Source organism: Tenacibaculum finnmarkense genomovar ulcerans (assembly GCF_900239495.1).
In the GTDB taxonomy this organism is placed as follows: Bacteria; Bacteroidota; Bacteroidia; order Flavobacteriales; family Flavobacteriaceae; genus Polaribacter; species Polaribacter ulcerans.
Map to the genome: position 1 here is coordinate 1 of NZ_OENE01000013.1, position 111,968 is coordinate 111,968.

Sequence of the window (111,968 nt, forward strand, 5' to 3'; positions counted from 1 at the left end):
CCGTTTTTGAAGCAAGCTTTTGCACGTGAAATCTATCCGTTACTATTTCTGTTTTAGGAAAACATTTTTTGGATCAGTTTCTAGCTTTTTTTTGATCATTCTTGTCAATTTTAGTGATTTTAATGACTAAAAAGTTCTCGATATAATTTTTTGAAGGAAAAAATCACTCGAACTGACAGCTGTAATTTTGTGCGATTTTGAGTTTTTTCTACCATTAGTTCTCTTTTTCATGCGATGCTGAACTAATTTTAGTATTACGTTTGTTTATTTTTTAAAAACAGGTTCTTCGGTTGAAAAAAGTTCTCGATATAATTTTTTGAAGGAAAAAATCACTCGAACTGACAGCTGTAATTTTTTGAGGTGTTTTTTGTCTTACCATTAGTTCTCTTTTTGATGGGATGCTGAACTAATTTTAGTATGACGTTTGTTTATTTTAAAAAATCACTCGAATTGATAGGGTAGAGATTGGTGGAATTATAGTTGATGTATCGATTTATGAAAATTAACACAAATGCCTAGCCCCGATTGAAGCATTTGTTTGAGCTCTTTTTTGTTTTTTCTTTTTTAAAAAACAAAAAAAGCGAGTGCGGAAAGCGGGAAATTGCTTCAAAAAATAATTATTATAACAGCAAATAGTTTTATTATTATATTTTTTGTTAAAATAACTCGAAATTTAAAAAGGTTATTTAAATATATGTTTAAAGGATTTACTCTAATTTTATATACTTTGTGTTCATATTAAAATATTTGTTCAAAAAATCAAGTAATATTGGGTTTTTAATTAAAATTTAAAAAATATTAATTTTTTTTTAAATACAAAAAAGCTAGCTTGAATTTTTAAAAATCAAACTAGCTTTTTTAAACTATAACATAAAAAATTATATTAAACGTTTTACTTCTTGCTTTAAATATGCAATAGAGGTTTGTGTTGGATTTTCATTTTGAGAGTAATAAATTAAAACACTTTCTCGTAAGTCTTTTGCAGTTTCTGCAGTTTCTGAACTGTTTCTAAGGTTCGAAATTATAGCTAATTTTGCCGCTAAAATTGCCTTCCAACTATCGTCTGAAACATATAGTTGCTGCAACATATTATGTTCGTATTCTTGTTCTATATTAGCGATTAATAACTGTAGGTAACTATTTGTATTGTCGCCAATAGGAGCTACTCGTATTAGTAATTTTGAAGGATTTATACGTTCGCAAAACAATAATAAACGCTCGTAAGATTGAAGTTTTATAGGTAAACTTTCTTTTCTTTTAGTAACTAATGCATCAAATTTTTGCTTGTTTTCATCTTGTTGCATAAAAGCACCTAATATAAAATAAGCAACGCCTCCTGTTACTAAAGCGGGCAATGCATATGCTAATCCTTGAATAATTTTATCTTCCATGCTGCGAATATACAAGTCATAATTAAAATTCTCAATTCAAAATTAAATAATTTTAGATACAATTTTTATATTTTTGCATTTTAACAATAAAAAAGGAATACATTCTTTATAAAACCTAAAAGAATGGTTAAATTTCCGATTTCAAAATTCTTACAAACTTTTTCTATTGAATACTTATTTACAGCAACTTAACGAACCACAAAGGGCAGCCGTTTTACAAAAAGATGGCCCAATGATAATTATAGCAGGAGCAGGATCTGGTAAAACCAGGGTTTTAACCTACCGTATTGCACATTTAATGGAGCAAGGAGTCGATTCTTTTAATATTTTATCGCTTACTTTTACCAATAAGGCAGCGCGTGAAATGAAAGAACGTATTGGCGGGGTTGTTGGTGTTAGTGAAACTAAAAATTTATGGATGGGTACTTTTCATTCTGTTTTTTCTCGAATTTTACGTTCGGAATCAGATCGTTTAGGGTATCCTTCTAATTTTACTATTTATGATACGCAAGATTCTGTTCGTTTATTATCAACAATTATCAAAGAAATGCACCTTGATAAAGAGCAGTATAAACCAAAGCAAATTTTAAGTAGAATTTCTTCTTTTAAAAATAGCTTGATAACGGTTCGTGCTTATTTTTTAAATCCTGAACTACAACAAGCAGATTTAGAGGCTCGAAGACCTCGTGTTGGTGATATTTATAAGGCTTATGTTGATAGATGCTTTAAGGCGGGAGCAATGGATTTTGATGATTTATTGTTAAGAACAAATGAGTTATTAAGTAGGTTTCCTGAAGTTTTAGCAAAATATCAAAGCCGTTTTAAATATATAATGGTTGATGAGTATCAGGATACAAATCATTCGCAATATTTAATTGTAAAAGCATTGGCTGATCGTTTTGAAAATATTTGTGTGGTAGGTGACGATTCGCAAAGTATTTATAGCTTCCGTGGGGCAAATATTAATAATATTTTGAATTTTCAAAAGGATTATCCTGAGGTTAAAACCTTTAAACTAGAACAAAATTATCGTTCTACAAGTAATATTGTAGAGGCTGCAAATAGTGTTATCGATAAAAATAAAACAAAATTAGATAAAGAAGTTTGGACGGCAAATGACCCTGGCGAAAGTATCAAAATAATGCGTACTATTTCGGATGGTGAAGAAGGGCGTTTTGTGGCGCAATCTATTTTAGATAATAAAGAAGAGCATCAATTAACTAATGATTCTTTTGCTATTTTATACAGAACCAATGCGCAGTCAAGAGCGATGGAAGATGCCTTGCGTAAAAAAGATATTAAGTATAAAATTTACGGTGGAATTTCTTTTTATCAGCGAAAAGAGATTAAAGATTTATTATCGTACTTACGAATTTTAATAAACCCAAATGATGAAGAGGCTTTAAAGAGAATTATCAATTATCCTGCAAGAGGTATTGGTGCTACCACAATGGATAAATTAGCCATTGCTGCTGATCATTATAATAAATCAATCTTTGATATTTTAGTAAATATAAATACCATCGATTTAAAAATAAATGCGGGGACTAAAAATAAATTAGCCAATTTTACCAAAATGATTCAGCGTTTTCAAATAGATGCACAAAAAATGAATGCTTTTGAAATTGCTGATTTAGTAGTAAAAAGAATTGAATTAGTTCAAGATTTGCAAAAAGATGGTACGCAAGAAGGGGCTAATAAAGTTGAAAATATTCAAGAATTATTAAACGGAATTAAAGATTTTATTACTGATAAAATTGAAATGGGTGACGATGCTTCTTTACCCATATTTTTAGAAGATGTCGCTTTAGCTACTGATTTTGATAGTGAAAGTGATGATACACCAATGGTGTCATTAATGACTATTCATTTATCAAAAGGTTTAGAATATCCGTATGTATATATTGTTGGTTTAGAAGAGGGTTTGTTTCCTTCGGGCATGAGTATTAATACACGTAGCGAATTAGAAGAAGAGCGTCGTTTATTTTATGTGGCTTTAACAAGAGCTGAAAAAGTGGCTTATTTAACATATGCACAAACACGTTATAGATGGGGGAAATTAACGGATGGTGATCCTAGTAGGTTTTTAGAGGAAATAGCACCTGAATTTGTAGAGCATTTGTCGCCCAAAGTTCCCGCAGGTTTTGCTAATAGATTTATGGATGCTGATATTTTTGATACCGATGATTTTTCTAGAAAAGTTAGGTTTGAAAAACCGATGCAAAAACAACGAAAAGAGTTTGTTTCTAAGAAAGAAAAACCAAACTTAATTCCTTCAAAAAGTAAGTTGAAAATGAAGGCGGATACAAGTACGTCAATTATTAATTTATTTTCTGGAGAAATTAATATTGGTAATTTTGTAGAGCACAATCGTTTTGGAACAGGTGAAGTTATTGCTTTGGAAGGAAAAGGACCAAATAAGAAAGCTGAAATTAAGTTTGGTACCGTAGGAAAAAAGAAATTATTATTACAGTTTGCAAAACTAAAGGTAATAGGGTAGCCAATTAATTGAGATTAATTACCTATTTTGCATACATAATTTAGAGTAAATATACAGAGAAATGACGTTTGATTTAGAATACAATTCAGAAAGAGATCACTTAATAATTCCAGAATATGGAAGACATATACAAAAATTAGTACATCATTGCATCGCTTTAGAAACTAAAGAAGAACGTAATGTAATGGCTAAAGCGATTGTAGATGTGATGGGTAATTTACAACCTCATTTACGTGATGTGCCCGATTTTAAACACAAGCTTTGGGATCAGTTACATATTATTGCCGATTTTAAATTAGATGCAGAATCTCCTTATGAAATTCCATCGAAAGAAGAATTGACAGAAAAGCCCGAAAAAATGGCATATCCTAAATCGGCTTCAAGATATCGTTATTATGGAAACAATATCCAAACGATGATTAACATGGCTTTAACTTGGGAAGAAGGTGAAAAAAGAGAAGCTTTAATTTTCACGATTGCCAATCACATGAAAAAATGTTATTTAAATTGGAATAAAGATACCGTTGATGACGCTATTATTTTTAAACATTTATATGATTTATCTGATAAAAATATAGATTTAAGAACTTCAGGTGAAGTATTGTCAGAGAGTAAAAATTTACTAAGAAAACGCAGTAGCCAAGGACAGTCAAATAACAAAGGTACTTCAAAGATAAAATCGAATTATACGACAACTAATAAATATAGAAAAAAATAAAATAGTATGGCATCATTTAAAATAGAAGGTGGTCACAAACTTAATGGAGTAATTACCCCGCAAGGAGCAAAAAATGAAGCGCTACAAATTATATGTGCCGTTTTATTAACTGCCGAAAAAGTAATAATCAATAATATTCCTGATATTATTGATGTTAATAAATTAATTTTTATCTTAGGAGAACTAGGTGTTAAAATTGAAAAATTAAGTTCAAATTCATATAGTTTTCAAGCTGATGATATTAACTTGAGCTATTTAGAATCGGCTAAATTTAAAAAAGATGGAAGCTCATTAAGAGGTTCTATTATGATTGTTGGACCTTTATTAGCCCGTTTTGGAAAAGGATATATTCCACGCCCAGGAGGTGATAAAATTGGTCGCCGTCGTTTAGATACTCATTTTGAAGGCTTCATTAATTTAGGTGCAAAATTCCGTTATAATAAAGAAGAATATTTTTACGGAGTAGAAGCTGAAAAAGGATTGGTTGGTGCTGATATGTTATTAGATGAAGCGTCAGTAACAGGAACGGCTAATATTGTAATGGCAGCTGTTTTAGCAAAAGGAATAACTAAAATATACAACGCGGCTTGCGAACCATATATTCAGCAATTATGTAAAATGTTGAACTCAATGGGCGCAAAAATAGCTGGCGTTGGTTCTAATTTATTAACTATTGAAGGGGTAAAATCTTTAGGCGGTTGCGAACACAGGGTATTGCCAGATATGATTGAAATTGGTAGTTGGATTGGTGTTGCTGCAATGACACGTTCTGAATTGACTATTAAAGATGTTAGCTGGGAAAACCTAGGTCAAATTCCAAATGTGTTTCGTAAATTAGGAATTCAATTAGATAAAAAAGGCGATGATATTTTTATTCCATCACAAGAAAGTTACGAAATTCAAAACTATATTGACGGTTCAATTTTAACAGTAGCCGATGCTCCTTGGCCTGGTTTTACACCTGATTTGTTAAGTATTGTTTTGGTATTAGCAACTCAGGCAAAGGGAACGGTATTAATTCATCAAAAAATGTTTGAAAGTCGTTTGTTTTTTGTTGATAAATTAATTGATATGGGCGCAAAAGTAATTTTATGTGATCCGCACAGAGCAACCGTTATTGGGCATAATTTTCAATCAATGTTAAAGGCAACGAAAATGACTTCGCCTGATATTCGTGCAGGAATTTCGTTGTTAATTGCTGCTTTATCAGCAAAAGGAACCAGTATTATTAATAATATTGAGCAAATTGATAGAGGATATGAAAATATTGAAGCGAGATTAAAATCGATCGGCGCCAAAATTGAAAGAATAGAAGACTAATAAAAAAATAAATTAATAAAAATAAAAAAATCGTGTCAAGATGGCACGATTTTTTTATTGGCAATATTATTGATTAAAGTATGCTGAAGAAATTAAAGAAACTATTTACAATGAGTAAAGATCAATATACTAAAGAAGACGAATTAAAAGACGCTATCGACAATACTGAATTAGAAACCAACCAAGAAGAATCTCAAGAAGAGAAAGAGGTGGAGGCTAAGGAAGAAGATGAAATAGTACCAACTCCTGAAGAGTTATTAGCGGAAGAAAAAAATAAATATTTACGTTTATTTGCTGAATTTGAAAACTACAAAAAACGTACTTCTAAAGAACGTGTAGAGCTTTTTAAAACTGCAGGTCAGCAAGTAATGACAGCTTTACTGCCAATTTTGGATGATTTTGAAAGAGCTTCAGCACATGCTGAAACTAACAAGAAAGAAACTAAAAAATTAGATAAAGAAGCAAGCAAAGAAATAGCTAGTTTAAATAAAGGAATGTCATTAATTCAGCAAAAATTAGTAGCTACTTTAGAGCAAAAAGGATTAACTTCTGTGGAGGTAAAGTCTGGAGACGATTTTGATGCTGATGTACACCAAGCAATTACACAAATTCCTGCACCTTCTGATAAATTGAAAGGGAAAATTATTGACTGTGTAGAAAAAGGATATAAGTTAGGAGATAAAATTATCCGTCATCCAAAAGTAGTAGTAGGACAGGCATAAATAATAGGTCATAGTAGTGTTTCAAGGCAATTGCTTTGTGTAGGAGAAGCGTTAAGAAAGCTTCAAATTAGTGAAAATGACAGAATAGACTAGAAATGGCAAAACAAGATTATTACGAAATATTAGGTGTTTCAAGATCGGCAACACAAGCTGAAATAAAAAAAGGATACCGTAAAATGGCAATAAAATATCATCCAGATAAAAACCCGGATGATAAAAGCGCTGAAGAGAAATTCAAATCATGTGCAGAAGCATATGAAATTCTTAGTGATGATAATAAAAAAGCCCGTTATGACCAATATGGTCATGCAGCTTTCGACGGCCCACAAGGTGGCGGCGGCGGCGGTTTTGGCGGTGGCGGAATGAATATGGATGACATATTCAGTCAGTTTGGTGATATTTTTGGCGGCGGAGGCGGTGGCTTTGGCGGTTTTGGTGGCGGAGGTCGTCAGCGACAAGCTAGAGTAAAAGGGTCTAACATGCGTATTCGTGTAAAACTTACTCTAGAAGAAATAGCTACAGGAGTAGAAAAGAAAGTAAAAGTTCGCAGAAAAGTTCAGGCAGAAGGTGTTACTTATAAAACATGTACAACATGTAATGGTAGCGGTCAACAAATGCGTGTTACCAATACTATTTTAGGTAGAATGCAACAAGCTGTTACCTGTAGTTCATGTCAGGGAGCAGGTGAAATGCTAGATACCAAACCTAGCGGATCAGATGCTCAAGGTTTAATTGTTAAAGAAGAAACTGTTTCAATTAATATCCCTGAAGGAGTTACTGAAGGTGTACAATTAAAAGTTGGCGGAAAAGGAAATGAAGCGCCAGGTAAAAATTCTATTTCTGGTGATTTATTAGTATTGATAGAAGAAATACCTCATGAGAATTTAAAAAGAGAGGGAAGTAATATTCACCACGATTTATATATTAATTTTTCTGAAGCAGTTTTAGGTGTTTCGAAAGAAGTAGAAACCGTAACAGGAAAAGTAAAAATCAAAATTGAAGCAGGAACGCAGTCTGGTAAAATTTTAAGATTAAAAGGAAAAGGATTACCTAGTATAGAGCATTACGGAACGGGTGATTTCTTAATTCATATTAATGTTTGGACTCCGCAAGAGCTAACCAAAGAGCAGCGTAAGTTTTTTGAGCAAATGCAAAGTGATGATAACTTTAGCCCAAACCCTCAAAAATCTGATAAATCATTTTTTGAGAAAGTAAAAGATATGTTTTCATAGACAAACAGTTTTTTAATTATAAAAGCCCATTCATTTTTTGAGTGGGCTTTTTTATTTCTGATTTTTTTAAAATAATTTGAAGCAATTTCCCGCTTTCCGCACTCGCTTTTTTTATTTTTTCTTTTAAAAATAAAAAAGAGCTCAAACAGATGCTTCAATCGGGGCTAGGGGTTTTGCTAAAATTAATATTTTTTCACATAATTTAATAGAGAGTCTTAATTTTAGTTACTTGTTTAATATCAGGTTTTTAGAAGCTATTTTTAAGTATTTACGATCAAAAAAAAGCACTATAAATTAAAATAATACATCTTTTTGGTAAAAAATGTTGTGAGTTCTTAAAAAGAGTTATATATTTGCAGTGTCTATAAGACGTTATAGACACTTTTTCTTTTTCATAGCAATTTTCCCACTCAATTTATTGAGTAGGTTTTTTTATGAAAGAAGTGAATTTTATAAAAAATTTAAGCAGACCAATCTTATCGACTTATATTTAGTATAAGTAGGAAAGTCTGGACACCACAGAGTAGTATAGCGGATAGCAACCGTCCGACGTAAGTCGAGGACAAGTGCAGCAGAAAGTATGTACAGGTAATGCTGTAGTGAAACCAGGTAAACTCTATACGGTGCAATGTCATGTACATTAGAGCTCGAGCGCTACTCGCGCGATTCTAAGGGGTAGGCAGATTGATTTTACGAGTAATTGTAAAACTAGATAAATGATAAGAGCCTTATTTTATAAGGAACAGAATCCAGCTTAACGGTCTGCTTTTTAACTTTTAATACTAAAAATCCCTTAAAACAACCATTGTTTTAAGGGATTTTAGATTATATTAAATTGCTAATTTGATAATAAATTAACATTTGAGGTTACTTATATTTATGATTTATTGTTTTTTTAATGAAAAAATATTTTTAACTCAGTAATTAAGCCATTTTATTGTTTATCTTTTAAAATTGAGTTAAAAATAGTACTTTTGTGTGGCAAAAATTAACTGAAATATATGGGCTTTGACATTGATATCGTCAAAGGAATTTATTGTAAATCTGAAAAAGTATAAAAACAATTAGATGATTTAGCAGTAATCCATTAACATTAAAAACAAATCTTTTATGAGTATTTATAAAGATTATATAAAGGAAATTGAAGTTCGTAAAACTCAAGAACTTCATCCTAAACCAATTGATGGTGCTGAATTACTAAGCGAAATCATTACACAAATTAAAGATGTAAAAAATGAATACAGAGAAGATTCTCTAAACTTTTTTATCTATAATGTATTACCAGGAACAACAGCAGCAGCAACTGTAAAAGCATCATTTTTAAAGGAAATTATTTTAGGAGAAACTACACTTAAAGAAATTACACCTTCTTTTGCATTTGAACAATTATCACACATGAAGGGAGGTCCTTCAATAAAAGTATTGTTAGATATTGCTTTAGGAAATGATACTGCTTTAGCAAAACAAGCAAGTGACGTTTTAAAAACACAAGTTTTTCTTTACGAAGCAGATACTGAACGTTTAGAAGAAGCTTTCAAAAACGGAAATAATTTCGCAAAAGAGATTATAGAAAGTTATGCTAAAGCTGAGTTTTTTACAAAGCTTCCTGCAATTGAAGAGGAAATTAAAATAGTTACTTTTGTAGCAGGTATCGGAGATATTTCTACTGATTTACTTTCGCCAGGAGGTGATGCACATTCTCGTTCTGACCGTGAATTACATGGTCAATGTTTGTTCGAACATAATAAAGAGCAACAACAAGAGCTGATTGCTTTACAAAAACAACACCCTGATAAAAGAGTGATGTTAATTGCCGATAAAGGTACAATGGGAGTTGGTTCATCTAGAATGTCAGGTGTAAATAACGTGGCTTTATGGACAGGTATAAAATCGAGCCCTTATGTTCCTTTTATAAATATAGCGCCAATTATTGCAGGAACAAACGGAATTTCTCCAATTTTTTTAACAACCGTTGGAGTAACTGGAGGTATTGGTATTGATCTTAAAAACTGGGTTAAACAAAAGGATGAAGCAGGTAACACTGTTAGAGATGCTGATGGAGAACCTATTTTAAAAGAAGCATATTCTGTAGCTACAGGTACTGTACTTACTGTAAATACTAAAGAGAAAAAATTATACAACGGAACGCAAGAATTAATGGACATTTCTGCTTCATTAACTCCTCAAAAAGCTGAGTTTATAAAAGCTGGAGGATCTTACGCTGTTGTATTTGGTAAAAAATTACAAGCCTTTGCTTCAAAAGTATTAGGTACTGATATTATTCCTGTATTTGCTTCATCAAAAGAAATTTCAATTGAAGGACAGGGATTAACTGCCGTTGAAAAAATATTTAATAAAAATGCGGTTGGTACAACTCCAGGTAAAGTTTTACATGCAGGTTCTGATGTTCGTGTTGAAGTAAATATTGTAGGTTCGCAAGATACTACAGGGCTGATGACTTCTCAAGAATTAGAGATGATGGCAGCAACTGTAATTTCTCCTATTGTTGATGGTGGATACCAATCGGGTTGTCATACCGCTTCAGTTTGGGATGATAAATCAAAAGCAAATATTCCTAGACTGATGAAGTTTATGAATGATTTTGGTTTAATCACCGCAAGAGATCCTCAGAATAAATACAAGCCAATGACCGATGTAATTCACAAGGTTTTAAACGACCTTACTGTGGATGATTGGGCAATAATTATCGGTGGAGATTCTCATACAAGAATGTCAAAAGGTGTTGCTTTTGGTGCAGATTCAGGAACCGTTGCCTTGGCACTTGCTACAGGTGAGGCGTCTATGCCAATTCCTCAATCGGTAAAAGTTACCTTTAAAGGAGAGATGAAAAGCTATATGGATTTTCGTGATGTTGTTCATGCAACTCAATCTCAAATGCTTGATAAATTTGATGGTGAAAATGTTTTTCAAGGGAAAATTATTGAAGTTCATATAGGAACACTTACTGCCGATCAAGCATTTACTTTTACAGATTGGACTGCAGAAATGAAAGCAAAAGCTTCTATCTGTATTTCTGAAGATGCTACTTTAATCGAATCATTAGAGATTGCGAAAGGTAGAATTCAGATTATGATCGACAAGAAAATGGACAACCAAAAACAGGTTCTTCAAGGATTGATTGATATTGCTGATAAAAGAATTTTAGAAATTAAATCTGGTGATAAGCCAGCATTAACTCCTGATGCAAATGCAAAGTATTTTGCAGAATTTGAAGTAGATTTAGATCTTATCAATGAGCCAATGATTGCAGATCCTGATGTATATAATGACGATGTTTCTAAACGTTATACACATGATACTATTAGACCGCTTTCTTTTTACGGAGGAGATAAAAAAGTAGATTTAGGATTTATTGGATCGTGTATGGTTCATAAAGGTGATATGAAAATTTTGGCTCAAATGCTTAAAAACATTGAAGAGCAAAAAGGTAAAGTTGAATTTAAAGCCCCTTTAGTTGTTGCACCACCTACTTATAATATTGTAGATGAATTAAAAGCAGAAGGTGATTGGGCAGTTTTACAAAAATATTCTGGTTTCGAATTTGACGATAATGACCCTAAAGGATCGGCACGTACAAAATACGAAAACATGTTATATTTAGAGCGTCCTGGTTGTAACCTTTGTATGGGGAATCAAGAAAAAGCATCGGTTGGTGATACTGTAATGGCAACATCTACACGTCTTTTTCAAGGAAGAGTTGTTAAAGATTCTAAAGATAAAAAAGGAGAATCGTTACTTTCATCAACACCAGTTGTTGTTTTATCTACAATATTAGGAAGAACTCCTTCGATTGAAGAATACGTTGCTGCGGTAAAAGGTATCAACTTAACAATGTTTAAGCCTTCTCATAAATTATTAGTAAAATAATTACAGGATGATTTTATAAAAATCATTTTAATATAATAGTTATCAAAACCAATGAAGTTCGCTTCATTGGTTTTTTTGTTTTTGTAAATTTTAGATTTTGCTAGTGTGAGGGTTTACGCTGGTATCGTATAAAATATCGAATCCGTCAAGCTGAATTTATTTCATTTTCACATTCTGATTTTTCATAATTATTTACTACAGTTATTTTTCAATTCGATGAGAATAGAAGCTTAACTAAATAATTTTATTTATTAGGATAAAAAAGTTATCGATACCATTTTTTTTGAAGGATAAAAAATCACTCGAACTGAGAGTTTATAGTTTACAGTGTTTTTTTTTGTAAATTTTAGAATTGTCTAGTGCGAGGATTACGCTCGTATCGTATAAAATATCGAATCCGTCAAGCTGAATTTATTTCAGTTTCACATTCTGATTTTCCATAATTATTTACTACAGATATTTTTCAATTCGATGAGAATAGAAGCTTAACTAAATAATTTTATTTATTAGGATAAAAAACTTCTCGATACCATTTTTTTTGAAGGATGAAAAATCACTCGAACTGAGAGTTTATAGTTTACAGTGTTTTTGTTTTTCTAAATTTTAGATTTTGCTAGTGTGAGGGTTTACGCTCGTATCGTATAAAATATCGAATCCGTCAAGCTGAATTTATTTCATTTTCACATTCTGATTTGCCATAATTATTTACTACAGATATTTTTCAATTCGATGAGAATAGAAGCATAACTAAATAGTTGTTTTATTAGGATGAAAAATCACTCGATACCATTTTTTTGAAGGATAAAAAATCACTCGAACTGACAGTGTGTTTTTGTTTTTCTAAATTTTAGATTTTGCTAGTGCGAGGGTCACGCTGGTATCGTATAAAATATTGAATCCTAATCTTTAATTCTGTTAAATTCTAAATTTAAAACTAAAGTTACTTATTTTGTTAATGAGTACAAATTCCTAGCCCCGATTGACGCTTTGTTTGAGCTCTTTTTTTGATTTTTCTTCAAAAAAAAGCGAGTGCGGAAAGCGGGAAATTGCTTCAAATTAATATTCAAATAACTGATTATAATAGACTTAAAACTGATGATTTCTTTTTTATAATGATTCTATATTGATCTGTGTTTTTTTGTAGTCGAAATATATTTTGTACTTTTTAAGTACTTAATATAATAACAATCTTATGGCATTTGATATTGATATGATTAAAGCCGTTTACGGTAAATTAGAGGAACGTGTAAAATTAGCTCGAAAATTAACAAACAAGCCTTTAACACTTTCTGAGAAAATTTTATATACGCATTTGTGGGACGAAAAAGCAACGTCTCCTTTTAAAAGAGGAACAGATTATGTCGATTTTGCGCCCGATAGAATTGCCTGTCAGGATGCTACGGCACAAATGGCTTTGTTGCAATTTATGCAAGCGGGTAAAAAACAAGTGGCTGTTCCGACAACGGTGCATTGTGATCATTTAATTCAAGCAAAAAATGGTGCTTCTTCTGATTTGCAAGCGGCTTTAAATAATTCAAATGAGGTTTTTAATTTCTTAGAATCGGTATCTAATAAATATGGTATCGGTTTTTGGAAACCTGGTGCCGGAATTATTCATCAGGTGGTTTTAGAAAATTATGCCTTTCCTGGTGGAATGATGATTGGTACTGATTCGCATACCGTAAATGCGGGTGGACTAGGGATGGTTGCTATTGGTGTTGGGGGTGCCGATGCCGTAGATGTTATGGCGGGAATGCCTTGGGAATTGAAATTTCCGAAATTAATTGGTGTGAAATTAACAGGTAAATTATCTGGTTGGACAGCACCAAAAGATGTAATTTTAAAAGTTGCTGGTATTGTTTCTGCAAAAGGAGGAACAGGGGCAATTGTTGAATATTTTGGCGAAGGTGCTATTGGAATGTCATGTACTGGTAAGGGAACAATTTGTAATATGGGTGCCGAAATAGGTGCTACAACTTCTACTTTTGGTTATGATAAATCGATGGAGCGTTATTTGCGTGCTACCGATAGAAGTGATGTTGCCGATGCGGCGAATTTAGTGAAAGAACATTTAACGGGTGATCCGCAAGTGTATGAAAACCCTGAGAAATATTTTGATCAGGTTATTGAAATTAATTTATCGGAATTAGGTCCTTTAATTAATGGTCCTTTTACACCAGATTTATCTACAAAAATTGGTGGTGATATGACCGAGAAAGCTACTGAAAATAAGTGGCCTTTAAAAGTTGAATGGGGATTAATCGGTTCTTGTACAAATTCTTCTTATGAAGATTTATCAAGAGCTTCGTCAATTGCACAGCAAGCGATTGATAAAGGTTTGAAAACAAAAGCTGATTTTGGAATTAATCCTGGTTCTGAAAAAGTAAGATATACCGCAGATAGAGATGGGATTTTAGGAATTTTTGAAAAGCTAGATGCGACTATTTTTACCAATGCTTGTGGTCCGTGTATCGGGCAATGGGCTCGGTATGAAGATCCAAAAAATGCACCGAAAAATTCAATCATTCATTCGTTTAATAGAAACTTTGCAAAACGTGCCGATGGAAACCCAAATACCCACGCTTTTGTTGCTTCGCCAGAAATGGTTGCAGCAATTACTATTGCGGGGCGTTTAGATTTTAATCCGATAACAGATTTTTTAATTAATGAAAATGGTGAAGAGGTAATGCTTGATGAACCAACTGGCTGGGAGTTGCCGCCAAAAGGTTTTGAGGTAAAAGATGATGGATATTTGGCACCAACAGAAGATGGAAGTGGCATTGAAATTAAAGTAAATCCAAAATCTAACCGTTTAGAATTATTAACACCTTTTACTCCGTTAGGTAATAATATTACGGGTGCAAAATTATTAATTAAAGCCTTTGGAAAATGTACTACCGATCATATTTCTATGGCGGGTCCTTGGTTGCGCTATAGAGGTCATTTAGATAATATTTCAAATAACTGTTTAATTGGTGCTGTAAATGCTTTTGGAAAAAAGACGAATTTTATAAAAAATCAATTAGATGGACAGTTTGGCGCCGTGCCAGATGTAGCTCGTAAATATAAAGCGGCGGATGTAAAAACAATTGTTGTTGGTGATCATAATTATGGAGAGGGTTCGTCAAGAGAACATGCCGCGATGGAGCCTCGTCATTTAGGAGTTGCAGCGGTTATTGTAAAATCGTTTGCACGTATTCATGAAACGAATTTGAAAAAACAAGGAATGTTAGGATTGACTTTTTCAGAAGAATCTGATTATGATTTAATTCAAGAGGATGATACATTTAATTTTATTGATTTAAATGAATTTGCTCCAGCAAAACAATTAACGATTGAAATTGTTCATGCTGATAATTCTAAAGATATTATTAAAGTAAATCATACCTATAATAAAGGACAGATTTCATGGTATAATGAAGGTTCTGCCTTGAATTTAATTAAAAAAGAAAATTCTTAATTTTTTTTAATCACATATATAAAACTCTAGATGAAAATCTGGAGTTTTTTTTGTTTTAGAGCTTGTTTATATTTTATGCTGAATTTATTTCGCTATCACATAAGAATTTAAATAGGCGATAAGTAGTATTTTTTTTATCATTTTTAATTTTATGTTTTTAACAATAAATTTAAACCTTAAATTAAATATAATAAAACCAAAAAAACTATATTTGTAATTCAACTAGCGTATTATAGCCTATAACTATAGTACCTTTTTGTAGAATCAGTCATTATGTTTAGTGGTTTTTTAGCCTATAACTAAATTACCCTTTACACAATATGATTACTAATAATTATTTTTAGGTGTAAGCTTTTATTAATTTTATTAAAAGAAGAATCTTAAAATGATAAAAAATGTAAAATAGCATTAAATTATAATAAACAATATTATTTAATTGAGTTTTATTTTTATATTTACTTTTTAAAAAAACGAATACATGAAACTTTTAAAAGATAAAACAGCAATTATTACAGGAGCTACTAGAGGAATCGGTAGGGGTATTGCATTAGAATTTGCAAACCAAGGATGTAATATTGCGTTTACTTATAGTTCATCGGTTGAAGCAGCAACAGCTTTGGAAAATGAATTAACAACTTTAGGTGTAAAAGCAAAAGGATATCAATCTAACGCAGCGGATTTTGATGCAGCTCAAGAATTAGCAAAAAATGTTTTAGAGGAATTTAAAACAATTGATGTACTTGTAAATAATGCGGGTATTACCAAAGACAATTTATTGATGCGTATTTCAGAAACTGATTTTGATAAGGTTATTGAAGTTAATTTAAAATCTGTTTTTAATTTAACAAAAGCTGTTATCAGACCAATGATGAAACAACGAGCGGGCTCAATTATTAATATGAGTTCAGTTGTTGGATTAAAAGGAAATGCGGGTCAGGCAAATTATGCAGCTTCAAAAGCAGGAATTTTAGGTTTTTCTAAATCGGTAGCTTTAGAGTTAGGATCAAGAAATATTAGAAGTAACGTAGTTGCTCCTGGTTTTATTGAAACTGAAATGACAGCAAAATTAGATGAAAAAGTGGTAGATGCTTGGCGTAATGATATTCCTTTAAAAAGAGGAGGTACTCCAAAAGATATTGCAAACGCTTGTGTATTTTTAGCTTCGGATATGAGTGCATATATTACAGGGCAAACATTATCGGTTGATGGAGGTATGTTAACATAAAATATTTAGTACCATAAAAAAAAGCGTAGCAATTTTAAATTGCTACGCTTTTTTTTTACTGATTAAATTCATTAAAACTCCCATCGTTATACAGCAGTATAATTTTCACTAATTTTTTATCACCGATATTAGGTGTCTTCATTTCTAAATCAACTTTTTTTATTAAATTTTCATCTGCAGAGAGTAGAGTTGGTTTTGTTTCCTCTTTATTTTCTGTGATTTCTTCTTTAATTTCTTCTACTATAACAACTTTTTCTTTTTTAGGAAATTCTCCTTCGCCATATAAAAACCAATATAAATCTACTTCAGGAAATTTATTAACTGTTTTCATAACAAAATCTAAACTAGGTTTATTTCTACCAGATAGAAGATGAGATATACTAGAGCGTTGTACCTCTATAGTATCTGCAAAAGTTGACGATGTTAAATTATAATACGAAAGTATTTTTTTTAATCTGATAAGTATATCCATAACTGAGTTACATTTGTAAGTGTGTTTTTAATAGGTCAAAGATATACATATGTAAATAAAAAAGCAACTTTTAGACCTGTTTTTGCTAAATGTAATCTTTTACTAGAGATTAAGCTATCTAAAGTTATGTAAATAAGCAGTTTCTAATTTTTATATAATAAAATATTAGAGCTTTGATTCTTTGTTTTTTCGCTATTTTAGTGAGTATTATTAATAAAAAGTGTTTAAAAACGGTTATTACAAAATACAATTATAATAATTTATGCTAATTGTAATTTATAAAAAGTTTCGAATTATAAATCTGTTGGAAAAGAAGAAGCTCTCTCTTTTTAAGTAACATCTGTAAGAGTTTTAAAACGAACTACTATATTTTATGAGACTGTTTAAGCTTTATAAAAAGTATCTTATCAGAAAAATAAAATCGTCAAACTTATTCTAATTTGACATCTTGTCTTTTTACCACAAACAATTTTGTGTATTTTCTGTTTTGAAGCTAAAGAGTTCTCTATATAATTTTTAAATAGGCGCTACCTAATAAGAAATCGCTAGGTCAACCTGGAATTTATTCAGGTTCGCATTTGCCGTTTCCCTTTTTTTGATGATTCTTGTCGTGAATTTGAGTGATTTTAAATGACTAGAAATATTTTGAAGAAAAAAAATCATTCGAACTGTCAGTTTTTTAAATTTTAAACGGCTTTAAGAAAAGTATCCTGTATTTTTTATTAAAATAGGAGGGATGTTATAATTTATAGCAACTTGTAGAGAGGGGATTCTGTTTAAAAATTAACTAAAGATCAGTTTTTTTTGGCTATGCTAAATTTATTTTGGATATAATAAGGCAAATGAAATTACAGAAACGGAAAACCCAGAAACCAAACCGAAATAAATATCGATGTTCTTTAGGTTTAAAAAACATCTTTTAAAATTATATGAAGGTGGGAATCCCTCCTTAAAGAATGAAAATTTTGTGATAAATTCAAATAATTAAATAGAGGAGTAGCGACTCAGAATCTGGAGTATTACAGTAAATTAATAGATACAAAAACTAATTACTATTGTAAATAGCCTAATTTTCTTACCACAGCAGGTGCGTTATTACAATTGTAATAACACATCTTACTCTTACTTACTTTACAAATGTGTTTAATTAATAGCGATATGTTAATGAGTCTTTTAGGTTTTTTTAAGGTTCTCAAAAGAAAAGCTAAATGCCTAGGTGCTTAGTTAACTACTTGTAGTATAGTCGAATACCTTTGATTACATAAGTGAAATACGGAATAATTCAGAACACTTTTACATCTGTAACTAATATTTGTTCCGTGCGAGAGTAGGGAAAATTCACTAATGTAACTAGAGAGGGTTGTTTTTTAGCACTTTATCGTTAATTACATTTGTAATATAATATGTTTGCGATTTAAAATGAAATTTTAAAAATAAACTTAAACAAGAAAGCCCTCTTGTTTTTATTCGCTTTGTTTTATTTCGGTATTTAAAAGAAAATAGTAATAACCGAGGAACAATTAAATTAATGTACTTGATTGTTAAAAACATTAAATGATTAATAGCTTTTCATTCTTTTCAAATCCTTTCGAATTTTGTTGATTTTAATTGTTTTTATTGATGCTAAAAAAAGTTTTTGAAGTTTTTTTTGGATTTTGAAGGAAAAAAATAATTCGACGAACACTTAGAGTTTTCAATTTTTTACTTTTTACTGTAAAAACTACTAAAATTCAATTTAAAAGAAAAAACCGAGTTCGTCAACCTGAATTGAGTTCAGGGTTTACATCCTAATTAATTTGCCGTTTGCCGTATTTTTTAGCTTTATTTTTGATTTTTGATGATTCTGATTTTAATGACTCACTAAAAGGAATTAAAATAGAAAATAGTATCGATAATTTGAATTGTGTTTTTATTGATACTAAAAAAATAGTGCCGATATTTTTTTGAAGGTTTTTTGAATTTTGAAGGAAAAATTACTCGATAACTGACACTTGATTTAATTTTTAAACAGTGATTTTTTTTAGATATCTTAATATTTCTTTTTAGCACAAATTTCTAGCCCCGATTGAAGCGATTGTTTGAGCTCCTTTTTTGATTTTTTCAAAAAAGAGCGAGTGCGGAAAGCGGGAAATTGCTTCAAAAAATTCTTGAAAAATCGATAGTTAATAATAAAGTAATTGATTCGGGTTTTTTTAAGGTTACTTAAAAGATAGCAGCGCTGTAAAAAGACCAAAAAAAAACAGCTTTTGAAATATTCAAAAGCTGTTTTAATAAAAATAATTTTAAAAGTAGTATTATTTCTTATTTTCAATCCAAGTTTTAGCATTTACAAATGCTTCTAACCAAGGTGAAACTTCGTCTTTTCTGTCAGCAGGGTAGTTTGCCCAGTTCCATTGAAAAGTAGAACGTTCAATATGTGGCATTGTTACTAAATGACGACCTGTAGCGTCACATAACATTGCGGTGTTATAATCTGAACCATTAGGATTATTAGGATAGCCTTCATATCCATATTTAGCTACAATACTATAATTAGTTTCAGCTTCTGGTAAGTTAAATTTTCCTTCTCCATGAGAAATCCAAACACCTAATTCAGTTCCGGCTAATGATGATAACATTACCGAATTATTTTCTTGAATTTTAACAGAAGTAAATGAGCTTTCATGTTTCTTAGAATCGTTATGAACTAATCTACCATGAACTTTATGATCAGGATTAATTAAATCTAATTCCATCCATAATTGAGCACCATTACAAATTCCTACCGATAAAGTGTTTTCACGTTTAAAGAAATTCTTTAAAGCTGTATTTGCTTTTTCATTATATAAAAATGCTCCAGCCCAACCTTTCGCCGAACCTAAAACATCTGAATTAGAAAAACCACCAACAGCTCCAATAAATTGAATATCTTCTAAAGTTTCACGTCCAGAGATTAAATCTGTCATGTGAACATCTTTAACATCGAAACCAGCTAAATACATGGCATTTGCCATTTCACGTTCAGAGTTTGAACCTTTTTCACGAATAATAGCTGCTTTTGGTCGGTCTTTTTTATCTGCTGATGAATTATCGCCTAAAACATCTGCAATTTTTCCTGTAAAATTAGCAGGGAACGTATATTTTAAAGGTTGATTTTTATAATTATCAAACCTGTTTTTAGCTAAACCATTTGCCGTTTGCTTGTCATCTAATAAATACGAAGTTTTATACCAAGTATCTCTTACTTGAGAAACATCAAAAGAGAAATTATCTTCGTTATTTTTGATAGTAACTTTACCAGAATCATTTGCTGTTCCGATAGTAAAGAATTCAATATTATTTTCTGATAAAATTGTTTCTACAGAAGCATCTGCTTGAAAAACAATTCCTGCATTTTCAGCAAATAATACTTTTAATGAATCTTCTTCATTTAAGCTAGAGATATCAAAATCAGCTCCTAAGTTAACATCAGCAAAACACATTTCTAATAAAGTAGTTAATAATCCACCAGAAGCAACATCGTGTCCAGCAGAAATTTTATCAGCTTTAATTAAATTTTGAATGGTATTAAAAGCATCTTTTAAGAAGGTTGGATTTGTAACATCTGGTGCTTCATTTCCAATAGTATTTAATACTTGATTGAAAGAACTACCACCTAATTTGAAAGAATCTTGCGAAATATTGATGTAATAAATGCGTTCTCCATTCTTTTGTAAAACAGGTTCTACTACTTTAGATATATTATCGCAATTTGCTGTTGCTGAGACAATTACAGTACCTGGTGAAATTACTTCGTCGTCCTTGTATTTCTGTTTCATTGACAATGAATCCTTTCCTGTTGGTACGTTGATACCCAGATCAATAGATAGGTCAGAAATAGCTTTTACTGCTTTGTATAAACGAGCATCTTCACCTTCATTTTTACAAGGCCACATCCAATTTGCCGATAAAGAAACCGAAGCTAAATTATCTTTTAAAGGAGCCCAAATAATATTTGTTAATGATTCTGCAATCGAATTTCTACTTCCTGCAGCAGGATTAATTAACCCAGAAATAGGCGAGTGACCAATAGAAGTTGCAATTCCTTCTTTCCCGTTATAATCTAACGCCATCACTCCGACATTATTTAAAGGAATTTGTAACGAACCAACACACTGTTGTTTAGCTACTTTACCACCAACACATCTGTCAACTTTATTGGTTAACCAATCTTTACATCCTACAGCTTCTAACTGTAAAACTTGGTTTAAATAGATTGGTAAATTCTTGGTTTTATATCTTGAATTCTTGTAATTTCTTACAATAGTCTTATCAGTTAAAACAGTTTTAGGAGAACTACCAAACATATCTTCTAAAGCTAAATCCATTGGTTTATCACCTTTAGTTTCAGATTCAAAAGTAAAACGATTATCACCAGTAACATCACCAACAGTATATATTGGAGAACGTTCACGTTCAGCAATTTTCTGTAAGGTATCAATGTGTTTTTCAGCGATTACTAATCCCATTCTTTCTTGAGATTCGTTTCCGATAATTTCTTTTGCTGATAAAGTAGGGTCTCCAACAGGTAAGTTGTCTAAATTGATTTTCCCACCAGTATCTTCCACTAATTCTGATAAACAGTTTAAATGTCCACCAGCCCCGTGATCGTGAATAGAAACGATAAAGTTTTCATCGCTTTCTACCATTCCACGAACGGCGTTAGCAGCACGTTTTTGCATTTCAGGATTCGAACGCTGTACAGCATTTAATTCAATTCCTGAAGCAAATTCGCCAGTATCTGCTGATGAAACCGCAGCGCCACCCATTCCAATACGGTAATTTTCACCACCAAGAATTACAATTTTATCTCCTTTTTTAGGCGTATCTTTTAATGCTTGATCAGCTTTTGCGTATCCAATTCCACCAGCTTGCATGATTACCTTATCAAAACCTAATTTTCTAGGTTTAGCATCACTTGAAGCAGTGTTTTCTTCGTGTTCAAAAGTTAATACAGAACCTGTAATTAACGGCTGACCAAATTTATTTCCAAAATCAGAAGCTCCGTTTGATGCTTTTATTAAAATATCCATCGGAGTTTGGTATAACCAATCTCTAGCTTCAAATTTATTTTCCCAAAATCTTGTGTTTTTAACAGAATCAATAGACGCTTCTAAACGAGAGTAAGAAGTCATATAAACCGCTGTTCCTGCTAAAGGTAAAGAACCTTTTCCTCCAGCAAGTCTGTCTCTAATTTCTCCTCCTGAACCTGTTGCAGCTCCATTAAAAGGCTCTACAGTAGTAGGGAAGTTGTGTGTTTCTGCTTTTAATGAAATTACAGATTCAAATTCTTTTGTTTCGTAAAAATCAGGTTTATCCGCAGTTTTAGGAGCGAATTGCTCAACTTTAGGACCTTTTATAAAAGCAACGTTATCTTTATATGCCGAAACAATATCGTTTGGAAATTGTTTCGCTGTTTCTTTTATCAATTTGAATAAAGATGTAGGCATTTCTTCGCCATCAATAACGAAAGTTCCGTTAAATATTTTATGACGACAGTGTTCAGAGTTTACTTGGCTAAAACCAAAAACCTCAGAATCTGTTAACTTTCTACCTATTTTTGTTGCTACGCTTTCTAGGTATTCAACTTCTTCATCGCTTAAAGCTAAACCTTCCTTTTCATTGTAAGCGGCAATATCTTCGATATCTAAAATTGGTTCTGGCTGAATATCTATTGTAAAACTATCTTGACCTAAACCACTGTATTTTTGAGAAATCATTGGGTCGAAATCTGAAAAATCTTCAGAAACAACGTCAAATTCTTCTATTCTGATGATATCAGAAATACCCATATTTTGAGTGATTTCCACGGCATTGGTACTCCAAGGAGTAATCATTGCTGCTCTTGGACCAACAAAAAAGACATCTAATGATGTCGCATTTATTTTTGGTTGTTCTCCAAATAACCAGGTAAGTTTTGAAATAGTTTCGGTAGATAATTCTTTTGTTGTTTGAACAGTAAATATTTTACTGCTAACGTTTCCAAAGAAATGAATCATTATTTTGCTGTATTAAGTTGTGTTTGTGTTGTTTTTAATCAATTTTAATTGACAAATTTACTTATTTTCAAATTAAATAAACAGATAAAAAACAGATAAAATTAAGCGCCTGTTTAAATTTCATCTAAAAAGAGTTTTACGACAGAAATGTAAGAAATTGAATCGGTCAAAGGGAATTCATTTCAGTTTATCGTCTTAATATATCCGATTTATTAGAGCTGTGTGGATACTGAAATAGATGAAGTAGAGCAGGTATTCAATCTTTCTTTAATTTTTAAACAAAGCAGTTAAATCATCCACAAAAAAAACAGCGAAACGAAATGTTTGCTGTTTTATTTGATTGATTTATAAATAGTTTTAATCAGGTATTCTATTTATTTCAATTTTACCTTTTTTATGTGCTTTATAGTTTTCGTAGCAATTCAAAACTGCTTCAATTATCTGTAAATCACTTGCTTTTTTGATAAAATAATCAGAGTATTCGCAATTACTTAGTAATTTATGAAGTTCTTGACTATCCATTTCTAAATACTCCATCATTACTTCTCGGTCAAACTTGCCTGCAAGCATTTTACGTAAATCATCTTTTTTCTTTAATTTTTGCAACTTCTTTAGCTGTTTGGGCTTTCTTCCGAAGAGATTATAGACTAAATCAACAGGATTTAACAATTTTGCGATTGGCGATGTTACTTTTTGTGGCTTCCCAATTTCATAGGTTTGCGGCAGTCCGTTGATATGGATTCGTGTAAATTTATCTTTCGGAACTTGTTTTACATCTATTTCTAAAACACCAATTAATGCTGTTGATTTAATAACAATTTCTTTAATTTCTTCGGGTTTTTCTTGTAATGAAATAACCACTTCGTTTCCTTTTAGTAAATCGTTAGTTACTTTTAATTTGATAGAAGAGAAGCCGATAAAAGACACTAAAATAGTATCGTTTGCTTTTGATGTTACTTCAAAAAGTCCTTTTTCGTTGGTAATAGTACCAACAACGGCGTTTAAATTTAAAATATGCGCAGCGCTTAACGGTTTTTGGGTTTTCGCATCAATAACCTGTCCTTTTAATTGTTGAGAATATCCTGAAAAGGAAATACATATAAATACGATAAGAAATAAGTATGTTTTTTGCATGTTGCAATAATAAGGATTATCAGTATGAAATTAGTTAATAAATTGTGAAATTGAAAAATTAGAAGAGTAATTTAGGGGGAGGTTTTATCTCTTATAAAACAAAAAAACTGCTTCAAATTTCATTTAATGAATTTTGAAGCAGTTTTTAATAAATTTTAAAAGTGCACGTAACAAGAGTCGAACTTGCACATCCTTACGAATACAAGCCCCTCAAGCCTGCGCGTCTACCAATTCCGCCATACGTGCTAAAATAAAAAAAGCTAAGCATAAGCTTAGCTTTTTTTGTGACCGGGCTGGGGCTCGAACCCAGGACCCTCTCCTTAAAAGGGAGATGCTCTACCAACTGAGCTACCAGGTCATTGCTTATTTGTCTAAGCGGTTGCAAATATACAACGGTTTGTTGAATATAAAAAAGTTTTTTGTGGTTTTTTTACAAATTTTTTTAATAATATTTGTAATCGCTTAATTATTAGATTTATGAAAACAGTATTAATAGGGTATATGGGAAGTGGAAAATCTACAATTGGTCGATTATTGGCTAAAAAAAAGAAGAGTCCTTTTATTGACCTAGATCATTATATAGAGGATAAAGAAAAAATGACGGTGTCTGAAATTTTTGAAACGAAAGGAGAAATTTACTTTCGAAAACAAGAACACTTCTATTTAAAAGAAATTTTAGCCTTAAAACAAAATTTTGTTGTATCGTTAGGAGGTGGCACGCCTTGTTATGCGGGTAATATGGATATCATTATTGCTGATAAAAACGCAACATCCGTTTATTTAAAAACAAGTATTGCAACAATTGTACAGCGATTGACCAACGAAAAAAATCAAAGACCGTTAGTGGCGCGACTAAAAGAAGAAGATTTACACGAGTTTATTGCCAAACATTTATTTGAACGAAGTCATTTTTATCATCAAGCAAAGCATTTGTTAACTGTTGACGCTAAAAAAGTAACGGAAATTGTTACTGAATTAGCGCTTTTAGTAAATTAATTAACTTAAATTTTAGGTTAGATAAACCAGTGTTTGATCGTCTTTAAATTCAACAACAACGTGTTCTTTGGTTGAGGTTGAAAGAGAAATCCCTTTAAAATCGGCTTTTACAGGGTATTTCTTGTGGTTTCGGTTTACCAAAACAGCGGTTTTAAAACGCTTTAACGGAACGTCTAAAAAATGCTTTACCGCATAAATTAGGGTCGTTCCTGAATTTAAAACATCATCAATTAAAACCAATGATTTATTTTCATATTCGGCAACCGATAAAGAGGTGGTTATTGGTTTTATAGGATTTTTTTTATCGATAAAAACCTTGCATAATTCGATTTTTAAAGGCGATATTTCCGATAATACTTTGTGTATTTTTTCAGCAAATAAATAGCCATTATTAGCAATTCCTGCAATGATAATTTCTTTTTCATCGCTATTACTTTCGTAAATTTGAAAGGCAATACGACGGATTTTTTGTTCAACTTGTAGGTTGTTTAATATAATAGAGTCTGATACGTTCATTTTTTTATTTAAAAATTTAAAAAGAAAAGATAAAGATATTACAAATTACGGTAATTTTAACCTGATTAATTGTCATTTCGGTCAGAATCATCTTCAAAATTATTGTCGGTATCAATTTCAGAATCACCGTAATCGTCAATGTCTCTTCGGTCTTTTTTGGTAGGTCTTCCTGCGCCTTTTTTTCGGTAATAATCTTTTGAATATTTTAATAAAGCAGTTTTATCAAATTCTTCTTTCGGGGTTAAATCTTTTCGGTATAAATCAACCAACTTAGCGCCAACACGGCTATCAGGTATGTCTAAGACTTTTATCTTATAATTTATTTGATTCTTTCGGATGCTTATTTCTTCATTTCCGAAGAGCTCTTTTGATGGTTTTAATTTGACACCATTAATTTTAATGTGTCCTTTTTTACAGGTATCAGTAGCGATACTTCGGGTTTTAAAAAAGCGGATACACCACAAGTATTTATCAATTCTCATAATAAAAGTTAAAATTTATCTTTTAGTTTTTTACAAAGGTATAAAAATGGTAAATTGCAAGTTAAAATTTCAGAATTAAATGATAAAATTTAAACACCTTTTTTATTTCGCAGTAACTAGTATTTTTCTGTATTCCTGCGGATCAGATAATGGAAGAACTATTGTTCGTTTTGACCATGAGGCGCAAGCAGTAAAAGATAGCGATACTCTTGTTGAATTCTTAAAAACGCATTATTATAAAGATGATGTTGACTCTATAAAGCCTTTAATTAAAGGAAAAACAGCCTTATTTACCGACAGTCGATTAAAAACCGAAACGGTAAATGAATACGATTTAGATTATACCTATTATCATTTCGTAAAAAAACAAGGAATATCAACCAAGAAAAATACTACTGTTGTTGATTCTGTTTTAACAACCTACCGATTAAGTTCATTAGTTGTCTCAGATAAATTAGTAAAAGAACAAGATTTAGAAACACCAACTTGGTTTAATGCGCAACAAATTGCTGTTAGAGGCTGGTTGTATGGTTTTACGCATTTTAAAGGAGGCGTCTTAAAAAAACAAGATAATGCTCCTAATTTATACGAGGGTGCTGGTGAAGGTTTTTTCTTAGTTCCTTCAGGATTATCTTATAGAAATACAGGAGCTTTAGCCAATAAAAATTTACTTTATATGGTTAAATTACATGATATTATAGAAGATACAGACCATGATTTAGATAATGTTCCTTCTATTAAAGAAGATGTAAACGGTGATGGGAAACCTTGGAATGATGATTCTGATAACGATAGAGTTCCTAATTATTTAGATAATGATGATGACGGAGATGGGAAATTAACTAAAGAGGAAGTTAATAAGCAAGGTGGTGATCCGCTGAGTAATTTTAGCGATGCAACAAGACCTTCTGTACCTGATTTTTTAAATAGATTTATTAGATAATATTTTCTTTTAAATATTTAAACTAAAAGACTTTAAAAGACATAAAAAAAATCCTGAACAATTTGTTCAGGATTTTTTTGCTTTAAATATTTGCTTATCTATTAAAACATATAAGAAATACCTACAATAATTTGATTTACACGTGTATCAAACTCAACATTTGTAGTGTTTGGATTCGCAGCTGTTTTATTTTTTATTAATTCACTTTGGGTATCTGAAAAAGCTCTTTCCCAACGAACATCAACACCAAATTTTCCTAAATCAAGACCTGCACCTAATTGCATTCCTACTGAAAAACCATCAGCTTTTACGTCTTTAATTTTATCGGTATCAAAATCTCCTTCAATAACATATTGAAAAGCAGGTCCTGCAAAAACACGTCCTACACCACCTAGTTTTTTACCAATTAATACAGGAACATCAATTTTTCTAAAAGAATACGATGTTTTTATAGGGGAAGATGTAGCGTCTGGTGTAAAAATAACATCGCTATTTAACTGAGTGTACACTAATTCTGGCTGAATAAATAAACCGATAATAGGAATTTTTCCTCTTAAAAAAACACCTGCGTGAAAACCTGTTTTACTTTCACCGCCCGAAAGAACATCGTTTTTAACATCTGAAAAAGAATCTGAATTGTAATTAATTCCTCCTTTTATACCGTATTGCGTTTGACCTTGCATTTGTGTAGCTCCTATAAAAAGAAGTGCTCCTAAGATAATTTTTTTCATTGTTTTTAATTTTAAGTAGTTAGTGTTTATTATTGATTAATTTAATTTTCTGTTTGTTTGATAAGAATAAAGATAAAAAAAGCATCATTTATAAAAAATGATGCTTTTCATGTATTATAAAATGTGTGAAAAAATATTATTTTCTCGAAATTACTTTTTCAACTGCTTTAATGATTGCTTTATCATTTAAACCGTATTTTTCCATCAATTCATCAGGAGTTGCCGATTCACCAAAACTATCATTAACCGCTACAAATTCTTGTGGAGTAGGCGTGTTGGTTGCTAAACAACGTGCAACGCTTTCACCTAAACCTCCAAATTTATTATGCTCTTCAGCAGTTACAATACATCCTGTTTTTGCTACAGATTTTAAAATAATTTCTTCATCCAACGGTTTAATTGTGTGAATGTTTATTACTTCCGCAGAAATTCCTTTTGCTTCTAATTGCTCGGCAGCCTGTAAAGCTTCCCAAACTAAATGCCCAGTGGCAACAATAGTTACATCAGTTCCTTGTGTCATCTGAATTCCTTTTCCAATGATAAAAGGCTCATCAGTCATAAAAACAGGCACTTTTGGACGACCGAAACGTAAATATACAGGTCCTTGGTGTTCTGCAATTGCTAAGGTAGCTGCTTTTGTTTGGCTGTAATCACAGGTATTGATTACTGTCATACCAGGTAACATTTTCATCAATCCAATATCTTCTAAAATTTGATGCGTAGCACCGTCTTCACCTAAAGTTAAACCAGCGTGTGAAGCACAAATTTTAACGTTTTTATCAGAATAGGCTACAGATTGACGAATTTGATCATAAACACGCCCTGTTGAGAAGTTTGCAAATGTTCCTGTAAATGGAATTTTACCACCAATCGTTAAACCAGCTGCAATACCAATCATATTGGCTTCAGCAATTCCTATTTGAAAGAAACGCTCTGGATGATTATTTTTAAAATCGCCCATTTTTAAAGACCCTGTTAAATCGGCACATAAGGCAACTACATTAGGATTTGTTTTTCCTAATTCTGTTAAACCATCACCAAACCCAGATCGGGTATCTTTTTTTTCAGTATAAGTATATTTTTTCATCAGTTGAGTTGTGTTGTTGTAAATACGTGCCAAAAATAATCTTTTAAAAAAAAATAGAACTACAATAGAACTACAAATTTATTAATTCTTTGTAAAGTTTATGAATAGGAAAGCCCATTACGTTAAAATAACTGCCTTCAATTTTGGTAATTGCTACTTTACCAATCCATTCTTGAATGCCGTAAGCACCCGCTTTATCAAAAGGTTGGAAATTTTCTATATAGTAATGAACCTCATCATCAGATAATTTTTTAAAGGTAACAGTAGTGCTGTCGTTAAATATCTTTTTGAAGTTTTTATTTGAAATACAGATAGAAGTAATCACTTGATGTGTATTATCAGACAGGTTTTTAAGCATTTTAAAAGCATCATTATAATCTTTTGGCTTTCCCAGCGCTTTATTATTGTGCCAAACAATGGTATCCGAAGTTATTAAAAGATCGGTTTGAGTTAGTTCATCTTTAAAAGGTTCTGCTTTTAAAGCAGCTAAAAAATCAGCTATTTCTGTGCCTTTTAAATGCTCCGGATAAATTTCTTCAACCTCTTTTGTCTTGATGATAAAAGGAATGTTTAAGTCTTTAATTAATTGCTGTCTTCTAGGTGATTTTGAAGCTAAAATCACGGTGTATTTTGATAGTTTGCTAGCTAGCATATTTTATAAATAAGATTTAAGATAGTAAGATAGAATTGGAATGCTTAAAAATGAAAGCACAAAACTAACATTTAGTATTTTTAATAAAAAGGTGTAATTAGATGTTGTTGATGCACCTAATAAGTAATAATAAAAAAACAACCTGTAAAAAACCGTTAAAGAAAGTACTAGTAGGCGTACATAATGGTTTTCAATATATAAGAAAGGAATTAACAATAAGCTAAAACAAGTAATAATAGTGATGATTATCACTGTTTTTTTCGCTCTATTTCTTCCTAATAAAAAAGGCAAAGTTTCGTTTTTACTTTTACGATCGTAATTAATGATATCAATAATAATTCCTCTAACAATATTGGTTAAAAAAGCGCTAATAATATATATTGAAAGAATAATTTGTAGTTTAAAAAACAAATCTAATTGAGTTGTTGAGCTAATGTTTATGGGTCTGTCTAACCAGCAAACAAACAACACAAAGAAAGACCGTAAAAAAGGTCTTAATATGTTACTCATAAATGTTTTTTCAATAATTTTTTTAGAATAGCGAATAATTATTGAAAAGAAAATTAAAAACAAAAAGCTATAACTCGGTCTTTCAATTTTAAAACATAAAAAGCTGCTTAAAATCAAGCCTAAAACACCAAAAATAATAGCGTATTTTTTCGAATAAGGTAAAAAAAGATTGGCTTTACCAAGTTGTTTTCCTTTGTAAAAAACAACTAAATAACTAGAGGCTATTAGTAAAAGTAGTGCGCTTGTTAAAATAGCAGCATCAAAAAAAGAAAGTATTGTTTCAAAACCGTAACCGTATAAAAAACAATACTTAAACAAGAAAAATACAATCGCAAAGTATAAAAGCAGTTTCCAGCGAATTACCTTAAGCAATGTATTTATCATAGTTCTTCATTTTAATTAAAATCTTTTTTAATACGCGCTAAATCTTTTTTATTATCACGATCTTTCATTACTTGACGTTTATCGTGGGTCTTTTTTCCTCTAGCTAAAGCGATGTCTAATTTTGCCCATCCATTATTATTGATAAATAATTTTAACGGAACAATGGTATTTCCTTTAGCTTCGACTTCGCGGGCTAATTTTTTTAATTCGTTTTTATTTAACAATAAACGACGTTCACTTGTTGTTTTATGATTAAAATGATTTCCGAAAGCATATTCTTCGATATACATATTAACCACAAAAAGCTCGCCTTGTTCATTAAATTCACAAAAACTTTCGGTTATTCTGGCTTTACTAAGACGTATTGATTTAATTTCAGTACCTGTAAGCTGAATTCCTGCGGTATATTTATCGAGTATCTCGTATTCAAAACGAGCCTTTTTATTCTGTATGTTGATTTTTTTTTGCATAATAATGCAAATATAACGATATAATCTATATAATTTTTAGGCTTTTTTTAGCAACGCAATGCACAAGTACTAGGCTTGTTGTGTAAAATAAATTTAGCAAACTATGATTTTAGTCATTTATTATAGTTATTTGATGAGGTAGTTTTGCGGTATATTATTAAAATAATTAATCATGAAAAAAGTTTTTTTAAGTATTGCTTTAGGAGTATTATTTTTTACCAATGTAAATAATGCAAATGCTCAAGAAAGTTCAAAGGAGAGTTTAAAAAACACTACAAAAACGGACAAAAAATGGCAAGCTCGTTTTAGATGGGTTAGTGTATTACCAAACGAATCGGCAACTATTAGCACTATAGGAGGCGATGTCGATATTACACAAAGTTTTATTCCTGAATTAGATTTTACGTATTTTTTTACCGAAAATATTGCGGCAGAATTAATTTTAGGAACAACACCACACGATGTTAAAGCAACAGGAACAAGCTTAGGAAATGTAAATTTAGGTGATGTTTGGTTATTGCCTCCAACATTAACGGTTCAGTATCATTTTACAGGATTGAATAAATTCAGACCGTATGTAGGAGCAGGGGTAAATTACACTATTTTTTACGATGCAAATCCAGGAGCTGTTGTTGATGTTGATTACGATAATGCCTTCGGATACGCTGCTCAATTAGGTTTCGATTATGATTTAAACGACACTTGGTTTTTAAATGTTGATGCAAAATATATCGGTTTAAGTACTGATGTTACTGTAGATGCAGGAATTGCTACGGTAACTGCCGATGTTGATATTAATCCTATTTTAGTAGGTTTTGGTGTTGGTATGAGATTTTAATATAAAATCATTCAAAACAAAAAAATAAAGCAAGAAAAAAAGCGCAAAAGAAAAGGAAAAGTTAATTGTTTATATTAAGAAAAAGATAAACAAACAACAAAAAAAGAGCTACCCCAAAAAGGTAGCTCTTTTGATTTTAGTACTAAATTTAATTTAAACATTTAAACTGTAGTTTCTTCTTTAAGAGCTTTATTTTTAAAAGTTTGATTTACAAAAACCAAAGCACCATCAAAAGCATCTAATAAAATAACGCTATCGGTCGTAACATTTCCTGATAGTATTTCTTTAGATAATTGATTCAATACTTCTTTTTGAATCACTCGTTTTACAGGACGTGCACCAAACTCCGGCTGATAGCCCTTTTTAGCCAAATATGCAATAGCAGCATCAGTAGCATCTAAGGTGATATGTTGTTCGGCTATCATTTTTTTAACGCCGTTTAATTGTATGCGTACAATTTGTTTAATATCTTTTTCTGATAAAGGCGTAAACAAGATAATATCATCAATTCTATTGATAAACTCTGGGCGAACTGTTTGTTTTAATAAGCCTAAAACATCGGTTTTAGCATGTTCCATAACCGTATCAACATCATCTTTTAAAGTATCGAAATTCTCGAATTTTTCTTGAATTAAATGACTTCCCATATTAGAGGTCATAATAATGATGGTGTTTTTGAAATCGGCGACACGTCCTTTATTGTCTGTTAATCTTCCTTCATCTAAAACTTGAAGTAAAACATTAAACGTATCAGGATGTGCTTTTTCAATTTCATCTAACAAAACAACAGAATAGGGTTTTCTACGAACTGCTTCTGTTAATTGTCCACCTTGTTCATAACCAACGTATCCAGGAGGTGCTCCAACTAATCTACTCACAGAATGACGCTCTTGGTATTCACTCATATCAATACGAGTCATGGCATTTTCATCATCAAATAAATAATCGGCTAATGCTTTTGCTAGTTCGGTTTTACCAACACCTGTAGTTCCTAAAAACAAGAAACTTCCTAAAGGTTTATTAGGATTTTGTAAACCAGCTCTTGAACGACGCACAGCGTCGGAAACCGCTACAATAGCTTCTTCTTGTCCTACAACACGTTTATGTAATTCGTCTTCTAGTTTTAATAATTTTTCACGTTCTGACTGAATCATCTTCGTAACAGGAACGCCAGTCCATTTTGCTACAACTTCGGCAATATCATCATAAGTAACCTCTTCTTTAATTAAAGAACCTTCACGTTGATTCTCTAAAATCTCTTGTTGAACTTCTAATAATTTTTGAGCTTCTTTTATTTTACCGTAGCGCAATTCAGCTACTTTACCATAATCACCGTTACGTTCGGCTTTATCAGCTTCAATCGAATAATTTTCAATATCTGTTTTTAACTGCTGAACAGCATCTACAACGGCTTTTTCTGATTGCCATTTTGCGCTTATTTCATTGCGTTCTTCTTTTAAATTAGCAACATCTTCATTTAAAGATTTTAATTTAACAACATCGTTTTCACGTTTAATTGCTTCAATTTCAATTTCTAATTGCATTATTTTACGATCAAGAATATCTAAATTTTCGGGTTTAGAATTCATTTCCATACGTAATTTAGCGGCTGCTTCATCCATTAAATCAATGGCTTTATCAGGCAAAAAACGATTTGTAATATAGCGTTGCGATAATTCAACCGCACCAATAATAGCTTCATCTTTAATACGTACTTTGTGATGCGCCTCGTATTTATCTTTAATTCCTCGAAGGATAGAAATAGCACTTTCGGTATCAGGTTCATCAACAATTACCTTTTGAAAACGACGCTCTAAAGCTTTATCTTTTTCAAAATACTTTTGATATTCATCTAAAGTAGTCGCACCAATTGCTCGTAATTCACCACGGGCTAGGGCGGGCTTTAAAATATTAGCTGCATCCATAGCGCCGTCACCGCCACCCGCACCAACTAAAGTGTGAATTTCATCAATAAATAAAACAATATTTCCGTCTGATGAGGTAACCTCTTTTACTACGGATTTTAAACGTTCTTCAAATTCTCCTTTGTATTTTGCACCTGCAATTAACGCCCCCATATCCAAAGAATAAATTACTTTGTCTTTTAAATTTTCAGGAACATCGCCACGGATAATTCTATGTGCTAAACCTTCGGCGATAGCTGTTTTACCTGTTCCTGGCTCACCAACTAATAGGGGATTGTTTTTTGTTCTTCGAGATAAAATCTGCAATAATCTGCGGATTTCTTCATCACGCCCAATTACAGGATCTAACTTTCCGTTTTGTGCTAACTTATTTAAGTTATTTGCAAATTTATTTAAAGAATTATAGGTTTCTTCGGCGCTTTGAGAAGTAACACGTTCACCTTTTCTTAATTCATCAATAGTAGCGGTCAAACTTTTTTCGGTAACACCTTGGTCTTTTAATACCTGGGCGATTTGACTTGTTGATTTGAAAATTGCTAAAATTAAATGCTCTATCGAAACATACTCATCGGTCATTTTTTTAGCAATAATTGATGCTTCATTTAAGGCTTTATTCGCTTGTCGAGAAAGCATTAATTCGCCGCCAGAAACTTTAGGAAATCCTTCTAGTTGTTTGTCTAAAATTTGCTGTAAAACACTAATATTAATATTCAGCTTCTTTAAAATAAAAGGCAATACGTTTTGATCTACCGAAAATAAGGCTTTAAAAATATGCTCGTTTTCTAATTGCTGATGTCCATATTCTTGGGCTATCTGCTGCGCCTTCTGTATGGTTTCTTGTGATTTTGTTGTATAATTATTCAAGTTCATAATTTAAAATTATTTAACTAGTTAACTTTTTCATTTTTTATGTTACTTCAAGTGACTAAAGGCAAAAGTAGTACCAAGTAGACCAAGTAGTGCTAAAGGGGGTGTTTTTAATATTTTTACATTGATTTACATCAGTGTAAAGACAAAAAGTCATCTAAAACTCTTAAAAAAGCTTGTTTAGTCCATTTTTAATGACTTTTTGACAGTTTGTTAGGGGTTGTTAGCCGTGAAAAACCTGTTAAGACCCCTAACTATTTTATATCGTATATTTACCTGCTTAAAAACTAAAAACCACACAAAAAATGGGAATACTTAACACAATATTTGGCGGTACTAAAGATATGAATAGTTCAGAGGATAAAACATTTATTAATTGGATTCCGTTAATCGCTTTATCGCAACTAGAAGACATAAAAAAGCAATCACAAAAAGAACCGATTGCTATTTTTAAACATTCCACAAGATGTAGTATTAGTAGTGTAGCAAAGAGTCGTTTTGAAAAGAGTTTTGATGAATCTTTAAAAGATTTTAAAGTGTATTACCTTGATTTGATTTCTTATAGAGAAATTTCGAACGAAATAGGAATTCAATTTCAGGTAGAACATCAATCACCTCAACTCTTAATTATTCAAAAAGAAGCAGTCGTAGCCCATGCTTCTCATTATGAAATTGCTCAAATTGATTTGACAAAATTCTAAAAAACATAGTGGTTTTATCAAAACTTACTTAAATACGTCGTATTTTTGCCTATTCGAAAAAAGTATAAAAAAGCATAAAATTGAGCAACGAAAACACACCTCCACAAGAAACCAAAGGAAAAAACTTATACGATTATCAAAAAGAAGCACTCTTTAAAATTTTCAAATGTTTTGAAAATGCTCCTGAAAATTTTCATCTATTATATCAACTACCAACAGGTGGAGGTAAAACAGTAATATTTTCAGAAATTACCCGTCAGTTTATAAAACATTATCAGAAAAAAGTACTGATAATGACTCACCGTATTGAATTATGCAAGCAAACAGCAAAAATGCTTGGCGAATTTGGGGTAGAAAATAAAATTATTGATAGTAAAGCCGATTTAGATGACCAAAATAAATACGATTGTTTCGTTGCAATGGTAGAAACGCTAAACAATCGTTTAAACGACGAAATGTTAGATATTTCTGATGTAGGTTTGGTTATTATTGATGAAGCGCATTATAATTCATTTACCAAATTATTTAAGTTTTTTGATAAATCGTTTATTTTAGGAGTTACCGCAACGCCTTTGAGTTCGAATATCAAATTACCAATGAAAGACAATTATGATGATTTAATTGCCGGTGAAAGTATTGGAACTTTAATTCAAAATGAATATTTAGCAAGAGCAAATGTTTTTTCTTATAATGTTGGTTTAACATCTTTAGAAATAGGAGCAAACGGAGATTATACTGTAAAATCATCGGAAGATTTATATACCAATACCGACATGTTATCAAAGCTTTTACAGGCTTATGAAGAACGTGCAAAAGGTACAAAAACGTTGATTTTTAATAACGGAATTAACACCTCGTTACACGTTTATGATACCTTTAAAAAAGCAGGTTATGATATTGCGCATTTAGACAACACTAATACTAAAAAAGAACGTGATAGTATTTTAAAATGGTTTCACAAAACGCCAAATGCCATTATCACCTCGGTAAGTATTTTAACAACTGGTTTTGATGAACCTTCGGTAAAATCTATTATTTTAAACAGGGCTACAAAATCATTAACACTGTATTATCAGATGATTGGTAGGGGATCTCGTATTTTTAAAGGTAAATCTACGTTTAATGTGATTGATTTAGGAAATAATTTTCATCGTTTTGGTCCTTGGGGAGCTGATTTAGATTGGCATAAAATGTTTAGAGCGCCTAATTTCTATTTAGATAATCTATTGTCAGATGAAGAAATAGAAAGTGAGTTCAGATATGAATTACCTACCAATATTAGAGAAGAATTTTCAAAAACTGAAGATGTCTATTTTGATGTAAAAAAAGTATATATTGATGTTATACAGGCAGGGCAATCGTCTAAAAAAGTATTGGAAAAATCAATAGAGCATCATGCAAGAATTTGTATCGAAAATAGTGAAGATGTTTTTGATGCCTTAATTTTAGCTAGAAAATTAGGTGGTGAAATTGATGATAGGATTCACCGATATTCGAAATGTATTTGTAAATCTACCCATAATTTTATCGATTGGTTACGAGATGATTATCGAAAGAAATTAAATGCCTATTTACGTGCTAATTTTGATGTCGTTTATGAAGAAATTTTTGGACATCCACCAATTGAAGAAGAAGAGGAAGACGACGAGGACGAAGAATAATAGTAGAAAACAGAAAAGACTATTCAAGTTTTAAGTAATAAATAAAAAAAAGCCATTTCAATACGAAATGGCTTTTTTATGCTCTAAATAATAAAATTAAAATTTTGATAAATCTCTAAAATTTCTCTAAAATTCAATAGCTGGTAAAACCTTACCTGTACATTCTCCAAAACCAATGCGAACCTCATCATTTTTAGAATATCCACGCATAATAACAGTATCGTAATCGTTTATAAATTTACGCTCTGAACCATCATTCATTTTTAATGGATTTTGTCCTCGCCAAGTTAACTCTAACATAGAACCAAAGCTATCTTTGGTAGGTCCTGAAATTGTTCCTGAACCCATCATATCACCCGCATTTATAGGGCAACCGTTTATGGTATGATGCGCTAATTGTTGCGCCATAGTCCAATACATGTATTTAAAATTCGAGTTACAAACTACGGTTTCTTCTTTTCCTTCAGGCTGAATCGCCATCTGTAAATTGATATCAAAACTATCTTTTCCTTCTTTTTTCAAATACGGTAAAGGTTCATGTACTTGCTTTGGGTTATCAACTCTAAAAGGCGCTAAGGCATCTAAAGTAACAATCCAAGGAGAAATAGTAGAAGCAAAGCTCTTTCCTAAAAACGGCCCTAAAGGAACATACTCCCAAGCCTGTATATCACGTGCCGACCAATCGTTAAATAAAACCAATCCGAAAATATATTCATCAGCATCTTGAATAGGAATTCTATCACCTAAATCATTTGCCACTGTAGTAATAAAAGCCATTTCTAATTCAAAATCCAACAATTTTGAAGCCCCAAAATTTGGCGTTGTAGATCCTTCGCTAGGTCTTTGTTGCCCAACAGGACGACGTACAGGAGTTCCTGAAGGAATAATAGAGGAACTTCTACCGTGGTAGCCAATAGGAATATGCAACCAGTTTGGTAATAAGGCATTTTCAGGATCGCGAAATAAAGACCCTACATTGGTTGCGTGTTCTTTACTTGCATAAAAATCAGTATAATCACCAACAGCTACGGGAAGTTGCATTTCAACATCTTCCATTTTAAAAATAATATCCTTTTTATGTTCCGAGTTTTCTTGTAAATCAGTAGTGTTTACATCAAAAATATCGGCAATTTTATTACGAACCAAGCGCCAAGTTTTACGCCCATCAGCAATAAAATCATTTAAAGTGTCTTGTAAAAAAATATCATCGGTTAAAGGAATTTCCTTAAAATAACCTAACTGATGCAAGGCACCTAAATCAATAGCGAAATCACCAATCCTGGTTCCTATTGTTATAATGTCTTCCTTGGTTATAAAGACTCCAAAAGGAATGTTTTGTATGGGAAAATCAGAATTTTCATCTACATGTATCCATGATTTTCTATTCGGATTATTTGCTGTTATTTTCATTGAATATCTGTATTTATTTTACCTCAAACCTACATATTTTTTCAGTTAAAACCAATAGTCATCTTGTAAAATAATAATAATAAAGTTAAAATAATACAAATGATGTCAATATAGTATTGGTTAACTTATTGACCGATGTACTTGTTTTAAAATAGATAACAATTGCATAAACTTTCCATAATAAAATTATTACATTTGGATTATTATATAACAGATTATATCACAAAAGATAAAAAAGATAAGATGCAAAAAGATCATCAAATATTCGATTTAATTCAAGAAGAAAAAGAACGTCAACTAAATGGTTTAGAATTGATTGCTTCTGAAAACTTTGTAAGTGAACAAGTAATGGAAGCGCAAGGTTCTATTTTAACTAATAAATATGCAGAAGGATATCCTGGTAAACGTTACTACGGAGGGTGCGAAGTGGTTGATATTATAGAGCAAATTGCTATTGACAGAGCTAAAGAATTATTTGGCGCTGAATATGTAAATGTACAGCCACATTCAGGTTCACAAGCAAACACGGCTGTTTTTGCGGCATGTTTAAAGCCTGGAGATACTATTTTAGGTTTTGATTTATCGCACGGTGGGCATTTAACACACGGATCATCAGTAAATTTTTCTGGTAAATTATACAACCCTGTTTTTTATGGTGTTGATAAAGAAACTGGTAAAATTGATTACAAGCATTTAGAAGCACAAGCAAAAGAGCACAAGCCAAAATTAATTATCGCAGGAGCTTCGGCATATTCTCGTGATATGGATTTTGCTAAATTTAGAGAAATTGCAGATAGCGTTGGTGCTGTTTTAATGGCTGATATTTCTCATCCTGCAGGTTTAATTGCTAAAGGAATTTTATCTGACCCATTACCACATTGTCATATTGTTACCTCAACTACGCATAAAACCTTACGTGGACCACGTGGAGGAATTATTATGATTGGTAAAGATTTTGAAAATCCTTTTGGATTAAAATTAAAATCAGGGAAGTTAAAGAAAATGTCAACATTGATAAATTCTGCAGTTTTCCCAGGAAATCAAGGAGGACCTTTAGAGCACGTTATTGCAGCTAAAGCAGTGGCTTTTGGTGAGGCTTTAACTGATGAATTTTTAGAATATCAACTACAAGTAAAAGAAAATGCCAAAGCTATGGCAGCAGCTTTTGTAGCAAAAGGATATGATATTATTTCTGGAGGAACAGACAATCACATGATGTTGATTGATTTACGTAATAAAAACATTACAGGAAAAGATGCTGAAATCGCTTTAGGAAAAGCAGATATTACGGTAAACAAAAATATGGTTCCTTTTGATACAGAATCTCCTTTTGTAACTTCAGGAATTCGTATTGGAACACCTGCAATTACCACCCGTGGATTGCAAGAAGAAGATATGCAAGCTGTTGTTGATTTAATTGATGATGCTATTAAAAATGCTTCTGATGAAGATAAATTAGCGCAAATAGCTGAGCAAGTACAAGACTTAATGCAGCACCGTAGATTATTTATTATGTAATTATAATTATTTATCACACTAAATAATTATATATTCTATAAAAAGCACCTTAATTAAATTGAGGTGCTTTTTTACATTAATTTTGTTTCTGAATTTCAGCTAATAAAAACTAATAATAAAAATAACGCTAAAAATTTAAAATTTTATCAATATGAATGATATTTATGTAATAGCCACCGTACTAATTTTTTTATCCGCAGTATTCGGATATATCAATGTGCGGTTTTTAAAACTCCCAAATACGATTGGGTTAATGATTTTAACCATCTTATTCACCTTCGGTGTTCTTTTGTGGTCTAATATAGATCCGACATTATTAAACTTCGAGAAATCCATTATTTCAAAAATAGATTTCAAAACCTTGCTTTTAGATGAAATGCTAAGTTTCTTACTTTTCGCAGGAGCATTACACACCAATTTTGATCAACTTAAAATACAACGAAGACCCATTTTATTGTTCTCAACATTAGGAGTTTTAACATCGACGTTTTTAGTAGGTATCGCCATGTATTTTGGTTTACAACTGATCAGTTTAGAGGTTAGTTTTATCAATTGTTTGTTATTCGGAGCATTAATTTCACCAACCGATCCGATTGCGGTTTTAGGAATCTTAAAAAAAGCAGGAGTTCCTAAAAAATTAGAAACAAAAATTGTTGGCGAGTCTTTATTTAATGATGGTGTAGGTGTTGTTATCTTTTTAACAATCTTTAAAATTGCCGAATCAGGAACCGCAAATGTAAGTGCATTAGATGTAGCGCAACTTTTCGGACAGGAAGTAATAGGAGGTATTGGAATTGGGCTTATTTTAGGTTGGGTTACTTACCAATTATTAAAATCTATTGATGATTTTGATATTGAAGTAATTATCACCTTAGCTACTGTAATGGGCGGAACTGTTTTATGTCATAAATTTCATTTATCAGCGCCTTTGGCAATGGTAACTGCGGGTTTAATTGTAGGAAACGACACGGTAAGAGCACATTCAATGTCGGAAACTACCGAGAAATATGTTGATAAATTCTGGGAATTAATAGATATTTTATTAAACGCTATTTTATTTGTATTGATAGGAATGGAAATGTTAGTTTTAGCCATAGAAGGAAAGTTCGTATTGGCTGGTTTATTAGCAATTCCTATTTGCTTGATATGCCGTTATGCGTCGTTATTTTTACCGATAAAAATATTCGAAAAGAAATTAGATTTCGTTAAAAACACCGATGTTATTATGACTTGGGGAGGTTTGCGAGGAGGAATTTCAATCGCTTTAGCTTTAGGATTATCTGCAAGTATGGAAAGAGAATTATTTTTAGTAATTACTTACATTGTGGTGGTTTTTTCAATAATCGCACAGGGTTTAACCGTAGATAAATTAGTGAAGCGATTGAAGGAGTAGATTTAATACGTTTTAAATTTAAAAAAAACCTCAGCTTTATTCAAGTTGAGGTTTTTTTATTTTTATAATCAATATTTGAAAAATCATATTTATGAATTGTTTTTTGCAATATTCTCCAATGATTACGTAGTTGCCGTTTTATTTCAGGCGCATTTAAATCATCCGAAGCTCTATATGCGTAGCGTAGGTAATTTCCTCGGAATTTTCTTTTTTTAATTCCAATTTCTCTAGATTTCACACCTTTAAAACTATACAATCGATATAATTTTCGCTTAAACAAAGGCGCTTCATCTAACAATAATTTTTCTTTAAGATGTTCTACTCGTTTATGTTTTCTTTTTACGGTTTGTTTCATTTCTCGGTAAAACTGTGCTAAATTCTTCGATTTAAGTAGCGTTTGATAGCCATAAAACTCAAAACCCAAGTAATTTAAAGGAATATTTTCTTTTAAATTATCTTGATGTATTTTAAAAGATTTAAGCCTGTTATTGTGTATTTTAAACAAAGTTATTTCTGTTTTTTCAGCTGAAATTGTCAAATCAATTTTTTGAACCTGGTAAATAATAAATTTTTGAACAAAATCGATGAGGTTTTCATCACACAACACAACAATGTCATCAGAATATCTTCTATAAAAAACATCATATTTAAGCGTTAATTCATTTATAATCGCTTCATCAAAAGGCAACATATACATATTGGCAAGTAAAGCACTTATCGGCAAACCCTGCGGAATACCTATGGGTTCATTATTATTTTTATTCTTCTTTTGATTTTTATGGATAATAATATCGGAATCTAAAAGTCCGTGTATATTTTCAAAAAAAGTATTTTTTCCGCTTTTGCGATGTTTTGCTAATTCCTTTTCATCAAAATGATTATTCTTTGTTTTTAAATCGTTTAATTTCACGTAAGAAAACCGTGTCGTTGCTTTAAAAAGATTATAATGATTTTTAGGTAAAGTTTTACAACCAAGTGTTTTTGCCCAAATTAATTTTAATTTTTTATGATTTAAAGAAGGGAAGAAGTTTTCAATATCTAAAACCAAGGCAACACAATTTTGACGCTTTTTAATTTCATCAAAAACATCTTTGGCAAAATGAACGTTATTTTTAAATTTTAATTTATCGTCGGTTTCAATTCGTCGATAAGCGGTTATTGCCTTAGAAAGTAATTCATTTTTTCTTAAATAAGCTTCATATTTTGGCGTAATTATTTTTTGAGTATAATACGAATACACATGAGCGTCTATATGAGTTGCGTATAAAATTTCTCTAATTTTTGTATTAGAAATAATCTTACCGTTTTTTAACTTCTTGTGAGAACGCCTAATTTCATTATTATTTTCATCACCAAAATTAGATTCTTTATATCTACGCTGTTTAATTTCTTTAAAAATCAATGGTAAAAAAGAGTGTTTTGCTACTTTTTGAGGATTAGAAACATAGCTTTCCACTTTCTTTCTGACGGATAATGGCGTTTTATTCGAAAAATGCGGATATCCTCTGTCTTTAAACCAATCTTTTTGTTTTTTCTTATCCATAGAAATATAGCATTAAAATGAAGTAAAAGTAAAGGAAGTTCTCGCTCGGTATTTAAATTTAATAAACGTAACATCATTTTAAAATGATTGAGCTATTAACCGTATTCACGATTCCCGATGCAATTGAACGTATCTTTAGAGGAGGCAATAATGCTTAGTAATCAACTCATAATTTATTTATATGGTAATTATCTTTTACATCAAGTTCCAAGTCAAGGAAGAAGTCAAAACAACTAAAATTAATTTATTTCGATTGTTGCATATTATATTAATATTATATGCGAGAATCGAAAATAAATTCACTCTAACTAATTCACGTATGTATTATCCCTTTAATAAATCAATGAAAAAGGTCTGAATTAATTGAAATTAAAAATTTACAATGGCTCAAATAAATGTTTATTAATAATAACTAAAGAACTTCCTTACTTTGATTGTAAATGTAAGATTTTTATTACTTTAGATGAAAAAAAATGCAAGAGAAATCCAAAGAAAATAAACAGGAGAAAGAAATTGTTATTGGCGATATTGTAACTTTAAAAACACATCCGTTACTTTACGACTTTAAAATAAAAGGAGACGGGAAGTTAGTTCCGCCGTTTATGATTGTTAAAGAAATTTATATAGAAGATAAAAAAAAGAAAACTCATTCGGAGGAATTAGGGGAGCAAATAGCTGAAAGAATAAAATATACTTGCGTTTTTTTTGATGATAATAAAACGGAATTTAAAGAAGCTATTTTATATGAATCTATGTTAGAAAAATATGATAAAATTCATATTGCTAAATTAGAAGGTGTAAAAAAAGGTGAAATGGTATTGAAAGATGTTAAGTGTAAATTATTAATTGAAGAAACAAGAAAATACGTTATTCCTGAATATAGTTATGGTAAAAATGTGTTTTTCAGAACAAAAAAGTTTGAAATATTTAAAAAGAGTGACCCTGTTAAAATTCAAAAAAACACAGACACAGTTCAATATATAGCAAATGATTCTTCGCCTGATTTTATTCTATGTGGCATCAAAAAGAATGAAAACACTAGTGATTTTTATCAAAATGGCGATAAAAGAAAAATGGTTTCTGAAATTTTATATAAAGTAAAGTGGTTTAATGCGAATCAAATGAAATTTAGTGATATCTATTTACCAAGAGAATGTTTTACCGATGTTCAATAATCTGGTAGAGACGCGATTTATCGCGTCTTTTTTTGTGGTTATTTATATAATATTGATATCAGATTCGATATAAAAATTGATGATGATAAAATTATAATTGTGTTATATGTTGTATATATTATGGGAGACGCGATAAATCGCGTCTGTACACTACGCGCGGATATCAAACAACCCCGTGCAAAAGCAAAATGATGATAACCTATCTGTTTTGAAAAATAAAACCCTATTTTTGGCATCTATACTATTATATTTTACAAAACATGATATCAAAAATTATATTTACTAAAATTTTAGGCTGGAAATTTAACGGCGAATTCCCTAAAGAACTCAATAAATACGTGTTAATTGGCGCACCTCATACCAGTTGGCAAGATTTTATGGTTGGGTTGTTTTCAAAAAATATTACCCGTACAAAACTTAATTTCGCAGGTAAAAAATCATTATTTAAACCGCCTTTTGGCTTGTTTTTTAAAGCTCTTGGTGGAGTTCCTATCGATAGAAGCAAAAGCGCCAACGTGGTAGATGCTATTATTGATGTTTTTAATACAAAAGAAGAGTTCAGATTGGCAATATCGCCAGAAGGAACAAGGAAGTTTGTAGAAAAATGGAAAACAGGTTTTTATTATATCGCACAAGGGGCAAACGTGCCGATTGTAATGCTTGGTTTCGACTTTGAAAATAAGGAAGTAAAACTATCAAAACCTTTTTACACAACAGGCGATATAAAAGCCGATTTCGAGCATTTTTATCAATTTTATAAAAATATTAAAGGCGAAAACCCTGAATTATTTAATAATAAATCTTTTATATAATTTCTGATGCAAGAAAACTAGCATAAAAAGAAGTGTATTTGCTGTAAAGAGTGATTATCTTTGCAAAAAAATATATTTTTATGCCAAAACAATTTTCAGATTTAGGAATTAATGAACAATTACAACAGGGTTTAGTTGCTTTAAAAATTACGGTACCTACAGATGTACAAGAAAAAACAATCCCTGTTATTCTAAATCAAAAAGAAGATGTTGTTGTTTTAGCAAAAACAGGAACAGGTAAAACTGCTGCTTTTGGACTGCCTTTATTGCAATCTATTGACACCGAAAACACCAACGTACAAACCTTAATTTTAGCACCTACAAGAGAGCTAGGACAGCAGATTCATGCAAATTTAGTCTCTTTTGCTACCAATATGCCTGAAATAAGCATCGCTTCTGTATGTGGAGGAATTCCTATAAAACCTCAAATGGAGCGTTTAAAAGAAACCACACATATTGTCGTGGCAACACCAGGGCGTTTGGTCGATTTAGTAAAGCGTGGTGCTATCAATATTAAAGAAGTAAAATATTTTGTCTTAGATGAAGCTGATGAAATGGTAAGTGCCTTAAAAGAGGAGGTAGATACTATTATTAAAGGAATTCCAAATGTAAAAAATAGAAGAACTTTATTATTTACAGCAACCATGTCGGGAGCTATAAAGCAGTTGGTTCAAAATTATATGTCTAAAAACGTTGTAAATATCCAGGCGGATATGACAACAGTTGGGCATCAAGGAATAGCGCATCAATATGTCGTTGTAAAGCCTATTGAAAAACTAGAGGTATTGCTTCATTTTTTAAATTCGAAAGAAGGACAGCGTGGTATTATTTTCTGTAAAACCAAGGCGGCTGTTAATAAATTAGCTAAAAACTTAGCGATTAATAAATTTTCGTCAGGGGCAATTCACGGTAGCTTAACCCAAGGAATTCGTGATCGAATTATGGGGCAATTCAGAGAAGGCTATATTGATATTTTAGTCGCTACCGATTTAGCAGCGCGTGGTATTGATGTAAAAGAAGTTTCTTATGTAGTTAATTATCATTTACCAGATACCTATGAAGCGTATGTTCACCGAAGCGGAAGAACGGCAAGAGCAGGAGCAAAGGGGCTTTCTTTAACGGTTTTACAAGAAGATGAGGTAAAAGATATTGCTGATTTCGAAAAGGAATTAGGGATTGTTTTTAAGCCTTTTAAAAAGGCAGATGCGCAAAGTATTGAAGAAAATAATGGGTTAATTTGGGCGAAAAAAATATTTAAAACCAAACCAAACCGTAATGTTTCTGAAGATTTTAAATCAAAGGTAAAAACAATTTTTCATCATTTAACAAAAGAAGAGTTGGTGGATAAAATTTTAGCAAATTACTTAGCAGAATCGAATACTGTAACTCCAAAAAAGGAGACTAAAAAATAAATGAACAAATATGTGTTATATGTGAAAATATGGTAGCATCTTTGCAAACAGACAAGTAAGTTTATAAATTATTTAATTACATTACAATGAATAAAGGAATAGTAAAATTTTTCAACGATACAAAAGGATTTGGATTTATTACAGAAGAAGGAGTTGAAAAAGACCATTTTGTACACATTTCAGGATTAATCGATGAGATTAGAGAAGGTGACCAAGTTGAATTTGACTTAGAAGAAGGTAACAAAGGACCAAATGCAGTGAACGTAAAAGTGATCTAAAAAATATATTTACCATTTTAAAGTCCATCGTCTTTGATGGACTTTTTTATTTCCTTTTTTAAGGAAAATTATTTATTTTATTCCGTTAATAATCAGTCAAAGTACGGATTTTATAAAAATAAATGATAAAAATCACAAAAATTAACACAATTTAGGGTATATTGGGGCAATTGTGATGATTCCCTTAAAAAAGGGTTTTCATATATTATTCTAATTAAAACTAGTAGTATAATTCTATATTAAATATTATGGCAAAATCTCAGCAATCATTTAACAAGAATGAAAAAGAGAAAAAGCGTTTGAAAAAGCGTGAAGATAAAAGAAAAAAAATGGAAGCTCGTAAGGCAGACATTAGAGAAAATGGTTCAACAGGAATTGAATTTGCATATACAGATGCTTATGGGAATTTATCTTCAACACCTCCTGATCCAGAACAACAAAAACTGGTTATTAACGCAGAAGACATTCAAGTTAGCGTTCCTAAAACTTTAGAAGGCGATAAAGAAGCGTTTGATCCTATTAGAAAGGGAACAGTTTCGTTTTTTGATTCATCTAAAGGATTTGGTTTTATTATCGATTCAGCAGATCAAGAAAAATATTTTACACACGTAAGTGGTATTATTGACCAAATTTCTGAAAATGACAAAGTAAGTTTCGAACTTGAAAAAGGGATGAAAGGGATGAACGCAGTAAAAGTAACTTTAGTTAAATAATTTTACATTACCGCTTTCAAATTAAAAGAGATTGACCTTATAAGAAGGTTAATCTCTTTTTTTGTTTTAGTGTTTTACATGCGTGTGAAAATATTTAGATTAGATGCGAGACGAGATAAATCGCGCCTGTACCTATTAAAACTATTAAAATAAAAAGCAGTAATTTCGCGCCCGAATATAAATTTAAAAAAATAAAAAAGTAGTTTGATATGAGTGAACAAAAATCAAGTGTAGATATAGCATCTTGTATCGCTACATTGCAACATTTATTAGCAGATACAAATCAGCTTTTTGAATTACCTGAACAAGAAAGAGTAGCACTTTTTAAAGCAGCAGGTGAATTAACAAGACCTAACAGGGCAGAGTTTGAGCGCAGAAGAAAAGACGCGAAAAAAGCTGCGAAACGCAAAATGATTGCCAAAGATACACATGCCAGAAAAACAACAGGAATTCGTTCGGCAAGAGAATCGGCATTGTTTGTAGCGCCTAAATTATTAGCAGCTGCTGATTTATCCGAAGATACTTTAGAATTAGAATCTCCTAGAAATTGCTATGTTTGTAAAACTGTTTATACAAAATTGCATCATTTTTATGATACGATGTGTAAAGATTGTGGTGATTTAAACTATGCAAAACGTTTTCAATTAACCGATTTAACCGATCAAGTTGCGGTTATTACAGGGTCTCGATTAAAAATTGGATATCATATAACCTTAATGTTATTGCGTTCGGGAGCAAGGGTTGTTGCTACAACACGTTTTCCTGCCGATTCAGCAATTCGTTTTTCTAAAGAAGAAGATTATAAAGATTGGAGTGATCGCTTACATATTCACGGGCTTGATTTACGTCATATTCCAAGTGTAGAGATTTTCTGTAATTATATAGAGCAAAAATACGATCGATTAGATATCTTAATCAATAATGCGGCACAAACCGTAAGAAGACCTTCAGGTTTTTACTTCCATTTAATGGAAAATGAAAAGCTTCCTGTTGATAAACTTCCCAAGTTAGCCCAAAAGTTATTAAGTGATCATGTTGGCTGTTTAGAAGAGTTATCAAGCTTAAGTATTCCTACGGATAAAACAAGTAAAAATAATGTATTGCCTGTTACTTGGCATGGTCCTGAGCCTGGAATAGGTTTGCGTAATTCAGCAGCATTATCTCAGATTCCATATAGTTTTGATAATTCGTTACAAACTGCTGAGGTTTTCCCTGAAGGCGAACTAGATGCCGATTTACAACAAGTAGATTTAAGAAAAACCAATAGCTGGCGTTTGCGTTTGGGTGAAATTGAAACCACTGAAATGGTAGAAGTACAGTTAGTAAATGCTGTTGCGCCGTTTGTTTTATGTAATCGTTTGTCTAATTTAATGATGAAAGAAAACACGGGTAAAAAGCATATTATCAATGTAACAGCAATGGAAGGGAAGTTCCATCGATTTAAAAAAGTAGATAGACATCCGCATACAAATATGGCAAAAGCGGCTTTAAATATGTTAACACATACCTCAGCATCAACTTTTGCAAAGTCAGGAATTTATATGAATGCCGTGGATACTGGCTGGGTTACTGATGAAGATCCTGCGGAATTATCTAAAAAGAAAGTAGAAACACATGATTTTCAACCACCTTTAGATATTGTGGATGGTGCAGCACGTGTTATGGATCCGTTAATTGACGGTATAAATACCGGTAAACATTGGTCTGGTAAATTCTTAAAAGATTATTTTCCTATTGATTGGTAGGCTTTTTACAATTTATGGCATTATCTTTGCAATCTAATTAGTAATTATTAAAATAAATATAGTAACATTATGAGTACAGGAACAGTAAAATTTTTCAACGACACAAAAGGATTTGGATTTATTACAGAAGAAGGAGTTGAAAAAGACCACTTTGTACACATCTCAGGATTAATCGATGAGATTAGAGAAGGTGACCAAGTTGAATTTGATTTAGAAGAAGGTAAGAAAGGACCAAATGCAGTGAACGTAAAAGTGATCTAAGCATATATCTTTAAAATAAAAAAGCCCATCAGTAAATGATGGGCTTTTTTTGTGTGTAATATTTTTTTTTTGAAGCAATTTCCCGCTTTCCGCACTCGCTTTTTTTGTTTTTTAAAAGAAAAAACAAAAAAGAGCTCAAACAAAGCTTCAATCGGGGCTAAGGATTTGTACTAAAAACCAAAATACTGCTAACATTTAAAACTTAAAACCAAAAAAGGCTGTCTATATAATTAGAACAGCCTTTTACTTGCTTAAAAAAATGGGGAGAGGGGGTTATTTTAAGCTATTTATTAATTTATCAGCAACTAATTTAGAAGATGCTGGATTTTGTCCTGTAATTAAATTACCATCTTGTATTGCATAAGCATTCCAATCGTCTTTTTTCGAATAGATACCACCATTTTTAGTTAACATATCTTCTACTAAAAAAGGAACAATATCGGTAAGCCCAACAGCTTGTTCTTCAGAATTTGTAAATCCTGTAACTTTTTTACCGTTTACCAAAGGAGTTCCATCGGCGTTTTTAACTTCTTTTAAAGCCGCAGGTGCGTGGCATACAAAAGCAATCGGTTTGTTTTGATTGTTGAATTCTTCAATTAAAGTTATCGAAGCAACATCTTCTGCTAAATCCCATAAAGGACCGTGTCCGCCAGGATAAAAAACAGCGTCAAAATCATCCGCATTGATCATTGTTAATGTTTGTGTATTTGCAATTTTAGCCTTTGCAGCGTCGTCTTTATTAAAACGCTCGGTTGCTTTTGTAGCAGCATCGGGCGAATCACTACTTGGGTCAATAGGAGCAGCGCCTCCTTTTGGTGTTGCGATGGTAATTGTAGCACCTTTATCTAACAAAGCGTAATACGGAGCGGCAAATTCTTCTACCCAAAATCCTGTTTTTTTATCCGTATTCCCTAATTTATCGTGTGATGTTAAAACAAATAAGATGTTCATTTTTTTAGTTTTAGTGGTTATTTTTTCATCCGAAGAAACTCTTTCCGCAGAATTTTTGTTTGCTGTTTTACAGCTTGATATTGAAATCATTCCAAAGATTATTGCAGAAATCATTGGAAATATAATGGCTGCTTTTTGTAGTATTTTCATCTTTAAAAAAATAAATTAATACGCCATTTTTACGATCTCTTCAACGTTTTTAGGCGATAAAGATTGATGCTCTCCCAAAGCTAACCAACCACGTTCTGTAAAGCGTTTTGCGATTATTTCAGCAGTTCCTTGGTAATCTTTTGTGTAATCCGATAATTTAGTGTCAATACCTAATTCATGGAAAAAAGCCACTGTTTTATCAATACCAGCCTGTGCTTTTTCATCCGTAGAACCTGTGGTAACATTCCAAACACGTTCGGCATATTGTGCTAATTTTTCTTTTTTAGCTTCAAAATTAAAGGCGTAATGGCTTGGTGCAATTATTGCCAAAGTACGGGCGTGATCAATACCAAATAAAGCCGTTAATTCATGTCCGATTCCATGTACTGCCCAGTCGCCAGGAACGCCTTGTTGAATTAATCCATTTAACGCCATCGTGCAACTCCACATATAATTTGCAGCGGCTTTGTAATCCGTAGGATCTTTTAAAACTTTTGGCGCAACTTCAATAATAGTTTGTAAAATGCTTTCTGCAAAACGATCTTGCAATAATCCACCTACAGGATAGGTCATATATTGTTCTAAAACGTGTGTAAAAGAATCGGCTAAACCATTGGCTAATTGACGTTGTGGAATAGAGGTAATTACTTGCGGATCTAAGACTGAAAATTCAGGAAATAATCCAGGACCGCCCATGGCAAGCTTTTCTTTGGTTTCTCTTCGGGTAATTACTGCGCCAGAATTCATTTCAGAACCTGTTGCAGGCATTGTTAAGACCGTTCCAAAAGGCATTCCTTTTTCAGTTCTGATGTTATTGGTTAAAATATCCCAAGGAATTTCGCCGTCATATAATGCCGCAGCTGATAAAAACTTCGTTCCATCGATAACAGAACCACCACCAACAGCTAATAAATACGTGATTTTTTGGTCTTTAATTACTTTTAAAGCATCTAAGAGTACCGAATATTCTGGATTTGCAGGAATTCCGCCAAATTCAACAACCTCAACAGTTTTTAAGGCTTCTTTTACCTGGTTATAAACACCATTTTTTTTGATGCTTCCGCCGCCAAAAAGTAGTAAAACCTTTGCATCTTTGGGAATTTGTGTTGTTATTTCTTTTATAGTATCTTTTCCAAAGATAATTTTGGTTGGATTTTTAAATTGAAAACTATTCATCTTTTAATTTTTTTAGGGAAATCTTTTAGTTTTACTCGATTACGGTTACTAATTCATTCATCGGTTTTCTAACTTTTACTAAGTTTACCAACCAATCTTTGTCTTCGGCTCTGTATCCGATAGGCAATAAAACAGCACTGCGTAATCCTTTTTCACGTAAGTTTAAAATTTCATCAACAGCGGCAGGATCAAAACCTTCTACAGGTGTCGCATCAACTTGTTCGTAAGCGGCGGCTGTAATGGCTTGTGAAAAAGCAATATAAGCTTGTTTTGCTGCGTGATTAAAATTCTCTTCGGCATCTTTCTGCGGATAAGAGCTTAATAACATCTGACGGTAATTTTCCCAGCCTTCGTTTTTAAAACCACGGATTTGATTTGTTAAATCGAACATGTGATTAATTCTGTCTTCGGTATAAGTATCCCAAGCAGCGAAAACAAGTAGGTGAGAGCAGTCAGTAATTACCGATTGATTCCAAGCGATTGGTTTAATTTGTTCTTTAATTTCCTGATTTTTAATCACAAAAATTTCGAAAGGTTGTAATCCGCTTGAGGTTGGTGCTAAACGTGCTGCCTCTAAGATACGTGCTACTTTTTCTTCGGATACTTTTTTACCGTTCATTGCTTTAGCGGCATATCTCCATTTTAATGTGTCTAATAATTCCATAATACTTGCTTTTTTTATGTTGTTATATTCTATGTTATTGTGTTTGAGGGAAACTGTCAATTAGAACAGGGGTATTTAATTTACACTTTTGCAAACCTTGATACTATTCCAAGCAGATTGATACGCTTCTTCAATATGAGTTTCATCCAAAGTAAAAACACCTCGTTTTTGAGAAATCATTAAAAAAGACAGCGGATTAATTGCATAGGCATATAATATATAATCGGACATTGGCTTGATGATTCCTTCTTTTTTACCACGATTCCAAAGATCGAGTAGTGGTTGTAAGTGCTTGATTCCTTCTTGACGACTTTCTTCATCAATTACGGGAGTATTGTCGCATTGTGCTAAAAACATGGCGTTTTCACACTCTTGTAGTTTAAATTCGGCAATACGTTTCCAGATAATTTCAAAACCGTCTTCCACAGATACTTTATCGCTGTAAGTTGCAAAAGCATAATCGGTATATTTTGATTTTACTTCGATATAGGTTTGATTTACTAAATCTTGCTTGCTTTCAAAATATAAATAGATCGTTGCTGGTGATACTTTTGCCATTTTTGCAATTTTACTCATCGGAGTAGCATGAAAACCATTATTGTTTACCAACTCAATAGTTGCTTTTACAAGTGCGTTTCGTTTATCAATACTTTTTTGAAGTTTTGCCATTATATAATATTGTTATTTTTCTTTCTTTTATTTATGATGATGCAAATATATATAATAAAAATGAATATTCATTCTTTTTTATTATGATAAGTGATAACGAAGAAAGAAATATTAAATGAAGAGAGGTTTCACGTTATTATTTTACTTTCTTTAAATTAAATCGTTTTTTATACTTATATCGTTGATAATATTAAGTTTATATTATAACAATAAGATAAAATTGCTTTTCTTTGTAACATGGCATTTTTAGGAAACGATAGTTTATCTCAGATATTACCAAATTTAATAGACCCATTTGATGTGACCCGTTTAAAGAGTGCGCATTATGAATTAAGTATTGGGGAAGAAGCTTTCGTAACGGGAGACAATTCAGATAGTAAAACAATTCTAGCAGAAAATGAAAGTATTACAATAGAACCTGGTCAATTTGCATTATTATTAACGGAAGAAAAAGTTACCATACCAAACGATAAAATAGCTTTTATTTCGATTAAAGCAGGTCAAAAATTTAAAGGACTTGTTAATATTTCAGGTTTTCATGTTGACCCTGGTTTTAAAGGGAAACTTTTATTTTCGGTATATAATGCTGGTCCATCAAAAATATTATTGGAACGAGGACAAAAATGTTTTCTTATTTGGTATAGCGAACTTATTGGAAATGCAAGCTATAATGGAGTACATAATAATCAAGAAAAGATTCCGATTAAGCATATAGAAAACCTGACAGGAGATTTAGCTTCACCAAATGTTCTTTTAACTAGAATTACTGAGATTAATTCCCAGATTACTAGACATTGGTTCGCAATTGGTCTTATCTTGGTTGCTTGTATAGGTATAAGTACTAAATTTTATTGGCAAAAAACTCAATATGAAGATGGATTTAATGACGGATATAATAAAAAACAAATCGAGGAAAAAGTAACTAACAAAGTCGACCTTATCATAAATAAGAAAATGGATAGTATTATTGGTGCGAAATTTGATAAAATAAATATAATTAGAGATACTATTACTATTCAAAAATAAATGAAAAATAATCTACAAAATATAAATTTATTAGATTCAACTTTTAATCAAAATGAAAAGTTGCCAAATTCTTTTGTTGTAGAATTTACTGAAATTAATAATAAGCAAAGAGAAGGGGCTGTTCGAATTACTATTGATGGAGTTCAAATAGGAGATGTTATTGATGATAATTCTTATGAAAAAGATTTTTATCGTTACCACGATGTATTTCATTATACATTTGCTACAATGCTTGATTGGTCTCCTTGTGCTAGAGTCATGCTTAAAAGAAAAAGGAAAAGTATTCCAATTATTGATGCGTATGAAGATGGAGCAAGAGCTACTATAACAGAAGAAGCTATATCTCTAATGCTCTTTAATGAAGCTAAAAGAAAAAATCTCTTTAAAAATAAAAAGGTTAGTAAGGGCTTATTAAAAATAATAAAGCAAATGACAGAATCTTTTGAGGTAAAAGTAAAAACAAAAACTGAATGGGAAAAAGCCATCGTAAAAGGCTATAGCTTATTCAGAAAACTTATTGCTAATAAAGGCGGAAAAATAGAATTTAATTCAATAGATAGAAAAGCTGTTTTTATAGGATAATTACTGAAGAATCTATTTGTAATAAAATAAATCATTAATATAAGAACTGGCTTAATGCTAGTTCTTGTTGTTTAAACTAATAATAAAATTGGAATTAATTATAAAAAATACTGTACCAAAAAAATCTAAAGTATATGATACTTACTGGAAATTTGCGACAGAAAGACAAAATATTTTCTTTAATAAAATAAATAAAAAAGAAATATGGACTGAAGATGAAATACTAATAAAACATAAGTTTACCAATGCTTACCGTGCTTCAGATAGAGTCAGTCAATACTTAATAAAAGAAATAATTTATAATAATACTCATAGCCAAGAACCTAAAGAAGTTTTATTTAGAATATTACTTTTTAAGATATTTAATAAAATTGAAACTTGGGAGTCATTGAGTAAAAAAATTGGAGATATTTCTTTTAAAAATTACAAGTATGAGTTATATGATAAAATATTAACAGATATAATGACTTCGGGAAAAGCAATTTATTCTGGAGCATATATAATGACTTCAGGAAGAAGTACTTTTGGATATAGTAAAAAACATCGGAATCATCTTAAATTAATTGAATTTATGATGAATGATAAATTAGATGAGAAGATTAGTGAGTTAAAAAGCTTAGAAAGTTTATTTTATTTATTAAAATCCTACCCAACAATTGGAAATTTCTTAGGGTATCAATATGCGACAGACATAAACTATAGTCTTTTATGTGATTTTAATGAAATGGATTTTGTTTTCCCTGGTCCTGGAGCTCTAGATGGTATAAAAAAATGCTTTACGGATATAGGAGGCTATAGTCAATCTGATATAATAAAATATGTAACTGATAGACAAGAAAAAGAGGTTTTAAGATTAGACTTAGATTTTAAAGATTTGTGGGGCAGAAGATTACAATTAATAGATTGCCAAAATTTATTTTGTGAAGTAGATAAATATTCAAGGGTGGCTCATCCTGATATTGATGGTATATCTGGGAGAAAAAGAATAAAACAAATTTATCGACAAAAAAAGAATAATTCTATTATTAATTATTGGTACCCTCCAAAATGGAAAATAAATGATAAAATAAAAAATATTTAATTAAAATAAAATGCTATATGGAAAAAGGAAACAATGTATTTATAAGCCATTACGGTAAAGATGATGACAAAGTTCAAAGGTTAAAAGAAAGATTTGCAGAAAGTAATTATAAAGTTAGGAATTATTCTGTAGATAGTACAAAGCACACAGAGCGAAAGCGACCAAGTAAAGAAGTTATAGAAAGACTTCTTAGAAGACAAATTAGTTGGTCTGGTTCGTTTATTTGCTTAATAGGAGATAAGACACATACTAGACCTTGGGTTGATTATGAAATTAAAGAAGCAATTAAACAAAATAAAAAAATAATCGGTGTTTATGCCCATGGAAGTAAAGAAACGGCAGAGCTACCAGTGGGTTTAAAAAAATATGGAGTAGCAACTATTGGTTGGAATTCTATTGATAGATTAGTTGATATAATGAATGAAAAGGAGATTCCACAAGAAACTCCATCAGGTACAGAAAGAGAGCCTTTATATCAAATGGAAAAAATAAAATGTTAAGGTTATTATGGAGTTTTTTTCTTACGTAATTAAACACGATTTAGGCTTAGCACCTAATCCATTTTGGAACTATTGCACATTGGCTGTGTGTAAACCCAATATAAGAAAAAATAGAAATCTTAATATTGGTGATTGGATAATAGGAACTTGAAGCGAAAAAATGGGGAAATTAAATCACTTCATTTACGCAATGCAATTAACAGAGAAAATGACATTTGAAGAATACTGGATGGATTCTCGGTTTACCTTCAAAAAACCAATACTTAATGGTAGTTTAATGCAAATGCATGGGGATAATTTCTATCATAAAAACAATGATTCTGATGATTGGATTCAAGAAAAATCAGCTCATTCAGTTGTAGATAAAGAAAAACATAAAAAAAGAGATATTAGTGCAAATACCGTTCTGATTTCTAGTAATTTTTATTACTTGGGAGACTCTTCTATATTAATCCCTGATGAATTTAGAAAACTTTGTAAAAAAAAACAAGGAATGAAGTATAAGGGTTTATCCGAAATTGGTATACAATTTATGGATTGGATTCAAAATCAAAAAAAAATTAAGAAAGGAATATCAGGAGATCCTATTAACTGGAATCAATATAAACAAATGAAACTAGAATTTTAAATATTATGAATGAAAATAAAATTAAGCATCTAGAGTTTATTCAAAATATAATTACTCGAATGAATAGAAACTCTTTTCAAATTAAAGGAATGAGTATAACCATTTCATCCGCTTTATTAGCTTTATCGGCTAATAATTCGAATATATTATATGCATCAATTATCTATTTTTCTCTTTTTATTTTTTGGGGGTTAGATTCTTATTATTTAAGCCAAGAGAAAGGATATAGAGATTTATATAATAGAACTAGAATAAAGGAAGAACTTGATATTGATTTTAATCTTAAATTGAACAAAGAAGATACTTTAGATAAAAATTCTTGGCAATACACCCTTTTAAATAAAACAATTTACCCTTTATACCTTCTTCAAGCTATACTTTCATTAATTTTAATTTTAACTTTTAAAAGTTTAAAATCATAAAACATAAAAACTACCCCTAAAAACAGTGAGTTTATTGTTTCGGAAATAGTTTAATATTGTTATTCACTTAATAGTATTAAACTATTTTTGTTATAAATGAAGCAACTTATCAATTATTATACTTGTAAAATTTTCGGATTCTTTATTTTTATGTGTTTGTCATCAACGTATGCGCAAGATAAAGAAGATCATTTTGTATTCTTCGGATATAATCCTGAAGTAGTAAATAGGCAATTATATAAATCATTAAATAATGCTATAGAACCTAGGGAACGGATTGTTGTTTTAGATAGCATTGCGACACAATTTATACAGTCAAAGAATGCTGATTCTCTTTTTCATTATGGAAGTATGCTTAAAGATGAGGTTTTAAATCTGAAAGGTAATCAGGACCAGGGGTTTAAATCTAAATATCAATTAAAATCGTTGTTTTATAAAGGTTTAGGTTCGCAAAGTATGGGTTTGTTAGATGAATCTGCAAGATATTTTATAGAAGGGATTCGTTTATCCGAAGAAAAAAAAAGACTGATATTTCAATATTTTAAACTAGCCTTAGCTGAAACCTATATTTTAAGGAAAGAAACCTTAAAAGCAGCTTCTATTTTAGATGAGGTAGCGCCTATTTGTAATACGTTAACTACGTTGCTTTATTATAAAATAGCCCGTTCAAATTATTATCTATTAAATAATGAACTTGAAAATGCTGAAAAACTAATAAAAAACACCTTACAAACGCTTAATAAAGAAAAATACCAGAGGATTTATATACGATTTCAAATAGCATTAGGTCGCTTAAAATTATTAGAAGGAAAGTTAAATGAATCGCTTGGTATTTTTACGAAAATTAAAGATAAAGCTATAAATGCAGGTTATTATGATCTTTATATCGCTATAATTTTAAATCAAGGAGAAATTTATAGTGTCAGTAAAAATTATCAGGTTGCCGAAATTATACTTAGTACAGCATACGTTAATGCGGTACAGTGGAATCAATTGAATTTGCAACAAAAAATAGTGAAAGCGTTAGTTCGTGTTTATGTATCAAAAGATAATTATAAAAATGCGTATAATTTAAAAACACAATTAGAGGGTATTAATCGTAGAATTATTTTAGGGCAGAATAAGCGGTTTATAAGAGATTTAGAATTTAAGTACGAAACACTAAAAAAAGAAAAGAAGATACATATACTTCAAGAAGATCAAGTACATAATAGAACAGAAATTGAATATCAAAAAACAGTAAAATATGGTATCTTAATAGCTTTTTTAATCATTCTGATTCCTATTATATTGTTGTTGGTTGTTTATTATCAAAAGCTGCAAACACAGAGTTTACTTGGCAAGCAACAGGAAATATTACGTCAAAAAGAAATGACTTCGGTATTACAAACACAAGAATTAGCATTGGTTAAAAATACGATTGTAGTTCAGAATAAAGAACGAGATCGTATTGCTAGAGAATTACATGATAGTATTGGTGGTAATATTTCGGGGATAAAACTACAAATGACCAATTTAGTGACCCGTAATCCTGAAGTAGGTTCATTACTTATTCAATTAGAAAAAACCTACCAACATGTTAGAGATATTTCTCATAGTTTAATTCCGAATGAATTTAAAGAAAATAATTTCACGTATTTAATTAAAAATTATATCACTTCTTTAGAGCAAAACAATAGTGTAGTTATTAATTTTGATGCGTATCCTGAAAATGCCGTAAATACTTTAAATTACACGTTACAATCTAATTTATTCAATATTATAAAGGAATTGATTACCAATGCTTTTAAACATGCTAAAGCTACGGAAATAGCCTTGCAATTAATCGTTATTGAACAAGATAATAGTATTGAGTTTCTTTATGAAGATGACGGAGTTGGTTTTGATATAAAAAAGACAAGCAAAGGAATTGGTATTTTAAATATTGAACATAGAGTAAAGGCGTTTAATGGTTTGTTTTCGATAGATTCGGCATTAAATAGAGGTACGGTAATAACAATAAGTATTCCACAACAAAATTAATTATTTATGACAACAGCGTATAATATTATAATTGCAGATGATCACAGTATGTTTTTAGACGGATTACGCAGCATACTTTCCGAAGAAAAAAATATAACGATTGTATTAGCCGCAAAAACAGGAACTCAGGTTCTTAAATATCTGCAAATTAATAAAACATCAAAAATAGATTTAGTTATTACAGATGTTAATATGCCAGAAATGGACGGTATCACTTTAAATAAGGCTATTAAAGAAGCGTTTCCGCAAGTAAAAACATTAGTAGTTAGTATGCTGGAAGAACCTGTTAAAATTCAACAGTTAATTGATGCGCATACCAATGGCTATTTATCTAAAAATGCCGCTAAAAATGAACTTTTAAAAGCGATTAAAACAATCCTTGAAGGCGAAAATTATTTTTCATCTAGAATAAAGGGGATTTTAATAGATGCAATGTTTGCTGCTAAATCTAAGCCTTTAGTTTCTTTAACCAAGAGAGAAAAAGAAGTATTGAAGTTAATAGCTAAGGAATTTACGACTAAAGAAATTGCTTCTCAATTATTTTTAAGCACACATACTATAGAGAGTTATCGTAAAAATTTAATAGCAAAGTTAGGCGTACGTAATATTGCAGGATTAACACGCTACGCAATAGAAGAAGGGATTTTATAAGATATAAAATAATTAAAAAACAGTAATTATGGAAATTAAAGAATTTAAAAGTAAGATTAAACCTTTTTTTTGGGTAGCACATTCAGATAGTTATTCAGTTTGTTTAAACGTAGGAGAGTTTAAAAATGAAATTTTCGAAACAAGAGCAGATGAAGGTTTTGAAGGTGGCGGTTATGACTGGGGTTCGTTGGCTTGTGTGTTTTTAAATGAAAAAACGCCAGCATTAAAAGAGCTTATTCATTTTGATCCAGAAGGAAGTATGTTTTGTGCGTATTCAAAAGATAAAGAAGCGTTACAGAAATTTATAGTCGCATTTAAAGAAGCTTGTGAAAATGAAGAATTAATTCAAGATTTGTTTTCAAGGGCTGAATTAGATTAAAATGATATATATCCCTGAAAGTAGGGTATTAATTTTCACGGTATTTGGGCTGAAATATAGTTAAGGATTCCTGCAACTTTGCATCATAAAAATAACTTAATTAAAAACTAAAAAAATTATGATTTACGGAATTACACTAATCCTTTTAAGTATTATAGCAGTGCCATCGTTAATTTTAGCAAAAAAACCAAACGCAAAAGAATTGTTAGATAAAATTGAACCTTATCAAGGTTGGATTGGTTTAGTTTTTTGTTTAGGGGGTATTTGGGGGATTATTTCAGCTTTTTTAAACATTGCTTGGTTAACATCATTACCAATTTGGTGGAGTACGCTCTTAGCAGGAAGTTTTGTACAAGCAGCTTTGGGTTTTATGTTAGGGTTTGGCATGATTAGTAAGTTATTGCTAAGTAAAAATGAATCAGCTCAACAAAAAGGAGAGGAATTAAGAGAAAAATTAGCGCCAAAACTAGGGAAACTAGGTTTGTTGGGGCTTATTTTTGGAGGATGGATGATTGTTGCATCTATACTTTTTATATAAATATATTTTAAAATATAGTGAGAAAGAGAAGGATCTGTTAGATTCTTTAAGACTTGCACGGTAATAAACTGTGCAGGTTTTTTATTTATACACCAAACATTACATGACATTAATTGCCTGTTGTAATCAAATTAATTACTTAAACAATAGTTGTTTATATTATATTTTAGGCTGCTAAAATTATTAAAAAATCAATAGGGCTGTAGGCTAGGAAGTTTATTTTTTTTTTTATATAAAATAGGGTTATATCATGCTGTATTTAGATTAATGGAACTATATTTGCAGTATTAATTACTAACAATATAACTTACATTACAATGAATAAAGGAATAGTAAAATTTTTCAACGACACTAAAGGATTTGGTTTTATTACAGAAGAAGGTGTTGAAAAAGACCACTTTGTACACGTTTCAGGTTTAATCGATGAGATTAGAGAAGGTGACGAAGTTGAATTCGATTTAGAAGAAGGAAACAAAGGACCAAACGCAGTGAACGTAAAAGTGATCTAATAATAGTCCATATATTTTAAAAAAAACCTCATCATTTATTTGATGAGGTTTTTTATTTGCCTTAATTTTTTAAAAAAAAGTGTGTTTAAATAAATATTGCGTGTGTTGAGGTCTGTTGTTTTATAAATAATAAGCTGTTTTATCCATTATTTCTTTAAGGACAAAGTAACTCTCTAAAACACCAATGTTATCAATTTTTGAGAGTTTTAAGCGAACAAAATCGTGGTAATCTTCTAAATCATTTAGATTTATCTGTAGAAAAAAATCTACTTTTCCTGCCATGTGATAGCATTTCTGAACTTCTTTTAATTCTTTTACTTGTGCTTCAAATTTATCAATAAAACCTTCGTCATGACATCGAAGCGATACCATACAAATAGCGGTTACAGGCATTTGTATGCGTTTTTTATCTAAAATAGCAACGTAATTTTTAATTACACCTGTTTTTTCCAAGCGCTTAATTCGTTCATAAATAGGAGAGATGGTTAAATTTAATTTTTCAGAAATTTCTTTGGCAGTTTTCTTGCAATCTTCTTGTAAAATTCGCAATATTTTTAAATCGATAGCATCTAATTTTATCATGTTTTATTAAATTAATTTTGATTGATGAGGTTTATGTTTACCGTTAAAATCACTTTTTAAAAGATGTAAAACTGTTTTAAAAAGTGATAAAATTGGTTTATTGTATTTAAAAAAGTTAAAATTACTTATTTTTCATCAAAATAAAGTGTTTATTACTTTTAAAGTGCTAATCAATGTATTTTTGTAGGAAATAAAAAGATTAAAAATCGTATAAATAAGATGAAAATATTAGTTACAGGAGCAGGAGGACAATTAGGTACGGTATTAACAAAGTCTTTAAAAGAGAAGTATGGTAAAGAGGCAGTAATAGCTTCAGATATTCGTACAATAGCAAATTATAGCGGAATTTTTGAAATATTAGACGCTACTAGCGAAATTGATTTAGCTAACATTGTAGTAAAACATAAAGTTACTCAAATATATCATTTAGCAGCAATATTATCTGCTAATGGCGAGAAGAATCCTATTCAAACTTGGGATATCAATCTAAAATCGCTTTTTAGTGTTTTAGAGGTTTCTGTAAAACATAAATTAGATAAAGTATTTTTCCCTAGTTCAATAGCTGTTTACGGACTTAGCGCACCAAAAATTGACACAAAACAAGATGCGTATTTAGATCCTACAACGGTTTACGGAATCAGTAAGGCAGCTGGTGAAAACTGGGCGCAGTATTATTTTTTAAGATATGGTTTAGACGTACGTTCTATACGATATCCTGGTGTTATTGGGTATCAATCTTTACCTGGCGGTGGAACTACCGATTATGCTGTTGATATTTATCATAAAGCTATTAAAAATGAAGATTTTACTTGTTATTTAAAGGAAGAGGCTTGTTTGCCGATGATTTATATTGATGATGCTATTAGAGCTACTTTAGAGCTTATGCAAGCACCAAAAGAAGCGGTAAAAATAAGAACATCGTATAATTTAGCAGGAGTGAGTTTTACACCAGCAGAAATTGCGGATTCAATAAAAGAGTGGTATCCTGATTTTAAAGTAAGTTATAAGCCTGATTTCAGACAAGCAATCGCTGATTCTTGGCCTAAATCTATTAATGATGACGCTGCGAGAGAGGATTGGGGTTGGAAACCAAACTACTCTTTAAAAGAAATGACTAAAGAGATGATTACTCAGTTGAAGAAGTAATAATATTGTATTTTCCTAGATAAAAAAAGACTATTTACGTAATGTAAATAGTCTTTTTTTATATTAAAAAAATAATTTCCTTAAGCCTTAATTACTTTTGCGTACTGCATAAAATAATCTTCAAAACGTTTTATAGTAGGCGTCATTTTATCGGCATATAAAACAAACTGACATTTATTAACACTCTGTGTAATTGCCATTAAAGCCGCGTAAGCAGTGTTGTTTTTTAAGAATTGTGCATCATCAATACTAAAAATCATTAATTGAGATGGGCTTATTCCGTTTAATAGAAATAATTTATTCATTCTTTTAGGCGTAGAGATAAGAATATCAACACCTTCAAAAATTTCTGATTTCTGTGTGTCTACATGAAGCGCTTCGTCGGCAACATAAACACGTATCGATTTATACCTAGTGTAAGGTAAAAAGGCGTTATATACTTCTAAAGCTCTTTCGTTATCTTCAACAAGAACAAAGGCTCTAGGGCTAGTACCAATATCAGTAAATTTTAATTTATGTAAGGTTGTAAGTACAAGTGTTGTTGTTTTTCCGCTACCTTGATCGCCTATACAATAAACATTTGCACCGCTTTTAATAGCAGGAATACTCTTTTTTTGTAAAGGTGTAGGAGTCGTTATTTCTAGCGATTCTAATTTTTCTTTAATTTCTGAATTTAATTTTTTAAAAGGCATAAGGTTAGTGAAATAACTGTTTTAACGTGAATAAAAGGAATAATTAAGCCACAAAGATACAATTAAATTAAAAGTTTTTAATTTATTAATCGGCTTGTGTTTGATTGATAAGATCAATAATAGATAGAAACAGATAATAATACAGAAAATAACAGAAAATATATGAAACTAGGAGTAAAGGGCTGTTTTTTGATGATCAGGTTAAGAAGGTTGCAGGGTTCATAAAAAAAGCAAGCAAAATACAAAATACTCTTGATGTAAGACAGACAGATGATAAAAACATAATATTTGCTTTGCTCTAAAAGACTATTTTATTTTTAGGTAATATTAATATGAATGAAATAAATCTTTTTTAGACGGATTAAGATTTGATACCAAAAACTATAATATAATATAATTTAAAATTAATTAATTTTTATCTATAATAATTATATTATATCACATATATAATATACCACCTCTATACTCTATATACGTGTCCTATAATTAATATTATGTTAAATAGAGTTTATTAATATTAATTAAGAGATATAAATAATTGACGGATTTAATTAAACGCTATCTTCAATCTTCATATCTCTTCTTCCCCCTTATGTTTTTTTTCTTCGTTTTTATATATGTAGAAAATTCGAAATCGATATTATTTCAGGGTTTGCCTTTTTTCCATTTTATTACCTGTACCTGTGTATCATCATTAAAATCATTAAACAAAAGCTTTTATTTTTTTGCGCTTGCTTTTCTTGTTTAAATGATTATTTTACTTTTTTTTAATTCAAGTAATTAATTTCAATAAATAAAACACTAAAAACAAACACTCATGAACCTTACTGTTCTTTTTGAAGATGACTATATAATTTGTGTATCTAAACCGAATAACGTTGTTGTTCATCACGCCTACCACTCTAGAAATGTTTCTGAAGAAGAATCATTATTGCAATTGTTATTTAATCAATTTGGAGCTAAATTTTACCCGATACATCGTTTAGATAGAAAAACTTCAGGGATTATATTACTTGCAAAAGAAACGAAACATGTATCTAAATTTCAAGAGTTATTTACCAATAACGAAATTCAGAAAACATATTATGGAATTGTTAGAGGACATTCTCCTGAGCAAAAAGTCATTGATTCACCAGTTAAAGGACGTGATTCTGACGTTTATAAAGAAGCTGAAACACATTTAACAACCGTTGCAACTGTTGTTGTTGATATCCCTGTAAAACCTTACGATAGCTCAAGATACAGCTTAATTGAAATGAAACCTACAACGGGCAGATTACATCAATTACGTATTCATACAAATAAAATTAGCCATCCGCTTATTGGCGATCCTAAATATGGTGATAAAAATCACAATACGATGTTTATTAATAATTTTAATTGTGAAAACCTATTTTTACACGCCTATTCTCTTGAATTTACACATCCTTTTTCAAAAGAAAAACTAGTGATAAAAGCAGCTTTACCAAACGATTGGAATACTATTTTTAAACGATTTGAATGGGTTTTAAGTAGTTAATAGTAACATGTTTAGAATAAAAAAAGGGCTACATTTATATGTAGCCCTTTTTTGTTTTAAATTATAATTTATAATTTAAATGTCTTGAAAAATAGCGTGCATTAAACGTTTTTTGTCATTAATACTTTCCTCTAGAGAAATCATTGTTTCCGTACGATTAACCCCATTAATATCATCTATTCTGTAGATAATATCTTTAGCATCATTCGTGCTTTTAGCTCTTACCTTACAAAAGATATTGTATTTACCTGCAGTTACATAAGCAACTGTTACGTTCGGTATTAAGCGTAAATTTTCTAAAACGTGTTGCGTTATAGACGACTTCTCTAAATATACTCCAACATGTGCTATGAAGGTGTATCCCATTTTATCGTAATTCAAGGATAATGTTGAACCTTGAATAATGCCTTCATCTTCCATTTTCTTAACACGCACATGAATAGTACCAGCCGATACTAATAATTTCTTTGCAATGTCGGTAAAAGGTGTTCGGGCATTCTCGATTAAAATGTCTAAAATTTGATGATCAATTTCATCTAGTACAAACTTTTTCATTCTTTTTTTTTCTGATAGTATCACTAAAATACAGTTTTTTAAAGTAATTCTTCTTTGTGTGCGATATTTGAAGATAAATCTCCTTCTTTTTCTTTTATTAAAGATAGTGCAAATTTACCGTTTTCTACTTTCTCTACATACTGAAAAGCCACATCTTTTTTATTTTTTTCTGATCGATAAATAACATCATAGAAGTTCTTGATATTGTTTGGAATAGAAAAATAATCTAAATGTGATGTAAAGTTTTTTTCTGTAGCTACATGATAAATTCCCTGTAAAAGCGCGTAAAAATTGTATTTACGCACCGTTTCCCGCTCATAATCGTCAGGATAATGTCCTGCTTCAATCAATATAGTGTTGTGTCCTAATTTTTGAAAATTATCCCCTGTTGCTGTTGGATAAAATTCATCGGTATAACGCCCGATATGATTTGGTATTAATTTTTGTAACAAAGTATTCATTGCTACAATTACATTCATGGTCTGCTCCCGTCCTTTTGTTAGTTTACGCGTAATTTCTTCGGATGGTGCTAAAAATGAAATCGTTGCGGGGTTTTTAGTTCCTTCTACACCAAAAATGGTTCTTTGGTCGTGCAGGTTAAAGCAAAATTGAGGCTTTACGGTATCTAAAATTTCACGCAACAATTTACTTTCTTTAGCTTCTAAAGCTACCGCATCCCTGTTTAAATCTACATCGTTTGCATTTACACGCGTGTATGCCTCAGCGCCATCAGGATTTAGCATTGGGATAATTGTAATATCGCAATTATTTAAAATTGAATTTACAATTTCGGTATTTTTATAGGCTTTTATATATTTTAAGAAATCAAACACTGCTTTTGTTCCAGTACTTTCATTTCCGTGCATCTGGCTCCAAATAAGTATTTTTATTTTTCCTGAACCTAATTTTAATTGATAAATAGCCTTGCCTTGCTCCGATTCGCCTATTTTTTTTGATGCAATAGCAGTGTCTAAATCGTCATAAAGTGGCTCAATATCATTCAAAGTAATGTATCTGCCCGATATTTTACGTTGTTTTATTGTTGTTAAATAGTTTTCTTCTAAAAAATCAGTATTTAATAAATTCATTTCAAGCTCAAGTTTTTTATTACAAGATTACCACAATTACCACAGTAAACTACAAAGTAAACCAATCAGCAATTAATTCTTTTTCTATTGATTTTGCAGAAATATGCGTATAATCATTTTTAAGACTATCGTACTGATACTCTTTTGCCCATGTTTCAATATTATTGGTCAAGCTGATTAATGAATCGCAGATAAATTTAACCTCATCATCAGTAACCGTAGGATGTATAGATAAACGAACCCAACCAGGTTTATCAGTATTACAACCTTCTAAAATTTGATCTTTAATTTTATTAGACGTATTTTGATTTACATTTAACAAGAAATGTCCGTAAGTTCCTGCGCATGAGCAACCTCCTCTTGTTTGAATACCAAAACGATCATTTAACAATTTTACCACCAAGTTGAAATGGTATTTTTCGTAATAAAAAGAAAAAATACTCAATCTGTCTTTATGATTTGGTGCTAATATTTTTACACCCTCTAAACTCTCTAAACACTCAAAAATAACAGGATTTATAGCATCTTCACGCTGTTTTATTTTATCCGTAGTCATTTTATCTTTCACTTTTATTGCCAACGCAATTTTAATGGTTTGTAAAAAAGCAGGAGTTCCGCCATCTTCACGAGTTTCCACATCATCAAAATAATCATGCCCGCCCCAAGGATTTGTGTAACTTACCGTTCCGCCACCAGGATTATCAGGAATCATATTTTTATACAATTTCTTATTAAAAATCAATACGCCAGAAGTTCCAGGACCTCCTAAAAATTTATGAGGCGAAAAGAAAATAGCATCTAAATATTCATCTTCTTTCTTCGGATGCATATCTATATCAACATAAGGCGCAGAACAAGCGAAATCAACAAAACACAAACCGCCATATTTATGAATTAAAGAAGCTACTTTATGATATTCGGTTTTAATTCCTGTTACATTTGAACCTGCACTAATAGAGGCTATTTTAATCGGTCTGTCGGCATATTTCTTAATTTCTTCTTCAAAAATATCTAGACAAATAAGCCCCTGATCATTACAAGGAACAACCACTACCTCAGCAATAGTTTCTATCCAAGAAGTTTGGTTTGAATGATGCTCCATATGACTTACAAAAACAATAGGGCGTTTTTGCTCAGGAACTTGCGTATGTTCCTTTAAGTTTTCAGAAACCTTTAAACCTAAAATTCGTTGAAATTTATTGACGACTCCTGTCATTCCTGAACCTTCGGTAATTAAAACATCATCTTTAGAGGCGTTTACATGGTGTTTAATAATATTTCGAGCTTGGTTATAAGCTAAAGTCATTGCAGCCCCTGCTGTTGAGGTTTCGGTGTGTGTATTGGCAACAAAAGGCCCGAAAGTGTTTAAAAGTTGTTTTTCTATCGGATAATATAAACGCCCGCTGGCTGTCCAATCGGCATAAATCATTTTTTGTATTCCGTAAGGTGATTCATAAGTTTGATTAATACCTACGATATTCTTTTTAAACGGACTGAAATAGTTTTCTAAACTCATAAAATTACATAAATTAGGCTGTTTTACATAATTATTGTTTTATTATGTAATAAGATGTATATAAAATATAAATTTAATTTTTTACATCAAAACAACCTAAAAATTATATGTAATTAACTTTTTTCTAACTTTTGTAAAAAATTAGTGCTCTTTTAAAGCCTTTAAAAATTTAAGAAAACTAAAAAGTGCCGTTAATTCTTAAGATATAAGATTAACGGCACTTTTTATTTAGTTTGATAGTTTGTTTTTTTACAATCTAAACTTTCCTCCTACTAAAATAGTTTTCTGTAAAAAGAAGAAATTTTGCGAAGCACTATCGGCAGCATTGCTTGTTGTTTTAACATCAGGCATATAAATATGTCCACCTTTTAAATCTGCTTGTACGTAAAAGTGTTTTAAGAAGGAGATATTTACACCCGCCACAACAGAAGCTCCGTATCCTGATAAATGAAAAGAATCATTTCTGTCTTTCCCTAATAATTTTGAATTTGTCTTCGGATATAAAATCCCCATACCAAAACCTTCTGTTAGGTTAATTTGTAAGTTTTCAAGATTCAAACCAAACCAATGACTTACATCATCAAAACGTTTTAATTCTACGTTTACGTAATTTAAACCATCAGTGTGTTCGAAACGTAAAAAATCGTCTGCTAAATTAATAGTTTCATTATTGTAGGTTCCGTCGTATTTTGCATTTCTATCATTAATATTTCCATTAATTTTAACGTCTTGATCATTGATCATTACATACTTCATGTGATCAACCCCAATAGAAACCGTATAGTTCTCGTTAAAGAAATACCCAATTCTATAATTTGTTTGCGGAATCGTAATTCTCCCAGGATTAAAATAATCATAAAAAGAAAATGTTGTTTGCCTATCCTGCGCTTTTACATCCGATAGGGTAAAATCATAATTATCACCTTTAAAATGAATATCAGAATCGGTGTAACTTGCCCAATTCCATCCCCAATAAGCAAAAAACTTTCCTTTATTACTTACTTTCTTTTTTTGGATGATAAATTTTTCGCTATTATCATCCTCTCTATTTTCTTGCTTACCTTGCTCCTGTCCTATTACTAATGATGAGGTTGCCGCCATCATTAATAAACTCAAACTAATTGTTCTTAATTTCAACTTTATTATTTATATTTATGTGTTGCTGTACTGTGTTCTTAAACGTATTATTTGATAATTTCTTGAATTTCTGTTATAAATCTTTCAGCAAGTGCATCCGCATTTTCTTGACTATTACTTTCTGTATAAATTCTGATAATCGGCTCCGTATTCGATTTACGTAAATGAACCCATTGTTTTTCGAAATCAATTTTTACACCATCAATTGTGTTAACGTCTTCATTTTGATATTTTAAAGTCATTTTTGATAAAACCTGATCAACATCAATTTTCGGAGTTAATTGAATTTTGTTTTTGCTCATAAAATAACTTGGATACGAATCTCTTAATGCTGAACAAGATATTTTCTTTTTCGCTAAATGCGATAAAAACAACGCAACACCAACTAAAGAATCTCTACCGTAATGCGAAGCAGGGTAAATAATTCCTCCATTTCCTTCACCACCGATTACAGTATCGGTATCTTTCATCATTTGAACTACGTTTACTTCACCAACTGCCGAAGCTGTATAAATTCCACCATGTTTTTCAGTAACATCACGTAAAGCTCTTGATGATGATAAATTAGAAACTGTATTTCCTCCGCCTAATTTACCTAATACGTAATCCGCACAAGCAACTAACGTATATTCTTCGCCAAACATAGAACCATCTTCTGATATTAAAGCTAAACGGTCAACATCAGGATCCACAACAATTCCTAAATCGGCTTTCTTTTTAACTACTAATTTAGAGATATCGGTTAAATTCTCTTTCAAAGGTTCAGGATTATGAGGGAACTCACCATTTGGCTCACAATATAATTCGATACATTTAACGCCTAATTCCTTTAATAAAGCAGGAATAAAAATCCCTCCAGTAGAATTAACACCATCAACCACCACTTTGAACTTTGCTTTTTTAATGGCTTTTACATCGACTAAATCTAAGTTTAAAACTTCTTTGATATGTTTCTTTAAATAACGCTTATTCTTTCTGTAACTTCCTAATTCATCAACGGCAGCAAATGTAAAATCTTCATTCTCTGCTAAAGCTAAAATCTCTTCTCCATCTGCGCCGTTTAAAAACTCTCCTTTTTCATTTAATAACTTTAAAGCGTTCCATTGCTTCGGATTATGAGAAGCTGTTAAAATAATTCCACCGTGTGCTTTTTCTAAAGGAACAGCGATTTCCACCGTTGGGGTTGTCGATAAACCTAAATCAACAACATTAATTCCTAAACCAACTAAAGTGTTCGCTACTAAGTTGCTAATCATTTTACCAGAGATACGAGCATCTCTACCAATAACGACTTTTATTTTCGTATTATTTTTTTGAGCTGTAGGATTTCTTTTGATGATAAAAGCTCCGTAAGCTGCTGCAAATTTAACAGCATCTAATGGGGTAAGGTTTTCACTAGGCTTTCCTCCTATTGTTCCTCTAATTCCTGATATAGATTTTATAAGTGTCATAGTATATTTTAAATTTTAGTACAAATATAACGGTAATTTCATAAATTAATAAGAATAGGTTTGAATACATCTTCGATTTATGGATGTTTTTACTCTTCTATAATTTAGACCTCACAGGTTTTTAAAACCTGTGAGGTCTTGGTGTCTGGTCTGCTTTTTATTTTAAAAAAATAAGCATAAAAAAACCCGCTACTTTCGTAACGGGTTTTAAGATTTATGATAAAGAAATATTATTTCCCTTCCATTTTTCTTTTTAATTCAGCTAATCCACCAATATCTCCTAAAGTAGTTTTTTCTACGTCAGCAGCTTTTTTAGCAGCAGCCTTGATGTTTTTCTTTTCTTCTTCTTTGAAAAGAGAAGTATGAGAAACAACAATTCTTCTGTATTCTTTACTAAATTCAGTAACGATGAACTTTACAGCATCACCTTTTTCTAATTTAGAACCGTCTTCTTTTTCTAAGAAACGAGTTGGAGCGAATGCTTCGATACCATCTGCAAAAGTTACAGTTGCACCTTTATCATTCTTTTCCTTGATAGAACCTTCGTGAGTAGATCCGATTGCATACGTAGCTTCATGAGCATCCCAAGGGTTATCTTGAGTTTGCTTATGACCTAAGTTTAACTTACGGTTCTCAACGTCTAATTCTAATACTTGAACTTCTAATTTATCACCAACAGTAACAAAATCAGAAGGATGTTTAATTTTCTTAGTCCAAGATAAATCAGAGATATAAACTAATCCGTCAATTCCTTCTTCTAATTCAACAAACACACCAAAGTTAGTATAGTTACGTACAGTACCAGTATGCTTAGAGTTTACAGGGTACTTAGTAGTAATATCAGTCCAAGGATCTGGATGTAATTGCTTCATACCAAGAGACATTTTACGGTCTTCACGGTCTAAAGTTAAAATTTGAGCTTCAACCTCATCACCAACTTTTACGAAATCTTGCGCAGAACGTAAGTGAGTAGACCAAGACATTTCAGAAACGTGAATTAAACCTTCAACACCTTCTTCAACCTCTACAAAAGCACCATAATCAGCTAAAACAACAACTTTTCCTTTAACTTTATCACCAACTTTTAAATCAGTATTTAAAGCTTCCCAAGGATGAGAAGATAATTGTTTTAAACCTAATTGAATTCTAGATTTGTTATCGTCAAAGTCTAAAATTACAACATTTAATTTCTGATCTAATTCAACAACCTCATTCGGGTGGTTAATACGAGACCAAGATAAATCAGTAATATGAACTAAACCGTCAACACCACCTAAATCAACAAAGACACCATAAGAAGTAATGTTTTTAACAACACCTTCTAATACTTGTCCTTTTTCTAATTGACCGATGATTTCTTTCTTCTGATCTTCTAAATCAGCTTCAATTAACGCTTTATGCGATACTACTACGTTTTTAAATTCGTGGTTGATTTTCACAACTTTGAATTCCATAGTTTTCTCTACATACTGATCGTAATCACGGATAGGCTTCACATCAATTTGAGATCCTGGTAAGAAAGCTTCAATACCAAATACATCAACGATCATACCTCCACGAGTTCTACACTTAACAAAACCGTTAACGATTTCACCAGTTTCATGTGCATTATTAACACGTTCCCATGCTTTAATAACACGTGCTTTTTTGTGAGATAATACTAATTGACCAGAAGCATCTTCTCTTTTGTCAACTAATACCTCAACACTATCTCCAAGTTTTAAACCTGGATTGTAACGGAATTCGTTTAAAGAAATAACTCCTTCAGATTTAGAGTTGATATCGATAATTGCATCTCTATCAGTAATTCTTGTAACGGTTCCTTCGATAACATCACGTTCGTTTACGAAACCTACTGTTCCTTCTAACGCTTTTTCGAATTCTTTTAATTTAGATTCATCAACTTCATCAATACCTTCTTCGTATTTATGCCAGTTAAATGTTGCTAAAAATTCTGCTGGGTTTACTGTTACTGCCTCAGCAGCTGTGTTTTTTTCTTCAGACATGTCTGAACTAGTTTTTGTATCTTTCTATTGATCAGATTCTTAGCGATACCAATATAAAAGAGAATTAAAATATAAATTTGTTTGCTACCTTTGTTAAATCTGTTCTCGTAAAAAGGCGTGCAAATTTACGATGTTTTATTTTAATAACCTATAATTAAAGGGCTAATGTCTTTCTTGTTTTGATAGTTCATCATAAAAACGAAGCTAAAAGTTACGTTTTTTATCATTTATATAGTATTCTAATAGTATTCTATATTTACAGAAACACAGTATAACTTTAAAGGAAGGCTAAATTAATAGTAATAAAACTCGAATATTATTTAAACGTTTATTTCTTTTATTTATTGCGTTTTTTGTCTTTTATTGTTATATTCTTATTTAAGTAAGCTTTTAATTATCATTTTTAAAATACCCTCCCGAGGCGAGTTGCGAATTTCGTAATATTTATGTAATGTATGTGTTGTGTTTGTAAATTATGCTGAAGATGGATGGATGCTGAAGACGGATAGCAATCCGTCTTTACTTCGCGGTTTTAAATACCTCATCCCAAAAAACAGTATAAAACCCATTGAAAACTGTTTGTTGTGAATAGTAAAGAAGATTTCTTTGCTGTTTTTATATTCACATTCTTCTTTACATTTAAATGCGTGATTACGCCGTAAAGCCAGTTAAAAACAAGAAACACGATAACACGATAAAGCTATATAGGTTAAATGAAAACACAATAGAAACGATTGTTAATAGCAAACCGAAAAACACTGCTTCCCAAAGTGACATATAATACAAACTCACCGCATTGAATTCAATGTATGTTCGTGGTGTTTTGCATGAAGCTTATTTAAGTAAGGTATATTATGAGAACACCAATGTAAAACATACATTAAAAAGTCCATCAATATGAAAAGCGCTATAAATGATATTAAAAAATTATCCGAAGAAAAAGTTATGATATCTATTTGCCATAATATATAACCAGGAATTGCAATAAGAATGTTTATCAATAATATTAGTAAAGAATAAAGCACTTCTTTTTTAGAAGTGCTTGTGTCGTGTTTATTTCGCTTATCCCAAAATTTACTGATGATGATATTAAACACATACCCTATTATATTTGAAAGTATCAGTAATGAGAAAAATATAATAGAGTTTTTCATGATGATATTATGATATTTGTGTTTTCGTTGTTTTCGTTCGTAGAGACAGATTGCAATCTGTCTCTACCGCATATCACGGTACGTATATATTGTACCGTCGTTTATTTTTATTTAAACGATAATGATTTGAAAATTAAATCGGCATCTGCTTGGTATTTTTTTTGATATTTTTCTTCGGAAGAATACGTAAACGTATAATAACTTCCTTTTACTTCAAAAAAGAATCTTATTGTGTCGTAATCTACCGAATTCCAATCGTGTTTATAGTGCTGTACGTAGGTTGTACCAAACCTAGTTTGATGTTTAGTTACTTCTTGGAGCGATACTTCTTTTTGCGTAAAATGATGATTAATATAATCTTCTGTAACTTTTTGAAGTGTTATTTTTTCGCTTCCTATTTTTTTAGGCGTAATATTAAATATTCGAACGGTATTTTTATAAAAGATAGCGCCTAGATTTTTAGGTGTATATGTTACAAAATCATGATCGGGAACTGATTTCCAAGATTCGGGAAGTTTTACCGTGTAATTTTGAGCGTTCCTGTATGTTTTTATTTCTGCTTGAGTTAGATGATGAATTTTAGGTTTATTAGCGCCACAACTGGTTAATAGTAATGTTAAAGCTAAACATTTTAAAAAAGATGTTTTAATTTTCATAGAATTTCAATTTTTTATTTTACAAATATTCTCTCTGTCCAAATGGACAGACGCAAACTTTACAAATATTCTCTCTGTCCAAATGGACAGACGCAAACGGATAGCAATCCGTTTCTACGTATCTTGTTCATCCATTCTTTTAATATTAACCTTAAACAGATTATCAAAAATATCAAAGACTATTTGTGCGTCTTTTTTACGAACCGATATTATATATTCACAATCCATTTCTAATTTTTGCGCTGTGATATTTAAATTTCGTTCTTTAACAACACGCTGTACTTTATTCATCATATCGTAACCAAAGTTTAATTGATATTCAATATCGATTGTTTTTTCTTTGATATCAGAAGCTTCTAAAGCAATTTTTGCTGAGGTTCTGTAAGCGTTTATCAATCCGCCTACGCCTAGTTTTGTTCCGCCAAAATAACGAACAGACACAATTAATATGTTTGTCACGTCAAAAGCTTGAATTTGCCCATAAATAGGCATTCCTGCCGAGTTACTTGGTTCTCCGTCATCGTTTGCTCTAAAACGCATTTTTTCTGCTTCAATTCCAAATTGCCAAGCGTAGCAAAAATGACGTGCTGTATGATGTTTTTTTCGTAATCCTTCTATTGCTTCTTTAACCTGTTCTTCGGATGATACAGGAAAAGCATATCCGAAGAATTTACTATTTCTATCTTTAAAAAGAGTTTCTTCGGATAAAACATCAATTGTTTTATAGGTATCTTTAATTTTATTTTGGTCTGTGTTATTTATATCACTCATATTATTTTCTGCTGCTTTACTCTCTTTTTGTTTGTATTGTAATGTCTGTAGATTATGCCGATGCGACTACTAAAATACTAATAACTGCCAATCCGATACCTATCCAATTCTTTTTAACGAGTTTTTCTTTAAAGAATAGCAATGCGAAAATAGTTGTTAAAATAACGACCGATACATTGTTTATGGTAAATAATGTTGAACTTTCTAAACCTTCTGTTTTTAGGGCTTTTATTAAAAATGCCATCGAATAATAATTCGGAATCCCTAAAACAATTCCGCCAATAATATTTTTAATAATTTGTTTCCCTTTTTGTTCTGTTTCTTGTTTTCTTTGGATGCTTTTTATTTTTTTATCTAAAATTGAAGCTTTTAAAACTTGTAAAGCCATAAAAAAACATCCGAAGATAAATGCACAGCCAAAAATAGTGGCTAAAAACATCGGGATAGCACTTTTAGAAACATAGGAAATTTCCATATACTTTAGCAAGGTGTCAATACATCCTGAACCTAAAAACAACAAAATCGGATATTTTAAGTCTTTTAAATTCACCGAAGCGGTATCGCTTTTTGCCGATGCTAAATATACTGATGTTAAAGCTAATAAAACACCTATTATTTTGATAAAACCAATACTTTCATCGTATAAAAAAACGCCAAAAATAATCGGAATTGTTACAGACATCTTCCCTGCTACTGAGGCAACGGCTAAGCCGTTTTTTTGGGCGGTAATTCCCATTACATTAAATATTGCGATAAATAATATCCCTAAAATAAACGCACCAATAAACCATGATTGCTGAGGTATTTGCAAAAGAGTTGTGCTGGTTTCTGAATTATAAAACCCAAATAAAAATGCGATTAAATAATTGACAACAATTGCCTGTGCGGTGTTTATTTTAAAAGTTGAAAATAATTTGAAAATTACAAATAACGAACTTGCAATTAAAATACTGATAATAAGGTAGATCATTTTTTTATTAGTAGATAATAGATAGAATATTAGAATCTGGTGACTGGTGAACTCATGCTGAATTTATTTGAGCATCGCATCAAAATGATAAAAAAGGATAACTTAATAAGGAAACTACATCTTCTTTTCCTGGCGTTAAATTCCAAACGTTAATCCCTAATTTTTTAGCTGAATCGGTATTTTCTTTTAAATCATCTACAAAAAGCGTTTCTGAAGCTATTAAATTATTTTCATTTAACACAAACTCGTAAATAGTAGCGTTTGGTTTTCTAAAATTTATTTCATGCGATAAATAAAATTGTTCAAAGCAGCTTTTAAACTCTTGGTATAATTCTGCTCCCCAATTATTTTGAATCCATGAAATATGTAAATCGTTGGTGTTGCTTAATAAAAACAAACGGTATTTTTTTGATGCCGCTAATTCTTTTAAAAACGCCAATCTATTTTTTGGAAAATCTAACAAAATAGCATTCCAAGCATTTACCAAATCGGCAGGGCTTATCTGTGGAAATTTCGTTTGATAAAAAGCGATAAATTCATCCGTAGAAATTAAACCCATTTCATAACGGTAATAGGTTTGCATCATATCTTCAGAAAAATTTGTAACCCCAAGTTTCGCCATTTCTTTGTGTGTTGCTTGTTTGTCTAGGTTGATGAAAATATCACCAAAATCGAAAATTATATTTTTTATGGTATTCATTTTTTTTATGTTTTTTATATGTATAATGTAATGTATTTATCGCGTTTGTGTGTTTTCAAAAATTCTCAAAACATCGCTTGCGATGTTTTGTTTTTTTAGCAGTATTTTTTCTGCGGATAACCTAGGCGCTTCCACCCCATTTTTAAAGAATGTTTCGCCTACAAAAACCTGTGCTTCATCCCATAAATTGGCATCAATAAAAGTTTGCAGCGTTTGCGCTCCGCCTTCAATTAAAACCGATTGAATTTGATGTTTTTGTAAAACACTACATATTTGTTCCGCTACGCGGGATGAAAAATCAATTTTTTCTAAAACCTCAACTTGCTCTTTTACTTTATTTATTTTTGTTGCTTTATCTACTAAAACAAGTGTTTTTACTTTTTCATCAAAAACCGTTAAATTCGATGGAATTCGTAAATTTTTATCCAATACAACTCTCACAGGATTATTTCCAGCCCAATGCCGAACATCTAAAGACGGATTATCGGCAATAACCGTATTTGTTCCTACCAAAATTGCCTGTTCTTGGCTTCGTATTTTATGAACCAATTGTTGCGAATAGCTATTAGAAATCCAAACAGGTTGCTGTGCATCTCTTTTTAGCGGAGCGATAAAACCATCGGCAGTTTCTGCCCATTTCAAAACAATAAACGGGCGTTTTTTATTTTGAACCGTAAAAAATCGTTTATGATGTTTTTTACATTCATCTTCTAAAACGCCAACGGTTACGTTAATTCCTGCGTTTTGTAAACGTTCGATGCCTTTTCCTGACACTAAACTGTTCGTGTCAACACAACCGATCACAACTTTTGGGATGTGGTGCTTTACAATTAAATCGGCACAAGGCGGTGTTTTTCCAAAATGAGCACAAGGTTCTAGGGTTACATAAATAGTCGCCTCTTTTAAAAGCGTTTTATCTTTTACCGAATTTATAGCATTTACCTCTGCATGATTTCCGCCGTAGGCGCTTGTAAACCCCTCGCCTATAATGGTGTTTTTATAAACGATAACTGCCCCAACTGACGGATTTGGACGTGCAGTTCCAATACCATTTTTAGCGAGCTGTAAACAGCGTTTTATATATTTTTCGTTTTCGGTGATTTCTGTGGTGTTTTGGTTTTGTTGCTGTATCAAAATTTAATAAATAAGTTTTAAAAGTTAAAAGTTGATTTTAATTTCTTCGGTTTTATCGATCGTGTATATGTGAGAAAAACCTAAAACCTTGTAACGTAAATCGCCTTTAAACTGCACTTTTACGCTTTTATTTAATAGCGAATTTAACAAACCTCCTAAAATTCCGTTTTTATTGTTTTGGAATACTTCTTTCGTTGAAATTGCTACTTTTAAAGGAATCGCAAATTCTTTACGTGCCGGTACTTTAAATTCTTCGGAGCAAACATGTGCTAATTGCGTTCCGTTTACCAATACTTTAATTTTATCTGTGGATAATTTTCCGCCAATATCATTTGGATTCTTAAAAAAAGCATTGGCTTTTAATCGAATGGTATCCGAAGCAACTGAAAGTACTTTAATATCATCAATTTTTAAAAACAGCGGCTTTTTTTTAATAGCACAGCTTGTAATACAGAAACTACTTATTACGATACTTGTGAAAAATATAAATTTATTCATTTTGATTTTCTTTTTATTATTTCACAAAAATAAGTTTCTTTGCTTTAATTGAATCTGCGAAGCAGAATTTATTTTGTTTCTGATAAAGATGAGGTTTTTTTACTTTTTGTTTATCTCTAAACAACTAACCAAGCATCTTCATTTTTTAATAAGATTCTTTACTCTTTTATCCTTTAAAATAATTTAATGAAATTACACGATTTAAAAATTGATTTTACAGCGCAATTATCTGGAATTTATCCGCAAACGGAAATTGATACTTTTTTCTTTTATCTGATAGAAGAATATTTAGATTTTCAACGAATAGATGTATTGATGAAAGCTGATTTTGAAATTACCGATTCAAAACAAGTTTTATTTAACAGCGCTATTCAACGATTAAAAAAACAAGAACCGATTCAATATATTTTAGGAAACACTGAATTTTATGGATTTCCTTTTTTGGTGAATAAAAACACATTAATTCCTCGCCCAGAAACCGAGCAATTAGTCGAATGGATTTTAGAAGAAATTTCTGATATTAAAAACTCACAACATTCACAATATGATGAGGTTTTAAAACCCCGCAGTATTTTAGAAATTGGCACAGGAACGGGTTGCATTCCTATCAGTTTAAAAAAGCATTTAGCTGATTTTGATATTTCGGCAATCGATGTTTCTAAAGAAGCTTTAAAAATTGCCAAAGAAAACGCAAAACAAAATACTGTTGAAATTAATTTTATCGCTCAAGATATTTTAAAAGCAGATACTTTGAATTTTATTTCTTCTTCTAATTCAAGCGATATCTGTTTTGATATTATTGTTTCGAATCCGCCTTATGTTCGAGAGTTGGAAAAGGCAGAAATCAAAAATAATGTATTAGAAAACGAACCGCATTTGGCGTTGTTTGTTTCAGATGATAATCCTCTTATCTTCTACAATAAAATTGCCGATTTAGCAAAACTACATTTAACTAAAAATGGATTGTTGTTTTTTGAAATTAATCAATACTTAGCCAAAGAAACTGTAGCGATGTTAGCTGAAAAAGGGTTTAAAAGTATCGAACTAAAAAAAGATTTTGTAGGAAACGACAGAATGATAAAAGCAAGTCTTTTTTAATAGTCGATTTTAATTCGAGTCTGTCAAATCGAAAACATCAAATCAAACTGTCTGAATCGAACTACGTCTGAATCTCCATCTCGAACTACGTCAAGCTCTGAATTTATTTCAGCTTCGCATCCTGATTTGCCATAGTTTTTTAGTTTAATTTCTTTTTGATATCACATAAAAAAAACGAGTATCTTTTTAAGGATACTCGTTTTTTTTTAATTTTTTAACTAAAAAAAATCAAGAAAATTTTAAAGCTTCTTATTTTCTTTTATTAAAAGTATAAGTAAATCCAAAGTTAAATCCCCAAGAAGAATAAGGAACCGTTTGTGATAATTGCTTTGTCGCTAAAGGATTTTGTTGTGCTTGTGCATTTTCAACTAAAGTTAATGAATCTTCGTAAGAAATTTTATCATTAATTAAAGGCGATAATGCTCCTAAACCTGTTCCAACTGTTTTTAATAATGCCTCTCTAGAAACATTGTTACCATTTAAAGTTGCTGAAAAATCACCTATTTCAGACGTATTTCTAGTAACGCTTATCCCTAAGTATTCCGCTTCTGCAAAAACTGATAAATTTTTAAGAATTTCATGTTTATAACCAATTGCACCAATAAATCCTAAAGGAAACTTCCCTTTAAAATCTCTAGTAAAATCAATTTCTAAAGGAATTGTTGTTCCTACTGGAGTTGGTAAAGCTGTTTTAACCTTTCCTACAACTTCTGTTTTTCCACCAATTTTAGTTAACACTCCTGCACGTCCGTAAAAATGCTCTGTAATGTTATATACTGTTGATAAAGACAAACCGAAAGCTCTACCTCTAGCTTTTACATCAACATAAGGTTGTCCTGGTACCTCAACAAGCATTGCTGTTTGATCTGCGCCATGTAAATACCCTGCTGCTGCTTCAATTCCCCATTTATCATTAAAGAAATAACCTGCTCTAACCTGTGTATGTGTTCCTTCTCCGTAACTTCCGTAGGTATTCTCTACACCGCTAAGGCTTGTTTTAGTTCCCATTTTAGATTCAACTGCCTTAAAAGAATATCCGCTACTTGCTGATACATAAACTTGTGCACTTGCAGAAAGCGATGCAAACATTATAATTGCTGCTAAAATTTTTTTATTCATGTTTTTGGTTTTTAATTATAAATAATAGGGTAAAACTATAAAATAAAATGGATAGAGAACAATATTTATTAAAAATATCCCTCTTTTTTTTTATTTTCGCATTTTTAATGCTTTAAAAAAGTTAAAACACAAAAATTATTGAATACTACAATCTTACATGAAAATGTACAGCAATTTATAAGCGAAAATTTACAGTCAAATATTACCAAGCTAATTTTAAAAGGTAGTCCGTTTAAAAATATTACAATACAAGAATTATCTAATCAGATTGTTAGCAAAATAAAGGCCAAGGATAAACTGCCTAATTGGTTTTTAACAAATGACATTTATTACCCAGCTAAAATTAGTATTGAGCAAACTTCTTCTGAAGAAACCGCTATTTATAAAAAGAATTTATTGAGTAGCTTATTAAGTAAATCGAGTGCCCAACTATTAATTGATATTACTGGTGGCTTTGGTGTTGACGCTTTTTATTTTTCAAAATATTTTAAGCAAGTTATTCATGCTGAAATTAACAAAGAACTTTCTGAAATTGTTACTTATAATTATCAGCAATTAGCGGTTAAAAATATTCAAACAGTTGCCACAAATGGCTTGGGTTATTTAAAAGAAACTCCACAAAAATTTGATTGCATTTACATAGACCCTTCTCGTAGAGATGATGTTAAAGGAAAGGTTTTTTTATTAAAAGATTGCTTGCCAAACGTACCTGAAAATATTGATTTTTTATTCACAAAATCAGATACTATATTAATTAAAAATTCACCAATGCTTGATATTACAGCAACCTTAAACGAATTAAAATTTGTTAAAGAAATTCATGTTGTTGCGGTAAATAACGAAGTAAAAGAATTGCTTTTTTTACTAAATTTAAAATCTAATCAGTTAATTGAGGTAAAAACAGTTAACATACTGAGAAATAGCATTCAAGAGTTTGGTTTTTTCATTAATGAAAATCATAAAATAACCTATAGTAATACTTTAGATTACCTGTATGAACCCAATGCTGCTATTTTAAAATCAGGAGGTTTTAATGAAGTAGCAAAAGCATATAATGTAGCTAAATTACAGCAGCACTCACATCTCTACACCTCTAAAGAAATACTTGTTGATTTTCCTGGAAGAATTTTTAAAGTCATAGCTGTTTATCCTTATAATAAGAAAAAAATAAAAAAGGAATTAACCATGTTAAAAGCGAATATTACTACTCGAAATTTTCCAAAAACAGTGGCGCAAATAAGAGCAGAAACAAAATTAAAAGACGGTGGCGATGTGTACTTATTTTTCACAACAAATAGCAGTAATGAACGTATTGTAATTCAGTGTTCTAAAACAGTATAAAAACCACTGCTGTTGATTCTTTTTTTACGTACTTTTGCTTTTACATGAAAAAATCCAGTGTTTACGAATCTATAAAATTATCAAAAAATAACGCTTTAAAAGTAGCTGATACAATTGTTGTTGAAGCGGCTCTTCAAATTAATATCAATAATGAATCATACACCGTTGTAATGAGAACTCCAGGTGATGATAATCAATTAATTAGAGGGCTTTTATATGCGGAGGATATTTACAAAAGCAAAGAGGCTTTATCAATCAATACTATTGAGGTAAATACCGATGAATCTACTATTTTAAACGTTACAATTCCGAAGGATAAATTAAGGAAGGGATACTTGAATAAACGTACCCTTTTATCTGTTTCTTCCTGTGGGATTTGTGGAAAAACAGCGCTAAAAGACTTAAAAATAACAGGGGAATCACTTTCTTCTAGTAATAAAGCTAATGAAGTAGCGAAAGAGGATCATAAATCGGCAGTAAACACAGCAATAAACAGTACATTTGATATGTTTATTAAAATGACTGATTTACAGTTTTTATTCAAAGAAACAGGCGGTAGTCATGCCTGCGCATTGTTTAATAAGAAAAAAGAACTTTTAACTATTAAAGAAGATATTGGTAGGCACAATGCGGTTGATAAGTGCATTGGTGATTTAATTGAAAAACAACAGCTAAAGCAAGTAAGTTATATGCTTGTTAGCGGACGTGTTTCGTATGAAATTGTTTCAAAAGCTTTTTTTGCGAAAATTCGTATTATTATTGCTGTTTCCGCCTGTTCTTCTTTGGCGGTTGATTTTGCTAAAGAATTTGGCATTTGTTTAATTGGTTTTAGTCGAAATGATAAAATGACCGTTTACGCAAATCCTCAACATATCTTCAATATATAAATTATGAGTAATCAAAAACAACAAGAAAAGACTGTAAAAGCACAGCCTCCTGAAAATTTAACAGGAATAAAACTTATTGAAGTTCCTACAAAAGCCGTAGGAACAAAGGCGATAAAATCGGCATTGAGTCATGTTTTTTCTGAAACAGGGATTGTAAAAGGGATTCAATTATTAAAAAACATCAATCAATTAGATGGTTTTGATTGTCCTGGTTGCGCATGGCCTGATCCTGATCAAAAAAGAGCCTTTTTAGCTGAATATTGCGAAAATGGCGCCAAAGCAATTGCTGAAGAAGCTACAACAAATAGAGTTTCTCCCTTGTTTTTTGCAACACATACGGTTCAAGAACTTTCAGAATGGTCAGATTATGATATCGGAAAAAGTGGGCGTATTACACATCCGATGATTTTACGAGAAGGAAGCAATAATTACGAAGAAATTTCATGGGAAAATGCTTTTAAACTTGTTGGAAATGAGCTAAACGACTTAAAAAACCCTGATGAAGCTATTTTTTATACCTCTGGAAGAACAAGTAATGAAGCAGCTTTTTTATATCAATTATTTGTTCGAAAATTTGGAACAAATAACCTTCCAGACTGTTCAAATATGTGTCATGAAAGTAGCGGTAGTGCGCTTTCTCAAACCGTTGGAATTGGTAAAGGGTCGGTTACCCTAGATGATTTCAATCATGCTGACTTAGTGATAGTTATAGGTCAAAACCCAGGAACAAATCATCCAAGAATGTTAACCGCTTTAAAACAAACAAAGGATAATGGGGGTAAAATAATGACCATAAACCCGCTTCCTGAGGTTGGTTTAATGAAATATGTAGATCCTCAAAACCCTTTAAAGTGGCTTGGCGCTGGTGATGTATTAACAGACCTATTCTTACAGGTTAAAATAAATGGTGATGTTGCCTTGTTAAAAATCATCTTAAAATTGATGAAAACCCAAGAACAAGAAAAAGGAGGCGTTTTTAATCATCAATTTATAAAAGAAAAAACACATGGTTTAGAGGAGTTTTTAATCGATTTAGATACTTATACTATTGCCGAATTATTGCCACAAACGGGCTTATCTTTAGAAATAATTGAACAAGCAACTCAAATGATTATCAATAATGATAAGATAATTATCTGTTGGGCAATGGGATTAACCCAGCATAAAAATGGTGTTGATAATATTCGTGAAGTTGTAAACTTACTGCTTTTAAAAGGAAGTATCGGTAAAAAAGGCGCAGGAACTTGCCCTGTTCGAGGACATTCGAATGTACAAGGAGACCGAACTATGGGGATTTGGGAAAAGCCAAAAGATAGCTTTTTAGATAGTCTAGAAAAAGAATTTCAATTTCAAGCACCACGTAAACATGGCTATGATGTTGTAGCGGCTATTGAAGCAATGTATGCTAAAAAAGCAAGTGTTTTTGTAGGGATGGGTGGTAATTTTATTTCTGCAACCCCCGATACTGAATACACTGCTAAAGCATTAAAAAACTGTAATTTAACGGTTCAAATTTCTACAAAATTAAATAGAAGTCATTTAATTCATGGAAAACAGGCATTGATTCTTCCTTGTTTAGGACGTTCTGAAAAAGACATTCAAAAAACTGGAGATCAATTTATTACCGTAGAAAATTCTATGGGAGTTGTGCATCAGTCTAACGGGCATTTATCACCTAGTTCTGATCACTTATTAAGCGAACCTGCTATTGTTGCTGGTATGGCCAAAGCAACTTTAAAAAACACTAAAATTGATTGGGAATTACTTGTTTCAAATTACGATTTAATCCGTAATAAAATTGAAGCAACCATTCCTGGTTTTGAAAATTATAACGAAAAAGTTCGTGTAAAAGGAGGTTTTTATTTACCTAACAATGCTAGAGAGAACAACTACGCTCCTACTTTAACAGGAAAAGCAAACTTCTCTACAAATTTACCTTCGGATGTTGTTTTAGAAGAAAATCAATTTATGATGATGACCATTCGAACCCACGATCAATACAACACAACTATTTATGGTTTAAACGATAGATATAGAGGTGTTTTAAACGAGCGAAGAGTTATTTTTATGAATCCTGAAGATATGAGAGCTCAAGGATTATCAAAATTAGATAAAGTAGATTTAACAAGTCATTTTCAAGGGGAAAAAAGAAGTGCTTCGGGCTTTTTAGTGGTTCCTTATAGTATTCCAAAACAATGTACCGCTACTTATTTTCCTGAAGCAAATGTATTGGTTCCCCTTAAAAGTAAAGCCAGAATTAGCCATACACCGGCTTCTAAAACAGTGATTATTACGCTACTAAAACACGAGTAATAAAAAGAATTGTATTTTAGTCGAATATTTTTAATTAACACGTAAATCAACATATAATTATGCCTTTTATAGAAGAAGAAAATCTTACATTAATGCAGGAAGACTTAGACAACGCTAGGTTAAAAAGAGAAAATGCCGAAGATGAATTAGATCAAGCAAAAGAAAAACTTACTTCTTTTCAGAAAAAATCTAGAATTACAGCAATCTTATTAGGCTTGCTTTTAGGAATATCATTAGGAGCTTGTTATTATTTTTACACGAGCGCTACACAAGCACCTACTTTTTCAGAAGCAGATATCGCAGCTATAAAAAGTAAGGAAAATACCCGTGTTTTAGATAGTATTAATATCGCAACTATTGCAGCAATGTCTTTAGATAACACTCAAAATGAAGGTTCAGATTCGAGGATAGGCTCAGGAAATTTAGACGAAGTTATTAGTGAGGTAAAGGACAATACAACTGGTGAAATAATCTATTCTGTTCAGGTAGGAGTCTTTTATAATAAGAAAAAATTTCCTTTATTATCTTCTAAAACAATACCCGCAATAATCACTTCTGATGATGATTATTTTAAATATTCATTAGGTTTATTTACTACATTAAGTCAAGCTAAAAGATTTAAAAAAGAATTGATAAAACTTGGGTTTAAAGATGCTTTTACAGCTTCTTATATTGATGGAAAACGTCAAAAAATACACGATTAAATAGTACTATTAGATATACAATTAAATAACAAAATCAATGTTAATTAAAATTATTAAACGAACATTTATAGTATTATTTACTATGAGTGTTCATTTTTTTTACGGGCAGAATAGCCAAAATAAACTAGATAAAACAGCTCAAAAAGAAACTCAAATAGCCTTTGGACAACTCGATTTTTTAGATATAAAAATGCCTGGTAATGAAAAAAATATGGGCTTTACAGGAATTCATTATAATTTAAAAATAAATAGTTGGAGCTATGCAGGTATTGGTATCTATAGCGCTATAACCGGAATTCGTGGCGGTTTTTTTACCTTAGGTATTAATGCTGGCGTGCAGCAAAAAATCACCGAAAAACTATTTATTGATGCCGGGGTTCATTTTGGCGGCGGCGGCGGTGCATCAGCTCCCGATGGTGGTGGTGCTTTTATTTTACCACACTTAAATGCTGGGTATAATTTCAAGTATTTTTCAACAACAGCAGGGTATAGTTTTGTTAATTTTTTTGATAAAGGAGCTATTAAAAGCCAGCAATTTAATGTTGCTGTTCAAATACCTTTATCGTTTGATACAGCAACTAATTTTAAAGAAAATGAAGAATATAAAGGCTCTTTTAAGCTTGATGCCTTAATTAAAAATAGCGACTGGAACACCTCTAGTAATACTATTTCATTGCTTGTTCATTTAAATAATTTAGATGTAAAAAAAGGAAGTTACAAAGGAAAAACAATGCGATTAGCAGGTTTTGAATTGAATTCTTACTTAAACAAAAACATGTTCTTTTTTGTAAAAGCTGACGGTGCTTACCATGGAATTAAAGCTGGATATATGGATGTATTTATAGGGGCAGGTTATCATGCAAGTCTATATAAAAACGGTACAAATATCTTAGCTAAATTTGGTGTTGGAGCTGGTGGCGGCGGTGGTGTTGATACGAAAGGAGGGTTTTTAATATACCCTGATTTATCTATTGAGCAAAAAATATTCGACAATACATATTTATCGATTAATAAAGGATTTTTAATGAGTCCTGATGCTCATTTTAGCTCTTCAACCTTAGGTTTTGGATTGAAATATTACCTTGATAAAGATGGTATTTCATCTACTGAAAAAACCTTTTCAGTAGGTAAATTTAAAGATCTAGAAGTAATTTTAAAACATGATTTATACCCAAATGCTAAAAGAGATAATAAAGGTGGGTTTTCTCAAAACATGCATCAAATTTCGTTGCAAATTAACTTATTCTTAAATAAATACGTGTACGCAGGTGGGCAAACTTCATTTGCTAATTTTGGAGATGCAGGTGCTTATGCCGAGGGTATTGTTGGTTTAGGAGTTCAATCAACTACTTTTTTTAAGAACACAACATCGGTATTTATACAGTTTTTAGCAGGTGCTGCTGGTGGTGGTGGAATTAGCACAGGGCAAGGTTTAATTGTAAAGCCAAGCATAGGGCTTAATTATAAACTAACCGATAAATTAAACATTCGTGGAGGTTTAGGGTATGTAAAAGCTAGAGGTGGAAACCTAAGTAATACCTATTTTAATTTAGGAATTAACTATCATTTTTCATTTTTAAGCCTTCGTTAAATCGGTTTAAAATATTTTTAAAAGAAATAAAACAGCATAAAAACAACCCCTATTAAAGTCAAACTTTATAGGGGTTTTTTGAGTTTTACAGCTTAATAAAATAATTTATTCGATACTAAAACAGATAGAATACAACGCAATTACAACAATTACGAAGACAATTATTTGTTTAAAAATCTTAAAAAAAAGGCTGTTCAAATAAGATTATTATCATCTAGATACTACTCTATTTTTGTACTTAGAATACCTTATTAAAAATATAAAACAGCTTTTTTCTAGAATTTTTTCCAGAAATTAATTAGCGGGAAATACCATTTAAAAAAGGATTAATTATTTTTTTTCAGGTTATTTAGAGATTATTTTCACTTTATAAATGCTTTTTTTAGTTAAGACTCTTTTTTTACACGCCTACAATACCTCCTTTATTAGTTTTAATTATACTAGTTTTTATAACCTAATATCCTCTATTTTATCTTTAAATTAAACGGAAAAAAGATATAAAAAAGAAAATCGCTTGTTTAAAAAAAACTAAATAAAGACCAAATTTTCATTAATTATGAATCATTTTGTAGCTTCAAGTCAGTATCTAATAAAGATAAAATGACAACAAATGATGATGAGAAACGGAACTAAGAGCCTTTAATCTTTCTGTTTTTTTGCTAAAAACACTAGGTTAACGCCATTTATATTTCTCCATTTTATGGATTTATTTCATCCTAAAACAGGAGTACAGCTAAAAATTGTAGTAAATCAAGAATGAGAAAGCGAACATACACCACCTACTTTTTATAACTCCTGGTTTATTTTTACTGGCGATTATAAAACTGTTTAGTGATTTAAAACAAGCTCTAAATATAATTTGCTGCCTATTTTTTTTAAGAAACCGTAAAAAAACATAAAATAAAGCTCCTCCTGCTATTGCTATTTTGTTTTGTCCTATAATGTGTTTGTTACAATGTTGCCTTGGATAAAACTCATCCGTATTTTCCCTGATATGATTTTAGATTAATTTCTGCAATAAAGTATCTTGTCTTTATATTTGAATTTAGGTTATATAAAACAGAAACAAACGACTATACACTTAACATAACAGTTGAGCTATGTCTGAATTAATTTACAATTGACAACACGTCACTAAGGATTGACTTTATTACATTTGTAATACAAGAGTGAACCGCTTGCGGGTTACGGATGTAATTTGAGGCTTAGGGTTTTTACGGTTACATATGTTAATCGAAGACGAACTTCTTGTGTGTGTACTTATGAGTTATTTTGTATGATAAATATTAATCTTAGTTACTGATTCATTCTAAAAGATGATCTTAAATATAACTAGTATATAGTTGTGTTCTAGACACACCATCTCCATAGCATGTACTACTCTATCTGTAAGTAATTGAATTAGAATCATATATGAGGGTGTATACGGTTCACTTTTGTAAATAAAAAGGATAGTCTACCTACCTCGTGCTTAGTTGTTAGTAGATGACAAAAGTAAATATCTTGATTTTAGTAACGAATAAACATTAATTCACTTTTGTAATAAGAGGAATATATGATTTATTAAGCCAATATTAGTCGTTGTTACATTTGTTACTCGGTGTTTCGAATCTGTTTTTAGGTACATTTGTGAATTTTTTTACTTTTTCGATGTTAAAACTGATTATCGGAGCTAATATTATATGTAAAATATGATTTTAAGGCTTTGCTCCTGCTTATTTACAGAGGATTATCTTCTTAAAAATACTTTTGAATTGATTTTTACCTGTTTATTTGAAATTTTTTTGAGATTAAAACTGATTATCGGACTGAAATTATACTGTAAAATTTGATTTTAAGGCTTTGCTCCTGCTTATTTACAGAGGATAATCTACTAAAGATGGTTTTGAATTAATTTTTACCTGTTTATTTTAAATTTTTTCGATGTTAAAACTGATTATCGAGCTGAAATTATATGTAAAATTTGATTTTAAGGCTTTGCTCCTACTTATTTACAGAGGATAATCTTCTTAAAAATACTTTTGAATTGATTTTTACCTGTTTATTTTAAATTTTTTCGATGTTAAAACTGATTATCGGACTGAAATTATATGTAAAATCTGATTTTAAGGCTTTGCTCCTGCTTATTTACAGAGGATTATCTTCTTAAAAATACTTTTGAATTGATTTTTACCTGTTTATTTGAATTTTTTTTGAGATTAAAACTGATTATCGGACTGAAATTATACTGTAAAATTTGATTTTAAGGCTTTGCTCCTGCTTATTTACAGAGGATAATCTTCTTAAAAATACTTTTGAATTGATTTTTAGCTGTTTATTTTAAATTTTTTCTATGTTAAAACTGATTATCGGACTGAAATTATACTATAAAATCTGATTTTAAGGCTTTGCTCCTGTTTATTTAGAGAGGATAATCTTCTTAAAAATACTTTTGAATTGATTTTTACCTGTTTATTTGAAATTTTTTTGAGATTAAAACTGATTATCAGACTGAAATTATATGTAAAATTTGATTTTAAGGCTTTGATTGGTTTGGTATGAAAAAGATTATCGATACAATTTCGAAAAGAAAAAATCACTAGAATTGATACTGGTTTCTATATTAATTTTAACGAATAATTATCGGAATTAACCTTATTAAAAAATAAGGTTAATCTTGAAAAATAGTATCAAGAAAAGTATAGTATCTTTGTGTACTTAAAACAGATTTATCTTATTTTGAACACACATTTTCAATATTTTTCTAGCCCTATAAACGATATAAAAATCCCTAATAAATTTACCTTTCCATTTTATTATGAACCACACCCCTTATGTGAAATTGCTACAAAAGAAATAATAGATTATTTAAAAACACAAACCGATTTTGAGCATAATTTTGGGTTAAATCCTTCAAAAAAAGGGATTCCTATTGGTAAAATGTTCGGTGTTTTAGTTGTAAAAAATAAAAAAAATGAAATTGGATATATCTCTGCAGTTTCAGGAAAATTAGCAGAAACAAATACGCATATAAAATTTGTTCCACCAGTTTATGATATGCTTACCGAAGATTCTTATTATTTAAAAGAAAAAAATAATTTAATAGCAATAAATTCTGAGCTAGAATCTTTAGAAGCAGATATTAATTATAACTTATTATTGTCCGAAAATAAATTAGCAAAAAATAAGGCTATAGCTGATATTCAAGAAAAAAAAGAGGCTTTAAATACTGCTAAAAAAAAGAGAGCTATTCGAAGAGAAAAAGCCTTTAACGAATTATCTCCTGAAAATTTTATTCTTTTCAAAAATGAATTGAGTAAAGAAAGTTTAGATGCGAAACATTTTTTTAATAACGTAAAACGCTATTGGGAACATACTTTGAAACCAACAGAAGATAAATTGTCGGTTTTTACCAAGCAAATAACCAACCTAAAAACCTTACGTAAATCAAAATCAGTTGATTTACAAATGTATATTGTCGAGCAGTATCAGTTTTTAAACATTAAGAAAGAAAAACAAAACTTAGCTGAATTGTTTTCAGGGACTTCTGTACAAAATTTACCTGCTGGTTCTGGTGAATGCTCGGCTCCTAAATTACTGCAATATGCTTTTTTAAACGATTTAAAACCCATTGCAATGGCTGAGTTTTGGTGGGGGAAATCACCAAATAAAGAGATTAGAAAACATGAACAATTTTACCCCGCTTGTCAAGGAAAATGTAAACCTATTTTATCACATATGTTGTCAGGAATTGAAATGGATACCAATCCGCTACTAGAAAACCCTGCTATTGGTAAAGAAATTGAAGTAATTTTTGAAGACGATCAGTTAATTGTTATTTGTAAACCTGCTGATTTCCTGTCTGTTCCTGGTATTAATATTCAAGATTCGGTATATAGTAGAATAAAACAACAGGTTAAAAATATTTCAGGACCTATTATTGTACATCGCTTAGATATGGCTACCTCTGGGTTGTTGGTTTTAGCAAAAAATAAAGAAGCTCATAAATTTTTACAAAGTCAATTTATCAATAAAACAATTAAAAAAAGATATACCGCTTTATTAGATGGAATTGTTACTGAAAATACAGGGACAATTACGCTTCCACTCCGCGTTGATTTAGATGATAGACCCAGACAACTAGTGTGTTACGAACATGGAAAGCCTGCAAAAACAAATTGGGAAGTTATAGAACGAAAAAATGGGAAAACAAAAATTCACTTCTACCCTATTTCAGGGCGAACACATCAATTAAGAGTACATGCTTCTCATAATTTAGGCTTAAATATACCGATTGTTGGTGATGATCTGTATGGAAAAAAATCAGATCGATTGTATTTACATGCCGATACTTTAGATTTTTTACACCCAATAACTAAAGAAAAAATGCTTTTTTCAAAAAAATCTGATTTTTAAGAAAAAAACGGCTTTAATAGAGCTGTAATTTAGGTGAAAATAAATAATATTGACCCTCTAATATTTAAAAAATAAAATAGTTGTTTAAAATACGTATTTTTGTAAATCTTTATTTTTATGAAATTTAAACAGGCTTTTATCATTTTTAATGATAAATACCACCTATTAATTCTTAAATAACTTAAATTATTTAGTGTATTATTTTACCTTAAAAAGTATACTATATTACCTAAAAAGCATAATTTTTGAATATTTTTGAAGAAATTTAAACTTAAATACAGGTATAATTAAAGCATTATAAAATAATATTTATACTGTAGCATTAAAAAACCTAGAAACGCCATTTTGAGGTATTTTTTTAATAAACAAGCTTTTTAATATATTTATTTTTGTCGAAATTTGATGAAAATTTATAGGCTTACACTTATTAATATTACAGTGTAAAAAACAAAATATTTTCCCTTATTTCTGTTTATTTTAAATTTTTATAAAAAAAAGCCTCTCAGTTTTGAGAGGCTTTCTAATGCTATTCTAAAAATTATATTAATTTTTTAGCTTTTTTAACTTTTTTCTTGGTAAGTGCAATATCAATCACTTCGTGCATTTCAGTTACATAATGAAAGGTTAAACCTTTTAAGTAACTTTCTTTAATTTCTTCAATATCTTTTTTATTATCAGCACATAAAATAAGTTCTTTAATATTTGCACGTTTAGCGGCTAATATTTTTTCCTTAATTCCTCCTACTGCCAATACTTTTCCTCGAAGTGTAATTTCACCAGTCATCGCTAATTTATTTTTCACTTTACGCTGAGTAAACACAGAAACCAACGAAGTTAACATAGTAATACCTGCACTTGGTCCGTCTTTAGGAGTTGCCCCTTCTGGTACATGAATATGTACATCGTATTTTTCTAAAACTTGTGGCTCAATACCAAAATCTTCAGCATTTGCTTTGATGTATTTCATTGCAATTGTAGCCGATTCTTTCATTACTTTTCCTAAATTACCAGTAATAGAAAGCGCTCCTTTTCCTTTAGAAATAATAGATTCGATAAATAAAATATCGCCACCAACACTTGTCCAAGCTAAACCTGTAACAACACCTGCAACATCATTATTTTCATATTTATCACGTTCTAAACGTGGTGATCCTAAAATAGTTACAATATCTTTATTGGTTAAATCAATATTATAAGGCTGCTCCATCGCTATTGATTTTGCTGCAAAACGAACCACTTTAGCAATTTGTTTATCTAAACCACGTACCCCCGATTCACGCGTATATCCTGCTACAATTTTTTCGATTTGTTTTTTACCAATCGTTAAATGTTTTTCTGATAATCCGTGTTCTTTTAATTGCTTTGGAAATAAATATTTTTTAGCAATTTCCATTTTTTCTTCAATCGTATATCCTGTAACATTAATTAGTTCCATACGATCACGCAATGCCCAAGGTATTTGCCCTAAATTATTTGCGGTAGCAATAAATAAAACTTTAGAAAGGTCGTAAGGAACTTCTAAATAATTATCATAAAAAGCCGTGTTTTGCTCAGGATCTAAAACTTCTAACATTGCTGATGAAGGATCTCCCTGATTGCTCTGGCTTAATTTATCAATTTCATCTAAAACAAAAACAGGGTTTGATGTTCCTGATTTTTTAATATTCTGAATTAAACGTCCTGGCATTGCACCAATATATGTTTTACGATGTCCTCGAATTTCAGCTTCATCACGCAAACCACCTAACGACATGCGAACATATTTACGCCCTAATGCTTCGGCAACCGATTTTCCTAACGAAGTTTTACCAACTCCTGGAGGTCCGTATAAACAAATAATTGGCGATTTCATATCGCCACGTAATTTTAAAACAGCTAAATGTTCTATAATACGTTCTTTAACTTTTTCTAAACCAAAATGATCTCTATTTAATATTTTTTGAGCACGCTTTAAATTAAATTTATCTTTCGAATAAATATTCCAAGGCAATTCAAGCATTAACTCTAAATAATTTCGCTGCACACCATATTCAGCCATTTGAGGATTCATTCGTTTTAAACGATTTAATTCCTTGTCAAAGGTTGCGGCAACTTTTTTATTCCATTTTTTAGTTTTAGATTTTATTCTCATTTCATCTAATTCCTGATCATGAGAAACACCACCTAATTCATCTTGAATGGTTTTTAATTGTTGGTGTAAATAATATTCACGTTGTTGTTTATCTAAATCTGAACGTGTTTTTGATTGAATATCATTACGTAATTGTAATTTTTGAAGCTCTTTATCTAAGTTACTTAATGTTAAAAGTGCACGTTCTCTTAAATTATCTTCTTCAAGTAATACTTGTTTTTTAGCAACGCTTAATTCCATATTAGATGAAATAAAGTTTACTAAAAATGAATTTGATTGAATATTTTTAATCGCAATTGAAGCCTCAGAAGGTAACATTGGATTCTCTTTAATAACCTCTAATGCTAATTCTTTGATAGATTCAATAATTGCTTCAAACTCTTTTTCGTCTTCAACTTCCTTATTTTCAATAGCCTCGTGAACGCTAGCTTTTAAATACGGATCTTCTTGTGTAATTTCATCAATTACAAAACGTTTTTTTCCTTGAATAATAACCGTTACGTTACCATCAGGCATTTTTAGAACGCGTAAAATTTTAGCAACAACTCCTGTTTTATTAATATCGTCTAAACCAGGGTTTTCAACAGCAATATCTTTTTGTGCAACAACACCAATTACTTTATCACCTTTGTTTGCGTCGTTTATTAATTGAATCGATTTATCTCTACCAGCGGTAATAGGAATTACAACACCAGGAAATAGCACTGTATTTCTTAATGGTAAAATTGGTAATTCAGCAGGAATTTCTTCCTTGTTTATTATTTCTTCATCTTCAGGAGTTAATAATGGGATTAATTCTGAATCCTCATTAAAAGCATCTTGAAGCGACAAATTGTCTAAATGTATTATTTTTGATTTGCTCATATCTTTTATAGATGTCATAGTGACATTTTTACACGATTTAAAATAGTGTAAAAAGCACTTTTTAAACTTTTAATTGTGTGATAAACAGCGCTATATGTTTGTTTATAGGTGTTTGGCTGTATCTGTATAGGTCAATTGTTATGCCAAGTAAAAAAGACAGGATGCCTTTTTTTATCTAACTTTTATTAAACTTACTATTTTATATAAAAGTAAGCTAAAAGACTATAACTCAAAAAAAATAAACCCTATTTTACTGTTTTTGTTTTCAGATTTACATGCTTTATCTGTTACCAATCTTTTAGTTTTTTTTAATGATTCTTGTCAATTTGAGTGATTTTAATGACTAAAAAGAATTAAAAATTATATCGAGAATTTGAATTATTTTATGTTGATGATTTTTCAAAGAACTTCTCAATATTCTTTTTACTTTTCAATACTATTTTTGAAGAAAAATAATCACTCAAATTTAGGGATTCTCTAATTTGCAAATCGGCTCTAATTATTTTTTTGATAAAATGATCAATAATAAACCCATTTTAAATCAATTAAATAAGAAGAATTAAGTTATCTAAAACAAAAAATGTATTTTTGCTATAAATAATAAAGTGCTATTTATTATTAAAGTTCAGATAAATATTGAAAATATGATACGAAGCTACAGAAATGAAATGTGGAAAGAAATACTATTTGATAATAAAATCTCTGAAAAAGAAAAATTTAAAATATCTAATTACGGACGAATCATCAACTGTAAAACTGAAGAAGAGTTTTTGGTAAAAGAATATTTTATAAACGGTTACCAAAACTTGCCTTTAAAACAACGTGTTAATGGAAAAACGACGAGTCGATATGTTCATAAATTAGTTGCTGAAACTTTTTTACCTCGTAAAGAAGATGATCAATATGTAATTCATTTGAATTATGATAAAAAAGACAATAGACTTGAGAATCTTAAATGGGCTACAAAAAGAGAAAAAGAAGTACATCAATTTACAAATCCTGAATATGTAAATAAAGTACATAGGTACAAACCTAGTACAACAAAACTTACAGAAACCAAAGTGATGTTGATTAAACGAAAATTAAACGACCCGAACAGAAGGACACGTTTAAAAATGATTGCCAAACAATTTGGTGTTTCACAAATGCAATTACATAGAATAAAAACTGGTGAAAACTGGGGATATGTAACTGAAGATTAGCGAAGTATTAGCATTGCAATGCTAACGAAAACAATTATTTGAGCCCATTTTAGGTACACACCTATTTGGGCATTTTTTTTAATCGCTACCGAAAGTGATCCCGCTAAAATAGCAATCGCAGAAAATATAAAAAATGAAACAACAATAAATATACCTCCTAAAATATAAAACTGTATAACTGTTGATAACGTTTTAGAAAATAAAAACTGCGGAAAAAAAGCTAAGAAAAAGATCGTTACTTTCGGGTTTAACACATTCATCCAAAAGCCTTTTTGAAATAATTTTCCCGTAGAAGATTTTTTAGTGTCGGTTAAATTATCTGTTGATAAAGAAATTTTAGCATCACTTTTATATACCTGATATGCTAAATATAACAAATACCCTGCTCCTAATAATTTAATACTGAAAAATAAATTTGGTTGTTGTTTTATCAATTCAGAAATTCCGAAAGCAACTAAGTTGTGTGAATAATACAACCTGTCATTAAACCAAAAACTGTTGCTAAACCATATTTTTTGCCATTAACAATACTTTGTGTTAATACAAAAATATTGTCAGGACCTGGTGAAATAGCCAATGTTACTGTTGCCACTGAAAAAGAAAGTAATATTTCTAACATTTTTTAGTCTTTGTTTTTATGCAAAAAAAAAATGAAGTAACTATTATATAGATTACTTCATTTTTATTTTCAGTATTTATTGAAAAAGTATTTATTTAGATAAAATAGCTTTATTTATTCTTTTCACCAAACTTGGTCCTTGGTAAATAAATCCTGTATAAATTTGAACTAAATCAGCACCTGCATCAATTTTTTCTAGGGCATCTTTTTCAGAATGAATACCTCCAACTCCAATTATAGGAAATGCTTTGTTCGAATTATCCGCTAAATATTTTATTACTTTGGTACTTCTATCTTTTACCGGCTGACCACTTACACCGCCATTTCCGATTTCAGTTAATCTTTCTTTCGATGCTTTTAAATTAGCTCTATTTACAGAAGTGTTCGATGCAATAACGCCATCAATTTTTGTTTGCGCGACCAATTCAATAATTTCATCTAATTGCTGATTGTTTAAATCAGGCGCAATTTTTAATAAAATCGGTTTTTGTTTTACCTCTTTATTATTTAAAGCCTGTACTTCGGTAATCAATTCTTTCAAATAAGAAACATCGTCTAATTTTGCGTGGCTACCAACATTTGGGCAACTTACATTTAAAACGAAATAATCTACATACGGATGTAATCCTTTAAAACAGGTTACATAATCTTGGGTATAATTTTCGGGAGTGGTGTCGGTATTTTTACCAATATTCCCACCGATAATTATTTTACCTTTATTCTTTTTTAACTGCTCAATTGCAACTTCCAAGCCTTCATTATTAAACCCCATTCGGTTAATAATTCCTTGATCGTCTTTTAAACGAAACAATCTTTTCTTCGGATTTCCTGCCTGACCCTTTGGAGTTACCGTTCCTATTTCAACAAAACCGAAACCAAAATTTGCCAACTCATTATATAGTACCGCATTTTTATCAAAACCGGCAGCCAAACCAACAGGGTTTTTAAATGTTAGTCCGAATAAATTACGTTCTAATTTTTTATCATTTACCTGATACATACTTCTAAATATTGAAGAAACAAAAGGTATTTTAGAAACTGTTTTTACCACTGAAAAAGTAAAATAATGAATTTTTTCAGGATCAAAAAGAAATAAAATTGGGCGAATTAATTGTTTGTACATATTGTTTTATTAAAGGTTGAAAAAAATCGTCTAAATTTTAGCCATATTTTTTTAAAAGAAGTCATAAAAAAAGCCCCAAATAAATGGAGCTTTTAAATTTTTATCTTAAAACAGCTTCTAAATTCTTTTCAAAAGTTGCTTGTAATTTTTGCATTATTTTATCAATCTGTTTGTCATCAAGTGTTTTATTTTCATCTTGTAAAACAAAACTCACAGCATATGATTTTTTACCATCAGGTAATTTATCACCCTGATATACATCAAATAAATCTACCTCTTTCAATAATTTCTTTTCTGATTGAAAAGCTAAATTATAAATTTCTTTAAAGGCTACTTTATCATCTAACAACAAAGCTAAATCACGCTTTACCGCTGGGAATTTTGTAAACTCAGCAATTTTAATTTTCTTATTTCCTACTAAGGTTAAAATATTTTGCCAGTTAAAATCGGCAAATAATACTTCTTGTTTAATAGAAAACTCTTTTAAAATACTTGTTTTTAAAACCCCAAATTCTACTAATTTAGTTTTCCCTAAACTCAATGCCAATCCTTCTGAAAAAATATCTGATTTTGCAGGCGATGTTTTTAAATTATCAAACCCTAACCTACTAAATAATGAGGTTATAATTCCTTTTAAATAAAAGAAATCTGCATTTTCAGAAGCTACTTTCCAGCTATCTTTTGTTCTGTTACCAGTAACAAGCAAGGTTAAATGCTTATCTTCTTGATATCCGCTTTCATATTTATGATAGGTTTTCCCAAATTCATAAAATTTCAACGCATTATTTTTTCTGTTGATATTATAAGAAACAGATTCTAAACCACTAAACAATAATGATTGACGCATCACTTTTAAATCGTTACTTAACGGATTTAAAATTTCAACATTTTGCGATTCATTTAAGGTTTCCGATAAATCTACATAGCTTGCCTTTGTTAAAGAGTTTGCCATTGTTTCGTTAAATCCTAAAGACGTTAACTGATTTGCAACAATATTTTCTACTTTAACATTTTTATCGCTATCAAAAGAAATAGAGGTATTTAATTTATGAGAAAACTCAATATTATTATACCCGTAAACTCTTAAAATTTCTTCAATAATATCAGCTTCACGCTGTACATCTACTCGGTACGAAGGAATTGTTAAACCTAAACCTCCTTCAGTTACACTATTTATTTTAATTTCTAAAGAAGCTAAAATATTTTTAATGGTTTCTTTCGGAATTTCCTGTCCTATTAACTTATAGGTATTTTCAAAAGATAAAAACACTTCAAAACCTTTTACTTTTTTTGGATATAGCGATAAAACATCCGAAGACATTTTTCCTCCCGCATATTCTTCAATTAATAAAGCCGCACGTTTTAAAGCATATTCTGTTAAATTGATGTCAATTCCTCGTTCAAAACGAAAAGAAGCATCGGTATTTAAAGCATGTCTTTTTGCTGTTTTACGAATAGATACCGGATTAAAATAAGCACTTTCTAAGAAAATACTCGTGGTATGTTCGGTAACACTTGATTTTGCACCGCCAAAAACACCTGCAATACACAATGGATTATCGTCGGCATCACAAATCATAATATCATCGGCAGACAATTCTCTTTCTACATCATCTAAGGTTTTAAATTTTGTTCCCTCTTCTAATGTTTTTACAACAACTTTATTTCCTCTAATTTTTTGAGCATCAAAAGCGTGTAAGGGTTGTCCTAATTCATGTAAAACATAGTTTGTAATATCAACAATGTTATTTTTAGGCGCAATTCCAATAGCTTTTAACCTGTTTTGAATCCACTCAGGAGAATCTTTTACCTCAACATCAGTAATGGTAATTCCGCAATAACGAGGCACAAGGTTTTTATCTTCAACCTCAATATCAACTTTAAGAGTACGTTCATCTACATGAAAATCAGAAACCGAAGGAGAAATTAATTCTAAATTTGTTCCTTGGTGCATTAATCCTGCACGTAAATCACGAGCGACACCAAAATGACTCATGGCATCGGCACGGTTTGGCGTTAAACCAATTTCAAAAACATAATCAGTTTCTATTTTAAAAACCTCAGCACATGGAGTTCCTGCAACTAAATTTGCATCTAACACCATAATTCCGTCATGACCTTTACCTAAGCCTAATTCGTCTTCAGCACAAATCATTCCGAAACTTTCTTCGCCTCTTATTTTACCTTTTTTAATTTTAAAGCTTTCACCGTTTTCATCATACAAAACAGTACCAACAGTAGCAACAGGCACTTTTTGCCCAGCAGCTACATTTGGCGCACCACAGACTATTTGAATCGGATTTCCGTCACCTAAATCGACAGTAGTTATTTTTAATTTATCAGCATTTGGATGCTTTTCACATGTTTTTACTTCACCAACTACAATGCCTTTTAAGCTTCCTTTGATGCTCTCTACAGTTGCAATTCCTTCTACTTCTAAACCTAAGTCAGTTAATAACTCTCCTGTTTTTTCAGCTTCCCAGTCCGTTTGTAAAAATTGGCGCAACCAATTGTATGATATCTTCATAATCAATCTCTAATTTGAACTGACAAATTTAAGTAAAATAAAGCAAAAAACTAGCCTTGTTTAGCCCTGCTTTTATCATAAAATATATCAAACTGATTTTTAATCGTTTGATAATGGATTTATCAATAAAAAGTTGTTTTTTTGCCGAAATTCATAATTAACAAACACAACACAAACACCATTTACATGAAAAAATTAATACCCTTCTTTTTACTGATGCTATCAGTTTCAGTATTTTCTCAAATTCCGTCTTATTATAGTGATATAGACTTAAGCCTAACAAATACGGCATTAAAAGATGCTTTAGCAACAAAAATAATTAGTACACAACAGGTTAATTTATCGTATAGCCCTGGCGTATGGAATGCTTTAAAGCAAGCAGATTTAGATGCTACAGATAATTCAAAAGTTGTTTTAATTTACGGATATGATAATAACGACGAAAATTATGTTACCGATATCACACGAAGTAAAGATGCAAATGGAGGTTTTGCAGGTACACAATGGAACAGAGAACATGTATATCCGAAGTCATTAGGAACGCCTAATTTAGGAACTTCTGGTTCAGGAGCCGATATTCATCATTTAAGACCTGCCGATATTTCTTTCAATTCGCAAAGAAGTAGTAAAAAATTTGTTGCAGGTTCAGGAAACGCAGGAAGTGTTTCTGGCGGATGGTATCCTGGTGATCAGTGGAAAGGAGATGTTGCTCGTATGATGATGTACATGTATCTTCGTTACGGAAATCAATGTTTACCTAGCAATGTTGCTATTGGGTCGGCTAATCCATTAGACTCTAATATGATTAATTTATTATTAGAATGGAATGTAGAAGACCCTGTTTCTGATTTTGAAAAACAACGAAACCCTATTATAGAATCAATACAAGGAAACAGAAATCCGTTTATTGACAATCCTGCTTTTGCAACCCAAATTTGGGGAGGACCTCAAGCTGAAAATTTATTTGGAAACACAAATAACGATAATAACGATTCAAATACAACAACAACAACAGATACTTCTTCCCAAGAAAATAATACCTCAACTACAGTTGCCGATTTATTTATTTCTGAATATATAGAAGGATCATCAAATAATAAAGCTTTAGAAATTTCAAATTTTACAGGAAACGCAATTAATTTAGAAGGATATTCATTAAAGAAAGCCTCTAACGGTGGCGGATGGACAAATACCTTAACATTAAGCGGTGTTTTAAATAATCAAAAAATGTATGTAATTGCGAATAGCAGTGCTACTTCAGCCTTAAAAAACAAGGCACAGTTATTAGATGCAAGTGTGTTATCGTTTAACGGAAATGATGCTATTGGTTTATTTAAAGAGAATGTTCTTATTGATGTTGTTGGAAACCCTAGTAGTTCAGCTGTTTTTGCTAAAGATAAAACCTTACAGCGAAAAGCTAGCATTAAACAAGCAAGTAGTATTTATGACGCTTCTCAGTGGAATATTCTTTCTAAAGATACTTTTGACGGTTTATCAAATCATGTTTTAGATGCTGATGCTCCTACCCCAAATATCGAAGAAGAAGTTAAAGAAGATATTAGAGAAGATATTAAAGAAGAAGTTGCTGTTACTTATTGCGTTTCAACAGGAAAAAATGCAAACTACGAATATATAGACAAGGTGGCTATCGGCGGAATTTATAACGCTACCAAGTCAAATGGTGGTTATGCTGATTTTACAGCACAAACAGCTAGTTTAAATTATGGAAATAATAAGCTTATTGTAAGTGCAGGTTTTTCAAGCGAAGCATACACTGAATTTTGGAAAGTTTGGATTGACTTTAATAAAAATGGTGTTTTTGAAAATGATGAACAAGTGGTTAGCGGATCATCATCGAGTGCGGGTAATTTATCTTCTAATATTTACGTACCTTCTTCTGTGCTAACAGGAAAAACAAGAATGCGTATTTCTATGAAATGGGATGCCAAAGCAACTGCTTGTGAAACTTTTTCTCATGGTGAAGTAGAAGATTATACCGTAAATATAGGACAAAGTCAGCGAAAAGAATTACATACTTCTAAAAATATTCTTACAGCAACAGACTTTACATCAGCTGAAAAACTAGGAAATGAAGCGGCTATTTTTAACGCTAATTTTTATCCAAACCCAGCAGTTGATTTTATCAATATTCAAGTTTTAGATAATAGAAATGCTCAATTTAGAATTATAAATATGAGCGGTCAAACGGTTTTAAAAGATAAAATAAACCATGATGCTATTAATGTTTCTAATTTAGACAAGGGTATCTATATTCTTGAAATTAATGATAATCAGAAAATTATCACTAAGAAATTTATTAAAAAATAAGGATTAATAGCACTATAAAAAGCGCATTAAATTCCCAATGATTGGGAATTTAATGCGCTTTTATGTATATTTGTATAAGCATATAACTGCATCTATGATAAAATTACCAAATACGATAGATAACATTCAAATAATACAGGGATTTCTGAAGGAGACTAAAAAAAGAATTTCTGAAGGAATAGATATAACTTTTACAAGAAAAGCAAGTTCTGAATTAGAAGAAATAATGCTTAATTACAATATTAATGAAAATGATATTGAGTATGCGATTCTAAACTTAACACCTCAAAATTATTACAGAGGAGTTGATCCTTCAGGAGGTGCTGATTTTAACGTTTGTGCTTTTCGTACGTTTATTGGAAATGAAAATATAGAAATTTATTTAAAGTACGGACTTGAAGTTACAGGGTTACAGATATTAATTTTTTCTAATCATACACCTGATTTTCCAATGAATCAACCGTTTAAAAATTAAAATTATGGAATCAAAAAAAATATTAACTAGAGACAATAAACTCACGGATGAATTACAAAGAACCGTAGAGAAAAAATTCAAAGGCTTTCAATTAATATACAAGGAAGTTTATTATCTTGATTATGATGTGAACGAAGATACGGGTATAATTGACAAGAAAAATAAAGTTGAATTTTACACCAAGAGTCAAATTAGTCGTAATATGAGAACACTAAAAAGTTCTTATCTTATTGCTAAAGGAGCCGCTGCACCAAGTGAAATTATTAGTTTTAGAGAAAAATATCATATTGCTGCATCCACATTAAGTATCATTTTAGGCTTTAGTAAAAATACAATTTCTAATATTGAAAATGATGGAGTAACCTCTTTAACAAGTGGAAGGTTAATTAAGATGAGTATTAATAATAAAGACATTATATCGTATTATATTCGAGTATGCGATTCTATTGATGCTCGAAAAAAGGAAGAACTTTCAAAAAAAATATTGGAATTTGGGATATAATAGTTGTATAAAATCGTTTCAAAACTCAAAACCGTCAATCGGAATTAATTTTAGGTTCACATTCTAATCACTTGAACTGACAGTTTATTTAATATTTAATAAAAAAAGGCAATCACATAAATGATTGCCTTTTTTAGTTTCTTTAAAATTTATAATTAAGTAAAATCAAGATTATTCAATTACTTTTTTTGATGGCGTTTTCTTTCCAAAATTAGTAAAAACATGGGTAAACAACCACATAATTGTAAAGGTCGGTACGATGTCTAAGCCTGGGATTGCTTCTTCAATAAAAGAAACCGCTGCCGCAATTTTACCCTTATTACCCTTATACATTTTGGTCATTAAATATGCCGATGCCGGTGCCCAAAACATATCGGATAATTCGCCTAAACCAGGGATTGCGTATGATAGTAATCCGATAGCATCAAAGAGTAAGCTTAGCGCTAATTTTGTATATTTATTTTGTGTATTCATTTTTAACTGTTTAACGAAAATTAAGATATATTCTTTACAAATCAAACTTCAAGCCAAATTAATTTATTTTTTTGCTTTATAAAGATGTATTTTTACTTTAATTACTCTTTTTCAATTCATTAAATTTTTTTTAAAACCCAAACAATGATTTTTTCTGATTTAACAAATAAAATAGCACAGTTACAAACCAAACCTTTAGGAGGACTAACATCTCAGTTAAAACTTGCACCAAAATTAAGAACACAATTTCCGCAAGAATTAATTGAAAGTAAAAACCCTAAAAAAGCTGCTGTTTTAGCCCTTTTTTATCCTGATGAAAATAATCAAACACGTTTTTTACTTACTTTAAGAGCTACCTATAAAGGCAAACATTCCGCTCAAGTTAGTTTTCCTGGTGGTAAAATAGCTAAAAAAGACAGCAATCTTAAACAAACTGCATTAAGAGAAACTTTTGAAGAGGTTGGAATTTTATCCGAAGAAATTAAAATTATTCGTCAAATTACAGACTCTTATATACCACCAAGTAATTTTTTAGTAACCCCATTTATAGGTGTTATTCAAAAAAAACCAGCCTTTAAACCAAATTACGAAGTAGCAACTACAATTGAAGTATTAATGAGCGACTTATTAAATGATGGTAATTTAACGACAAAAGAAATAGCAACATCCTATATGAAAAAAGAAGCTGTACCATGCTTTAAACTAAACAATTATAGTGTTTGGGGCGCAACGGCAATGATGTTATCGGAAATTAAAGATTTATTTAAATAGTATTTTTTCGATTTCTTTTGTAACTTAGCTATTACACTTAAAAACAAACTACAAATGCCTTTATTCAAAAGGAATCCTTTCGGACATCTATTGTTCCTGAAAAGGCTTCTTATTCAAGCACTTGGTATAATTTCTCATGGTAGATACCGAAAATTTAACCAACTACAAATCGAAGGGTCTGAAATTTTAAGAAACCTTCCAGACAAAAATGTATTATTTATTTCCAATCATCAAACTTATTTTGCCGACGTAGCCGCAATGTTTCATGTTTTTAATGCCGCTTTAAAAGGGCGTGATAACAATCTTAAAAACATCGGTTACTTATGGAGACCAAAATTAAACATCTATTATATTGCAGCTGGTGAAACAATGCGTGCCGGATTATTGCCTAAAATATTTGCTTATGCAGGTTCTATTTCGGTAGAAAGAACATGGCGAAGCAAAGGAAAAGATGTAAAAAGACAGGTAAAAATGTCGGATATTTCAAATATTAGCAAAGCCTTAGATGATGGCTGGGTTATTACCTTTCCTCAAGGAACAACAACACCTTTTAAACCTGTACGCCGTGGAACTGCTCATATTATAAAAACCTACAAACCTGTTGTAGTACCTATTGTTATTGACGGTTTTAGACGTTCTTTTGATAAAAAAGGACTGGTAATTAAAAAACGTAATGTTTTACAATCAATGGTTATTAAAGAACCTTTAGATATTGATTACGAAAACGAAGAAGTAGCAAGTATTATTGAAAAAATTGAATACGCTATAGAGCAACATCCTTCTTTTTTAAAGGTATTAACAGCTAAAGAATTAAAAGAGCAAGAAGAATTTGTTGAAAAACGTCGTTCATGGGTCGATGATGAAGCGAAAAATCAAAAAGACGAAGAAGAGTAAAAATCATCAAGAAAAAACATAACAAGCAAACAAACACTAAACTAATAAATTATGGCTAAAACTGAATCAATTTTAAACGAGAAATCAATCGATTTCTTAGCTAAATATTTAAATAACGCCGCTCCTACTGGTTACGAATGGGAAGGGCAGAAAATTTGGATGGACTATTTAAAGCCGTATGTTGATGAGTTTATTACCGATACTTACGGTTCTGCTGTAGGTATTATTAACCCTGATGCTAAATATAAGGTAGTTATTGAAGGGCATGCCGATGAAATTTCATGGTATGTAAACTATATTTCAGACGATGGATTAATTTATGTGGTTCGCAATGGTGGTTCTGACCATCAAATTGCACCGAGTAAAATTGTAAACATCCATACTGATAACGGAATTGTAAAAGGAGTTTTCGGATGGCCAGCGATTCATACTCGTAATAAAGCAAACGAAGAAGCGCCAAAACCTGATAATATTTTTATTGATACAGGATGCGCTACCAAAGAAGAAGTTGAAAAATTAGGCGTTCATGTTGGTTGTGTAATTACCTACCCAGATGAATTCCATATTTTAAACGGCGATAAATTTGTATGTCGTGCTTTAGACAACAGAATGGGTGGTTTTATGATTGCCGAAGTTGCTCGTTTATTAAAAGAGAACAAAAAAGAATTGCCTTTTGGTTTATACATAACCAATTCTGTTCAAGAAGAAATAGGTTTACGTGGTGCTGAAATGATTTCACACACCATAAAACCAAACGTAGCGATTGTTACCGATGTAACACACGATACAACTACCCCAATGATTGACAAAAAGAAAGAAGGTCTTTTAGAAATGGGGAAAGGTCCTGTAGTTGCCTACGCTCCTGCTGTGCAGCAAAAATTACGTGATTTAATTATTGATACTGCTAAAGAAAAAAACATTCCTTTTCAGCGTTCGGCATTATCAAGAGCCACCGGAACCGATACCGATGCTTTTGCTTATAGTAACGGAGGTGTTGCTTCGGCATTAATTTCTTTACCATTGCGTTATATGCACACAACCGTTGAAATGGTACATCGTGATGATGTTGAAAATGTAATTAAAATGATTTACGAAAGTTTATTAAAAATAGAATACGGCGAAGATTTTTCGTATTTTAAATAGATTTCACTGTAGTATCTCTTTTGATAAAATTGATAAAAACAAAAATCCCTCTAAAATTAATTTTTAGAGGGATTTTTTATAACTATCTAATTTAAGAACCTGTTTAAAAATTAAATAAACTGTCAGTTCGAGTGTTTTTTTTCTTCAAAAAAAATGTATCGAGAACTTTTTAAATATCAACAGAAAATAATTCAAATTCTCGATACAATTTTAATTTCTTCTTATCATTAAAATCACTCGAATTGACAAAATGCTGGCAAATCAGAATGCGATTTCTTATTTTTCTGTGCTGTTTTTTCAGATGAAATTTAAACAACCTCTAAAACTCCATTTGAAAATTATAGAAAACATTGACTTTCTTTTCGTGGTGTTTTCCAGGAGCAAACCTTGGAAGTAACGATATAATTCTAATTGCTTCTTGCTCTAAAATAAGACTGTTGCTATCACAACTTGCCTTTATAGCATTTACATCGCCATTAATATCAATAATAAAACTTACAGCTACAATTCCTTCTGCTCCATCAACATCCTTTAAATTATCATCAATATGACGGATTATTTTTTCATTAAAATCATCAAAAGCATCGGTATTTCTTTGTTTTGACTTAAATAAAGGCACTTGATCTACTTCAGTGAAAGAAATTGATTTGTCACTTGCAACTATCGAAGAAGCTAAAGAGGCTAACTCTTCTTTAATTTTCGTTACATTTTTAGTATTTGATGTACTATTTTTATCGCTTAAAATACTTTTTTTAGTGTAACTCTTTTTAGTAACTCTTGATTTTCTGGCTCTTTTAATAGATAAATGCCTCTTAAAACCCGATACGTTACATTTATTTTTTACCGATATCTGATTAACATCTTCAAGACCATCTTCTTGAGCAGAAAGACAAACTTTTTTATTTTGACTAAAATTTAATTGAAATGCTAAAAGGAATATTAGTAGTGTGAAATTTTTCATAAAAACAATAATAACTAGAAGCTCTTTCGTAAAAACTCCACTACTATGACACCACTTACTTCTATAAGTCACACATTTTCAGAATTTAAATGAAATAAATGTTATTAAACGGTTATTATAAAAAATAATCATCTTTAAAACCGATTAAATACAGCTTGTTTTGCGCTCTGGTAACTGCGGTATATAACCAGCGTAAATATTCAACACTTGGTCCTTCGGGTAAATACGGCTGTTCTATAAAAACCGTATTCCACTGCCCTCCTTGCGATTTATGACAGGTCATCGCATAAGAAAATTTTACTTGAAGCGCATTAAAATACTTATTCTTCTTTACCTCTAAAAACTGCTTGTATTTCGTTTGATCGGCAAAATCTTCTTTTACAGCTTCGTATAATTTATTTGATTCAGCATAAGTTAAAGATGGGTTTTCACTCGATAAGGTATCTAACAATAAAACAGTTTCAAAATTTGGAATATCAGGATAATCAATCATGCGAACCTCTACCTCAGCAAACTTAAAACCGTATAATTCTTTAATCGAATTGATACGCATTACCTCGCAAATATCACCGTTGGCTATAAAACCTGCCGATGACGATTCTTTTAGCCAGAAATAATTATTTTTAACAACCATTACATAATCGCCAGTAGAAATTTCATTTTCTTGCCCTCTAATTTCCCTTCTAATTTGATTATTATACTGATTCGCTCTTTTATTTGAACGTACAATAAAAGCGGTATCTTCTACCCCAACATCGCCATCATACGCCGATGTAATAGCATCTTGAATATCGTAACTATCCTCTAGTCGGATAATATCAGGATATTTAACATCAAACTGAAAATCGGAAGCACCATATTGTATTAACATACGCAAATCCGTGGCGTTTGCTAAAATTCCCGAATTTTGTTGCTGACGTACTACTTCATCTAATTCAATTTCAAAAACATTTTTATCGAAACTATAAGAAAGCTTATCGGCATCTAAAGCAGGGCTTAGTGTTAATTTTACGGGCGGTAATTGTGCGGTATCTCCTATAAAAACAAGCTTACAATTTTTCCCTGAATACACATAGCTAATTAAATCGTCTAATAAAGACCCATTTTCAAACATTTTTGAATTCTGCTGGGCATCAGAAATCATAGAAGCTTCATCAACTATAAATATGGTGTTGCTATGCTTATTGGGCTGTTTTACAAAACTCATTGCGCCAGCCCCTTGTTTTTTAGAAAAATATATTTTTTTATGTATGGTAAAAGCTTTCTTTTTAGAATAGCCAGAAATAACCTTAGCAGCACGCCCTGTAGGCGCTAACAAAACAGCTTTTTTATTGGCTTTTTCTAAATTATTAACTACTGAACTTATAATCGTTGTTTTACCTGTACCAGCATATCCTTTTAGTAAAAATAAGGCGTTATTATTGGTATCAAAAATAAAATCAGCTAGTTTATTGAGTAATAAATCTTGTTTTAGGGTTGGTTTATACGGGAAGCTTTTTATAACTTCTTCATAAAATTTAGATGCTAATGTTATCATATCTTAAATAATTAACAAAGATAATTCTATTTAATCGATAAATATTTTAATGATTGAAAAAAAAGTGTAGATTTGCTTATACTATATATAAAAACAAAAAAAATGAATTTATTATTAATGATTTTAGCAGCTACTGTAGTTGCAATTCTTTTAGCTTACATTATCGTTAAGTTTGTGCCCTTAAAAGTCAGATGGTTAGTGTCTATCTTATTATTAGTAGCAACTGTTTTCTTAGCATTTAAAATTTATTCAGGTATTATGGAGCCTATACATTTTGCTAAAGAAAAAGAAGTTCGATACGCTAAAGTTATTAGCAATTTAAAATTAATTCGTGATGCCGAAGTAAAATACAAGGAAGTTAACAGAACTTACACAAACAGTAAAGATTCTTTAATCAACTTTATCGAAAAAGGACAATTAGTTTTAACACAAACTACAAATGTTGAAGAAAAAGTAGATAGAGGTGGTGGAATTTTCGTTACTGTATCTAAAAAACAAGTTGATACTATTGGTTACGAAGCAGTATCTAAATATTTTGCTGGTAAAGACTATAAATCAATGTTTAAAGTTCCTGGAACCGACAAAGAATTTAAATTAGTAACAGGAAAAGTTGAAAAAGTTGCTGGTTTATTTGTACCTGTTTTTGAGGCGAAAATAGAAAAAGCAGTCGTTTTAAAAGGAATGAAAAAACATTTAATTAAACAAGAATTAGAAGCTAAAGAAACCGATCAAATTAAAGGTGAATTTGTTTCTGTAGGTTCATTAGATGACGTAACTACTGGTGGTAATTGGCCTCCGTCTTACGATAAAGCAGAAATTATGGCTGCTAACAAGAAAAAATAATCGAAAAATTCTTTTTTCCCTAATTTTTAAAATCCATCCAATTCATTTTGGATGGATTTTTTTATTTATGCGTTTATCAAACCTAAAAAGCGCTAATATATTTTACATTTGCATAATTATTGAAAACTATTAAATCATTTTAATTTTATCCTAGCATCCTAATGAGAATTATTTCAGGAAAATATAAAAGCAGACGACTTTCTGCCCCTAAAAAATTGCCCGTACGCCCTACAACCGATATGGCAAAAGAATCGTTATTTAATATTTTAAACAACGATTATTATTTTGATGGCATTGCCGTGTTAGATTTGTTTGCAGGAACAGGAAATATCAGTTACGAATTTGCCTCACGAGGAACTACAACTATTCATTCGGTTGATGCCCACTTCGGATGTATTAAATTCATCAATGAAACGGCTAAAGAACTTGATTTTGACATTAACACCTATAAAAGTGATGTGTACAAATTCTTAGAGAAAACAGGATTAAAATCGGATGTTATTTTTGCCGATCCTCCGTATGATTTTGACCAAGATAAATTTTTAAAAATCGCCAATTTGGTTTTTGAGCGTAATCTGTTAAACCAAGACGGAACGTTAATTATTGAGCATGACAAACACACCGATTTAACAAGCCATCCTAACCACCGTTACGACAAGCGTTATGGAGGAAATGTCTTTAGTTTTTTTAATTTCGATGAATCTTTTGATGATTTTTAAACATTGTCAATTCGAGTGATTTTAATGACTAAAAGAAATTAAAATAGTATCGAGAATTTGAATTGTTTTCTTTAGATATTTAAAAAGTTCTCGATACATTTTTTAAAGGAAAAAAACACTCGAACTGACAGTTATTTTTGATAATCCTTGTCAATTCGAGTGATTTTAATGACTAAAAGGAATTAAAATAGTATCGAGAATTTTAGTTTGATTGATTTTGATGCTAAAAAGTTCTCGATACATTTTTTTGAAAGAAAAAAACACTCGAACTGACAGTTCTTTTGATAATCCTTGTCAATTCGAGTGATTTTAATGACTAAAAGGAATTAAAATAGTATCGAGAATTTTAGTTTGATTGATTTTGATGCTAAAAAGTTCTCGATACATTTTTTTGAAAGAAAAAAAATACTCGAACTGACAGTTCTTTTGATAATCCTTGTCAATTCGAGTGATTTTAATGACTAAAAGGAATTAAAATAGTATCGAGAATTTGAATTATTTTCTTTGGATATTTAAAAAGTTCTCGATACATTTTTTTGAAAGAAAAAAACACTCGAACTGACAGTTATTTTTGATAATCCTTGTCAATTCGAGTGATTTTAATGACTAAAAGGAATTAAAATAGTATCGAGAATTTGAATTGTTTTCTTTGGATATTTAAAAAGTTCTCGATACATTTTTTTGAAAGAAAAAAACACTCGAACTGACAGTTATTTTTGATAATCCTTGTCAATTCGAGTGATTTTAATGACTAAAAGGAATTAAAATAGTATCGAGAATTT

General features: G+C 30.8%; 89 protein-coding genes, 2 tRNA genes, 1 other RNA gene and 3 pseudogenes. 52 read left to right on the forward strand and 43 right to left on the reverse strand.

What is annotated here, in order from left to right; all coding sequences use genetic code 11:
• Together DPIF8902391_RS12495 and DPIF8902391_RS04310 are read right to left on the reverse strand one after the other, a co-directional pair.
• A pseudogene (locus tag DPIF8902391_RS12495) lies at positions 1-64 on the reverse strand (hypothetical protein); the annotation flags it as partial.
• A gap of 814 nt (positions 65-878) precedes the next feature.
• On the reverse strand, positions 879-1,391 hold the full coding sequence (locus DPIF8902391_RS04310) for a DUF7935 family protein (protein WP_172505124.1): 513 nt from the start codon (positions 1,389-1,391) through the stop codon (positions 879-881).
• 166 nt (positions 1,392-1,557) lie between these two features.
• Between DPIF8902391_RS04310 and DPIF8902391_RS04315 the strand changes: the two genes are divergently transcribed.
• The 9 genes from DPIF8902391_RS04315 to fabG all read left to right on the forward strand — a co-directional run bounded on the left by DPIF8902391_RS04315 (position 1,558) and on the right by fabG (position 16,456).
• On the forward strand, positions 1,558-3,891 hold the full coding sequence (locus DPIF8902391_RS04315) for an ATP-dependent helicase (RefSeq protein WP_172505125.1): 2,334 nt from the start codon (positions 1,558-1,560) through the stop codon (positions 3,889-3,891).
• Between the two features lie 61 nt (positions 3,892-3,952).
• On the forward strand, positions 3,953-4,609 hold the full coding sequence (locus tag DPIF8902391_RS04320) for a DUF4290 domain-containing protein (protein WP_172505126.1): 657 nt from the start codon (positions 3,953-3,955) through the stop codon (positions 4,607-4,609).
• Positions 4,610-4,615: 6 nt separating this feature from the next.
• The gene (murA, locus tag DPIF8902391_RS04325) at positions 4,616-5,929 is read left to right on the forward strand and encodes a UDP-N-acetylglucosamine 1-carboxyvinyltransferase (protein WP_172505127.1); all 1,314 of its coding nucleotides are present in this window, start codon (positions 4,616-4,618) and stop codon (positions 5,927-5,929) included.
• Between the two features lie 110 nt (positions 5,930-6,039).
• Entirely contained in the window at positions 6,040-6,651 is a 612-nt protein-coding gene (locus DPIF8902391_RS04330) for a nucleotide exchange factor GrpE (protein WP_172505128.1), read from the forward strand.
• A gap of 95 nt (positions 6,652-6,746) precedes the next feature.
• Positions 6,747-7,883, forward strand: a complete 1,137-nt coding sequence (gene dnaJ, locus DPIF8902391_RS04335) for a molecular chaperone DnaJ (RefSeq protein ID WP_172505129.1) — start codon at positions 6,747-6,749, stop codon at positions 7,881-7,883.
• A 462-nt stretch (positions 7,884-8,345) separates the two neighbouring features.
• Positions 8,346-8,656, forward strand: an RNA gene (gene rnpB, locus DPIF8902391_RS04340) — RNase P RNA component class A.
• A 337-nt stretch (positions 8,657-8,993) separates the two neighbouring features.
• A complete protein-coding gene (locus DPIF8902391_RS04345; RefSeq protein WP_172505130.1) occupies positions 8,994-11,771 on the forward strand; it encodes a bifunctional aconitate hydratase 2/2-methylisocitrate dehydratase in 2,778 nt (925 codons plus the stop codon).
• A 1,192-nt stretch (positions 11,772-12,963) separates the two neighbouring features.
• Positions 12,964-15,231 (forward strand): aconitate hydratase, encoded by a 2,268-nt coding sequence (locus DPIF8902391_RS04350; RefSeq protein ID WP_172505131.1) that lies wholly within the window; start codon positions 12,964-12,966, stop codon positions 15,229-15,231.
• Between the two features lie 478 nt (positions 15,232-15,709).
• Complete coding sequence (gene fabG / locus DPIF8902391_RS04355) at positions 15,710-16,456, forward strand: 3-oxoacyl-[acyl-carrier-protein] reductase (protein WP_058884998.1); 747 nt, start codon at positions 15,710-15,712, stop codon at positions 16,454-16,456.
• Between the two features lie 55 nt (positions 16,457-16,511).
• Here the strand turns inward: fabG and DPIF8902391_RS04360 are convergent, their stop codons facing one another.
• From DPIF8902391_RS04360 to DPIF8902391_RS04380, 5 genes are all read right to left on the reverse strand, one after another.
• A complete protein-coding gene (locus DPIF8902391_RS04360) occupies positions 16,512-16,928 on the reverse strand; it encodes a helix-turn-helix domain-containing protein (RefSeq protein WP_058884999.1) in 417 nt (138 codons plus the stop codon).
• Between the two features lie 2,294 nt (positions 16,929-19,222).
• A complete protein-coding gene (purL, locus tag DPIF8902391_RS04365; protein ID WP_172505132.1) occupies positions 19,223-22,945 on the reverse strand; it encodes a phosphoribosylformylglycinamidine synthase in 3,723 nt (1,240 codons plus the stop codon).
• 357 nt (positions 22,946-23,302) lie between these two features.
• Positions 23,303-24,079: a carboxypeptidase-like regulatory domain-containing protein gene (locus tag DPIF8902391_RS04370; protein WP_172505133.1), complete on the reverse strand. Its 777-nt coding sequence runs from the start codon at positions 24,077-24,079 to the stop codon at positions 23,303-23,305.
• A gap of 162 nt (positions 24,080-24,241) precedes the next feature.
• A tRNA-Leu gene (locus DPIF8902391_RS04375) sits at positions 24,242-24,325 on the reverse strand.
• 39 nt (positions 24,326-24,364) lie between these two features.
• Positions 24,365-24,437: transfer RNA gene (locus DPIF8902391_RS04380), tRNA-Lys, on the reverse strand.
• A gap of 119 nt (positions 24,438-24,556) precedes the next feature.
• Between DPIF8902391_RS04380 and DPIF8902391_RS04385 the strand changes: the two genes are divergently transcribed.
• Positions 24,557-25,075 carry a shikimate kinase gene (locus DPIF8902391_RS04385; protein WP_172505134.1) on the forward strand — a complete coding sequence of 173 codons (519 nt, stop codon included), beginning with the start codon at positions 24,557-24,559 and terminating at the stop codon, positions 25,073-25,075.
• A gap of 12 nt (positions 25,076-25,087) precedes the next feature.
• Here the strand turns inward: DPIF8902391_RS04385 and DPIF8902391_RS04390 are convergent, their stop codons facing one another.
• Positions 25,088-25,591, reverse strand: a complete 504-nt coding sequence (locus DPIF8902391_RS04390) for a phosphoribosyltransferase family protein (RefSeq protein WP_058885003.1) — start codon at positions 25,589-25,591, stop codon at positions 25,088-25,090.
• A gap of 65 nt (positions 25,592-25,656) precedes the next feature.
• On the reverse strand, positions 25,657-26,073 hold the full coding sequence (locus DPIF8902391_RS04395) for an RNA-binding S4 domain-containing protein (protein WP_172505135.1): 417 nt from the start codon (positions 26,071-26,073) through the stop codon (positions 25,657-25,659).
• A 79-nt stretch (positions 26,074-26,152) separates the two neighbouring features.
• On the opposite strand from DPIF8902391_RS04395, the gene DPIF8902391_RS04400 reads away from it, so the two are divergent.
• The gene (locus DPIF8902391_RS04400; protein ID WP_172505136.1) at positions 26,153-27,016 is read left to right on the forward strand and encodes a peptidylprolyl isomerase; all 864 of its coding nucleotides are present in this window, start codon (positions 26,153-26,155) and stop codon (positions 27,014-27,016) included.
• A gap of 101 nt (positions 27,017-27,117) precedes the next feature.
• Here the strand turns inward: DPIF8902391_RS04400 and DPIF8902391_RS04405 are convergent, their stop codons facing one another.
• From DPIF8902391_RS04405 to smpB, 5 genes are all read right to left on the reverse strand, one after another.
• Positions 27,118-27,747 carry a porin family protein gene (locus DPIF8902391_RS04405; protein ID WP_172505137.1) on the reverse strand — a complete coding sequence of 210 codons (630 nt, stop codon included), beginning with the start codon at positions 27,745-27,747 and terminating at the stop codon, positions 27,118-27,120.
• Between the two features lie 136 nt (positions 27,748-27,883).
• Positions 27,884-28,834: a transketolase family protein gene (locus DPIF8902391_RS04410; protein ID WP_058885007.1), complete on the reverse strand. Its 951-nt coding sequence runs from the start codon at positions 28,832-28,834 to the stop codon at positions 27,884-27,886.
• Positions 28,835-28,904: 70 nt separating this feature from the next.
• Complete coding sequence (locus DPIF8902391_RS04415; RefSeq protein WP_172505138.1) at positions 28,905-29,486, reverse strand: Maf-like protein; 582 nt, start codon at positions 29,484-29,486, stop codon at positions 28,905-28,907.
• A 3-nt stretch (positions 29,487-29,489) separates the two neighbouring features.
• On the reverse strand, positions 29,490-30,380 hold the full coding sequence (locus DPIF8902391_RS04420; protein ID WP_172505139.1) for a UbiA prenyltransferase family protein: 891 nt from the start codon (positions 30,378-30,380) through the stop codon (positions 29,490-29,492).
• 11 nt (positions 30,381-30,391) lie between these two features.
• Positions 30,392-30,850, reverse strand: a complete 459-nt coding sequence (gene smpB, locus DPIF8902391_RS04425; protein WP_172505140.1) for an SsrA-binding protein SmpB — start codon at positions 30,848-30,850, stop codon at positions 30,392-30,394.
• Positions 30,851-31,022: 172 nt separating this feature from the next.
• On the opposite strand from smpB, the gene DPIF8902391_RS04430 reads away from it, so the two are divergent.
• Positions 31,023-31,688, forward strand: coding sequence for an OmpW/AlkL family protein (locus DPIF8902391_RS04430; RefSeq protein WP_058885011.1), 666 nt, complete (start codon positions 31,023-31,025; stop codon positions 31,686-31,688).
• 161 nt (positions 31,689-31,849) lie between these two features.
• Here the strand turns inward: DPIF8902391_RS04430 and clpB are convergent, their stop codons facing one another.
• Positions 31,850-34,483: an ATP-dependent chaperone ClpB gene (gene clpB / locus DPIF8902391_RS04435; protein ID WP_172505141.1), complete on the reverse strand. Its 2,634-nt coding sequence runs from the start codon at positions 34,481-34,483 to the stop codon at positions 31,850-31,852.
• Positions 34,484-34,785: 302 nt separating this feature from the next.
• Between clpB and ytxJ the strand changes: the two genes are divergently transcribed.
• Both ytxJ and DPIF8902391_RS04445 read left to right on the forward strand, forming a co-directional pair.
• Positions 34,786-35,181: a bacillithiol system redox-active protein YtxJ gene (ytxJ, locus tag DPIF8902391_RS04440; protein ID WP_172505142.1), complete on the forward strand. Its 396-nt coding sequence runs from the start codon at positions 34,786-34,788 to the stop codon at positions 35,179-35,181.
• A gap of 80 nt (positions 35,182-35,261) precedes the next feature.
• Entirely contained in the window at positions 35,262-36,842 is a 1,581-nt protein-coding gene (locus tag DPIF8902391_RS04445; RefSeq protein ID WP_172505143.1) for a DEAD/DEAH box helicase, read from the forward strand.
• Positions 36,843-36,968: 126 nt separating this feature from the next.
• Here DPIF8902391_RS04445 and fahA read toward each other — a convergent pair whose 3' ends face one another.
• Positions 36,969-38,252, reverse strand: a complete 1,284-nt coding sequence (gene fahA, locus DPIF8902391_RS04450; RefSeq protein ID WP_058885015.1) for a fumarylacetoacetase — start codon at positions 38,250-38,252, stop codon at positions 36,969-36,971.
• Between the two features lie 243 nt (positions 38,253-38,495).
• Between fahA and DPIF8902391_RS04455 the strand changes: the two genes are divergently transcribed.
• Together DPIF8902391_RS04455 and DPIF8902391_RS04460 are read left to right on the forward strand one after the other, a co-directional pair.
• The gene (locus DPIF8902391_RS04455) at positions 38,496-39,770 is read left to right on the forward strand and encodes a serine hydroxymethyltransferase (RefSeq protein WP_058886256.1); all 1,275 of its coding nucleotides are present in this window, start codon (positions 38,496-38,498) and stop codon (positions 39,768-39,770) included.
• A gap of 151 nt (positions 39,771-39,921) precedes the next feature.
• The gene (locus tag DPIF8902391_RS04460; RefSeq protein WP_101915217.1) at positions 39,922-41,163 is read left to right on the forward strand and encodes a cation:proton antiporter; all 1,242 of its coding nucleotides are present in this window, start codon (positions 39,922-39,924) and stop codon (positions 41,161-41,163) included.
• A 40-nt stretch (positions 41,164-41,203) separates the two neighbouring features.
• On the opposite strand, the gene DPIF8902391_RS04465 is transcribed toward DPIF8902391_RS04460, so the two are convergent.
• Positions 41,204-42,706: a reverse transcriptase domain-containing protein gene (locus DPIF8902391_RS04465; RefSeq protein ID WP_172505144.1), complete on the reverse strand. Its 1,503-nt coding sequence runs from the start codon at positions 42,704-42,706 to the stop codon at positions 41,204-41,206.
• A gap of 473 nt (positions 42,707-43,179) precedes the next feature.
• On the opposite strand from DPIF8902391_RS04465, the gene DPIF8902391_RS04470 reads away from it, so the two are divergent.
• The 7 genes from DPIF8902391_RS04470 (at position 43,180) to DPIF8902391_RS04500 (ending at position 49,102) form a co-directional block, all read left to right on the forward strand.
• A complete protein-coding gene (locus tag DPIF8902391_RS04470; protein ID WP_172505145.1) occupies positions 43,180-43,881 on the forward strand; it encodes a hypothetical protein in 702 nt (233 codons plus the stop codon).
• A gap of 260 nt (positions 43,882-44,141) precedes the next feature.
• Entirely contained in the window at positions 44,142-44,693 is a 552-nt protein-coding gene (locus DPIF8902391_RS04475) for a 1-acyl-sn-glycerol-3-phosphate acyltransferase (protein ID WP_172505146.1), read from the forward strand.
• 80 nt (positions 44,694-44,773) lie between these two features.
• On the forward strand, positions 44,774-46,105 hold the full coding sequence (locus tag DPIF8902391_RS04480) for a DEAD/DEAH box helicase (protein ID WP_172505147.1): 1,332 nt from the start codon (positions 44,774-44,776) through the stop codon (positions 46,103-46,105).
• 86 nt (positions 46,106-46,191) lie between these two features.
• On the forward strand, positions 46,192-46,383 hold the full coding sequence (locus DPIF8902391_RS04485) for a cold-shock protein (protein ID WP_058885020.1): 192 nt from the start codon (positions 46,192-46,194) through the stop codon (positions 46,381-46,383).
• A gap of 248 nt (positions 46,384-46,631) precedes the next feature.
• Positions 46,632-47,096: a cold-shock protein gene (locus tag DPIF8902391_RS04490; protein ID WP_058885021.1), complete on the forward strand. Its 465-nt coding sequence runs from the start codon at positions 46,632-46,634 to the stop codon at positions 47,094-47,096.
• Between the two features lie 209 nt (positions 47,097-47,305).
• On the forward strand, positions 47,306-48,841 hold the full coding sequence (locus DPIF8902391_RS04495) for an SDR family NAD(P)-dependent oxidoreductase (RefSeq protein WP_058885022.1): 1,536 nt from the start codon (positions 47,306-47,308) through the stop codon (positions 48,839-48,841).
• Positions 48,842-48,910: 69 nt separating this feature from the next.
• Positions 48,911-49,102: a cold-shock protein gene (locus tag DPIF8902391_RS04500; protein ID WP_058885023.1), complete on the forward strand. Its 192-nt coding sequence runs from the start codon at positions 48,911-48,913 to the stop codon at positions 49,100-49,102.
• Positions 49,103-49,375: 273 nt separating this feature from the next.
• On the opposite strand, the gene DPIF8902391_RS04505 is transcribed toward DPIF8902391_RS04500, so the two are convergent.
• From DPIF8902391_RS04505 to DPIF8902391_RS04520, 4 genes are all read right to left on the reverse strand, one after another.
• On the reverse strand, positions 49,376-50,203 hold the full coding sequence (locus DPIF8902391_RS04505; RefSeq protein ID WP_172505148.1) for a type 1 glutamine amidotransferase domain-containing protein: 828 nt from the start codon (positions 50,201-50,203) through the stop codon (positions 49,376-49,378).
• Positions 50,204-50,218: 15 nt separating this feature from the next.
• Positions 50,219-51,379, reverse strand: a complete 1,161-nt coding sequence (locus DPIF8902391_RS04510; RefSeq protein ID WP_172505149.1) for an iron-containing alcohol dehydrogenase — start codon at positions 51,377-51,379, stop codon at positions 50,219-50,221.
• Between the two features lie 31 nt (positions 51,380-51,410).
• Entirely contained in the window at positions 51,411-52,043 is a 633-nt protein-coding gene (locus DPIF8902391_RS04515; RefSeq protein ID WP_172505150.1) for an NAD(P)H-dependent oxidoreductase, read from the reverse strand.
• 75 nt (positions 52,044-52,118) lie between these two features.
• Complete coding sequence (locus DPIF8902391_RS04520) at positions 52,119-52,712, reverse strand: TetR/AcrR family transcriptional regulator (RefSeq protein ID WP_101915225.1); 594 nt, start codon at positions 52,710-52,712, stop codon at positions 52,119-52,121.
• Between the two features lie 237 nt (positions 52,713-52,949).
• Between DPIF8902391_RS04520 and DPIF8902391_RS04525 the strand changes: the two genes are divergently transcribed.
• From DPIF8902391_RS04525 to DPIF8902391_RS04580, 11 genes and pseudogenes are all read left to right on the forward strand, one after another.
• Positions 52,950-53,738, forward strand: coding sequence for a dCTP deaminase domain-containing protein (locus DPIF8902391_RS04525; protein WP_172505151.1), 789 nt, complete (start codon positions 52,950-52,952; stop codon positions 53,736-53,738).
• Complete coding sequence (locus DPIF8902391_RS04530; protein ID WP_172505152.1) at positions 53,739-54,320, forward strand: nucleotide pyrophosphohydrolase; 582 nt, start codon at positions 53,739-53,741, stop codon at positions 54,318-54,320.
• An 88-nt stretch (positions 54,321-54,408) separates the two neighbouring features.
• Entirely contained in the window at positions 54,409-55,401 is a 993-nt protein-coding gene (locus DPIF8902391_RS04535; RefSeq protein ID WP_101955973.1) for a nucleotide kinase domain-containing protein, read from the forward strand.
• A 17-nt stretch (positions 55,402-55,418) separates the two neighbouring features.
• Positions 55,419-55,901 carry a TIR domain-containing protein gene (locus DPIF8902391_RS04540; protein WP_101955942.1) on the forward strand — a complete coding sequence of 161 codons (483 nt, stop codon included), beginning with the start codon at positions 55,419-55,421 and terminating at the stop codon, positions 55,899-55,901.
• A 7-nt stretch (positions 55,902-55,908) separates the two neighbouring features.
• Positions 55,909-56,529 (forward strand): annotated as a pseudogene (locus DPIF8902391_RS04550) (Nmad2 family putative nucleotide modification protein).
• A 5-nt stretch (positions 56,530-56,534) separates the two neighbouring features.
• Positions 56,535-56,951: a hypothetical protein gene (locus DPIF8902391_RS04555; RefSeq protein WP_101955940.1), complete on the forward strand. Its 417-nt coding sequence runs from the start codon at positions 56,535-56,537 to the stop codon at positions 56,949-56,951.
• Between the two features lie 96 nt (positions 56,952-57,047).
• Positions 57,048-58,973 (forward strand): tetratricopeptide repeat-containing sensor histidine kinase, encoded by a 1,926-nt coding sequence (locus DPIF8902391_RS04560; protein WP_172505155.1) that lies wholly within the window; start codon positions 57,048-57,050, stop codon positions 58,971-58,973.
• Between the two features lie 6 nt (positions 58,974-58,979).
• Positions 58,980-59,624, forward strand: a complete 645-nt coding sequence (locus tag DPIF8902391_RS04565) for a response regulator transcription factor (RefSeq protein ID WP_172505156.1) — start codon at positions 58,980-58,982, stop codon at positions 59,622-59,624.
• A 28-nt stretch (positions 59,625-59,652) separates the two neighbouring features.
• Positions 59,653-60,003: an immunity 51 family protein gene (locus DPIF8902391_RS04570; protein ID WP_172505157.1), complete on the forward strand. Its 351-nt coding sequence runs from the start codon at positions 59,653-59,655 to the stop codon at positions 60,001-60,003.
• A 118-nt stretch (positions 60,004-60,121) separates the two neighbouring features.
• A complete protein-coding gene (locus DPIF8902391_RS04575; protein WP_172505158.1) occupies positions 60,122-60,541 on the forward strand; it encodes a hypothetical protein in 420 nt (139 codons plus the stop codon).
• A gap of 317 nt (positions 60,542-60,858) precedes the next feature.
• Positions 60,859-61,050, forward strand: a complete 192-nt coding sequence (locus DPIF8902391_RS04580; protein ID WP_058885027.1) for a cold-shock protein — start codon at positions 60,859-60,861, stop codon at positions 61,048-61,050.
• 120 nt (positions 61,051-61,170) lie between these two features.
• On the opposite strand, the gene DPIF8902391_RS04585 is transcribed toward DPIF8902391_RS04580, so the two are convergent.
• Positions 61,171-61,632, reverse strand: coding sequence for an Lrp/AsnC family transcriptional regulator (locus DPIF8902391_RS04585; protein ID WP_058885028.1), 462 nt, complete (start codon positions 61,630-61,632; stop codon positions 61,171-61,173).
• Between the two features lie 219 nt (positions 61,633-61,851).
• Between DPIF8902391_RS04585 and DPIF8902391_RS04590 the strand changes: the two genes are divergently transcribed.
• On the forward strand, positions 61,852-62,778 hold the full coding sequence (locus tag DPIF8902391_RS04590; protein WP_083501066.1) for an NAD-dependent epimerase/dehydratase family protein: 927 nt from the start codon (positions 61,852-61,854) through the stop codon (positions 62,776-62,778).
• An 80-nt stretch (positions 62,779-62,858) separates the two neighbouring features.
• On the opposite strand, the gene DPIF8902391_RS04595 is transcribed toward DPIF8902391_RS04590, so the two are convergent.
• Positions 62,859-63,470 carry a DEAD/DEAH box helicase gene (locus DPIF8902391_RS04595; RefSeq protein WP_058885030.1) on the reverse strand — a complete coding sequence of 204 codons (612 nt, stop codon included), beginning with the start codon at positions 63,468-63,470 and terminating at the stop codon, positions 62,859-62,861.
• Positions 63,471-64,287: 817 nt separating this feature from the next.
• Here DPIF8902391_RS04595 and DPIF8902391_RS04600 point away from each other — a divergent pair.
• Positions 64,288-64,989 (forward strand): pseudouridine synthase, encoded by a 702-nt coding sequence (locus DPIF8902391_RS04600; protein WP_172505159.1) that lies wholly within the window; start codon positions 64,288-64,290, stop codon positions 64,987-64,989.
• Positions 64,990-65,064: 75 nt separating this feature from the next.
• On the opposite strand, the gene DPIF8902391_RS04605 is transcribed toward DPIF8902391_RS04600, so the two are convergent.
• From DPIF8902391_RS04605 to DPIF8902391_RS04660, 12 genes are all read right to left on the reverse strand, one after another.
• A complete protein-coding gene (locus tag DPIF8902391_RS04605) occupies positions 65,065-65,544 on the reverse strand; it encodes an Lrp/AsnC family transcriptional regulator (protein ID WP_172505160.1) in 480 nt (159 codons plus the stop codon).
• A 38-nt stretch (positions 65,545-65,582) separates the two neighbouring features.
• Positions 65,583-66,632, reverse strand: a complete 1,050-nt coding sequence (locus DPIF8902391_RS04610; RefSeq protein WP_172505161.1) for a M14 family zinc carboxypeptidase — start codon at positions 66,630-66,632, stop codon at positions 65,583-65,585.
• 49 nt (positions 66,633-66,681) lie between these two features.
• Positions 66,682-68,148, reverse strand: coding sequence for an aminotransferase class V-fold PLP-dependent enzyme (locus DPIF8902391_RS04615; RefSeq protein WP_172505162.1), 1,467 nt, complete (start codon positions 68,146-68,148; stop codon positions 66,682-66,684).
• Positions 68,149-68,397: 249 nt separating this feature from the next.
• Positions 68,398-69,285: a hypothetical protein gene (locus tag DPIF8902391_RS04620; protein WP_242037288.1), complete on the reverse strand. Its 888-nt coding sequence runs from the start codon at positions 69,283-69,285 to the stop codon at positions 68,398-68,400.
• 47 nt (positions 69,286-69,332) lie between these two features.
• Positions 69,333-70,736 carry a phosphoglucosamine mutase gene (gene glmM / locus DPIF8902391_RS04625; RefSeq protein ID WP_172505163.1) on the reverse strand — a complete coding sequence of 468 codons (1,404 nt, stop codon included), beginning with the start codon at positions 70,734-70,736 and terminating at the stop codon, positions 69,333-69,335.
• Positions 70,737-70,966: 230 nt separating this feature from the next.
• Positions 70,967-72,742: a 30S ribosomal protein S1 gene (gene rpsA / locus DPIF8902391_RS04630; RefSeq protein ID WP_101915238.1), complete on the reverse strand. Its 1,776-nt coding sequence runs from the start codon at positions 72,740-72,742 to the stop codon at positions 70,967-70,969.
• Between the two features lie 1,261 nt (positions 72,743-74,003).
• On the reverse strand, positions 74,004-74,552 hold the full coding sequence (locus tag DPIF8902391_RS04635) for a hypothetical protein (RefSeq protein WP_172505164.1): 549 nt from the start codon (positions 74,550-74,552) through the stop codon (positions 74,004-74,006).
• A 114-nt stretch (positions 74,553-74,666) separates the two neighbouring features.
• Positions 74,667-75,323, reverse strand: a complete 657-nt coding sequence (locus tag DPIF8902391_RS04640; protein WP_198912935.1) for an IMPACT family protein — start codon at positions 75,321-75,323, stop codon at positions 74,667-74,669.
• 52 nt (positions 75,324-75,375) lie between these two features.
• Positions 75,376-76,293, reverse strand: a complete 918-nt coding sequence (locus tag DPIF8902391_RS04645) for an EamA family transporter (protein ID WP_101903741.1) — start codon at positions 76,291-76,293, stop codon at positions 75,376-75,378.
• A 79-nt stretch (positions 76,294-76,372) separates the two neighbouring features.
• The gene (locus DPIF8902391_RS04650) at positions 76,373-76,993 is read right to left on the reverse strand and encodes an HAD-IA family hydrolase (protein ID WP_172505165.1); all 621 of its coding nucleotides are present in this window, start codon (positions 76,991-76,993) and stop codon (positions 76,373-76,375) included.
• Positions 76,994-77,029: 36 nt separating this feature from the next.
• Positions 77,030-78,127, reverse strand: a complete 1,098-nt coding sequence (ribD, locus tag DPIF8902391_RS04655) for a bifunctional diaminohydroxyphosphoribosylaminopyrimidine deaminase/5-amino-6-(5-phosphoribosylamino)uracil reductase RibD (protein WP_198912934.1) — start codon at positions 78,125-78,127, stop codon at positions 77,030-77,032.
• Between the two features lie 24 nt (positions 78,128-78,151).
• Positions 78,152-78,625 (reverse strand): LEA type 2 family protein, encoded by a 474-nt coding sequence (locus DPIF8902391_RS04660; RefSeq protein WP_058885041.1) that lies wholly within the window; start codon positions 78,623-78,625, stop codon positions 78,152-78,154.
• Between the two features lie 186 nt (positions 78,626-78,811).
• On the opposite strand from DPIF8902391_RS04660, the gene prmC reads away from it, so the two are divergent.
• Positions 78,812-79,723, forward strand: coding sequence for a peptide chain release factor N(5)-glutamine methyltransferase (gene prmC, locus DPIF8902391_RS04665; protein ID WP_172505166.1), 912 nt, complete (start codon positions 78,812-78,814; stop codon positions 79,721-79,723).
• 249 nt (positions 79,724-79,972) lie between these two features.
• Here prmC and DPIF8902391_RS04670 read toward each other — a convergent pair whose 3' ends face one another.
• Positions 79,973-80,842: an outer membrane beta-barrel protein gene (locus tag DPIF8902391_RS04670; RefSeq protein ID WP_058885043.1), complete on the reverse strand. Its 870-nt coding sequence runs from the start codon at positions 80,840-80,842 to the stop codon at positions 79,973-79,975.
• A gap of 138 nt (positions 80,843-80,980) precedes the next feature.
• Here DPIF8902391_RS04670 and DPIF8902391_RS04675 point away from each other — a divergent pair, with 138 nt between their 5' ends.
• The 6 genes from DPIF8902391_RS04675 to DPIF8902391_RS04700 all read left to right on the forward strand — a co-directional run bounded on the left by DPIF8902391_RS04675 (position 80,981) and on the right by DPIF8902391_RS04700 (position 92,073).
• Positions 80,981-82,183 (forward strand): THUMP-like domain-containing protein, encoded by a 1,203-nt coding sequence (locus tag DPIF8902391_RS04675; protein WP_172505167.1) that lies wholly within the window; start codon positions 80,981-80,983, stop codon positions 82,181-82,183.
• Between the two features lie 44 nt (positions 82,184-82,227).
• Entirely contained in the window at positions 82,228-83,070 is an 843-nt protein-coding gene (gene fdhD, locus DPIF8902391_RS04680) for a formate dehydrogenase accessory sulfurtransferase FdhD (protein ID WP_058885045.1), read from the forward strand.
• Positions 83,071-83,073: 3 nt separating this feature from the next.
• On the forward strand, positions 83,074-85,383 hold the full coding sequence (locus DPIF8902391_RS04685; protein ID WP_058885046.1) for an FdhF/YdeP family oxidoreductase: 2,310 nt from the start codon (positions 83,074-83,076) through the stop codon (positions 85,381-85,383).
• Positions 85,384-85,442: 59 nt separating this feature from the next.
• Complete coding sequence (locus DPIF8902391_RS04690; protein ID WP_058885047.1) at positions 85,443-86,087, forward strand: hypothetical protein; 645 nt, start codon at positions 85,443-85,445, stop codon at positions 86,085-86,087.
• A gap of 82 nt (positions 86,088-86,169) precedes the next feature.
• Positions 86,170-87,678 carry a hypothetical protein gene (locus DPIF8902391_RS04695; protein ID WP_198912933.1) on the forward strand — a complete coding sequence of 503 codons (1,509 nt, stop codon included), beginning with the start codon at positions 86,170-86,172 and terminating at the stop codon, positions 87,676-87,678.
• A gap of 2,718 nt (positions 87,679-90,396) precedes the next feature.
• Positions 90,397-92,073, forward strand: a complete 1,677-nt coding sequence (locus DPIF8902391_RS04700) for an RluA family pseudouridine synthase (RefSeq protein WP_058885049.1) — start codon at positions 90,397-90,399, stop codon at positions 92,071-92,073.
• Between the two features lie 538 nt (positions 92,074-92,611).
• Here DPIF8902391_RS04700 and lon read toward each other — a convergent pair.
• On the reverse strand, positions 92,612-95,086 hold the full coding sequence (lon, locus tag DPIF8902391_RS04705) for an endopeptidase La (protein WP_172505168.1): 2,475 nt from the start codon (positions 95,084-95,086) through the stop codon (positions 92,612-92,614).
• Between the two features lie 626 nt (positions 95,087-95,712).
• Between lon and DPIF8902391_RS04710 the strand changes: the two genes are divergently transcribed.
• On the forward strand, positions 95,713-96,270 hold the full coding sequence (locus tag DPIF8902391_RS04710; RefSeq protein WP_058885050.1) for an HNH endonuclease signature motif containing protein: 558 nt from the start codon (positions 95,713-95,715) through the stop codon (positions 96,268-96,270).
• Here the strand turns inward: DPIF8902391_RS04710 and DPIF8902391_RS04715 are convergent.
• From DPIF8902391_RS04715 to pheT, 3 genes and pseudogenes are all read right to left on the reverse strand, one after another.
• A pseudogene (locus DPIF8902391_RS04715) lies at positions 96,267-96,889 on the reverse strand (LysE family translocator). The gene DPIF8902391_RS04710 and the pseudogene DPIF8902391_RS04715 sit on opposite strands and share 4 nt — an antisense overlap.
• Positions 96,890-96,980: 91 nt before the next feature.
• Positions 96,981-98,012: a quinone-dependent dihydroorotate dehydrogenase gene (locus tag DPIF8902391_RS04720; protein WP_172505169.1), complete on the reverse strand. Its 1,032-nt coding sequence runs from the start codon at positions 98,010-98,012 to the stop codon at positions 96,981-96,983.
• Positions 98,013-98,112: 100 nt separating this feature from the next.
• Positions 98,113-100,539, reverse strand: coding sequence for a phenylalanine--tRNA ligase subunit beta (gene pheT, locus DPIF8902391_RS04725; protein ID WP_172505170.1), 2,427 nt, complete (start codon positions 100,537-100,539; stop codon positions 98,113-98,115).
• 186 nt (positions 100,540-100,725) lie between these two features.
• Between pheT and DPIF8902391_RS04730 the strand changes: the two genes are divergently transcribed.
• From DPIF8902391_RS04730 to DPIF8902391_RS04740, 3 genes are all read left to right on the forward strand, one after another.
• Positions 100,726-102,867 (forward strand): endonuclease, encoded by a 2,142-nt coding sequence (locus DPIF8902391_RS04730; protein WP_172505171.1) that lies wholly within the window; start codon positions 100,726-100,728, stop codon positions 102,865-102,867.
• Positions 102,868-102,961: 94 nt separating this feature from the next.
• Positions 102,962-103,342: a hypothetical protein gene (locus DPIF8902391_RS04735; protein WP_058885055.1), complete on the forward strand. Its 381-nt coding sequence runs from the start codon at positions 102,962-102,964 to the stop codon at positions 103,340-103,342.
• Between the two features lie 4 nt (positions 103,343-103,346).
• A complete protein-coding gene (locus DPIF8902391_RS04740; protein WP_058885056.1) occupies positions 103,347-103,844 on the forward strand; it encodes a hypothetical protein in 498 nt (165 codons plus the stop codon).
• 171 nt (positions 103,845-104,015) lie between these two features.
• On the opposite strand, the gene DPIF8902391_RS04745 is transcribed toward DPIF8902391_RS04740, so the two are convergent.
• On the reverse strand, positions 104,016-104,318 hold the full coding sequence (locus DPIF8902391_RS04745; protein WP_058885057.1) for a hypothetical protein: 303 nt from the start codon (positions 104,316-104,318) through the stop codon (positions 104,016-104,018).
• 144 nt (positions 104,319-104,462) lie between these two features.
• Between DPIF8902391_RS04745 and DPIF8902391_RS04750 the strand changes: the two genes are divergently transcribed.
• Genes DPIF8902391_RS04750 through DPIF8902391_RS04760 form a run of 3 tightly spaced genes read left to right on the forward strand, consistent with a single transcriptional unit; the run spans position 104,463 to position 107,126 of the window.
• A complete protein-coding gene (locus DPIF8902391_RS04750; protein WP_058885058.1) occupies positions 104,463-105,089 on the forward strand; it encodes an NUDIX hydrolase in 627 nt (208 codons plus the stop codon).
• A 54-nt stretch (positions 105,090-105,143) separates the two neighbouring features.
• Entirely contained in the window at positions 105,144-105,983 is an 840-nt protein-coding gene (locus DPIF8902391_RS04755) for a lysophospholipid acyltransferase family protein (protein WP_172505172.1), read from the forward strand.
• 51 nt (positions 105,984-106,034) lie between these two features.
• Positions 106,035-107,126, forward strand: a complete 1,092-nt coding sequence (locus DPIF8902391_RS04760) for a M42 family metallopeptidase (protein ID WP_058885060.1) — start codon at positions 106,035-106,037, stop codon at positions 107,124-107,126.
• Between the two features lie 319 nt (positions 107,127-107,445).
• Here DPIF8902391_RS04760 and DPIF8902391_RS04765 read toward each other — a convergent pair whose 3' ends face one another.
• Complete coding sequence (locus DPIF8902391_RS04765) at positions 107,446-108,087, reverse strand: energy transducer TonB (protein WP_172505173.1); 642 nt, start codon at positions 108,085-108,087, stop codon at positions 107,446-107,448.
• Positions 108,088-108,202: 115 nt separating this feature from the next.
• A complete protein-coding gene (locus DPIF8902391_RS04770) occupies positions 108,203-109,624 on the reverse strand; it encodes an ATP-dependent DNA helicase (protein ID WP_172505174.1) in 1,422 nt (473 codons plus the stop codon).
• A gap of 102 nt (positions 109,625-109,726) precedes the next feature.
• Between DPIF8902391_RS04770 and DPIF8902391_RS04775 the strand changes: the two genes are divergently transcribed.
• Positions 109,727-110,467, forward strand: coding sequence for a hypothetical protein (locus tag DPIF8902391_RS04775; RefSeq protein WP_172505175.1), 741 nt, complete (start codon positions 109,727-109,729; stop codon positions 110,465-110,467).
• Between the two features lie 161 nt (positions 110,468-110,628).
• The gene (locus tag DPIF8902391_RS04780) at positions 110,629-111,186 is read left to right on the forward strand and encodes an RsmD family RNA methyltransferase (protein WP_172505176.1); all 558 of its coding nucleotides are present in this window, start codon (positions 110,629-110,631) and stop codon (positions 111,184-111,186) included.
• Positions 111,187-111,968 lie beyond the last annotated feature (782 nt).

What these genes read in the sequence shown, in the direction of transcription:
- DPIF8902391_RS04470 (WP_172505145.1), top strand. Translation starts at nt 43,180, where the DNA reads ATGCAAGAGAAATCCAAAGAAAATAAACAGGAGAAAGAAATTGTTATT.
- DPIF8902391_RS04390 (WP_058885003.1), bottom strand. Translation starts at nt 25,591, where the DNA reads ATGAACGTATCAGACTCTATTATATTAAACAACCTACAAGTTGAACAA.
- DPIF8902391_RS04610 (WP_172505161.1), bottom strand. Translation starts at nt 66,632, where the DNA reads ATGAATTTATTAAATACTGATTTTTTAGAAGAAAACTATTTAACAACA.
- ytxJ (WP_172505142.1), top strand. Translation starts at nt 34,786, where the DNA reads ATGGGAATACTTAACACAATATTTGGCGGTACTAAAGATATGAATAGT.
- DPIF8902391_RS04600 (WP_172505159.1), top strand. Translation starts at nt 64,288, where the DNA reads ATGAACCTTACTGTTCTTTTTGAAGATGACTATATAATTTGTGTATCT.
- dnaJ (WP_172505129.1), top strand. Translation starts at nt 6,747, where the DNA reads ATGGCAAAACAAGATTATTACGAAATATTAGGTGTTTCAAGATCGGCA.
- DPIF8902391_RS04525 (WP_172505151.1), top strand. Translation starts at nt 52,950, where the DNA reads ATGGCATTTTTAGGAAACGATAGTTTATCTCAGATATTACCAAATTTA.
- DPIF8902391_RS04485 (WP_058885020.1), top strand. Translation starts at nt 46,192, where the DNA reads ATGAATAAAGGAATAGTAAAATTTTTCAACGATACAAAAGGATTTGGA.
- DPIF8902391_RS04465 (WP_172505144.1), bottom strand. Translation starts at nt 42,706, where the DNA reads ATGGATAAGAAAAAACAAAAAGATTGGTTTAAAGACAGAGGATATCCG.
- DPIF8902391_RS04635 (WP_172505164.1), bottom strand. Translation starts at nt 74,552, where the DNA reads ATGAAAATTAAAACATCTTTTTTAAAATGTTTAGCTTTAACATTACTA.
- fahA (WP_058885015.1), bottom strand. Translation starts at nt 38,252, where the DNA reads ATGAAAATAACAGCAAATAATCCGAATAGAAAATCATGGATACATGTA.
- fdhD (WP_058885045.1), top strand. Translation starts at nt 82,228, where the DNA reads ATGAAAAAATCCAGTGTTTACGAATCTATAAAATTATCAAAAAATAAC.
- DPIF8902391_RS04410 (WP_058885007.1), bottom strand. Translation starts at nt 28,834, where the DNA reads ATGAAAAAATATACTTATACTGAAAAAAAAGATACCCGATCTGGGTTT.
- DPIF8902391_RS04530 (WP_172505152.1), top strand. Translation starts at nt 53,739, where the DNA reads ATGAAAAATAATCTACAAAATATAAATTTATTAGATTCAACTTTTAAT.
- DPIF8902391_RS04495 (WP_058885022.1), top strand. Translation starts at nt 47,306, where the DNA reads ATGAGTGAACAAAAATCAAGTGTAGATATAGCATCTTGTATCGCTACA.
- purL (WP_172505132.1), bottom strand. Translation starts at nt 22,945, where the DNA reads ATGATTCATTTCTTTGGAAACGTTAGCAGTAAAATATTTACTGTTCAA.
- pheT (WP_172505170.1), bottom strand. Translation starts at nt 100,539, where the DNA reads ATGAAGATATCATACAATTGGTTGCGCCAATTTTTACAAACGGACTGG.
- DPIF8902391_RS04590 (WP_083501066.1), top strand. Translation starts at nt 61,852, where the DNA reads ATGAAAATATTAGTTACAGGAGCAGGAGGACAATTAGGTACGGTATTA.
- DPIF8902391_RS04605 (WP_172505160.1), bottom strand. Translation starts at nt 65,544, where the DNA reads ATGAAAAAGTTTGTACTAGATGAAATTGATCATCAAATTTTAGACATT.
- DPIF8902391_RS04455 (WP_058886256.1), top strand. Translation starts at nt 38,496, where the DNA reads ATGCAAAAAGATCATCAAATATTCGATTTAATTCAAGAAGAAAAAGAA.
- DPIF8902391_RS04650 (WP_172505165.1), bottom strand. Translation starts at nt 76,993, where the DNA reads ATGAATACCATAAAAAATATAATTTTCGATTTTGGTGATATTTTCATC.
- DPIF8902391_RS04570 (WP_172505157.1), top strand. Translation starts at nt 59,653, where the DNA reads ATGGAAATTAAAGAATTTAAAAGTAAGATTAAACCTTTTTTTTGGGTA.
- DPIF8902391_RS04560 (WP_172505155.1), top strand. Translation starts at nt 57,048, where the DNA reads ATGAAGCAACTTATCAATTATTATACTTGTAAAATTTTCGGATTCTTT.
- DPIF8902391_RS04415 (WP_172505138.1), bottom strand. Translation starts at nt 29,486, where the DNA reads ATGCTAGCTAGCAAACTATCAAAATACACCGTGATTTTAGCTTCAAAA.
- DPIF8902391_RS04730 (WP_172505171.1), top strand. Translation starts at nt 100,726, where the DNA reads ATGAAAAAATTAATACCCTTCTTTTTACTGATGCTATCAGTTTCAGTA.
- DPIF8902391_RS04580 (WP_058885027.1), top strand. Translation starts at nt 60,859, where the DNA reads ATGAATAAAGGAATAGTAAAATTTTTCAACGACACTAAAGGATTTGGT.
- glmM (WP_172505163.1), bottom strand. Translation starts at nt 70,736, where the DNA reads ATGACACTTATAAAATCTATATCAGGAATTAGAGGAACAATAGGAGGA.
- DPIF8902391_RS04660 (WP_058885041.1), bottom strand. Translation starts at nt 78,625, where the DNA reads ATGAATAAATTTATATTTTTCACAAGTATCGTAATAAGTAGTTTCTGT.
- DPIF8902391_RS04595 (WP_058885030.1), bottom strand. Translation starts at nt 63,470, where the DNA reads ATGCCTTTTAAAAAATTAAATTCAGAAATTAAAGAAAAATTAGAATCG.
- DPIF8902391_RS04310 (WP_172505124.1), bottom strand. Translation starts at nt 1,391, where the DNA reads ATGGAAGATAAAATTATTCAAGGATTAGCATATGCATTGCCCGCTTTA.
- DPIF8902391_RS04510 (WP_172505149.1), bottom strand. Translation starts at nt 51,379, where the DNA reads ATGAATAGTTTTCAATTTAAAAATCCAACCAAAATTATCTTTGGAAAA.
- DPIF8902391_RS04505 (WP_172505148.1), bottom strand. Translation starts at nt 50,203, where the DNA reads ATGAAAATACTACAAAAAGCAGCCATTATATTTCCAATGATTTCTGCA.
- DPIF8902391_RS04480 (WP_172505147.1), top strand. Translation starts at nt 44,774, where the DNA reads ATGCCAAAACAATTTTCAGATTTAGGAATTAATGAACAATTACAACAG.
- DPIF8902391_RS04615 (WP_172505162.1), bottom strand. Translation starts at nt 68,148, where the DNA reads ATGAGTTTAGAAAACTATTTCAGTCCGTTTAAAAAGAATATCGTAGGT.
- DPIF8902391_RS04540 (WP_101955942.1), top strand. Translation starts at nt 55,419, where the DNA reads ATGGAAAAAGGAAACAATGTATTTATAAGCCATTACGGTAAAGATGAT.
- DPIF8902391_RS04670 (WP_058885043.1), bottom strand. Translation starts at nt 80,842, where the DNA reads ATGAATAAAAAAATTTTAGCAGCAATTATAATGTTTGCATCGCTTTCT.
- DPIF8902391_RS04520 (WP_101915225.1), bottom strand. Translation starts at nt 52,712, where the DNA reads ATGGCAAAACTTCAAAAAAGTATTGATAAACGAAACGCACTTGTAAAA.
- DPIF8902391_RS04720 (WP_172505169.1), bottom strand. Translation starts at nt 98,012, where the DNA reads ATGTACAAACAATTAATTCGCCCAATTTTATTTCTTTTTGATCCTGAA.
- DPIF8902391_RS04760 (WP_058885060.1), top strand. Translation starts at nt 106,035, where the DNA reads ATGGCTAAAACTGAATCAATTTTAAACGAGAAATCAATCGATTTCTTA.
- DPIF8902391_RS04555 (WP_101955940.1), top strand. Translation starts at nt 56,535, where the DNA reads ATGAATGAAAATAAAATTAAGCATCTAGAGTTTATTCAAAATATAATT.
- DPIF8902391_RS04360 (WP_058884999.1), bottom strand. Translation starts at nt 16,928, where the DNA reads ATGGATATACTTATCAGATTAAAAAAAATACTTTCGTATTATAATTTA.
- DPIF8902391_RS04500 (WP_058885023.1), top strand. Translation starts at nt 48,911, where the DNA reads ATGAGTACAGGAACAGTAAAATTTTTCAACGACACAAAAGGATTTGGA.
- DPIF8902391_RS04490 (WP_058885021.1), top strand. Translation starts at nt 46,632, where the DNA reads ATGGCAAAATCTCAGCAATCATTTAACAAGAATGAAAAAGAGAAAAAG.
- DPIF8902391_RS04420 (WP_172505139.1), bottom strand. Translation starts at nt 30,380, where the DNA reads ATGATAAATACATTGCTTAAGGTAATTCGCTGGAAACTGCTTTTATAC.
- DPIF8902391_RS04460 (WP_101915217.1), top strand. Translation starts at nt 39,922, where the DNA reads ATGAATGATATTTATGTAATAGCCACCGTACTAATTTTTTTATCCGCA.
- lon (WP_172505168.1), bottom strand. Translation starts at nt 95,086, where the DNA reads ATGACATCTATAAAAGATATGAGCAAATCAAAAATAATACATTTAGAC.
- DPIF8902391_RS04370 (WP_172505133.1), bottom strand. Translation starts at nt 24,079, where the DNA reads ATGCAAAAAACATACTTATTTCTTATCGTATTTATATGTATTTCCTTT.
- DPIF8902391_RS04400 (WP_172505136.1), top strand. Translation starts at nt 26,153, where the DNA reads ATGATAAAATTTAAACACCTTTTTTATTTCGCAGTAACTAGTATTTTT.
- DPIF8902391_RS04640 (WP_198912935.1), bottom strand. Translation starts at nt 75,323, where the DNA reads ATGAGTGATATAAATAACACAGACCAAAATAAAATTAAAGATACCTAT.
- DPIF8902391_RS04775 (WP_172505175.1), top strand. Translation starts at nt 109,727, where the DNA reads ATGAATTTATTATTAATGATTTTAGCAGCTACTGTAGTTGCAATTCTT.
- DPIF8902391_RS04780 (WP_172505176.1), top strand. Translation starts at nt 110,629, where the DNA reads ATGAGAATTATTTCAGGAAAATATAAAAGCAGACGACTTTCTGCCCCT.
- DPIF8902391_RS04320 (WP_172505126.1), top strand. Translation starts at nt 3,953, where the DNA reads ATGACGTTTGATTTAGAATACAATTCAGAAAGAGATCACTTAATAATT.
- smpB (WP_172505140.1), bottom strand. Translation starts at nt 30,850, where the DNA reads ATGCAAAAAAAAATCAACATACAGAATAAAAAGGCTCGTTTTGAATAC.
- DPIF8902391_RS04755 (WP_172505172.1), top strand. Translation starts at nt 105,144, where the DNA reads ATGCCTTTATTCAAAAGGAATCCTTTCGGACATCTATTGTTCCTGAAA.
- DPIF8902391_RS04330 (WP_172505128.1), top strand. Translation starts at nt 6,040, where the DNA reads ATGAGTAAAGATCAATATACTAAAGAAGACGAATTAAAAGACGCTATC.
- DPIF8902391_RS04575 (WP_172505158.1), top strand. Translation starts at nt 60,122, where the DNA reads ATGATTTACGGAATTACACTAATCCTTTTAAGTATTATAGCAGTGCCA.
- fabG (WP_058884998.1), top strand. Translation starts at nt 15,710, where the DNA reads ATGAAACTTTTAAAAGATAAAACAGCAATTATTACAGGAGCTACTAGA.
- DPIF8902391_RS04745 (WP_058885057.1), bottom strand. Translation starts at nt 104,318, where the DNA reads ATGAATACACAAAATAAATATACAAAATTAGCGCTAAGCTTACTCTTT.
- DPIF8902391_RS04750 (WP_058885058.1), top strand. Translation starts at nt 104,463, where the DNA reads ATGATTTTTTCTGATTTAACAAATAAAATAGCACAGTTACAAACCAAA.
- DPIF8902391_RS04345 (WP_172505130.1), top strand. Translation starts at nt 8,994, where the DNA reads ATGAGTATTTATAAAGATTATATAAAGGAAATTGAAGTTCGTAAAACT.
- DPIF8902391_RS04685 (WP_058885046.1), top strand. Translation starts at nt 83,074, where the DNA reads ATGAGTAATCAAAAACAACAAGAAAAGACTGTAAAAGCACAGCCTCCT.
- DPIF8902391_RS04430 (WP_058885011.1), top strand. Translation starts at nt 31,023, where the DNA reads ATGAAAAAAGTTTTTTTAAGTATTGCTTTAGGAGTATTATTTTTTACC.
- DPIF8902391_RS04405 (WP_172505137.1), bottom strand. Translation starts at nt 27,747, where the DNA reads ATGAAAAAAATTATCTTAGGAGCACTTCTTTTTATAGGAGCTACACAA.
- clpB (WP_172505141.1), bottom strand. Translation starts at nt 34,483, where the DNA reads ATGAACTTGAATAATTATACAACAAAATCACAAGAAACCATACAGAAG.
- DPIF8902391_RS04585 (WP_058885028.1), bottom strand. Translation starts at nt 61,632, where the DNA reads ATGATAAAATTAGATGCTATCGATTTAAAAATATTGCGAATTTTACAA.
- DPIF8902391_RS04565 (WP_172505156.1), top strand. Translation starts at nt 58,980, where the DNA reads ATGACAACAGCGTATAATATTATAATTGCAGATGATCACAGTATGTTT.
- murA (WP_172505127.1), top strand. Translation starts at nt 4,616, where the DNA reads ATGGCATCATTTAAAATAGAAGGTGGTCACAAACTTAATGGAGTAATT.
- DPIF8902391_RS04385 (WP_172505134.1), top strand. Translation starts at nt 24,557, where the DNA reads ATGAAAACAGTATTAATAGGGTATATGGGAAGTGGAAAATCTACAATT.
- DPIF8902391_RS04475 (WP_172505146.1), top strand. Translation starts at nt 44,142, where the DNA reads ATGATATCAAAAATTATATTTACTAAAATTTTAGGCTGGAAATTTAAC.
- DPIF8902391_RS04515 (WP_172505150.1), bottom strand. Translation starts at nt 52,043, where the DNA reads ATGGAATTATTAGACACATTAAAATGGAGATATGCCGCTAAAGCAATG.
- DPIF8902391_RS04740 (WP_058885056.1), top strand. Translation starts at nt 103,347, where the DNA reads ATGGAATCAAAAAAAATATTAACTAGAGACAATAAACTCACGGATGAA.
- DPIF8902391_RS04645 (WP_101903741.1), bottom strand. Translation starts at nt 76,293, where the DNA reads ATGATCTACCTTATTATCAGTATTTTAATTGCAAGTTCGTTATTTGTA.
- DPIF8902391_RS04770 (WP_172505174.1), bottom strand. Translation starts at nt 109,624, where the DNA reads ATGATAACATTAGCATCTAAATTTTATGAAGAAGTTATAAAAAGCTTC.
- rpsA (WP_101915238.1), bottom strand. Translation starts at nt 72,742, where the DNA reads ATGTCTGAAGAAAAAAACACAGCTGCTGAGGCAGTAACAGTAAACCCA.
- DPIF8902391_RS04710 (WP_058885050.1), top strand. Translation starts at nt 95,713, where the DNA reads ATGATACGAAGCTACAGAAATGAAATGTGGAAAGAAATACTATTTGAT.
- DPIF8902391_RS04765 (WP_172505173.1), bottom strand. Translation starts at nt 108,087, where the DNA reads ATGAAAAATTTCACACTACTAATATTCCTTTTAGCATTTCAATTAAAT.
- DPIF8902391_RS04350 (WP_172505131.1), top strand. Translation starts at nt 12,964, where the DNA reads ATGGCATTTGATATTGATATGATTAAAGCCGTTTACGGTAAATTAGAG.
- DPIF8902391_RS04690 (WP_058885047.1), top strand. Translation starts at nt 85,443, where the DNA reads ATGCCTTTTATAGAAGAAGAAAATCTTACATTAATGCAGGAAGACTTA.
- DPIF8902391_RS04695 (WP_198912933.1), top strand. Translation starts at nt 86,170, where the DNA reads ATGAGTGTTCATTTTTTTTACGGGCAGAATAGCCAAAATAAACTAGAT.
- DPIF8902391_RS04395 (WP_172505135.1), bottom strand. Translation starts at nt 26,073, where the DNA reads ATGAGAATTGATAAATACTTGTGGTGTATCCGCTTTTTTAAAACCCGA.
- DPIF8902391_RS04735 (WP_058885055.1), top strand. Translation starts at nt 102,962, where the DNA reads ATGATAAAATTACCAAATACGATAGATAACATTCAAATAATACAGGGA.
- prmC (WP_172505166.1), top strand. Translation starts at nt 78,812, where the DNA reads ATGAAATTACACGATTTAAAAATTGATTTTACAGCGCAATTATCTGGA.